The following is a 115,343-nucleotide window of genomic DNA, read 5'->3' on the forward strand; positions in this document are numbered from 1 at the left end:
GACTTCTCCACGCTCTCGGCAACGTCCGGCGCAACCGCCGTCGCGCGGCTGCTCGCCGCAGCAGAACAGCGGGGTTGGCGCCACGATGTCTACCGCACCCGCATGCCCGCAAGCGCCCGTCCGACGCTGGAGCGCATCGAAGTGGTCGGGGCTCCCGAGGGGATCGATGCCGCCTGGGCGGATGCCAAGGCCCTGACCGACGGCCTGGCGCTCACGCGCACCCTGGTGAGCGAGCCGCCGAACGTGCTGTATCCCGAGAGCTTCGTCGAGCGCTGCCGCCATCTGGAGGAGCTGGGCGTCGAGATCACCGTCCTCGATGAGGCCGCCATGCGCGAGCTGGGCATGGGCGCGCTGCTGGGCGTGAGCCAGGGCTCCGTGCGCGAGGCGCAGTTGCTGGCCATGCGCTGGAACGGAAAGGGTGAGGGCGACGTCGACGTCGCGTTCGTCGGGAAGGGCGTGACTTTCGACACCGGCGGTATCTCGCTGAAGCCCGGCGCCGGCATGGAAGACATGAAGTGGGACATGGGCGGCGCGGGTGCCGTGGCAGGCGCCATGAAGGCGCTGGCGCTGCGCAAGGCGAAGGCTAACGTCATCGGCGTGTGCGGGCTGGTCGAAAACATGCCCGACGGCAACGCTCAGCGCCCTGGCGACATCGTCACTTCCATGTCCGGCCAGACGATCGAAGTCCTCAACACCGACGCGGAAGGCCGCCTGGTGCTGTGCGACGCCATCACCTGGGTCCAGCGCACGCACAAGCCCAAGACGATCGTCGACCTGGCGACGCTGACCGGCGCGATGATCATCGCGCTGGGCAACGAGCATGGCGGCCTGTTCGCCAACGACGACGCACTCGCCGACCAGTTGCTTGCGGCCGGCAAGGCGACGGGCGACAAGCTGTGGCGGTTCCCGCTGTCGCCGGCTTACGACAAGCTGATCGACTCGCCGATTGCCGACATGAAGAACATCGGCGGTCGCGGTGCCGGTTCGATCACCGCCGCCCAGTTCATCGGCCGCTTCGTCGAGCCGGAGGTTCGGTGGGCGCATCTCGACATCGCCGGCATGGTCTGGGCCGACAAGCCGGGCGTGGCCTGGGACAAGGGCGCGACCGGCTATGGCGTCCGGATCCTGGACCGCTTCGTACGCGACCAGTTCGAAGGCTGATCGCGCCGTCGCTGCCATGCAGGTCGACTTCTATCACCTGACCCAGCTTCCGCTCGAGCGTGCGTTGCCGCGCATCGCCGAGCGGGTGGTGGCGGGTGGCGGTCGCCTGCTGGTGGTGGCCGAACATGAAGAGGCGCGGCAGGCGCTGGACCGATGCCTCTGGGCATACGCCCCGGAGAGCTTCTTGCCGCACGCGCAGGCGGGCGGGCCGGACGACGCCCGCCAGCCGGTGCTGATCGCGGGCGACCTCCAGCCCGCGAACGGCGCCCGCAACATTGCGCTTGCGGACGGCCTGTGGCGCGACGGCGCGCTGGCGTTCGAACGGACCTTCCATTTCTTCGACGACGAACGGATCGTCGAAGCTCGCCAGGCGTGGCGTACGCTTGCCGATCGACCCGACGTGTCGCGCCGGTACTGGAAACAGGGCGAGAGCGGCCGCTGGGAACAAGCGGCCTGACCCGTCCGGAGCGGTCCGGCTTGCATCAAGACAGCATGGAGACTAGGGAGCCGCGACTTTCCAACAAGCCATTCTCTCAAGGAGCCGTACGGCCATGGCCGCGACCCGCACGTTTTCGATCATCAAGCCCGACGCCACCCGCCGCAACCTGACGGGCGCCGTCACCAAGATGCTGGAGGAAGCCGGCCTGCGCGTCGTCGCATCCAAGCGCATCCAGATGACCAAGGAACAGGCCGAGGGCTTCTACGCGGTCCACAGCGAGCGCCCGTTCTTCAACGACCTGGTCTCCTTCATGATCTCCGGCCCGGTGGTCGTGCAGGTGCTCGAGGGTGAGGACGCCGTGAAGCGCAACCGCGACATCATGGGCGCGACCAATCCTGCGAACGCCGAGCCGGGCACCATCCGCAAGGAACTGGCCGAGTCGATCGAAGCCAACTCGGTCCATGGTTCGGACTCGGAAGAGAACGCCGCGATCGAGATCGCCTACTTCTTCAAGCCGGAAGAAATCGTCGGCTGATTCGGACGCCGCCCGCATGGGCGGCGATCCAGCCGAGCAGAGGGCGCAGCTCCGATCGGAGCTGCGCCCTATTTCTTGGTGGGAATGGCGAGGCGCCGCTGTTCCGCCGCCCAAAGCTTCTCGAGCAGTGCGTCGGAGCCGGTGCCAGGCCGCCGCTGCTTCAGCGCCACCCCCTGCAGCTTGAGCGTCCTGCCGCCGAGCAGGCGTCCTTCCGTAGCAAAGATCAGTTCGTAGATTGCGCTGTCCTCGCGCTCTACGTCGGCGTCCCAGTAGTGGCTGTCGATGCGAATGGGCAGGCGCCCCTGGATGGTATCGGCACCACCATCGGTGAGCTTGAGCAGCGGTGCCGCGATCCAATCCGCGTCGATCCGGGTGTCCAGCACCCCGTCCTTTGCCGCCACCTTGAGCGATGGCGGGAAACGAACCTCGATCCGCTCGATCCGGTGATTGGCGTCGCTCAGTTCCAGGCTGCTTCCGCCGCTGCCCGGCGTACCGACGAGAGTGACGAGTTGCGCGACATGGGCTTGGGCATCCGCAGCCGCGCGCTGGCGGGCGGCTTCCTCCTCACGCTGGATCTGGCTGTCCTTTCGCAGCGAAACGTTGTTCCAGAGGGTCAGCGCCGAAATGACCAGGGCGACGACACCGACGATCTCGGCCAGCGTCAACCAGCGCCAGCGCTTGCGGGGTTCCTCGCTCATCCGCGCGCGCTCATCGTCCACCGGCTTCCAGCAACGACTGCGGTGCAGCCAATTCCCAGCCCCACGCGATGGCGTCGCCGATCGCCGTCCAGTCGGCGTTCTCGTCGACCGTGAGTGTCCGCCATCCGCTTTCGCCGCGTACCTCCAGGCCACCGGCGATCATGCGCGCAAACGCCGTGCCGTCGACGGAGAAGCTCGGTCCGTCGCTCCCGCTAGTCTCCTCGACTTCCGGCAGGACGAGGGCGAGGCTGCGAACGCGGGCGAGAGAAGGATCGGTCATGGTACGCGCGAACTCCGCCAGGACACGGGGGTAGAGGCGATGTTCCTCCACCAGGACGCGCGCTGCAAGCGCCTCCGCGGTGTCTCCGGTAAGGACAGGAACTTTGGCCTGACCCAGCACCGCTCCCGCATCCAGTTCCTCGGTGACAAGGTGAACGGAGCAGCCGGCGACCGTATCCTCCGCCACGATGGCGCGGGCGTGCGTGTCGAGGCCCTTGTACTTCGGCAGCAGCGAGGGATGGATGTTCAGGATGCGACCGGCCCAGCGCCCGACGAAGCCCGGCGAGAGCAGGCGCATATAGCCAGCAAGTGCGATCAACTCGACGCCGGCGCTCCGAAGTGCCGCGTCGATGCGCGCTTCATATTCGGCCTTCGGCATTCCCTTCGGGCTCTGCGCGAAGGTGGCGATGCCCTGTTCGGCCGCCCAGGCCAGGCCAGCCGCTTCGGGATTGTCGCTTGCCACCAACGCGACTTCGAACGGACAATCCGATGGCCGGGCCGCCTCGACCAGCGCCGCCATGTTCGAGCCGCGGCCCGAGATGAGAATGCCGAGCTTGCGGCGGGCATTCTCAGCCAAGGTGGGTCGCCGACCAGTCGCTGCGCCCGCTCCAGGTACCGGCGCTTCCGACCACAGTGCAGCCGCAGTCACCCGCCTCGACCGTGCCGATGCGGAAGACCTGCTCGCCGGCCTCTTCCAGGGCGGCTGCGACACCTTCTGCCTCCTGCGGGGCAACGAGCACGGCCATGCCGATGCCGCAGTTGAAGGTCCGTGCCATCTCCTCCGGCTCGATCGCACCCTGTGCCTGGAGGAACGCCATCAGTCGCGGCTGTTCCCAGGCATCGGCGTCGACGCGGGCATGGCAGCCGTCGGGGAGGACGCGCGGTATGTTCTCGAGCAGACCGCCGCCCGTGATGTGGGCCAGCCCGTGGATGCGCTCCTCCCGCAGCAGCGGCAGCAGGCTCTTCACGTAGATCCGCGTCGGCGCCATCAGCGCGTCGATCAGCAGACGGTCCTGGTCGAAGAGCGCGGGCCGGTCGAGCTTCCAGCCCTTGTCCGCGGCGAGTCGGCGGACCAGCGAGAACCCGTTCGAATGGACCCCGGAGGAGGCGAGCCCCAGGATCACGTCACCCACCTGGACGCGCCCCTTGGTGAGCAACTGCTCGCGCTCGACCGCGCCAACGCAGAAGCCCGCAAGATCATAGTCGTCCGCGGCATACATGCCCGGCATCTCCGCCGTCTCGCCGCCGATCAGCGCGCATCCTGCCTGCCGACAGCCCTCTGCGATCGAGGCGATCACGCGCTCGGCCACATCGGGCTCCAGCTTGCCGCTGGCGTAGTAATCCAGGAAGAACAGCGGTTCGGCGCCCTGGACGATCAGATCGTTGGCACACATCGCCACCAGGTCTATCCCCACGCCGTCGTGGGCGTTGTGCTCGATCGCCAGCTTCAGCTTGGTGCCGACCCCGTCGTTCGCCGCCACCAGGAGGGGGTCCTTGAACCCGGCCGCCTTGGGATCGAAGATGCCGCCGAAGCCGCCCAGGTCGGCGTCGGCACCGCTGCGGCGGGTCGAGCGCGCAAGCGGCGCAATGGCCCGTACCAGGGCGTTGCCCGCGGCGATCGAAACGCCGGCTCCGGCGTAGGTATAGGGCGTCGCGCCCGCGTCTTCGGTGCTCATGGGTGACCGACTAGCCATATCCTGCTTGGATTTCCACGCCCGCTTCGTCAAAAGGCGGCCGATGCCTTGCTTGCGCTTTTCCCGAACTCTGCGTGCCGGCCTGTTGGTGGCGCTGCTTGCCACCGGCGGTGCCGTGATCGCCCAGATTGAGGACAGTGGCCGCGGCGTCGCCCCGATCGCAAGTTCCGGGAGTTTCGAGGTTTCCGGGGTGTCCGTCGATGTAGCGGGCGCCAATGCCGAGGCGGCGAGAACCGCGGGCTGGCGCCTGGCGCAGCGCAAGGGTTGGGACATGCTGTCACGGCGGCTGACGGGTCGTCCGGGCTCGCTGCCCGATTCGGCGCTCGACTCGCTGGTGAGCGGCATCGTCATCGAAAATGAGCAAATCGGCCCGAACCGCTACATCGCGAAGCTGGGGGTGCTGTTCAATCGCGGGCGCGCGGGCTCGATCCTGGGTGTCGCCGGAGAAACGCTCCGCTCGCCAGCGCTGCTGGTCGTGCCGCTTCAGGAATCCGGCGGCGCGGCGACGGTGTTCGAACGGGCCACGCCCTGGCAGGAGGCGTGGGCACGGTTCCGCACCGGCAACAGCGTCATCGACTATGTCCGGCTGACGGGCACCGGACCAGACGCGTTGCTGGTGAACGGCGGCCAGGTAAGCCGTCGCGGTCGTGGCTGGTGGCGCACCATCCTTGATCAATATGGCGCAGCCGACGTCCTGATCCCGCAGGTGAAGCTGCGGCGTCAGTGGCCCGGTGGCCCGGTGATCGCCGACTTCTCCGCCGGCTATGGTCCGGACCATCATGTGCTCACCCGATTCACCTTGCGGGTCGAGCGCAGCGATGCGCTGCCGGCGCTGCTGGACGAGGGCGTCCGCCGGATCGACGCGGCGTATCAGCAGGCGCTTCGTCAGGGGGCCTTGCGCATCGATCCAGCGCTCAGTGCACCGCCGCCGGGCCAACCGCTCCCGACCGTGAACGTACCCGCACCAGGCTCGGCAGACACGGGATCGGAGGTGGTCACGGGCACACCGGAAGGCCGCACCACGCTGTCGATCCAGTTTGATACGCCCGGCGTCGCTGCGGTCGCATCCTCGGAAGCCTCTGTCCGCGCGGTGGCCGGCGTCCGTTCCGCGGTCACGACCAGTCTCGCGCTGGGTGGCGTGTCCGTCATGCGCGTCGTCTTCGATGGTGACCCCGCCGTCCTCTCCGCAGCCTTGCAGGCGCGCGGCTGGCAGGTGACCCAAGGCGGGGGCGTGCTGCGGATTCGCCGCGCCGTCGGCACCCCTTCGCCCACTCCCTCCGCCGCACCGGCGGCACCGACCGGCGGATGATGCAGCTCGACCTGCCGCTGGGTCAGCCGGTGGGCGCGCGGGCGGACGAGTTTCTGGTGAGCGACATCAACGCTCACGCCGTCCACCATCTGGAGCATTGGGGCACCTGGCCAGTCATGGCCGCGCTGCTGGTCGGGCCCCGTAAATCCGGCCGCTCCCTGCTGGCTCGACTCTTCGCGCTGCGTACCGGCGGCACGGTCATCGACGATGCCGAGCGCCAGAGCGAGGTCGACATCTTCCATGCGTGGAACCGCGCGCAGGCCGAGCGACGGCCGCTGCTGGTCGTCGCCGACGCACCACCGCCGGCCTGGGACGTCCGCCTGCCGGATCTCCGGTCGCGGATCGGCGCCACTCCGGTGTTGGCGCTGGGACTTCCCGACGCGCGGCTCGTGGCCTCGCTCCTGGATTATCTGCTCGAGCGACGGGAGCTCGTCGCGGGACCGGGATTGATCGACTGGATCACGCGCCGGGTGGAACCGAGCTACATCAGCGTCCTCGGCGTTGTCGAAGCGCTGGAGGAAGATGCCATGGTTCGCCAGAACCGGCGGCTGTCGATCGCAACGGCCCGGCCGGTCCTGACAAAGGCGGGACTGGTGCCGAACGCACCGCCAGCGAGCGTGGAACAAGAGGGAGCTTGAAGGTGACGGAAAGCGGCCAAGGATATTTCAACCGCGAACTTTCCTGGCTGGCTTTCAATCGGCGGGTGCTGGAGGAGGCCTGCAACCCGGCGCATCCCTTGCTGGAACGGCTGCGGTTTCTCTCGATTTCGGCGAGCAACCTCGACGAGTTCTTCATGGTGCGCGTCGCCGGGCTGAAGGGCCAGGTGATGCAGGGCGTGGAGCTCAAGTCGATAGACGGCCTCACGCCAGCCCAGCAGCTTGCGGCGATCGTGGAGGATGCAGCGGCACTGGTGGCGAGCCAGCAGCGGATCTGGAACGACCTTGCGGAAGCGCTCGGGGAGGCGGGCATCTTCGTCCTCGAAAGCGACGCCATCGCGGGGGAGGCGGAGGCGTGGCTGCGCCGGCACTTCCAGGAACAGCTGTTTCCGATGATCACGCCGCAGGCGCTGGATCCGGCGCACCCGTTCCCGTTCATCCCCAACCAGGGATCCAGCGTGATCTTCGATCTCGTCCGGGTCGCCGACGGTGCTGCCGTGCGGGAACTGGTGCTCTTGCCGGCCGCGGCTCCGCGCTTCGTTCGCCTGCCCGGCACACCCGCGCGACACGTAGCGATAGAAACGCTGATCAAGCGCTTCTCGTCGTTGCTTTTTCCTGGGTACGAGGTCCGGGCGTCAGCCGATTTCCGCGTCCTGCGCGACAGCGACATCGAACTAGAGGAGGAGGCTGAGGATCTGGTTCTCTACTTCCGTTCCGCGATCAAGCGGCGCCGGCGCGGCCGCGTGATTCGGCTGGAGGTCGAAAGCGGCATCAGCGACGGCCTCCTCAGCATCTTGAAGGAGGAACTCGGCGGCAGCGACGCGCTGCTCATCGAGAGAAGCGGCTTCCTGGGCCTGGGCGATCTCTCCCTGCTCGTCGAGGAGGATCGCCCCGAGCTCAAGTTCCCGCCGTTCAGCCCGCGGTTCCCGGAGCGCATCCGCGAGTTCGGTGGGGACTGCTTCGCGGCAATCCGGGCGAAGGACATCGTCGTCCATCATCCGTACGAGACCTTTGATGTCGTACTTGCCTTTCTGAAGCAGGCGGCGGCGGATCCGGATGTGCTCGCGATCAAGCAGACGCTGTACCGGGCGGGCAAGCAATCCGCGGTCGTCAGCGCCCTGATCGCAGCTGCCGAGGCGGGGAAGTCGGTCACCGCGGTGGTGGAGCTCAAGGCGCGGTTCGACGAGGAGCAGAACCTCTATTGGGCGTCGGCCCTCGAGCGCGCCGGCGTTCAGGTCGTCTACGGCTTCATTGACTGGAAGACCCACGCGAAGATCTCGATGGTCGTACGGCGGGAGGATGGCGGGGTACGGACCTACTGCCACTTCGGCACCGGCAACTATCATCCGGTCACCGCGCGCATCTACACGGACCTCAGCTTCTTCACCGCCGACCCGGTGATCGGGCGCGATGCCGTGCAGGTGTTCAACTATATCACCGGCTATGTGGAGCCTGCGCATCTGGAGCGGCTCGCGATCTCGCCGCGCAACCTGCGCGACCGCCTCATCGAGCTGATCGAGGGAGAGATTTGCCACGCAAAGGCCGGTCGGGAAGGGGCGGTCTGGGCGAAGATGAACTCGCTGGTGGATCCGGCCGTGATCGACAAACTGTACGAGGCGAGTTGCGCCGGCGTGCAGATCGAGCTGGTGATCCGGGGGATCTGCTGCCTGCGCCCGCGTGTACCCGGCATGTCCGAGAACATCCGCGTCAAATCGATCGTGGGGCGCTTTCTGGAGCACAGCCGCATCTGGGCCTTCGGCAACGGCAGTGCTTTGCCGAATGACGAGGCTCTGCTGTTCATCTCGTCGGCCGACTGGATGCCGCGCAATTTCGACAGGCGGGTGGAATATCTGCTGCCGATCACCAATCCAACCGTGCACGAGCAGGTGCTCGACCAGGTGCTGCTCGCCAACCTGATCGACGAGGAGCAAAGCTGGGAACTGGGACCGGACGGCAGCTACAAGCGCGTGGAAGTCGACGGTCCCGGCTTCAACCTCCACCGCTACTTCATGACCAATCCCTCGCTGTCCGGGCGCGGCGCGGCACTCGATGACACCATGCCGCAGGAACTATCCCTGCGACAGCATCTCACCGAACAGGACGGTTGACCCATGGCGCTGCTTTCCCTTCTCCGCGCGCCTGCCGCGGTGCCGGTCGCACCCGTTACGGCTCGGAACGCGATCATCGACATCGGCTCCAACTCGGTTCGCCTGGTGGTCTATGACGGCCCGCCGCGGCTGCCGTCCGTCCTCTTCAACGAGAAGGTGTTGGCTGGTCTGGGCGGATCGCTCAGCCGCACCGGCAGCATCGACCGAAAGGCGATGGCGATGGCGGCGACGGCGCTCGCACGGTTCGCATGGCTGACTCGCGAAATGGCCGTAGAGGAAGTCCGCACCGTCGCCACCGCGGCGGTGCGCGACGCGAGCAACGGTTCCGACCTGATCGCGCTCGCGGCGGCCGAGGGGCTCGAGGTCGAGATACTGCCGGGCGAAGCGGAGGCGATCGGCGCCGGCTACGGCGTGCTCTCCGCATTCCCGGACGCGGACGGCATCGTCGGAGACTTGGGCGGCGGAAGCCTGGAGCTGGTTCGTGTCGCAAAGGGGGAGGTGCGCGAGCGTACATCCTTTCCCTTGGGCGTCCTGCGCATCGCTGCTATCCGCGAAACGGGCAAGGATGCGCTCGCGCGCCATGTCGCCGGCGTGCTGAAGGAGAGCGGCTGGGCGGGGCAGGGCTCGGAGCTGCCCTTCTACCTCGTGGGAGGATCCTGGCGGGGGCTGACGCAACTCGACATGCACCTGACCCAGTATCCGCTGCCGATCGTCAACGGCTACGCCATGTCCGCCGCGCGTATTCGCAGCCTGGAAGCGATGCTGGCAACCGCTACCAAGCAGGAGCTGAAGGCGGTTCCCAATCTCTCATCGGGACGCATTCCGACGCTGAAGGATGCGACCGCGTTGCTTTCGGTCGTTCTCGCCGGTCTCGGCTGCGAGCGGACCGTGACCTCGTCCTTTGGCCTTCGCGAGGGACTGCTCTTCCAGGCGCTCGATCCGGAGGCTCGGCAAGAGGATCCGCTACTGGCGGCCGCACGCGAGGAAGGGCGCCGGCTCTCTCGGTTCGAGGAACATGGCGACCTGCTGAACCAGTGGATCTCGCCACTGTTCACGGACGAACCTGCCGAACTGGCGCGGCTTCGTCACGCCGCCTGTCTGTTGGCGGACGTGGGCTGGCATGCCAATCCGGATTTCCGCGCCGACCGCGGCGTGGAAATCGCGCTGCACGGGCAATGGGTGGCGATCGATGCGGCCGGCCGCGCCATGGTCGCTCAAGCGCTGCATACGGCGCTGGGCGGCGGAGGCGACTCGCCGGCGCCACTCGCGACGCTAGCCCGATCCGGGATGCTGGAGACGGCGCGGCGCTGGGGCCTGGCAATGCGTCTGGGCCAACGGTTGAGCGGCGGTCTTGCGGCGCCCCTCAACCGTACGCGCCTGGAGCGCGCCGACGGTGCAATCCGCCTGCGCTACGCTCCTGTCGATGCCGCCTTGTACGGGGAAGCCGTTGAGAAGCGCCACCGCGCTCTGGCGAGCGCGTTCGGGCTTGAGGCTGCCGCGGGCGGAGCCGTCAGCCGCAGTGAAAGCGGGTGACCTTGCCGCCTGCGTCGGTGTCGATGTTGAGCCGATCGGGCCGGAAATCCATGGTGACGGCGGTGTCGGGGCCGATCCATCGCATCGTGCGGGCGCCGGAACGCCGCATCGCGTCCGCTGCCAAGTCGGAGGATGCGGCCTGGCCGACCAGGTCCGTAAGACCGTCGATCTTGCACGAACCGTCGCCGGGCGCTGCAGCCTCAGGGCCGGCCTGCGGTGTCTCCGTCGCAACCATCGGCGTGCAGCCGGCAAGCGCCACCAGGGGAAGAAGATTCCGGATCATTCTGCAGCCTCCGTCAACGTCATCTTGAGCTTCCCGCCGCCCACGGAGAAGGCCATGCGGCCTTCCACCAGGGCGAGCGCGTCGCGTCCGAACTGCTCGTACCGCCAACCCTGCAAGATCGGCAACTTGTCCCGCTGGCCGGCCGCCAAGGCTTCCAGCTCGTCGGAACGCGCGAGCAGGCGGGCGGCGACGTTGATGTCGCGCGCGCGGATCTTGAGCAGCAGCTTCAGAAGATCGGCGACCAGCGCGCCCTCCTTGCCCAGCGAGGGGCCGCGTTCCTCGCGGCTCGGCATCTCGGCTGCGGGAAGCGGCGTCGCATCGGCCAGCGCCGCCATGAGCCGGCCACCGATGTCGTTCCCCGCCCAGGTGCCCGACAGTCCGCGCACCTTGGCGAGATCCGCCTGCTTCTTGGGCGGGTTGCCGGCGAGATCGGCGATGGTCTCGTCCTTGACGATGCGGCCGCGCGGCAGGTCCTTGCCCTGTGCCTCCAGCTCGCGCCAGCGGGCCAGTGCCTTGAGCCGGCCGAGCACCTCGGGCTTGCGGCTGTTGATGCGCACCCGCTGCCATGCGGCATCCGGATCGTTGAAATAGTTGGCTGGGTTGCCGATCCGCTCCATCTCCTCGTCGAGCCAGTCGCCGCGGCCGGTTTTGCGCAGGCGATTGAGCATCTTGGGAAAGATCTTCGACAGATGCGTCACGTCGGCGATCGCATAGTCGAGCTGGCGGGCATCGAGCGGGCGGCGGCTCCAGTCGGTGAAGCGCGCGCCCTTGTCGACGGTGATCCCTAGATAGGCGTCGACGAGGTTGGAATAGCCGACTTGCTCGCCCTGGCCGAGCGCCATGGCGGCCACCTGGGTGTCGAACAGCGGGTAGGGCGTCTTGCCGGTGAGGTTGTAGACGATCTCCAGGTCCTGGCCGCCGGCGTGGAAGACCTTCAGCACATCCTCGTTCTCGACCATCAGGTCGAGCAGGGGCTTTAGGTCGATGCCCGGCGCCATCGGATCGATCGCAGCGGCTTCCTTGTCGTCGGCGATCTGGATCAGGCACAGCTCGGGGTAATAGCTGTTCTCGCGCATGAATTCGGTGTCGACGCAGACATAGTCGGCAGTGGCGAGACGAGCGCACAGATCGGCAAGGGCGGCGCTGTCGGTGATCAACGGATGGATGTGCATCGCATGCCCATAGGCGGTGCCGCGGGTTGACAAAAGGGGGATGGGGAGGGAAGCGGCGGGCCTGCCTTTCCTCGCCGTTTCAGCATGGGTCGGGGATTTCGCGTTGAGAGCGTCGTGCTTGCGAAATCCCGGCTCCCGCTGGGCGGCGCAATCTAGAGATTGCACTATGCACGCCTATCGTACGCACAACTGCAGCCAGCTGGACGCCGAGAACGACGGCCAGCAAGTCCGCCTGTCGGGTTGGGTGCATCGCAAGCGCGACCATGGCGGCGTGCTCTTCATCGATCTGCGCGACCATTACGGCATCACCCAGATCGTCGCCGACAGCGATTCGCCGGCGCTGCCGACGCTCGAGTCGCTGCGCGCGGAATCGGTGGTGACGATCGACGGTGTGGTAAAGCGCAGGAGCGAAGCAACGGTGAACCCGAATTTGGCCACCGGCGAAATCGAGGTGTTCGCGCGCGCCGTGACCGTCCAGTCGATGGCGCAGGAGCTGCCGATGCCGGTGGCGGGTGATGCCGAATATCCCGAGGACATCCGCCTGCGCTATCGCTTCCTCGACCTGCGTCGTGAAAAGGTGCACGCCAACATCATGCTGCGCGCGCAGGTGATCGCGTCGCTGCGCCAGCGCATGATCGAGCAGGGCTTCACCGAGTTCCAGACGCCGATCCTGACCGCGTCGAGCCCCGAAGGCGCGCGCGACTATCTGGTGCCCAGCCGCGTCCATCCGGGCAAGTTCTACGCGCTGCCGCAGGCGCCGCAGATGTTCAAGCAGCTGCTGATGGTCGCCGGCTTCGACCGCTATTTCCAGATCGCGCCCTGCTTCCGCGACGAGGATGCCCGCGCCGACCGCTCGCCCGGTGAGTTCTACCAGCTCGATTTCGAGATGAGCTACGTCACGCAGGACGACGTGTTCGCCGCGATCGAGCCGGTGCTGCACGGCGTGTTCGAGCAGTTCGCCGACTGGCAGGGCAAGGGACGCACTGTCTCGCCGCTGCCGTTCCAGCGCATCCCGTACCGCGAGTCGATGCTGAAGTACGGCAACGACAAGCCGGACCTGCGCAACCCGTTGATCATCACGGACGTGTCGGAGCTGTTCCAGGGCTCGGGGTTCGGCCGCTTCGCCTCGATCGTGGAAGCGGGCGACGTGGTGCGCGCGGTGCCGGCACCGGGCACGGCGGAGAAGAGCCGCAAGTTCTTCGACGACATGAACAGCTGGGCGCAGTCGGAGGGCTTCGCGGGCCTCGGCTATGCCACCCGCAAGGGCGGCGAGTGGGGCGGCCCGATCGCCAAGAACCACGGCGAGGAAGGCATGGCCAAGATCGCCGAGGCGCTGGGCCTCGGGCCGGACGACGGCGTGTTCTTTGCCGCCGGCAAGGAAGCGCAGGCCGCCAAGCTCGCGGGCCTCGCCCGCACCCGCGTCGCCGACCAGCTCGGCCTGATCGACGACAGCCGCTTCGAATTCTGCTGGATCGTCGACTTTCCCATGTTCGAATATGACGAGGACGCCAAGAAGGTCGACTTCAGCCACAATCCCTTCTCGATGCCGCAGGGCGAGCTGGAGGCGCTGGAGACCAAGGACCCGCTCGACATCCTCGCCTACCAGTACGACATTGTCTGCAACGGCATCGAGCTGTCGTCGGGCGCGATCCGGAACCATCGTCCGGAGATCATGTACAAGGCGTTCGAGATCGCCGGCTATTCGCAGGCCGACGTCGACGCGAACTTCGCGGGCATGATCAACGCGTTCAAGTACGGCGCGCCGCCCCACGGCGGATCGGCGCCGGGCGTCGATCGCATCGTCATGCTGCTGGCCGACGAGCCGAACATCCGCGAGGTCATCACCTTCCCGATGACGCAGAAGGCCGAGGACCTGATGATGGGCGCGCCCAGCTTCGTCTCGACCAAGCAGCTGCGCGAGCTCAACATCCGCGTGACCGCGGACACGGCGAAGAAGGACACCGCCGAGGTCGTGGCGCCGAACGCCGCAGGCTGACCCCGCCTCCGCGGGACCGTTGCAGGCCGCTTTTCTGTGCTCCTGCGAAGGCAGGAGCACAGGGCTTCACACGCCGCAGGCTGTTGTTCTGCTTGGCCCTGGACCCCTGTCTGCGCAGGGATACGGTAGTTGTCTCGCACGTGGCTCCGCTTCCACAACGGGCGCACGCCGCCGGCGTGTTCCCGGGAACGGCCCGGGGGCTCGCGCGCTTGGTGCGCTATGACCATCCGCCTTTCCGACCATGAGGCCGGCACCAAATATCGCGGCGACTATGACAGGGACCTGAAGACGCTGCAGAAGCGCCTGCAGCGCATCCAGGTCGCCCACATCGTGCACGGCCGCTCCGCCATCGTCATGTTCGAAGGCTGGGATGCCGCCGGCAAGGGCGGCATCCTCCAGCGGCTCACCGCGCGCTGGGACCCGCGCCACTTCAACGTCCATCCGGTCGCCGCCCCCACGGACGAGGAGCGGGCGCGTCCTTTTCTGTGGCGGTTCTGGCGGGATCTTCCGGCGGCGGGCTCGATCGCGCTGTTCGACCGCAGCTGGTACGGTCGCGTGCTGGTGGAGCGCGTGGAAGGCTTCGCCAACCCTGACGAATGGCAGCGCGGCTATGACGAGATCAACGCGTTCGAGGCGCAGCAGGTGGCGTCCGGCACCACGCTGGTGAAGCTGTTCGTGCATGTGACCCAGGAAGAGCAGGACAAGCGGCTGCGCGCACGCATCGACGATCCGTGGAAGCGCTGGAAGACCGGCCCCGACGACTTCCACAATCGCAGCCGGCGTGCCGACTATCTGGCGGCGATGGGGGACATGTTCGCCCGCACCGACACGCCGGAGGCGCCATGGATCGCGATCGACGGCAACAACAAGAAAGCCGCCCGGATCGCGGCACTCACCGCGATCGCGGAGCGACTGGAAGCGGCGGTTCCGATGGACCCGCCGCCTCTGTCCGACGAGCTGGCAACCCTGAAGGGCCAGCTCGCCGGGGGTTAGCGATCAGGCTGCCGAGAAGACGTCGTTCTCGTCGCGCACGCGCAGCTTGCCGTCGGCGATCGCGAACACTGCGCCGTGGATGCTCAGGCGACCATCCTCGACGCGTTCCTTGACGAAGGGGAAAGTCATCAGGTTGGCCATGGAGACCCGGACGCCTTCCTGCTCAAGGGCCGCCTGGCCCTCGGGACCGTCGCCGTGCTTCGCCAGGACCCGGTCACGCGCCTCGTCGAGCAGGTCGATCCAGTGGGCGACGAAGCCGCCTTCACCCGGCGCCGCATGCTCCAGGCTGCGGGTGAGCGCCGCGTTGACGCCGCCGCAGGCACCATGGCCGAGGACCAGGATCTCCTCGACCTCAAGCTTGGTCACGGCAAATTCGAGCGCTGCCGAAACGCCATGGCGGCCGCCGCCGACTTCGAACGGGGGGACCAGGTTGGCGACGTTGCGCACCACGAACACTTCGCCGGGGCGGGTGCCGAAGACCGTGGCCGGATCGACTCGGCTGTCCGAGCAGGCGATGATCATCACCCGCGGGGACTGGCCCGTCTTGAGCTCCGCCCAGCGCTCGCGTTCTTCCTGCCATTCACCGCCGCGGAAGCGGTAATAGCCTTCGATGAGGTCGGTCATGCGTGTCATGGCGTCGTGGTAACAAAGCCGGCCGAACGAGGCGAGTAACAAAGAATGTCCGTGCGAGCCGCGCCGGGGGCGCCGCTCCCCGGCCCGGGGTGGTTGTGGGAGCGCTCCGCGAGCGCTATCTGGCGCCCATGAACGAGATGACGCCGCTCGCCCGCCCGCCCCGCGAACGCAAGCCCGACTGGATCCGCGTCAAGGCGCCCACCTCGGCCGGGTTCGCGGCGACGCGCGCGCTGATGCGGTCCAAGAGCTTGACGACGGTCTGCGAGGAAGCGGCCTGCCCCAACATCGGCGAGTGCTGGTCCAAGAAGCACGCCACGGTGATGATCCTGGGGGACACCTGCACCCGCGCCTGCGCCTTCTGCAACGTGAAGACCGGCATGCCGCGCGCCGTTGATCCGATGGAGCCGCAGAATGTCGCCGATGCCGCCGCGCAGATGGGGCTGAACCACATCGTCATCACCTCGGTCGATCGTGACGACCTGCCCGACGGCGGCGCGAAGCAGTTCGTGAAGGTGATCGAGGCGATCCGCAGCGCGAACCCCACCACGACGATCGAAATCCTGACGCCCGACTTCCGCAATAAGCACGAGGCCGCGGTCGAGGCGATCGTCGCTGCGCGGCCCGACGTCTACAACCACAATCTGGAAACGGTGCCGCGGCTCTATCCGACGATCCGCCCTGGTGCGCGCTATTATGCGTCGCTGCGCCTGCTGGAGAGCGTGAAGAAGCTCGATCCTTCGATCTTCACCAAGTCCGGCGTGATGCTGGGCCTGGGCGAGGAGCGCCTTGAGGTGCACCAGGTGATGGACGACATGCGGTCGGCGGACATCGACTTCCTGACCATGGGTCAGTACCTCCAGCCGACTCCGCGCCATGCCAAGGTCGCCGAGTTCGTGACGCCCAAGGCGTTCGACGCGTATGCGGCGATCGCGCGTGCCAAGGGCTTCCTGCTGGTCGCGTCCTCGCCGCTCACGCGGTCGAGCTACCATGCGGGTGACGATTTCGAGAAGATGCGCGCCGCCCGCGACGCGAAGCTCGGCGTGGCGCGGGGCTGAACGCGATGCCGCGCCATTCCGAAACGCGCCATCTGCCCTACACGCCGGAACAGATGTTTGAACTCGTGGCCGACGTCGGTCGCTACGGCGAGTTCCTGCCTTGGGTGAGCGCGACCCGGGTTCGGTCGAACAGCGAGACCGAGATGGTCGCGGACATGATCGTCGGCTTCAAGGGGCTGCGCGAGACCTTCACGTCCAAGGTCGCCAAGGAGCGGCCTGGCCACATTCGCGTCGACTATCTCGACGGGCCGCTGAAGTATCTGAACAACGACTGGAGGTTCAGGCCTGACGGGCAGGGGGGCACGCTGGTCGATTTCTGCGTCGACTTCGCCTTCAAGAACCGGATGTTCGAGCTTCTGGCGGGGCAGGTATTCGACCGCGCACTCCGCAAGATGATCGGGGCGTTCGAGGAGCGGGCTGCCGCGCTCTACGGCGCGACAGCGGCCTCCTCCAATCCGGACGTTCCGGGAAGCAGCAGCTCGAGCGCACACAGCGCCGCCTGAAGACGGACGTTGCCGCGGCCTTCCACCTCGAAGTGCCGCGAGTCCGCGACGACGTGCTGGGGATCGGCGCCGCGCTCCGCGCGCGCGAAGACGACGGTTCCCACCGGCTTCTTCTCCGTGCCGCCGCCTGGACCTGCGACGCCGGTGATTGCGACGCCGACATCAGCGTCCGTCACCTCGATCAAGCCCTGCGCCATGCTCCAGGCAGTGGCGATCGACACGGCTCCAAAGGTCTCCAGCACGTCGGTGCTCACATTCAGCACCTTTGCCTTGAGCTCGTTCGAATAGGTGACGAGGCCACCCTCGAACACCTCGGAGGAACCCGGGATCGCCGTGATCGCGGCCGAGACGAGCCCGCCGGTGCAGCTTTCCGCGACGGCGATGCGGCGGCCGGCGGCCCGGTTTTCCTCGACCACGCGTCGCGCGGCTTCGACGAGTTCGGGGGGAAGAATGGTATCCATCTTCTTATTCCTTGCCTGCCGGGCAGAGGGGCAGGCGCATCATTGGGCGCGGGCTTGCGGCATCTGCTTGTGCGAAGAGGACCAACAACGCGGCGGTGTTACGAGCCGGCAGCGGCTGCACCAGCGTCAGGGCGCGTTCCACCGTCGCACAGTCCTTCGCCTGCAGGTTGCCGGTCACCAGCGGCGCCACCAGCGTGCCGACCATCGGCTTGGCAAAGGCCGAGTCGAGCATCTGGCTCACATCCGGGCCGGCGATCTTGAGCAACGCCTTGCGTGCTTCCGGCCAGGCGCGCTCCGCCTCCGCCTCATATTTCGCGATCAAGGTGCCGGAGCTCTGCCGGAGGAGGGCTGAGGCCGGGAGGACGGTGGCACAACGCTGGCCCGTCTGTCGGATCAGGTCGGGGGCCACGAACAGGACCAGCGCCTCCGCCTCGGTACGGGTGACGCAGGCGGCAGTCTGCGCCTGAGCGGTGCTGCCGGTCGCGAGCAACGCTGCGAGGGTTGCGAGAAAGAAGGGCTTCATCCTGCCTCCGGAATTCGGACGGTGGCGATCGCCTGCGCGGCGATGCCTTCGCTACGGCCGGTGAAGCCCAGCCGCTCGGTGGTAGTCGCCTTGATGCTGACCTGGTCTTCCTGGAGGTTCAACAGTTCCGCCATCCGCCCGCGGATGGCCTCGCGATGCGGCCCGATCTTGGGCGCTTCGCAGATCAGCGTCAGGTCGACGAAGTCGATGATGCCGCCGCGGGCGCGGATCAGATCTGCGGCATGGACCAGGAACCGGTCGGACGCAGCCCCCTTCCACTGCGGATCGGTAGGCGGGAAGTGGGTCCCGATGTCCCCCGCACCGATCGTCCCGAGCAGCGCGTCCGTGAGCGCATGAAGGCCGACGTCTGCGTCGCTGTGACCCGAAAGGCCGCGATCGTGCGGGATCAGGACGCCCCCGAGCCAGAGTTCCTCACCCGCCTCGAGGCGGTGGACGTCGTACCCCGTTGCGCTGCGAACGCGGTAGCGCGCCGCCGCGCGAGCCTCGGCCGCGGCGAAATCGTCCGGATACGTGACCTTCTCGAGCATCGTATCTCCTGTCACCGGCGCAACCATCCCCCCGGCGGCGCGGAGCATCTGTGCATCATCGGTAGGCTCCGCATCGCCGGACCAGCCGCGGTGCGCAGCGAGGATCTCCGAAAAGATAAAGGCCTGGGGCGTCTGCACCCGCACCAGACCGTCGCGCGGTACTACGTCACCCAAGGCGCCGCCGCATCGCGCGACCGTATCCGCGACCGCGAGGACCGGTACGGCGCCCGAAGCGGAGTCGAGGGCGCCGAGCAGCCTGTCGATCACCTGCGTCGGCAGGAAGGGGCGCGCCGCATCGTGGATCAGCACCCGGTCGGCACCGCCGGCAGCGGCGATCGACTCGAGGCCCGCGAGAACCGACTGCCGGCGGGTCGCGCCGCCAGCCACGCACTGCACCGGTCCGACCGCCACTTGGACCGCATGGAATTGATCGGTGCCGGTGACCACCACGACCGCGTCGACGGCGGCGTGCCCGGCGAGTGCCGCATGGCTGTGCGCCACCATCGGTCGACCCGCGACCGATGCGAATTGCTTGGGAAGCGCGCTGCCCGACCGTTCGCCACGACCCGCGGCGACGATCAGCGCGACCGTGCGATGGCCGTTCATGCGCCGCCGGTTAGCGCAAGCCGCCGCTCGCCGCCAGCCTTGCCTCCAAGACGCCAGTCGCGTACACGCTGCCCGTTTTTCAGGCACATGCGATGCAAACCCTAGCTCCTATCCAGATCGGTCCCGTGACCGTATCCGCGCCGGTGATCCTTGCGCCCATGACGGGCGTGACCGATCTGCCGTTCCGACGCATCGTGCGCCGCTATGGCTCCGGCCTGAACGTGACCGAGATGATCGCGAGTCAGGCGGCGATCCGCGAAACGCGGCAGTCGATCCAGAAAGCGGCTTGGGATCCGGCAGAAGAGCCCGTCTCGATGCAGTTGGTCGGCTGTACGCCGGCAGAGATGGCGGAAGCCGCCAAGCTCAGCGAAGAACGTGGCGCGGCGATCATCGACATCAACATGGGATGTCCGGTTCGCAAGGTGACGAACGGCGATGCCGGCTCCGCTCTGATGCGCGACCTGAAGCTCGCGGCGGCGCTGATCGACGCGACGGTCAAGGCCGTGAAGCTGCCCGTCACGGTCAAGATGCGGATGGGTTGGGACCACGCCAGTCTCAACGCGCCCGAACTGGCGCGCATCGCCCAGGATCTGGGCGCGCAGATGGTGACGGTTCATGGTCGTACCCGCAACCAGATGTACAAGGGCGAGGCGGACTGGGCGTTCATCCGCAGCGTGAAGGACGCCGTGTCGATCCCGGTGATCGCCAACGGCGACATCTGCTCGGTCGAGGATGCGCGCACTGCGCTCGATCAGTCCGGCGCCGACGGCGTGATGATCGGCCGCGGTGCCTATGGCCGCCCGTGGCTGCTGCGTCAGGTGATGGATGCGCTGAGTGGCGGTGTCGAGCGAGCGGATCCCACGCTCGACGAGCAATATCTTTTGATCGCAGAGCATTACGAGATGATGCTGGAGCATTATGGCACCGAAGTGGGTGTGAACATGATGCGCAAGCATATCGGTTGGTACACGCGCGGCCTGCACGGGTCCGCCGAGTTCCGCAACAAGGTCAACCAGGAAGCGGATCCGGCCGTCGTCCAGCGGATGCTGGCGGAATTCTACGCCCCCTGGCGCTCGCGCGCAGCTGCTTGAGCCGTATCGACGTGGCAAGCGGCACTGCCGCACCATCGATCGGAGAGCCTGGTCCGGCGGACTGGTTCGCGGCGCTGCCGGTAGCAGCACTGGTCGTACGGCCGGATGGAACCGTCGCCCATGCGAACAGTGCGTGCGAAAGCCTGCTGAACCACTCCGAACGCGCGATGCAGGGTCAGCCGCTCGAGTTCCTTGTCCGGCTGCCTGCCGGGCCGGCGGCACGGCGGGACGGGCACGGCTTCGCAGCGTACGACGTGGAACTGGTGCTCGACCGCACAGGGCCGGTGCGCGCGGACTATGTCGAGGGGGCGCTGCCGGAGCAACCGGGATGGCGGATCGTCACCATCCACCCTGAAGGAGCGTCGCGCCGTTTTGCCAGTGCGGGTGAGCGGGGCGGGGCTCGAGCGGCGATCGGCGCTGCAGCGATGCTCGCACACGAGATCAAGAACCCGCTGTCCGGCATCCGGGGCGCGGCGCAGTTGCTTGCGCAGGTGGGGCAGGAGGAGGAGCGGCGGGAGCTCACCAGCCTGATCACGGCGGAGGTCGATCGAGTCGCCGCGCTGATCGACCGGATGGAGGATTTCACCGACCAGCGACCCCGTGCCCTCGAAGCCCGCAACATCTATCCTTTGATCGCGCATGCGCGGCAGATCGCGGCTGCAGGGTTCGCACGCAGGATCCCGATCGAGGAGCGGTTCGATCCTTCGCTGCCCGACGTGCTGCTCGAGAGCGACGCCTTCGTGCAGTTGTTGCTCAACCTCCTCAAGAACGCCGCCGAGGCGCTGGGCGAGACGGCTGCCCCCCGGATCACGCTGGCGACGGCCTACCGGCATGGCGTCTCGGTGAGCGGCGGGCGCGGCAAACCACGGCGGCCGCTGCCGATCGAGCTGTGCGTGATCGATAATGGGCCGGGCGCGCCTCCCGATCTGGCGGAGCATCTGTTCGAGCCCTTTGTCTCCGGCAAGCGAGAGGGGCGCGGACTTGGGTTGCCGTTGGTCGAGAAGCTGGTGGGCGAGCTCGGCGGTGTGATCCGCTACGCCCGCGAAGGCGAGCCACCCTCCACCGTCTTTCGTATCCTCTTGCCGAGAGCGCCCGACGCATGAACGACGCCTCCATTCTGGTCGTGGACGACGACGCGAGCATCCGTACCGTCATCGCGCAGGCGCTGCGGCGCGACGGCTACCGGGTTTCCGCCGCAGCTTCCCTGACCCAGCTTCAGGCGGAAATCGGGGCTGCGCTGCCGGACGTGCTCATCACCGATGTCGTGTTGCCGGACGGGGACGGGCTGGAGATGGCAACCAAGCTGCGGCTCGAGCACCCCAGCCTGCCGATCATCGTGCTCTCTGCCCAGAATACGCTGACGACGGCGGTGCGGGCGAATGAAGCCGGCGCCTTCGAATATCTGCCCAAGCCGTTCGACCTGGACGTGCTTGGAATGGCGGTGAGGGGGGCGCTCGCACGGCGCACCAGCGCTCCCGCCGATCCCGGGGAGGCGATCGACGCCAATCTCCCCCTGATCGGGCGCTCGCCAGCGATGCAGGACGTCTACCGCGTGATCGCCCGCGTCGTGTCCAGCGACCTGACGGTGCTGATCTCCGGCGAGTCGGGGACGGGCAAGGAACTCGTCGCACGTGCCCTGCACGACCTGGGTCCGCGGCGCCGGGCTCCCTTCATCGCGCTCAACATGGCGGCGATCCCGCGCGAGCTCATCGAAGCGGAGCTGTTCGGGCACGAGCGGGGCGCCTTCACCGGCGCTGCCCAGCGCGTCGCGGGCAAGTTCGAGCGGGCCGCAGGCGGTACGCTGTTTCTCGACGAAATCGGGGACATGCCGATGGAAGCGCAGACGCGCCTCCTGCGCGTGCTGCAATCGGGTGAGTTCACGACCGTGGGCGGTGCCCGCACCATCCGCGCGGACGTTCGTATCGTAGCGGCGACCAACCGCGACCTTGCGTCCCTGGTGCATGCGAACGCGTTCCGCGAGGACCTGTTCTATCGTCTGAACGTGGTGCCGGTTGCCCTGCCGGCGCTGCGGGAGCGGCGGCAGGACATTGCGTTGCTCGCCCGGCATTTCCTGAACCGCGCAGCGGAGGAAGGCCTTCCGCGCCGCTCCCTCTCCGCAGATGCCGTCGCGGCGCTGGAGGGGCATGACTGGCCGGGAAACGTTCGCGAACTTGAAAACCTGATGCGCCGCTGCGCGGTGCTCGGGCGTGACGAGCGGATCAGCGCCGACGAACTTCGCGGTTCCTTTGGCGAAGGGACGCGCAACCTCGCGCCGGCCGACGGGGAAGGGGCGATCGACGTGGCGGTTAGAGCCTTCCTCCGGCGTCTTGCCAATGACACGCCGCAGGCGCTCGACGACGGCACCCTCTACGACCGTGTGATTGCGGAGGTTGAGCGTCCGTTGATCGAGGCGATGCTGGAGCGGCACGGCAACAACCAGTTGCGGGCTGCCCGAGCGCTGGGCATCAATCGCAATACGCTGCGCAAGCGCCTGGACGATTTGGCGATCGAGCCGGGGATGGTCCGAACGCCTCCCCGCTGAGCAGCCTCCACCCGTCCGACACGGACGATTATGTGTTTTCTCGGCAACAGTAACGTTGTACGCCATCGAGGATGATCGATGGCGCGCGTATCGAGGACAGGCGGAGCTTCAGACTCCCGACGCGCTTCGTCCCGGCTATCGAATTGGGTGTCTTTGCCATCGCCGTCGCGGTCGCTGTCGGCAGCTATTTCATCCTGTCGGGAGACAGTGAGCGGCAGCGCCTGCTGACGCCGCCGCTCGTGGCGTTGTTGCTCGTCGCCAACTTGATCCCGAACATGGCGCTGCTGGTGCTGCTTGGTCGCCGCGCCGCCATGCGGCGGGCATCGCGCTCGTCGCTGGGGGCGCCAGGTCAGCTGCACGTCCGCCTCGTCGCGGTTTTCTCCCTCCTGGCCAGCGTCCCGATGCTGCTCGTGACGATCTTCGCCTCACTGCTGTTCCAGTACGGCGTCGATTTCTGGTTCTCGGACCGCGCGCGCAGCATGTTGGAAAATGCCAATGCGATCGCTCAGGACAGCTATGTCCAGATGCGGAACGGCGTTTCCAGCAACACGTCGGCGATGGCGACCGATCTTGCGGCCAATCTCAAGGAGTGGTCGCTCGACAGCATCGACTTCCAGAATTACTTCGCTTGGCAGACCTACGCCCGATCCCTGTCGGAAGCAGCTATCGTCCGGGTGACGGGCGATCAGGTGCAGGCGTTCGCACTGGTCAACCCCTACGACCGCGACATCGAGCAGCAGATCAGCCTTCCCGCCGTCCGCCGGCTGCGGGCCGGGGAGCCGCAGGTGATCGAGGAAGTGGATGGCCGGTTCAAGGCGCTGGTCCCGTTCCCCGGCGAGCGCGACGCATATCTCTACAGTGCCCGCGTGTTCGATCCGCAGATGACGCTGGCACGGACGCGTTCCGCGGCGGTGTTGCGTGACTACCAGACGCTGGTGAGCCGTTCGCGGTCGTTGCAGATCCGGTTCAACGCCGCGCTTCTGATCATTTCGCTGCTGATCGTCGGGCTTGCTGTTCTTGTCGCCCTTGCGGTCGCGGATCGATTGGTGCGCCCGGTCGCGCAGCTGGTCGATGCGGCTCGCAAGGTTGCGAGCGGAGATTTGACCGCGCGTGTCGACGCGCCTCGCACGCGGGACGAGGTCGGCGTGCTGGCGTCTGCGTTCAACATGATGACGGAACGCCTGCGCGAGCAGACCAGTGCACTCGTCGCTGCCAACGAGCAGATCGACAGTCGGCGCGCGCTGATCGAGGCGGTGATGTCCGGTGTGAGCGCCGGCGTCATCTCCGTCGGGCCCGACCGCGCCGTCCGCGTGATCAACGCTTCGGCGGCGAATTTGCTCGACAGGGACGCCTTGCAGGCGGTCGGACGGCCGCTCTCGGAGGTCGCGGCGGAACTGGATGCTGCCCTGACCAGCGGCGCACGCGAGACGATCGTTCAGTTGCAGGCCGGGGGCGAGGCCAAGACGCTTGCAGTGAAGGTCACGCGCGACGACGGCAGCTTCATCTTGACCTTCGACGACATCACCCAGCAGTTGCTGGACCAGCGCCGCGCGGCCTGGTCCGACGTCGCGCGGCGTATCGCACATGAGATCAAGAACCCGCTCACCCCGATCCAGCTGGCCGCCGAGCGGCTGAAGCGGCGGTATGGCCGGCAGATCGAGAATGACGACGGCACCTTTGCGAAGCTGACCGATACGATCGTGCGCCAGGTCGGCGATCTCCGCCGGATGGTGGACGAGTTCTCGTCCTTCGCCCGCATGCCCAAACCCGTCTTCCACGAAGAATCGATGCTGGATATCGCGCGCCAGGCCGTGTTCCTGCACGAAGTTGCCCATCCCGACATCATCTTCACCCTCAATGCGGAGGATAACCTTCCGCCCGTCGTCTGCGACCGCCGACAGTTTGGCCAGGCGCTCACGAACATCGTCAAGAATGCCGTGGAAGCAGTTGAAGCGCGCCCAGAAGATGCGCCGAAAGGCGAGATCTGCGTCCGCCTCCAGGAGAAGGGCGGTGGTCAGTTGCAGCTGACGGTCAGCGACAACGGGATTGGTCTTCCCGTGGAGCGGGATCGTATCGTCGAGCCGTACATGACGACACGTGCGCGGGGCACGGGCCTCGGCCTCGCCATCGTCAAGAAGATCGTCGAGGAGCATTTCGGCAGTATCAGCTTCGGCGATCGCCCAGGGGGCGGCACCACCGTCACCATCACCCTCGACCTGAACGTCCTGGCGGCACTGGAGGGAGAAGAGGCAGCTTCCGCCTATGCCGGCCCGGAAGAGTCTCAGCGCCAAGCAATGCTTACCCGTAACGGAACACTCCGCTTATGAAGCTCGATATCCTCGTCGTCGATGACGAAACCGACATCCGCGACCTCGTCTCCGGCGTGCTGGAAGATGAAGGCTATGAGACGCGGGGCGCCGCTGATAGCGATGCGGCGCTGGAGGCGATCGCAGCACGGCGGCCATCGCTGGTGCTGCTGGACGTATGGTTGCAGGGCTCGCGGCTTGATGGGCTCGAACTGCTCGACGTCATCAAGGAGCGGGATCCCACGCTTCCGGTGCTGGTGATCTCCGGCCACGGCAATATCGACACTGCGGTGGCTGCGATCCGGCGCGGTGCCGTCGACTTCATCGAGAAGCCGTTCGAAGCAGAGCGCCTGCTGTTCCTGGTAGAGCGCGCGACCGAAACCGAGCGGCTCCGCCGCGAGGTTGCGTCGCTGCGCGCATCGGCAGGTCGCGAGGACGATCTGACCGGCAGTTCGGCCGCGATCAACACCGTCCGCGCGACGCTCAAGCGCGTGGCCTCCACCGGCAGCCGCGTACTCATCACCGGCGGTCCTGGCATCGGCAAGGAAGTCGCGGCGCGCCTGCTGCATGGCTGGAGCCAACGCGCGGTTGCTCCCTTTGTGATTGTGAGCGCCGCGCGGATGACTCCCGAGCGCGTGGAAGAGGAGCTTTTCGGGGTGGAGGAGGGCGGCGAGCTCGTCCGCCCGGGGCTACTCGAACAGGCGCACGGCGGCACCTTGTTCCTGGACGAGATCGCGGACATGCCGATCGCGACTCAGGCGCGTATCCTGCGCGTGCTGACCGACCAGAGTTTCACCCGTGTCGGTGGTCAGCGCGTCGTCAAGGTGGACGTGCGCGTCGTCTCGGCGACGGCGCGGAACCTGCAGGACGAGATTGCGGAAGGTCGGTTCCGCGAAGACCTCTACTATCGCCTCAATGTCGTTCCGGTCGTGATCCCGGCGCTCACCGAACGCCGCGAGGATATCCCGGCCTTGGTCGAGCATTTCGTAGCGCACTATGCCTCGGAGCGACGGGTTCCGACGCCGGAAATCGCGCCGGACGCGATGGTGGCGCTGCAATCCTATGAGTGGCCGGGGAACGTCCGCCAGCTGCGCAACGTCGTCGAGCGTACCGTGATTCTCGCGCCGGGCAACCGCATCGGCCGGATCGACGTGGACCTGCTTCCCCCTGAGGTGCTCGGCACGCCGGGCGAGGGGAGCGGCGGGCTGGGTGCCAACGCCATCATGGGGGCGCCGCTCCGCGAAGCACGGGAGTCGTTCGAGCGGGAATACCTACGCGTGCAGATCCGGCGCTTCTCAGGGAACATCTCGCGCACTGCGAGCTTCATCGGGATGGAGCGCTCGGCGCTTCACCGGAAGCTGAAGTTGCTGGGCATCACGGAAACCCGCGGCGACGAGTAGCATGGTGGACGCGGCCGCTGCCGCGTCCTAAGTCAGCCCCGCACCGTCGCGGGGACGGGGCAATGCGGGTGCACCCGCCAAAAACAAAGGGCAGGACATGGCCGAGAAGCAGAGCTCGCTCCAGGATCTCTTCCTCAACGCGCTGCGGCGCTCCAAGACACCGGTGACGATGTTTCTCGTGAAGGGCGTGAAGCTCCAGGGGATCGTCACGTGGTTCGATAATTTTTCCGTGTTGCTGCGGCGCGACGGGCAGTCGCAGCTGATCTACAAGCACGCCATCTCCACCATCATGCCCGCGGGCCAGGTCGATCTCGACCCGATCGTGGCAGCCGCAGCGGAACAGAGTTCCCGTAACGCGTTGCTCCAGGAGATCTTCCTGAACGCGGTTCGCAAGAACCAGGAAAGCGTCACGATGTTCCTGGTCAACGGGGTGATGCTGCAGGGGCAGATCGCCGCCTTCGATCTCTTTTGCATGCTGCTGCAGCGCGACGGTGTTTCGCAGCTGGTCTACAAGCATGCCGTGTCGACGATCCAGCCGGCGCACCCGCTCAACTTGGCCGAGGAACAGGCCGGATCGGACGCAGATTGAGCGGCGGGTTCGAACGCGACGTCGAGGAGTTCTCGCGCGGCGCCCGTGCGCTGATCGTGCTCCCGGACATGGGCGGGTCGGCACGCGACGCGGACGCTCGTCTCGCGGAGACGGCCGGGCTCGCCCTGGCGATCGGCGTGGAAGTGCAGGAGCGGGTGGCGCTGCGCGTCCGGCAACCGCGCGCCGCCACACTCATCGGCAGTGGACAGGTCGAGGCGCTCGCCGAGACCGTTCGCGACCAGGAACTGCAGCTCGCGGTGTTCGATGCCGCGCTGACGCCGATCCAGCAGCGGAATCTGGAGAAAGGGCTTGGCTGCAAGGTCATCGATCGCACGGGCCTGATCCTGGAAATCTTCGGCGAACGTGCTCGGACGGCCGAAGGACGCCTGCAGGTAGAGCTTGCGCACCTCGACTATCAGGCCGGGCGCCTGGTCCGCAGTTGGACTCACCTTGAACGGCAGCGGGGCGGCTTCGGCTTCCTGGGCGGCCCTGGTGAAACGCAGATCGAAGCCGATCGGCGGCTGATCCGTGACCGCATGGCGCGCTTGCGGCGCGAGCTGGAGAGCGTGTCGCGTACGCGAGGGCTCCACCGAGATCGCCGCCAACGCGCGCCGTGGCCGGTCGTCGCGCTGGTGGGCTATACCAATGCGGGCAAGTCTACGCTGTTCAACCGGCTGACAGGCGCCGAGGTGATGGCGGAGAATCTGCTGTTCGCGACGCTCGATCCCACGCTTCGGCAAATTTCGCTGCCCGGCGTGGACAAGGTGATCCTGTCGGACACGGTGGGCTTCGTCTCCGAGTTGCCGACGCAGCTCGTTGCAGCGTTCAAGGCCACGCTTGAAGAGGTCGTGTCCGCAGACCTGCTCGTCCACGTCCGCGACATCGCGCATCCGGACACCCAGGCCCAGGCGGATGATGTCGAGGCGGTGCTCTCGGAGATCGGCGTGGATGAAGCCACACCCCGGATCGAGGCGTGGAACAAGCTGGACCTGTTGGAGCCTGAGGATCGCACCGAGTTGGAAGGCGAAGCCTCGCACCGGGACGATGTCGTGGCGATTTCGGCGTTGACGGGGGAAGGGGTGGAGACGCTCCTTCGCACGATCGCCGATCGCCTCACGCAAGGACACCGCCGCTACCGCATCGCTCTCGCTCCGGAAGACGGTGCCAGCGCCGCGTGGCTGCACGCCCATGGCGAGGTCGTCGACCACTGGATGGAGGAATCGCGCGCCTTGTACGATGTCCGAATGGCGCCCACCGATTACGAGCGGTTCCTCACACGCTGAGTGAGGAACCGCATCGCCTTACGCGCGCTCTGCGGCTTTCGCCGCCGCCCAGTGGGCCTCTTTCTCGTCCAGCGTCAGCTTGGGAAAGGAAAGCCCGGCGCTTGCTTCCATGGCGGCGAAACGGCGCTCGAACTTGGTGTTGGCGCTCCGTAGCGCCGCTTCGGGGTCGATGCCGAGATGCCGGGCCCAGTTCACCACGGCGAAGAGCAAATCGCCGACTTCCTCTTCCAGTTCCGCCGCAGGAGCGCTTTCGATTTCAAGCAGTTCCTCGTCGATCTTCGCACGGGGGCCGCTCGCATCCGGCCAGTCGAAACCTACGCGCGCGGCCCGCTTCTGGAGCTTTTCGGCGCGGCTGAGCGCCGGCAAGCCGAGCGCAACACCGGCAAGCGCGCCGCCGTTCTCGGCCGTCGTCTTTGCCCCGCGCTCGGCGGCCTTGATGGCCTCCCAGCCGGGGCTCACGTCGGCGTCGCCGAAGATGTGCGGATGGCGGCGCTCCATCTTGTCGCTGATGGCTGCGACCACGTCCGGCAAGGCAAACTGGCCAGCTTCCTCGGCAATGCGGCTGTGGAACACGACCTGCAGAAGCAGATCGCCGAGTTCTTCCTTCAGGTCCGGGATGTCACTGCGCGCGATTGCGTCGGCAACCTCATAGGCTTCTTCGATCGTGTACGGCGCGATCGTGGCGAAAGTCTGAGCGCGATCCCATTCGCAGCCATGCTCAGTATCCCGGAGGCGCGCCATGATCGCAACGAGCCGATCGACCATCAAACTGACCCCACTTCCAAAATGTACATCAGGCCGGTAATCTGCATTATGTTAACTTACCGCAGAATATTGGACGGGCGCCGAGCTGGCGTTTGGTACCTCTCTCGGTCTCTCGGTCGTATCACCCAGATAGTGCACGCCTAGCGTAGCAAGAAGGATCAGCGCGCCGATGAGGACCCATGCAAGCAGCGAGCGCGCGATGGTGCCTCTGCTCGGCCGGCGAGCCGCCAGCGCCGAAATGGCGAGCACGAGCGCTCCGATGCCCCAGAGCACCTGTGCGCCGTCCTCCAGGTTCACGCTGTAAGTTCCAGACCATCGAAGCCAGGCTCGACGTGCTCGGGCAACCGGGATCGAAGGGCTTGGTAATCCAGGCTGTGGTCCATGTGGATCAACACTGCCCGCGGATCGCCGCACGCTGCAATCAGCGCCAGCGCCTCGTCGACTGTCGGATGGGTCGGATGCGGCGCATCTCGAAGCGCATCGACGACCATGAGGTTGCATCCGCGATAAAGCGCAAGCATCGCGTCCGTCACTTCGTTGAAGTCCGTTGCGTAAACGACTGAGCGGCCGTCGCTTTCGAAGCGCAGGCCGGCGGAACGGATCGCCCCATGCGGCTGATCGGTCACGGAAACGTGGACGTCGCCGATCTGTAGTCGATCCGGAAGCTCCTGCGCCTCGACGGTCGCCCGATAGCCGTTACGGCCGAAAAAGACATAGCCGAAGCGCTCCCGCAGCACCGCCAACGTTTCGGGACGGGCATAGCCGCGAACCGGCTGTCCGCGGAGGTGGAACAGCTGCCGCAGGTCGTCAATGCCGTGGCAGTGATCGGCATGGTCGTGGGTCCATAGCACCGCATCGACGTCCGCTACCGCGGCGTCGAGCAGCTGCTGCCGCATGTCGGGACCGGTGTCGATCAGGATGCGCGTGGTGTTCGTCTCGACCAAGGCGGACACACGCGTGCGCCGGTTGCGCGGCTCGGCCGGGTCGCATGCTCCCCAGTCGCCGCCAAGCCGCGGCACACCCGACGACGTGCCGGAGCCCAGGATGCGGATCTTCACGCGGCCGTTTTCGCGAACAGTGCGTGGAAGTTCGCGCGGGTCGCATCCGCCAGCGCGTCGGCATCCTCGCCGCGCAGTTCCGCGAGGAAGCGGCAGGTGTCCGCGACATAGGCGGGCTCACCGGGCCGTCCCCGATGCGGCACCGGCGCCAGGAACGGCGCGTCGGTTTCCACCAGCAGGCGCTCACGCGGCAGCCAGCGCGCCGTTTCCTGGAGATCCCGGGCATTCTTGAATGTCACGATCCCGGAAATGGAGATGTAGAAGCCGAGGTCCAGGGCCTGGCGCGCAAATTCGGCGGTGCCGGTGAAGCAATGGATCACGCCGGGAAACCTCCCCTTCCCCAGCTCTTCCTTCAGGATTGCCGCGGTATCCGCTTCGGCCTCGCGCGTGTGTACCACCACCGGGAGGCCAGTCTGTCGGCAGGCGGCGAGATGGCTGCGGAAGCTGGCTTGCTGTCGAGCACGATCCGAGTGCTCGTAATAATAGTCCAGCCCCGTCTCACCGATGCCAACGACGCGAGGATGGGATGCGCGGGCCACGAGCCGTTCGGTATCGACCTCGGGGTAGCTGTCCGCTTCGTTCGGGTGGATGCCGATGGTCGCCCAGACGTCCGCCTCCCGCTCGGCGGTGGCAATCACAGCGTCCCATTCACTCTCGCGCGTCGAGATGTTCAGCATCGCGACAACCCCGGCATCCCGAGCACGCGCCAGCACCTCCGGCTGCTGCTCGAAGACACCCTTGTAGTTCAGGTGGCAGTGGCTGTCGGCGAGCTTCATGCGATCTCCGCGGCTTCTGCCAGCACCAGTCTCGGGAAGATTGGTGTGGGTGGAGCGATGCGGAAGCCGGCGTCCGCCGCACGGACGTACCAGGCGGCGTCGGCGAGCGCCGCATGATCGCGCGCATCCTGCCCCAACTGGTCGAGCACCCGGCCGGCCGAGGTCGGGATCACCGGCCAGATGGTGATGGCGAGATCACGGATCGCGCGCACCAGCGTGCCGAGCACGGCGTGCATGCGCTCCGGATCCGTCTTGCGCAGAGACCAGGGCGCCTGCGCGTCGATATACTGGTTGCAAGCGAAGACCCCGCGCATCCAGCTTTCCAGTGCCTGGCCGAGCGACAACTCGGCGAACTCGGCACGGAACGCGGCGCTCGCTTCGGCGACCTGCGCCAGCAGTGCGGCGTCGGCGGGGTCGCTGCGGCCCGGCGACGGCAGCGCGCCCTCCAGGTTCTTGGCGATGAACGACAGCGTGCGCTGGGCCAGATTGCCGAAGCTGTTGGCAAGATCGGCGTTGGCCCGCGTGACGATCGCCTCGTCGGAGAAGGTACCGTCCTGGCCGAAGCTGATGTCGCGCAGCAGGAAATAGCGCAGCGCGTCGACGCCATAGAGGCCGGCGAGCGCCATCGGGTCGACGACGTTGCCGGTCGACTTCGACATCTTCTCGCCTCGGTTGAGCAGGAAGCCGTGGCCGAACACTTGGCGAGGCAGCGCGAGCTTCGCCGACATCAGGAATGCGGGCCAATAAACCGCATGGAAGCGGACGATGTCCTTGCCGATCAGGTGCAGGTCCGCCGGCCAGAAGCGCGCCGTGTCGCCGCCGTCGGGATAGCCCGCGCCGGTCAGATAGTTGGTGAGCGCATCGACCCACACGTACATGACGTGGCCGGGACTGCCCGGCACCGGCACGCCCCAGTCGAAGCTGGTGCGCGACACCGACAGGTCGGCAAGCCCGCCCTCGACGAAGCGCAGCACTTCGTTGCGGCGGCTCTCGGGCTGGATGACCTCGGGGTTGGCCGCATAGAAGTCGAGCAGCGGCTGCTGGTACTTCGAGAGGCGGAAGAACCAGGTCTCTTCCGCGGTCCATTCCACCGGCGTGCCCTGCGGCGAGAGGCGGACGCCCCCCTCCCCGTCGGTCAGTTCCTTCTCTTCGTAGAAGGCCTCGTCCCGAACCGAATACCAACCCTCGTAGCGCGACAGGTACAGGTCGCCGGCGTCGGCCATCGCCTGCCAGATCGCCTGGCTGGCGGCATAGTGCGCGGGCTCGACGGTGCGGATGAAGCGATCATACGAAATATCAAGCTTGTCGGCCATCTCATGGAAATAGCCCGACATTTCGTCGGCGAGCGCGCGCACTTCCATGCCCCGCTTGCGTGCGGTCTGCACCATCTTGAGCCCGTGCTCGTCGGTGCCGGTCTGAAAGCGGACGTCGCGACCCGCCTGGCGGTGGAAACGCGCGATCGCGTCGGCGGCGATCATCTCATAGGCGTGGCCGATGTGCGGCTTGCCGTTGGGATAATGGATCGCGGTGGTGATGTAATAGGGCTCGGCCATGCCGTGTCCCTAGTGCATCGCTCCGCGCGATTGAAGCCCGTCCTGCTCTGCGAGACGCGCAAGAATTCCGCCCATCTCGAACACAGTCGCCTGTGCGTCGAGCGAGAGGCCCGGCGCTGCCGCCGCGAGGCTGCGCGCCGCCTCATACGCTCCCAGCGCGGTGCGCAAAGCGGCGCCACTACGCGCGCGCGCGCTGGCGGCGATGAAGCTCGGCGCACGTTCCAGGAACGCTTCATACCGGTGCTGCGCGGCCTTGCCGCCGAGCGCCTTGGCAAGCTTGCTGCGTAGCGCGTTGCTGGGGTCGCCGTCGCGGGCGATCGCGGCCATCGCGCGCTCCAGGGCAGCGACGTCGAGCCCGGCGAAGGCGAGCGCGCGACCAGGCGATCCTTCGCCGCCGCGCACCAGGGCGTCGCATTCGACATCGCTCACGTCCGGCATCGCGGCCCGGACGACGGTCGCCACCTCCGCATCCGAAAGCCGCTCGAAGCGGAGCATCCGGCAGCGCGAGCGGATCGTCGGAAGCAGGCGGCCGGGCGCATGGCTGATCAGCAGGAAGATGGTGCCGGCGGGCGGCTCCTCAAGATTCTTCAGCAGCGCGTTGGCAGCTGCGGTCTCCAGGTCGTCGATGGCATCGATCAGCACCACGCGTCGTTCCGAGAGCGAAGGCTTGGTAGCGAACATCGGCTGGAGTGCGCGCACCTGCGCGATCGGAATGCTTCGGGCGAGGTTCTCGTCCGGCTTCGCAGGATCCTTCGGCTGGCGCGCCATTTCCCGATAGTCCGGATGGGAACCCGCAGCGATCAGCGCCGCGGTTCGGTCGTCTTCGGGAAGCGCACCACCGCGAACCGGCACCCGGGAGTGGGCCGCATGAGCAAGCAGGCGGCTGGCCGCGATTCGGGCGAAGCTCGCCTTGCCCACGCCCTCCGGCCCCGCCAGGAGCCAGGCGTGGTGCAGCCCGCCCCGCTCCGCTGCCGTGAAGAAGGCGTCGTGCGCGGCCCGGTTCCCCATCAAGTCGATCATGGCAGAAGGTCGGCGAGCGCATCCATCAGGCGGGCCGTCACGGCTTCGGGCGTTCCCGTCGCATCGACACGGCGGACACGCCCGGCTTCGGCATCGGCAATGCGTTCGAATGCCGCGGTGACCTCCGCGTGGAACTCGGGTCCCCGGGCACCAAAGCGGTCCGCCACGCCGCGATCCCGGACGAGCGCGCGCTCCTCCCCGGCCCCCTGCGGCAGAGTCAGCAGCAGGGTCCGGTCGGGCAGCAGCCCCTTCGAGCCAAAGGCATGAAGCGCGAGGATCGCCGCGTCGTCGATCCCCTGCCCACCCTGATAGGCGCGGGTGCTGTCGAGATATCGGTCGCACAACACCCATTGGCCCGCCTCCAGTGCGGGACGGATGCGCTTTTCGACGTGATCGGCCCGTGCCGCTGCGAACAAGAGCGCCTCGGCATGGGGGCTCCACCGCGTCACCTCGCCCTGCATCAGCAGGCCACGGATCGCTTCCGCGCCTTCGCTGCCGCCTGGCTCGCGCGTAACCGCGACGTGCAGGCCCCGCGCTTGCAGTGCGGCGGCCAGGCGGGCGGTCTGGGTCGACTTTCCGACGCCCTCGCCGCCCTCCAACGAGATGAACAGGCCGCTCAAGCGCCGAACAGCGCCATCAGGCCCGCCCAGGCGCGACCGAAGAAGCCTGCCTCGTCCACGTCCTTTTCCGCAACCAGCGGCAGGCGCTGCGGCTCCATGCCGGGGGAGGAGATGACAAGATCGGCGATATGCTGGCCAGCCTTGATCGGGGCCTTTATCGGGCCCTGATATACGACCGTGCCGGCGAGCTCGGTGGCGGCGCCGGCAGGAACCGTGACGGTCAGGTCGCGCGGAGCGATCAGGCCGACGGTGCTGCTGTCCCCTAGCTGGACATCGGCGGTTTCGACCAGCTTGCCCTTCTTCGCGATCGGCCGGGCACGCCATGCACGGAAGCCCCATTCCATGAAGCGCACGGATTCGGAAATACGCTGGTTGAAGCTCGTCAGCCCCGCCAGCACCATCACCAAGCGCCGACCGTTCTGTTCGGCCGAACCGGTGAAACCATAGCCCGCTTCTTCGGTGTGGCCGGTCTTCAGGCCATCGGCACCCGCAACGCGCCCGAGCAGCGGGTCGCGGTTCGCCTGTGTGATGTCGTTGCCCGCGCCCAGCGTCTTGCCCCAGGTGAAGCTCTCCAGCGAATAGAAGCGCTTGTAGAGATCGGGGAAGTTCTGGATCGTCGCGGACGCGAGCTTCGCCAGATCCCGCGCACTGACATAGGTCCGGCCCTCATCCGGCCAGCCGTTGGAGGTACCGAAGTGGCTGTTGGTAAGCCCCAGCTCCTTGGCGCGCTGGTTCATCAGGCTCGTGAAGGCCTCTTCCGTCCCCGCGACACCTTCGGCCAGCACCACGCACGCGTCATTGCCCGAAAGGGTGATGATCCCCTTCAGCAAGTCGTCCACGCTGACCTGCTCGTTCACGGACAGGAACATGGTCGAGCCCGCAGCCGGACCGTGCCAGCGCTGCCAGGTTTCGGGGCGCACCTGGAACTTCTGGTCGAGCTTCAGCTCGCCCTTCTTGATGAGGTCGAACGCCACATATGCGGTCATCATCTTGGCCATGGACGCCGGCGGCATGCGGCGGTCGGCATCCTTGGCATAGAGAATAGCGCCCGAGGACAGGTCCTGGAGATAGGCGACGGGCGCCGGAGTCTCGAACGGGGGCGCAGCGGCGACCGACGGCGTGACGGCGACGGCGGAAAGCAGGACGGCGGTAAGCAGCTTCTTCATCGTAGGGTCCAGGGCCTTAGGTCAGTCGTTGCGAATAACTTTTGCGTCACCATAGCCGCGCGCAGCGGCTTGCGCACGCCCGCGTTCGGCAGCCGCGGTAGTCGGATAGGGTCCCATGCGTACGCGGACCAGCGCTCCCGTACGTCGCGTGAACCCGCCCAGCTCCCGCGCCAGTGCCTCGGCCCGGGCGGCGTTCGACAGCGCCGCCACCTGAACGACCCAAGCGCCCGAAGCAGGCGTGGTCGAGACGGGTGCGGGTTCCGGAGACGCCGGTATCGACGGCAGCGGCGAAACCCGGCTCGGCGGCAGGTCGACGGTTTCGATCGGCGCAGGCCCCGGACGCGGCGCGGGTTCTGGTGCCGACGCCGGCCGAGCGCCGGCACTAGGTGCTGGCGTCGCCCCTGCGGCAGGCACCGGCGGCAGGCGCTTGCGCAGCGCTGCCAGCAATAGCTGCGGCGCATCCATCCGCGTCAGGCTGCCCCCTTCGGCTGCGGCACGCTCTTGAAGCGGCGGTACGACCTCTCTCGCCCGCACGGCTACAGGCCCCGATCCGGCGCCCAGCGCTTGTGCGGCGACGGGCGACAGGGCCAGCAGGTACCCGGGAGCAACCGGCGCATTCCGGCCAACCTTCATCACCGTCGTGCGCCCACCGTCAAGCAGCGTGAGCTCGACAAAACTGCCCTCAGCGAGCGTCGGATGGACGACGAACACGGCGCCGTCGGGATCGGGCGATGCGGCTGTAGCCGCCCAACCTACGGCATCATAGCGGGCCTCGGAGGTCGGCGGCGCGGCGGGGAGCGCGGGATCGCCTGCCGGCTGCTGTGGCGCGGGCGGCAGCGTGCTCGTCGCGCAAGCCGCCAGCAGCAGCGCCGCCAACGCGCTAACGTGCGACTTCATCGGCCAGCAGCCCCACCGACAGTGCGTAGAAGTTCGAGCAGTTGTAATCCAGGATCACCCGGTAGTTGCCAGTCAACAGATAGGCGGTGTTGCCCGGGCCGTCGGGCTCGAGAAGCGTCGCCTGAACATTGTCGTCGGGCCAGCGACCGGATTGGGGCACGATGCCCAGGCGCCGCCATTCGGCCATGCTCCGCCAGCGTGTGTGCCGCTCGTGCACGCGGGGGCAGCGCGGCGATCGCGTCGGCGAAGTCAGCGGGCCACGGTTCAGGGTCGCGGGTACGTTCACGGCGATGCCCCAGGGCTGTCCTGGGCGCCAACCGGCATTGACGAAGTAGTTTCCGATCGAGGCTAGGGCGTCGGCTGCGCTGGTCCAGATGTCGGCTCGGCCATCGCCGTCGCCATCGCGCGCGAGGCGGAGGTAGATCGACGGCAGGAATTGCGGATACCCGGTCGCTCCTGCCCAGCTCCCCTTCAGGCTGTCGCGCGGAACCCCACGGTCGACCATCTTCATGGTCGCGATCAGTTCCGGCTCGAACAGCGCACGGCGGCGCCCCTCGAACGCGAGGGTCGCGAGCGAGCGCGGAAGATCGAAGTTGCCGGTGTAGCCCCCGTAATTCGTTTCATGGCCCCAGATCGCAACCATGATCGATTCGGGGACGCCGGTCTCCTGCTCGATTCGCATCAGCTTCGGGCGCTGCGCGCGATAGGCCTCGCGCCCGCGGTTGATGCGGGCGGCGTCGACATGGCGGGCCTTGTAGGGAGCAAAGGCCGGAACACTGTTGCTGGTTCCGCCGGGCTGGCCTCGATCCAACTCCACCACCCGCGGATTGTAGGTGAGCCCGCCCAGAACGGCGCTGATCGCGCGCTCGCTCACACCCTGGGAACGTGCCTTTGCGGCGACTCCCTGGAGATAGACCTGGAACCCCGCCTCGTCCTGGGCTGCAGCCGAACCGCTGATCGACATCATCGCCGCAAGGGCGAGCAGCCCCTTGCCCCATCTACGCATACTCGGCTCCCGCACGTGAAGCGGCTCTGTGCCACAGCGAAGAGCCCGCGCGAAACCCCTAAGCGTCGCGAGGCTTGCACAAACCCGATCAGCCGCCGTAAGCGCGCTGTGTGCGGAGAGGTGGCCGAGTGGTTTAAGGCAGCGGTCTTGAAAACCGCCGTGGGTTCACGCTCACCGTGGGTTCGAATCCCACCCTCTCCGCCACGATGTACGGCGGCAACAATCCGACGGGCGCGCCAAACGCGGCAGCAACCATCAGGTTCCGCGAGCGTGGAAATTTCATCCCGGTTGCGTTATTGCACCCGTCGGGGGGCAGTATCGAGATGCAATTGGACCTTCTCACCCTTTACGGTCTGGCGATCGGCACGCTGCTCGTCGGTGCCGGGATGACCCTTTGGGAACGACAGGCTCGGCCGGAGCGGTCTGCCGAACTTGGCATTTGGGCCGCGGGCTACACGCTTCTGGCGGTCGGGTGCGGTCTCGCGATCGGGCGGACGCATTTTCCGGGTGCTTCGGGCTGGGCTCTCAGCAACCTCGTCATCCTGTCCGGATATCTGCTGATCCTGAACGGCGTGGGGCGACTGGAGGGGCGTCGCTACGGCCGCATGTCCGTGGCGCTTCTGCTGGTCGTCGCCTTCGCATGGGCGAGCGTCGGCTTGGGGGCCCGATCGATCTTCTGGAACTATTGCTCCGCGCTGCCGATCGCTCTGGTGTGCGGACTTACCGCATGGCAGCTGGCGCGCAGCCACACGCTGCGGTCGCTCCGCTCGCTGCCCATTCCCGTCGCCATCGCTGGCGGGCACGCTCTCTTCTATGCGTTCCGGGCGCTCGTGCTCCCGGTGCTGACGGGCGTCTTCGGCGACCAAATCCTGCCATCGCTCGCAGAAGCGACCCTGTATGAGGGCGTACTCTACTCGGTCGCGATGCCCATGGCGCTGTTGGCGCTCGTACGCGAGGAGGCGCAAGGCAAGCTCCTCGCGATTTCGCGCACCGACTTTCTGACGGGGCTCGGCAACCGACAACGCTTCTTCGAGGAAGGGGCTGCCATGCTGGCCGACAGCCCCTGCGCCTCGCTGCTCGCGTTCGACCTGGACCATTTCAAATCCATCAATGATCGCTACGGGCACGCTGCCGGGGACGAGGTCCTCAAGTCCTTTGCTTCGATTGCGCAGGAGACGATCGGAAGCCTCCCCCTATTGGTGCGACTGGGCGGAGAGGAATTCGCGGCTCTCCTGCCGGGGCAGAATGGCAGTCGCGCAAGCGAGGTCGGCGAAGCAGTAGCGCGACGCTTTGCCGGCACCGGTCACGGCGAGAGTGGCAACATCCGTGCAACGGTGAGCGTCGGGCTGGCGGAACTGGGTGTCGACGGCGTGGACCTGCCCACCCTGCTTTCCGCCGCAGACCGCGCGCTCTATTCGGCCAAGGCCTTGGGGCGGAACCGGATCGAGTTCGCCCGGCCGCTTACCCTTCTCGCCAACGCCTGACACTGTCGTCCGCGTCGGTGGCCGGCTTCGACGGTCCCGCGACACAGCCGACCCTCGATGCCGCAGGGAACCTCTGCTTCCTTCCGCGCGCTATGAAGACGCAACCGAGAGGAGGTGCCCATGGCAACTGTCAACGAAATCATCCGCCCGCTTTTCATCACCGGGCTGCGGGACGTGCATGCGGTCGAACATCAGGCTTTGGCGCTGATCGATCGTCAGCTTGACCGTCTCGCGCATTATCCGGAAATCGAGGCCCGGCTGCGTAGCCATCGCACGGAGACGGAGCAGCAGATCTCCCGTGTGGAGCAGATCCTGGCGGATCTAGGCGAAAGCCATTCGAACCTGAAGGACCTCGGCCTCAGCATTTCCGGCAACCTCGCCGCGCTCAGCCATACCGTGGCCGGCGACGAGATCATCAAGAACAGCTTCGCCAACTTCGCCTTCGAGAATTTCGAGATCGCGAGCTACACCGGTCTGATCACCCTGGCCGAAGATGGCGGTTTCGGCAGCGTCACTGCGTTGCTCGAGCAGTCGCTGGCCGAGGAACAGTCGATGGCATCGTTCGTGATCGGAGGCATCCCGAAGGTCATGCGCACCTTTGTCGATCTGCGGGCGGCAGGCGAGGACGCCAGCCACTAAGCCGCACCATCCGGTCACCTGATCCAAAGGACCTCATCATGCCCGTGCCGCCCGATCCCCGGGGTAGACCGCCGCTCAGACGCCTCGCGATCATCCTTGTGATCATCGCGGCGATCTGGGGGATCATCTTCGTGGGGTACAACCTCCACCACGCAAAGCAGATGGAAGAGGACGGGCCTTCGGGCCAGATCGCCCCTTCGAACACGGCGCAAGCGCAATAGGATGCCCTGCGTGCCGGGCCCTCTCGCCGAGGGCCGGCACGCGGGTGGCTCCGCTTCCTAGCCTACACCTCCACCGCGCTCGCGACGCGGTCGGCCCCGCCGAACACGCGGAGGTACCGCGCGATCTCGCCCGGTTCGCCGGTGGCTTTCTCAGGATTGTCGGAGAGCTTCACCGCGGGCCGGCCGTCGACCCGCGTGACCTTGCACACCAGCGAGATCGGCTCGAGCCCATAGGCGCCGTCCGGATCGCAATCCCGAAAGTCGTTGGTGAGATTGGTGCCCCAGCCAAAGCTCATCCGCACGCGGCCGTGGAAGTGACCGTAGACCTGCTCGATGGTGTCCACGTCCATGCCGTCCGAAAAGATCAGCAACTTGCCGCGCGGATCGACCCCGTGGCGTTGCCACCAGGAGATGATCTGTTCGCCCGCCGCGATCGGAGGGGCACTGTCGGGGCGGAAGCCCGTCCAGTCCGCCACCCAAGCGGGTGCGTTCGCCAGGAACGCCGTCGTCCCAAACGCATCGGGCAGCGCCACCAGCAGGTTGCCCCCATAATGCTGCCGCCATTGCTCCAGCACGCGATAGGGCGCCTCGGCGAGTTCCGCATCGCTGTTCGACAGCGCCGCCTCTACCATCGGCAACTCATGGGCGTTGGTTCCGATCGCCTCCAGATCGGCATCCATCGCCAGCAACACGTTGGACGTGCCGATGAACCGGTCGCCCAGTCCCTCCTTCAGGGCATCGACGCACCAGCGTTGCCAAAGGAAACCGTGACGACGGCGGGTCCCGAAATCGGAGAGAACCAGATCGGGGAGCATGCGCAGCCGCTCCACCTTCTGCCACAGCTTGGCCTTGGCACGGGCATAGAGCACGTCGAGCGCAAATCGCCCCTTGTCGCGCATCGCGGCTCGGGCGCGGAGCTCGTTGATGATGGTCAGCGCCGGGATTTCCCACATCGTCGTATGGGTCCACGGCCCTTCGAAATGCAGCGCATACTGCCCGTCGTGCTTCTCCAGCACATAGGGCGGCAGCTGGAAATCGGAGAGCCAGCGGATGAAGTCCGGGCTGAACATCCGAGCCGTGCCATAGAAGCTGTTGCCCGCCAGCCAGATCAACTCCTTTTTCGCAAAGCGAACCGTACGGGCGTGATCGAGCTGCGCGCGTAGCTCCGCTTCATCGATCACCTCCACCAGGCGAACCGAGTGGGTGCGATTGATCACGGAAAAGGTGGCATCGACCTTCGGATGCACGTGCCGGATCATCTGCAGCATCAGCAGCTTGTAGAAGTCCGTGTCGAGCAGGCTGCGGACGATCGGGTCGAGCCGAAAATTATGGTCGTACGTGCGGGTTGCGATGTCCGTGACGACCATCGAACGATCCTGTGCAAGGGCGCGACCGATGCCGCGCGGGCTGGATCCCTCGTCGCTGCTGACCGCCCGGACTGCAAGCCCTTTGGCGATCGGCAGTTTCTGCCCGGCCCCGCGGTAGCGCGGGGGCCGGGCAGGCTGGATCAGAGCGCGCGAACCGTGACCGGCGCTTCCGCGTCACGTGCAAGCGGGTTGCGCAGCGGCAGCGTGAACGGCGCCGCCTCGATCTCGAACACGTCGCCGGTTTGCGTCTTCACCCCATCGGTGAACGACAGCGTGGCCGTACCGAAGAAGTGGATGTGAATGTCGCCCGGGCGGCGGAACAGCGCATATTTGAAGTGGTGCGCCTCCAGATTCGCCAGGCTGTGGGACATGTTGTCCTCACCCGACAGGAACGGCTTCTCCCACAGGACTTCGCCGTCGCGCAGGATGCGGCTGCTGCCGCGCACGTCCGAAGGCGGGGTGCCGACGACGATCTCCGGCCCGAGCGACGCCTGACGCAGCTTCGAGTGCGCGAGCCACAGATAGTTGTGGCGCTCGGTCACATGGTCGCTGAACTCGTTGGCGAGGCAGAGACCCAGGCGGAACGGCGTGCCGTCCGGACCGATCAGGTAGATGCCGGCAAGCTCCGGCTCTTCGCCGCCGTCCTGGGCGAACGCCGGCATCGACAGCGGCGCGCCCGGTGCGACCAGCTGCGATCCATCGCCCTTGTAGAACCACTCCGGCTGCTGGCCGACCTGGCCGGCCGACGGCTTGCCGCCCTCGACGCCTTCCAGGAACATCCGCATCGAGTCCGTCTGCTTCTCAGCGGCGGCCGCCTCGCGGTGCATCTTGTCGCGCCCCTCGGCCGAGCCGAGGTGGGTGAGGCCAGTGCCCGTCATCACGACGTGCGCCGGATCTTCATGATCGATCGGTGCGATCAGGTGGCCGGCGTCGAACTCCGCGGCGAGGTCGACCGAAGCCCCCTCCCCACACGCGGCGACTGCATCCGCCAGGCTGGTGCCTTCGGCGATGGCGCGGGCGGCGAGCGCCCGCACACTATCGACCCCGGGCACGAATGCCGCCCGGTCGCCTTGGGCCGCGATCACCGATCGCGTGCCGTCCGGCGCCCGATGCTGCAACAAACGCAACGTCATCCTAATTCCTCCCCACTTGAACGCCGCGTTTGCGGTCGTCGGGATTGATCAATCGTTGTGGAGCTGGCCGTCGATCAGACGCGGCAGACCCGTCTGGGCACCGTCCCGCAGATCCTGCGGCAGCAACTCGGGCAGCAGGTTCTGGTACGACACCGGCCGCAGGAACCGGTCGATCGCAAGACTGCCGACCGAGGTGGTGCGACCATCGGAGGTCGACGGGAACGGCCCGCCATGGACCATCGCGTGCGTCACCTCGACGCCCGTCGGCCAACCATTGGCAAGGATGCGACCCGCCTTGCGCTCGAGTACAGGCACCATCCGCGCGGCGAGCTCGGCGTCTCCTACGTCCATGTGCAGCGTGGCCGTCAACTGACCCTCAGCAGCAACGAGGACCTGGCGCAGTTCTTCCTCGTTGCGGCAGCGCACCAGGATCGACGACGCACCGAACACCTCATGCCCCAGCGCCTTGTCGGCCAGGAACGCCTCAGCCGTGGTCGAGAAGAACGCGGCCTGACCCTGGGTCACGCCCTCGCCCACCTTGCCTCGTGCAATCGTCTCGACGCGCGCATGAGACGCCAGATTCTCGACGCTCTCCGAATAGGCCTTGTGAATACCCGGAGTAAGCATGGTGCTGGCCCCGGCTTCGACCAGCGCAGTCTTCGCAGCTTCGACAAACGCGTCGAGCCCCTCGCCTTCGATCGCCAGCACCAGGCCCGGGTTGGTGCAGAACTGACCAGCGCCCATCGTCAGCGAGCCGACAAAAGCGGTGCCCAGCGCCGCGCCGCGCGCCTTGAGCGCTTCCGGCATCAGCAGAACGGGGTTGATGCTCGACATCTCGGCATAAACCGGGATCGGCACCTCGCGCGCCTGCGCGAGCTTCATCAGCGCGAAGCCACCGCCACGCGAGCCGGTGAAGCCGACCGCCGTGATCCGCGGGTCCTGCACCAGCTGCGAGCCGAGTTCGTTGCCGGGGCCGACCAGGTGCGAGAACACGCCCTCGGGCAGGCCGGATGCGGCAACCGCACGACGGATCGCTTCTGCGACCAGCGCGCCCGTCGCCGGATGCGCCGGGTGACCCTTCACGACGACCGGGCAGCCGGCGGCGAGCGCCGAAGCGGTGTCGCCACCAGCAGTCGAGAATGCGAGCGGAAAGTTCGAGGCACCGAACACCGCGACCGGGCCGAGCGGGATCATGCGCAGGCGCAGGTCCGGGCGCGGCAGCGGCTGACGATCCGGAAGCGCCGGGTCGATGCGAAGGCCGAGCCAGCCGCCCTTGCGGACGACACCGGCGAACATCTTGAGCTGACCGACGGTGCGGCCGCGCTCCCCCTCCAGGCGTGCACGCGGCAGGCCGCTCTCGCGCATCGCCGTCTCGATCAGCTCATCGCCGATCGCGATGATCTCTTCACCGATCTTCTCGAGGAAGGCGGCGCGGGTTTCGCGGTCGGTCGAGCGATAGGTGTCGAACGCCGCTTCTGCCGCGGCGCAGGCCGCGTCAACGTCAGCTGGACCATGAACGGCAAACGGCTCTCCAAAGGGTTCGCCCGTGTCGGCCGAGATCGAGCGAAAGCCGGCGTCGCTGGCCCGGTTCAGGGTTGCGGTGTCGTTGGTCATGGGGTGGCTCCTTATTTACTCGGACATATTAAAGCGGTGCCGGCTTGGCAATCGCTCGTTCGGCATTCAAAACGCGATACAGCCTTAGCGGGGGAGATAGGGATGACCAATGCGAAGGGCGAGGCCGATGCGCTCGATAAGGCGCCAGCACCCACGCGGCAGCCGCGAGGTACCGGGCGCCGGCTACGCGGCGCGATCGCGCACAAGCTGGGACTGGCGATCGTCTCGGGCGAATATGCGCCCGGCGACACGCTGTCGGGAGAGATCGCCTTTTCGGAGGCGCTCGACGTCTCTCGAAGCGCCTATCGCGAAGCGGTACAGGTCCTGACGGCAAAGGGGCTGGTGGAGAGCCGTCCGAAGGCGGGCACCCGGGTCCTGCCGCGCAATCGCTGGAACCTCCTGGACCCCGACGTGGTCGCCTGGGCGTTCGCTGGCAACCCGGACATTCAGTTCATCCGCAGCCTGTTCGAGTTGCGCGCGATCGTGGAGCCCGCAGCGGCACGCCTGGCAGCCGAACGGCGCGATCGCGCAGATCTGAAGGCGATGAAGGACGCGCTCGCCGCGATGCGCCGCCACACGCTGGCAACCGAAGCCGGCCTGGCGGCCGACCGCGACTTCCACGATGCGATCCTGCGCGCGACGCGAAACGACGCCCTGGTCGTCCTCAGCGCCAGCATCGGCGCGGCGGTAAACTGGACGACCCAGTTCAAGCAGCGCTCCCGCGCCCTTCCCCGCGACCCGCTCCCGGACCACATCCGCGTCTATGACGGCATCGCAGCGGGTGACCCGGATGCAGCCGGTGCCGCGATGCGGGCCCTGGTCGATCTCGCCCTGGAGGACACCCGCTACGCGATGACGTGATACAAAAAGGGCGCCCCCGCAGTAGCGGAGGCGCCCTCGTGGTGCCGTGTTCGCGAGGTTACCCGACCACCTCGGGATCCGGCAACGCATGCGTCGGCTTGGAGCCCCACAGCGCGTAGAACAGGATGTAGAGTTCGCAGGCGGCGGTCAGCAGGAACGAGGTCTGCAACCCGACCGTATCGGCCAGCCAGCCCTGCACCACGACCAGCGCACCGCCGGCGATCGCCATGATGAGCAGGCCGGAGCCTTCTTCGGTGAGCGGCCCCAGGCCCTTGATGCCGAGCGTGAAGATCGTCGGGAACATGATCGAGTGGAACAGGCCGACTGCGATCAGCGACCACATCGCGGCATGGCCGCTGGTGAAGGTGGCAAGCAGCATCACGACGAACGCGCCGACCGCGAAGAACGCCAGCACCTTGTCGGCCGGCACCTTCTGCATGACGAAGCTGCCGACGAAGCGACCGACCATCATGCCGCCCCACAGCAGCGCCAGATAGCGCGACGCCTGCTCGTGCGTGATCGCGGCGATGTCAGGCTGCGAGACGAAGTTGATGAACAGGTTGGCGACGCCGATCTCTGCGATCAGATAGATGAAGATCGCCGGCACACCCCAGACGAGGTTCCGGTGCTTCCAAAGCGACATGCCGCGCCGCTCCTCGCGCGAAACGCGCTGGGTAGCCTGGCCGATGGCAGGAAGCGGGAAGCGTGCGATGACAACCGCAAGGACCACCAGCACCGCCGCGACGATGAGATACGGCAGGATCACCGACTGGGCGTCGGCGTAGCGCTCGGCGGCCGTCAGCGTGACGCCAGCCTCTGCGGTGCCGCCCTTCGAACGGCCCAGGATCAGATAGCCTGCGAACAGCGGCGCGAGCGTGGTGCCGAGCGAGTTGAACGCCTGCACCAGGTTCAGCCGCGAGGAACCGGTCTCCGGCGGGCCGATGACCGCGACATAGGGGTTCGCCGCCACCTGCAGCAGCGTAATGCCGCTGGCGATGATGAACAGCGCGGTCAGCACCATGCCGTAGGACGGCACCTTCGCGGCCGGGACGATCAGCAGCGCACCCGCCGCCATGATCAGCAGGCCGGTCACGATCGACTTCTGGTAGCCGATCCGCTCGATCAGCTTCGCCGAGGGGATCGAAGCCACGAAATACGCGATGAACCACACCGACTCGATGAGCGTGGTCTGCGTATAATCCAGTTCGAACACGCTCCTGAGATGCGGCAGGAGAGTGTTGTTGATGACGGTGATGAAGCCCCACATGAAGAAGAGGCTGGCAAGCAGCGTCAGCGCGGGCTTGTAGCTCCCACTAGGCGCGTGATGCGCACCTGTCGAAGCGACGGAAGAAGTTGGCGGCAACGCCATGCATCCTGTCTCCTGTGTGGAAGCCGAAGCGCTCGCGCTGTTGGCCAGCATCTGCTGCGCGGCTTGCCCTGGTGAATTTTGTCTGACTATATAGCCCCGAAAGGCGCGTCAACGGCGTCGATACACAAGGACGGGATAATGCGGAAGGTGGGCAGTGACGGGGTTGTACTGGCGTTGTTGGCGGCAGCCGCGGCGACGCTGACGGCGGATGCGGCATCCGCGGCGGAGGTGCAGCGTTCCCCAGCCGGGACCCTCAAGGACGGAACCGCGGTCGAGGCGATCACCCTGGTGGGGGACAATGGCGTCTCTGCACGCGTGCTCACCTATGGTGCGACCCTGCAGTCGCTGATCGCACCGGACCGCGCCGGCAACAAAGCCGACGTCGTCCTCGGCTACGACGACCTCGCCGACTATGTGGACCACCCGAATTATTTCGGCGTGACCGTCGGCCGGTACGCCAACCGCATCGCAGGCGGCACGTTCACGCTCGACGGCAAGAAGTTCCAGTTGCCGCTGAACGACAAGACCAACTCGCTGCATGGCGGCGGCAAGGGCTTCGACAAGCAGGTCTGGCGGGTCGTCTCGGTGAAGAACGGCCCGGTGGCGAGTGTGGTGCTGGCGCACCGCAGCCCGGATGGGGAATCGGGCTACCCCGGCCAGTTCGACGTGACGGTTACCTACTCGCTGGACGACAAGGGTTCGCTGACGATCGCCTTCGAAGGCAAGACCAGCAAGCCGACCATCGTCAACATGACCAATCACGCCATCTTCAACCTGGCAGGCGAAGGGTCGGCGATGGGCGCGACCGGCCACCGCCTGACGATCCCTGCCGCGACCTACACGCCCGTCGATGCCAAGCTGATCCCGACGGGCGAGCGGCGCCCCGTCGCGGGCAGCGTGTTCGACTTCCGCAGCCCACGCGTGGTGGCCGACGGCATCCGGGACGGCCATGACCAGCAGATCCGCTACGGCCAGGGTTACGACCACAACTTCGCGCTTGACAAGGGGCTCACGGCCAAGCCCGAACTCGCTGCTCGCCTCGAGGATCCGCAGTCCGGTCGCGTGCTGGAAGTGCTGAGCACCGAGCCCGGGATTCAATTCTACACGGGCAACTTCCTTGACGGCACCTATTTGGGCAAGAAGGGTCACCTGTATCGAATGGGAGATGGGATCGCCTTGGAACCGCAGAAGTTCCCGGACGCACCCAATCACCCCGACTTTGTTTCCGCCCGAGTGGATCCCGGCAAGCCGTACCGGCATGTCATGATCTATCGCCTTTCCACGACTCGCTGACCGGACACCTCCCATGACTGCCACCCCCACCAAGAAGCTTCGCTCGCGCGCCTGGTTCGATAATCCCGAGAATATCGACATGACCGCGCTCTACATCGAGCGGTACATGAACTTCGGCCTCAGCCAGGCGGAGCTCCAGTCCGGCAAGCCGATCATCGGCATCGCCCAGACCGGCAGCGATCTCTCCCCCTGCAATCGCCACCACCTGGTGCTGGCAGAGCGCCTCCGCGAGGGCATTCGCGAAGCCGGCGGCATCGCGCTCGAATTCCCGGTCCACCCGATCCAGGAGACTGGCAAGCGCCCCACCGCCGGGCTCGACCGCAACCTTGCGTACATGGCGCTGGTCGAAGTGCTGTACGGCTATCCGCTCGACGCCGTCGTGCTGACGATCGGCTGCGACAAGACGACGCCGGCCTGCCTGATGGCGGCCGCAACCGTGAACATCCCCGCGATCGCGCTGTCGGTCGGCCCGATGCTCAACGGATGGCACAAGGGCGAGCGCACCGGTTCGGGCACCATCGTGTGGAAGGCACGCCAGATGCTCGCTGCCGGCGAGATCGACAACGCCGGCTTCATCAAGCTGGTCGCGTCGTCGGCACCGTCGACCGGCTATTGCAATACCATGGGCACCGCGACGACGATGAACTCGCTCGCCGAGGCGCTCGGCATGCAGCTGCCGGGCTCGGCCGCGATCCCGGCGCCGTACCGCGACCGCCAGGAAGTCGCATACGAGACCGGCAAGCGCATCGTCGAGATGGTGGCCGAGGACCTGAAGCCCTCCGACGTCATGACCCGCGAGGCGTTCCTGAACGCGATCGTCGTCAACTCGGCGATCGGCGGCTCGACCAACGCACCGATCCACCTGGCCGCGCTCGCCCGCCACATGGGTGTCGATCTCGATATCCGCGACTGGCAGGAGCACGGCCACAAGGTGCCGCTGCTCGTGAACCTGCAGCCGGCGGGCGAGTATCTGGGCGAGGACTATTACCGTGCCGGCGGCGTCCCGGCGGTGGTCTCGCAGCTGATGGATCAGGGCCTGATCCATGAGGACGTCATGACCGTAAACGGCAAGACCATCGGCGAGAACTGCCGTGGCGTCGAGATCGAGGACGAGAAGGTTATTCGTCCGTTCAACCAGCCGCTGAAGGAAGAAGCGGGCTTCATCGTCCTGTCGGGCAACCTGTTCGACGCCGCCATCATGAAGACCAGCGTCATCAGCGAGGAGTTCCGCGAGCGCTACCTGTCGAACCCGAGCGATCCGAACGCGTTCGAAGGCCCGGCCGTCGTGTTCGACGGTCCGGAGGACTATCACCACCGCATCGACGATCCTTCGGTGAACATCACCGCGGAGACGCTGATGTTCATGCGGGGCGCCGGCCCGATCGGCTATCCGGGTGCGGCCGAGGTCGTGAACATGCGTCCGCCGGCATATCTGATCCGCGAGGGGATCCATGCGCTGCCGTGCATCGGCGACGGTCGTCAGTCGGGCACCAGCGGCAGCCCGTCGATCCTGAACGCTTCGCCCGAGGCGGCGGCGATGGGCGGCCTCGCGCTCATCCAGACCGGTGACCGCGTCCGCATCGACCTCAACAAGGGTACGGCCGATGTGCTGATCTCCGATGAGGAACTCGCGGAGCGCCGCCGCAAGCTCGAAGCGGCGGGAGGTTACAGCTATCCCGCCTCGCAGACGCCGTGGCAGGAAATCCAGCGTTCGGTCGTCGGCCAGATGAACACCGGCGCAATCCTGGAGGGCGCCGAGAAGTACCAGCGCATCGCGCAGACCATGGGTCTGCCGCGCGACAACCACTAAGCGCAACCGGCATGGCGGGGGTGGCATCGCGAGACGATGCCGCTACACCCCCGCCATGCCGAGCTTTGCAGCCCATCGCGCCGATCTGGCCCAGCTGGCGGACCAGCATCGTATCCGCCAGCTCCTGCCCCGTAGGGGCAGCGACTTCGCCTCCAACGACTATCTCGCGCTCGCGTCCGCGCCTCGCTTGCGAGATGCTGTCGCCGCCGCACTCGCCAGCGGGGTTCCCGTCGGCTCCGGCGGCTCGCGGCTTTTGCGCGGCAACTCCGAGGAGCATGAGGCGCTGGAAGCCGAGGCGGCCGCCTTCTTCGGCAGCGAGGCCTCCCTCTTCTTTGCGAGCGGCTTCGCCGCCAACGCGGCGCTCTTCGCGACCCTCCCGCAGCGCGGCGACCTGATCGTCTACGATGCACTGGTACATGCAAGCGCCCATGAAGGGATGCGGCTCGGGCGCGCCGACTGCGTGGCGGCCGAGCACAACCAGGTCGACGCCTTTGAAGCGGCCATCCGCCAGTGGCGAAAGGGCGGCGGGACCGGGACGCCCTGGATCGCGGTGGAGAGCCTCTACAGCATGGACGGCGATCGAGCGCCGCTCGCGGCCCTTGCCGACCTTGCCGACGCCTGTGACGCGATCCTGCTGGTCGACGAGGCGCACGCGACGGGCGTCTTCGGCACTGCCGGGCGTGGCCTCGCCGAAGACCTGGAGGGTCGCGGCAACGTCGTGACCCTGCGTACCTGCGGGAAGGCCTTGGGGTGCGAAGGCGCGCTCATCTGCGGGCCGCGGATCGTGCGCGATTTCCTGATAAATCGTGGTCGGGGCTTCATCTTCTCCACGGCCCCCTCCCCGCTGATGGCGCGTGCGGTTCGGGAGAGCCTGCAGATCCTCGCGCATGAGCCAGAGCGGCGCGAACGGCTCCAGGGCCTGGTGCGCCATGCGGAGCGTGCGCTTGCCCCCGCAGGTGTCCACCCGACGGGTTCGCAGATCCTGCCGCTCGTGATCGGAGACGATTCCGCCACGATGCGGGCAGCGGAGGCGGTCCAAGCCGCCGGCTTCGACGTGCGCGGCATACGCCCGCCCACGGTGCCGCCGGGAACGTCGCGCCTTCGCGTGTCCCTTACCCTCAATGTGACGACGGAGGATGTGGCCCGGCTGGCCGCGCTGCTGCAGGAGGTCGTGCGATGAGCAAGACCATCATCGTGACAGGTACCGATACGGATATCGGGAAGACCGTGTTCGCCGCAGGCCTCGCGGCCGCGCTCGGCGCCCGCTACTGGAAGCCGGTCCAATCCGGGCTGCTGGACGGCACCGACGCCGATCGGGTCGAGGCGCTTGGCGTGCCGAGGACGCACATCCTTCCCGAAGCCTGTCGGCTCGCCACCCCCTGCTCTCCGCATCTAGCGGCGGAAATCGACGGGATCGCCATCGATCCGGACACGCTTGCCCTCCCGACGAACGGTGGGGCGCTCGTGGTCGAAGGCGCCGGCGGGGTGCTGGTCCCCGTCACGCGAACCCTGCTGTTCGCGGATGTCTTCGCCCGCTGGAATCAGCCGGTCGTGCTGGTCGCCCGCACCGGCCTAGGCACCATCAATCACAGCCTCTTGTCGATCGAAGCCTTGCGCGCGCGCGGCGTACCGATCCTGGGCGTCGCCTTCGTCGGGGAGCCCGTCGAGGATAGCGAGGCCATCGTCGCCACGCTCGGAAAAGTCCGCCGCCTCGGCCGACTTCCCCGGCTCGATCCGCTGAACGCCGAGACCCTCGCGGCCGCCTTCAAAGACAGTTTCGATCTGGAGATCTTCCGGTGAGCGCCTCATCCGTCTGGCACCCTTTCACCCAGCATGGGCTTGGTGAGCCGATCCCGCTGGTGACCCGTGCAGAGGGGGCGGTGCTCCATACCCGGGACGGCCGCCGCATCGTGGATGCGATCTCCTCCTGGTGGGTCACCACCCACGGCCACGGCCATCCCCGGATCGTCGCCGCCATCCGGGATCAGGCGGAGCGGCTCGACCAGATCATCTTCGCCGGATGGACGCATGAGCCGGCGGAGGCCGTCGCGCAGGGCCTTCGCGACATCATGCCGCAAGAACTGACGCGAGTATTCTTCTCGGACTCCGGCTCGACCAGCGTGGAGGTCGCGTTGAAGATGGCGCTGGGCTATTGGCGAGAACACGATCCTGCGCGGCATCGGATCCTCGTGCTCGAACATGGCTATCACGGCGATACCATCGGGGCGATGTCGGTCGGGGCGCGCGGGGTTTTCAATCGCGCCTACGAGCCGCTGCTGTTCGACGTCGGCACGATCCCCTTTCCTGCCGCAGACCGCGAGCAGATCACGTTCGACGCATTGGAGCAGGCGTGTGCCGCTGGGGCCGCCGCCTTCATTGTGGAGCCATTGGTGCTCGGCGCCGGCGGCATGCACTTCTACTCGCCCCCGACACTGCGCGAGATGCGTGCGATCTGTGCGCGGCACGGCGTCCTGTTTATCGCGGACGAAGTGATGACCGGCTGGGGCCGGACCGGAACGCTGCTGGCCTGCGAGCAGGCAGGCGTGGTGCCCGACATCCTGTGCCTGTCGAAGGGGCTGACGGGCGGAGCGATCCCCCTTGCCGTCACCATGGCGACCGAGCCGATCTTCCAGGCGCACTATGGTCCCGATCGAGCGCGGATGTTCTTCCATTCTTCGAGCTACACCGCCAACCCGATCGCCTGCGCAGCGGCACGTGCCAATCTGGCGATCTGGGCCGAGGAACCCGTCGCCGAGCGGATTGCATCGCTGGGAACGCGTCAGCAGTTGCGGCTCGATGCGATCGCCAGCCATCCGCGCGTTCGGGGCGCGCGCCGGATGGGAACCATCGCTGCGCTCGAGATCGCTGCCGAGGAGGGCTATCTGTCGAGCATCGCCCCCCGCCTGCTCGCGCATTTCCGAAACCGCGACCTGCTCCTTCGCCCGCTCGGCAACACCGTCTATGTGATGCCGCCCTATTGCATCGAGGACGCCGACCTGGACCGCATCTACGCAGCCATTGCCGAGGCATGCGAGGCGGCCTGACGGATCATCTCGCGACCGTAACCGTTCAGCCCCTACCAGCCCGGCGCCGGCCGGCATGTAGAAGCGGGGAGCCGGTGCAGTGAAGGCGAAGCGGGCAAGGTGGATCGGAGCAGGCGCCGCCGGGCTCGCCCTCCTCTGGTGGATGAACCGCCTGCCGCCGAACCCGGGAAAGCGCCCGGAGGCGCCGGCCATCCCCGACGCGGCCGACACCGCGCTGGAACGAGGGGCTGCGAAGGAGAGCGCCGCCCATCCCGGTTGTTCCGGCATCAAGCTGCTCGCAGATGCACGCGACGCCTTTGCTGCACGGGTTGCCCTCGCCCGGGCAGCGGAGCGAAGCCTCGATCTCCAATATTACATCTGGCACGGCGACCGCTCCGGGACGCTTCTGCTCGAGGCCGTGTACGCTGCGGCAGAGCGCGGGGTCCGGGTGCGCCTCCTTCTGGACGACAACGGCATCTCCGGGCTGGACGCCGTCCTCGCAGCGCTCGATGCGCACCCGAACATCGCGGTGCGGCTCTTCAATCCCTTCCGCGTCCGCTGGCCCAAGCCGATCGGATATGTGACGGAGTTCGCTCGCCTCAACCGGCGGATGCACAACAAGAGTTTCACCGCCGACGACAGCGTCACGATCGTCGGCGGCCGCAACATCGGCGACGAGTATTTCGGAGCGGCCGACGGCGGCTTGTTCGCGGACCTGGACGCGCTGGCGATCGGGCCGATCGTCGCGGATGTCTCGGCCGATTTCGAGCGCTACTGGTGCTGCGGATCGTCCTACCCGGCCGCCCGGATCCTCCCGCCCGTGCGCGACCGCCAGCGCCGCCGATTGCACAAGCGTGCATCGATCGTCGAGCGCGATCCTTCGGCGCGCCGCTACGTGGAGGCGCTGCGAGACCTGCCGCTCGTCCACCAGCTGGTGGAGGGCCGGCTGACCCTCGAATGGGCGAAGGTCCGCATGCTCAGCGACGATCCCGCCAAGGCGCTCGGGACGGTGCACGAGCGCGCCTTCCTGAGCGACAAGCTCCGGGCGACGCTTGAGACGTCGCGGCGTGAGCTCGGGCTCATCTCCAGCTATTTCGTGCCTGGCCGGCAGGGGTGCCGCGCCTTCGGCAGGCTTGCGCAGCAGGGGGTGGCGGTATCGGTGCTGACCAACGCCTATGAGGCCACCGACGTGGGCATCGTCCACGCCGGCTACGCGCCCTATCGGAAGCGGCTGCTCGAAGCCGGCGTCCGCCTGTTCGAGATGCGGCGCGAGGCGCGCGCGGCGCCGCGTCGCCGGGAGCGCCGCCGCGGCATCCGGTTAGGCGTCGCGAGCAATTTCAGGGGCTCCGGCACCGGCTCCACGGCAGCACTCCGCTCGGGCGCGTCCACGCTTCATGCAAAGACCTTCACCGTCGATCGCCAGCGTCTGTTCATCGGCTCCTTCAACCTCGATCCACGCTCCGTCGCCCTGAACACCGAACTTGGCTTTATCATCGAAAGCCCCAATCTCGCCGCGCAGGTGGCGGACGTGTTTGCCGAGCAAGTGGCGCACCTCGCGTACGAGGTCCGCATCGGAGAGGATGGTGAACTGATCTGGGTCGAGCAGAACGGAGGCGAGCAGCGCGTGCATCGCCAGGAGCCCGGCATGCGGCTGATCCCGCGGCTTGCCATCGCTGCTGCCGCCAAGCTGCCGATCGAATGGCTCCTTTGAGCGCGTTTGCCCAGGCGGCTTTGTGGCAATCGCAAGGACGGCGCTTAGGGTCGCGCCGAGTTGACGAAGAAGGTCTGTGAATGCTGGTGATCAAGAGGCTGTTGGCCGCCCTGCTGTTGACCATGCTGGCCTGGGCCCCCGCCCATGCTCAGGAGGCCTCAGGCAACACCACGGCACCCGCGGTGCTCGCCGATACCTATGGGCGCGAGACCCCGCGATCGGCGGTGACCGGTCTGGTTAAAGCGCTCGGGGAACAGGACTATGCCCGTGCGGCCAACTACTTCGAACTCGCGCCGCCGAATACGCCTCGTGCTGCCGCCGCGGCCTCTGATCTTGCGCGGCGCCTCCAGGCGGCGCTCGACAGCGGTGGATCGCTGATCCCCTTTGCCGGGCTGTCGAACGAAGCCACGGGCCGCATCGACGACACACTGCCCCCGGAGCAGGAGCAGGTCGGCACGCTGAACTTGGAGGGCAAGGAGGAGCCCATCCTCCTCGTGCGCGGAGATGTCGGGGAAGGCCAGCAGCTCTGGCGCATCTCGAACCAGACCATCAAAGTGCTGCGCACCCATGCTCCGGCGCCCCCTGCCGCGGCTCCGGCGGAGAGCATCACGGAGACGAGCGTGGCGGGTGCGCCGGTGCTCGACTGGGGTCTGCTGCTGGGGCTCGCGGCCGCGAGCTTCATCGGACTGCGCCTCCTTGCCAGCCTCGTCCTGATGGGCCTCGGCCGTGTCGTTCGGGATCGCGAGCAAAGTTCCACGTTCCGCTTCTCGCACGCCGCCCTTCCGCCACTCAGCCTCTTCCTCGCAGTGGTCGGCTTCTACATCTACGCGGACGCCCTTCCCGTCTCGATCGTCGCGCGGCAGACACTCCTGCGGTACGCCGGCATCGTCGCCTGGGTGGCGCTCGCATGGTTCGCCCTGCGGTTCGTCGACGCCATCAGCCGGTTGATCATCGCACGGATGCAACGGTCGCAGCGTCGCCAAGCCGTTTCGGTGATCACGCTTCTCCGACGCTCGGCCAAGGTGCTGCTCCTGGCGATCGCCCTCGTCGCCATTCTCGACACGCTCGGCATCGACGTGACCACGGGTATCGCAGCCCTTGGCATCGGCGGTATCGCACTCGCCCTGGGCGCGCAGAAGACCATCGAGAACCTGGTCGGCAGCGTCACCGTCATCGTCGACCGGCCGGTGCAGGTCGGGGACTTCTGCAAGGTGGGTGACGTGCTCGGCACCGTGGAGGACGTCGGCATGCGCTCGACCCGGATCCGCACCAACGATCGAACCGTCGTGACCATCCCCAACGGCAACTTCGCGTCCCTCCAGATCGAGAACTTCGCGCCCCGCGATCGCTTCCTTTTCAATCCGGTGATTGCGATCGAATACGGCATCCCGGCCGACAAGCTCCGCGAGGGCATCTCGATCGTCGAAGGCGTGCTGAAGGAACATGCGCAGATCGATCGGGATGGAGCGCGCGCCACCCTGGCGGGGCTCGGCGAAAGCTCCCTCAACGTCGAAGTGTTCTCCTACATCACCGTCACCGACGCCGTGGAAGCGATCCACATCAAGCAGGAACTCTTGCTCACCATCCTGGAGCGGCTTGAAGAGGCCGGCGTCGGTCTTGCCTTCCCCACCCGAACGCTGCACCTTCCCGAGGCGTTGAAGATCACTCGTGCCCCGGCGAAGCCAGAGGAGCTAAGCAATTCGGAGAAAGAGTGAAAATACCCTGACGGGCTCGCACCCGAAGCCCCTTTGGGCTAGGGGAGCAACGCGGTGGCAGGATGGTCCTCCACGCCGAGTATGCTGCCGCCAATGCCCCCTTCCAGACTGACCCGCTTTTTCGAGCGGCTTCTCTTCTTGGCCATCCGGCGGCCCCTGCCGCCGGCGGTGCAGTTCGCCATCGCCACCGCGGCGATCATTTTGGTGACGCTGGTACGGGTGCTTTTCGTCACGGTGCTGTTGCCGTGGCTGCTGTTCATGCCCGCGATCCTGTTGCTGGCGCTCGCCTTTGGCCGCGGCGTCGGCCTCTATGCGACGTTCCTGTCGGCGGTCCTTGCAGGATGGTCGATCGCGGGGTCGAGCGGCTTTCTCGGACTTGATTTCCTCCAATGGGTCGCGTCCGGCGCCTTCCTGGTGGTGGCGGTCGGCATTGTTCTTCTCGCGTCCGAACTGCGCGCCTCCTTCGCGCGGGCCGATCATCTGATGCAGGAAGCGCAGTCGGCCCGAGATGCCCTCGCCGCGCGCGAGGCCTTCCTCTCAAGCGTCCTTGCCAGTTCGGGCGATTGCATCGTCGTCCTTGATCGGGAGGCGAACGTCCTCTTCGTGACGGAGAATGGGCGCCGGGCCCTCGGGCTAGCACAAGAGGCGCAGGTTCGGGGAAGCCCGTGGCAGGCGCTTTGGCAGGAGGTCGACAGCAATCGCGCGTCCGGCGCCATCGCCGCGGCGTCGGAAGGCCACCGGACCAACTTTGCCGCCCCCGCCAGAATCTGCGGCGGCGCGCTGCGCTGGTGGGACGTGTCCGTCAGCCCGATTTTGCGGGACGGGGATCAAAGCGGCCAGGTGCTGCTGGTCGCGCGCGACATAACGGCGAAGCGGGCCGGTCAGCGCGAACGCAACAGGCTGGCGCGCGTCGTGGAGAATAGCGCCGACTTCATCGGGGTCGCCTCGCTGGACCAGCGGGTGGAGTTCTTGAACCCGGCCGGCTGCAACATGGTCGGCCTTTCGCCAGAGGCGGCGTGCGAAACCGTGATGCTGGATTACATCTGGCCGGGGGATGTCGAGCGCCTCCTGGAAGAGGTTCTTCCGGCGATCCGTGATGCGGGCAGCTGGAGCGGCGAGATGAACCTGCGCCACTTCCGAACCGGCGAGCGCATCCCGGTCCATTACCTCGGCTTCCGCGTCCAGGAAGAGGACGGCAGCCTTATCGGCTACGGCGCCGTGATGCGCGATTTCAGCGAGGTGGAGCGCGCGCGCGTCCAACAGCGGCTGCTCAACAACGAATTGAGCCACCGGCTCAAGAACGTCCTGACCATGGTACAGGCGATCGCCGCACAGTCGATCCGCCAGGCCGAAACCCTGGAGGACGCCGGTGAAGCCGTAAGTGCCCGCCTGGTGGCGCTGGGTCGGGCGACGGACATCCTCACGGCAACGTCCTGGCAGACGGCGGAGCTTCAGGCCCTGGTGGCTACCGTGCTGCGGCCACACGGGGCGCTCAGCCGCCGCATCAAGGTCGATGGCCCCAGCGTGGCGGTCAATCCGCGCGCTGCCCTGGCGCTTGCGCTGGCGATCCACGAGCTCACCACGAATGCGATCAAATATGGGGCACTTTCGAATGAAACGGGGGAGGTGTCGCTGAAATGGTGGATTGCCGGCGGAGCCATCCCCGCCGATCAGCGTTTGCTGCTCACCTGGCGTGAAACGGGGGGTCCTTATGTCACGCCACCTGCTCGAAGAGGTTTTGGATCCGTAATGATCGAGCGCTCGCTCAAGGCGTATTTCCGGGCGGAGGTGATGCTCGACTTCCGCCCCGAAGGGATCGTGCTGACGCTGAATGCGCCGCTGGCCGAGGCGATTGCGACGGATCGGGCGGAATGATGGCACAGCGGGCGCCGATCACGCAGCGAACGATCCTGATCGTGGAGGATGAAGTTCTCTTCCGCCTTGAGCTGGCGGACCTATTCGAAGCGTCCGGCTATCGGGTCGTGGAGGCGGGCGATGCCGACGAGGCGATCGCGATCCTGGACGACGATCCTTCGATCTCGATCGTACTGACGGACATCCAGATGCCGGGCGCGATGGACGGCCTGCGTCTCGCCCACCATGTCCGGGACCGCTTCCCGCCGGTGTCGCTGGTGATCGCGTCTGGTGCGCTGCGCCCAAGCGCGTCCGAGCTGCCGGAGCGCAGTCTCTACCTCGCAAAGCCGTTCAACCCGTTCAAGCTGCTGCGGCAATTGAACGAGGCTGCCTAATCGCTCCCAGGGGCCTTCGACCGTTCGGCGCGGGGTTCAAGGCCACCCTGCTCCTCCAGAGCATCCGCTGCCCGCCCCAGCTTCGCCAGCATCTCCCGGAATTGGGACCGCTCTTCTTCGTCTAGAACTCCGAAGATCACGTCGTTGAGCCGCAGGCGGAGTGGTTCTGCTGCCGCCACCGCCGCCTCCCCAGCCGATGTCAGCGAAATTCGCTTCACCCGCCGGTCCATCGGGTCCGGAGTGCGTCGAACCAGGCCATCACGCTCCAACCCCTCGATCGCCTCGCTGACGGTACGGGGCGAGTGGCCGAAGACGCTCGCGATGTCGGCTGCGCGCGGGCTGTTGTGCTCGCACCGCAGGTACATCAGCAGCTTCATCCGTGCGACCGAGACGCCTTGCCCCGCTAAGTGCGCGTCCGCGATCCGTCGCAGGCGGAGGAACAAGCGACCGAAGTCGCTGATGAGACTGTCTGTGTCCGTCATTTCGTGAGGGCCCTCCATAAAGAGGCTTGCTTTGCGCTGCAACAGCGAGCAGGTGCGCCCGTCAGTCAGTCAAGAAAAGCTAAGGCAGGTATATGGCCGAGCGACACGAGCAGCCGACCGACGCGCCCCAAGACTCGATGCGCGCGGACGAGCAGAACGAGAGCAATCCCCCCTCTCCGCGCAAGAAGCGCACGATCCGCATCGTCCTGATCATCATTCTCGGAATTGTGCTGGTTGGCGGATTGCTGTGGTTCATCCAGTATCGCAGCGTCGGGCGCTTCATGCAGAACACGGATGACGCCTATATTCAGGCGGACGCAGTGATCGTCTCGCCCAAGGTTGCGGGCTATGTGGAACGGGTGTTCGTCGCGGACAATCAGCAGGTGCGCGCCGGTCAGCCGCTGCTCCAGATCGATCCGGGCGACTATCGCGCGCGCGCGGAGCAGTTCCAGGCTCAGATCGATGTTGCGGAGGCGAACGCCGAAGGCGTGCGTGCCCAGATCCGTGAGCAGGGCGCCGCCATCGAGCGCGCGCAGGCGGAGCTCGGCGCCGCCCGTACGCGCGCCAATTTCGCCAATGCGGAAGTCGCGCGGTACAGGCCGCTTGCGGCAAGTGGCGCGGAGAGTCGCGAGCGCCTGGCGCAACTGGAGAACGAAGCGCGTCAGGCCAATGCGCAGGTCGCCAGCGCCGAAGCGGCCCTGAGCAGTGCACGTCGCCGGGTCGGCACGCTCACCGCCCAGGTCAGCCAGGCGCTGTCCCAGGGCAACGCGGCGCGTGCGCAGCTCGCAAGCGCGGAGAGCGACGTCGGATCCACCCTGATCCGCGCCAGCATCGATGGCCGCATCGGGGACAAGACGGTGCGTGTCGGCCAGTATCTGCAGCCGGCCACCCGGACGATGTCGATCGTGCCCACCAGACAGCTCTACGTGGAGGCGAACTTCAAGGAGACGCAGCTGGGCCTGATGCGCGTCGGCCAGCCGGTCAGGCTCGAGGTCGACGCCCTCCCGGGGGTCGAGATCCACGGCCGTGTCGAAAGCGTGTCGCCGGGCACCGGGGCGCAGTTCTCCGTGCTGCCGCCGCAGAATGCCACGGGCAACTTCACCAAGATCGTGCAGCGCGTGCCGGTCCGCATCGCGATCGACGCCGGGCCGGAAACGCTCAAGCTGCTGGTTCCGGGCATGTCGGTAAGCCCCACCGTCGACACGCGTTCGGCCCGCGATGCGCGAGACCGGATCAAGAAGGAACAGGAACGCTACAACGAGCAGCGGGGCCATGACTAAGCCTGGCCCGGCTGCCGGCGGCGCGCCGGCGAAGGCGGACGCTGCTGCATGGCTGGCGGTGTTCGCCGGCAGCCTCGGCGCGCTCATGGCGACGTTGGACATCTCCATCGTCAATTCGGCGCTGCCCACCATCCAGGGAGAAATCGGCGCGAGCGGGACCGAGGGGACCTGGATCGCAACCTCCTACCTGGTGGCGGAGATCATCATCATCCCGCTGTCCGCCTGGCTGGAGCGGGTGCTGGGACTTCGGACGCTGCTGCTGATCGCGGCGATCCTGTTCACCGCTTTCTCGATGCTCTGCGGCATCTCCACCAACCTGACCATGATGATCATCGGTCGCGCGGGCCAGGGGATCACCGGTGGCGCGCTCATCCCCACCGCCATGACGATCATCGCCACACGCCTGCCGCCGCACCAGCAACCGATCGGCACCGCGATGTTCGGAGTCACCGCCATCCTGGGCCCCGTGCTCGGACCGTTGATCGGAGGGTGGCTGACGGAGAGCATCAGCTGGCACTACGCCTTTTTCCTTAACCTGCCGGTGGGCGTACTGTTGGTCGCACTGCTGCTGATCGGCCTTCCGCATCAGAAGGCGCACCTGGGGGACCTGCTGCGTGCCGACTGGCTCGGCATCGCGGGCCTTGCCCTCGGCCTGGGCGGGCTGACCGTGGTGCTGGAGGAAGGGCAGCGGGAACAGTGGTTCCAATCCAGCGAGATCCTTCAGCTGACTGCCCTTTCGATCTTCGGCTTCGCGCTGCTGTTCGCGGGCCAGTTCCTGGCCGAGCGCCCGGTGATCCGCTTGCGACTGCTGCTCGATCGGCAGTTCGGCAGCGTAGCCCTGATGGGCGTGGTCATCGGGATGGTGATCTATGGCACGTCCTACGTCATTCCCCAGTTCCTGGCGACAATCGCCGATTACAACGCGCTGCAATCGGGCAAGATCGTGCTGCTGTCCGGCATCCCCAGCTTGATCCTGATGCCCTTCACGCCGCTGATGATCCGGCACGTCGACATCCGCATCGCGGTCGGCGCGGGCCTCGCGATCCTGGCGACCAGTTGCTGGATCGACACCGCACTGACGGCGGACTCGACCGGCGGCGCGTTCGTGGATTCGCAGCTGCTGCGCGGCGTCGGCACCATCCTGGGCTTCCTGTTCCTGAACCAGGCGGCTGTTTCGTCCGTCGGTCCGCAATATGCGGGCGATGCCGCCGGCATCTTCAACGCCGCCCGCAACATCGGCGGGTCGCTGGCACTCGCGGCCATCGCAACGCTCCAGGACCAGCGGAACTGGCTTCACACCCGCCGGATCGAGGAGACGTTCAACGCCAATTCGGTGGACGTCCAAAGCTACCTTGCCGGTCTTGGCCAGGCGCTAGGCGGACCCGACGTCGCCCTCCGCCTCGCCGCCCAGACGATCCAGCGCGATGCCATGGTCATGACGTACAACGACCTGTTCTGGCTGCTCGCAGTCGGCATCCTGTTCGTGATGCCGCTGGTCCTGTTCCTCCGCCCGCTCCCCAAGGGCGTTTCCCTTGCTGCTGGTCACTAGAGGCTCGCTCATGCGCACCCTGCCGCTTCTCGCCCTTCCCCTGTCGCTCGCCGCCTGCACCATGGGTCCCGATTATGCCGGCCCGCCAGTGACGCCGTCTCGCGGCGCCGGGGCAGGCTTTGCCCGAGCGACCGATGCGGTGCAGCCGGCCGCCGTACCCGCAGTGACCGACTGGTGGACGGCTCTTCGCGATCCGCAGCTTGATGCGCTGGAACAGCGCGCGCTTGCCGCCAATCCCTCGATCGCGGTCGCACAGGCGCGCGTTCGACAAGCGCGCGGCGCCCTGCGCCTCGAACGCGCGAACCGGTTGCCGAGCGCAAACGCCAGCGGCAGCTACCTGCACGCAGAGCTGCCGGGCATCGACCTGGGTTCGTTGACGGAGGGCTCGGGTGAGAGCGGCACTCCCGGCACCGAGGCCGGCGAGAGTAGCGGTGGTGGCGGCAGCACCGGCGTGGACTTCTTCAATCTGGGCTTCGACGCCAGCTGGGAGATCGACCTGTTCGGCCGGCAGCGTCGCACGGTCGAGGCGGCCCGCGCCGCCGCAGTAGGCGCCGAAGCGAACCTAGCCGATGCGCAGGTCCAACTCACCGCAGAGGTCGCGCAGACCTATGTGGCCCTGCGCGACCGCCAGGCTCGGATCGCCTTGTCGCAACGGTCTTCCGAGATGCAGCGCCGCATCCTCCGCCTGACCGAAGAACGCTACGCCCGCGGCACCGTGTCGGCGCTCGACGTCGAGCGCCTCCGGCTTCAGGTCGAGAACACCGACGCCGAGCTGGTACCGCTCAACGCCGAGGTAGCGAGCTACCTGAACGCGTTGGCGGTCCTGGTCGGGGAAGCGCCCGGTACCCTGGACGCTGAACTGCGCGCTGCTGCTCCCATCCCGCTGGTGCCCGCACAGGTCGCGGTCGGCGATCCCGCATCGTTGCTGCAGCGGCGGCCCGACATTCGCGCCGCGGAGCGCCAGCTTGCGTCCCGCACCGCCCGGATCGGGGTTGCGGAGGCAGCGCGCTTTCCCAGCCTGAGCCTGCAGGGGATGCTGGGTCTCGGCGGCACCTCGATCAGCGATGTCGTCGATCCGGACAATCTGGTCGCGCTCGCCACGCCGATGCTGCGCTGGAACTTCCTGGACTTCGGTCGCGGCCGCGCGCGCGTCGAGCAAGCACAAGGCGAGCGGGACGAGGCCGAAGCGAAGTATCGCCAGGCGGTGCTCGGCGCGTTGCGCGATGCCGAAGATGCGCTTGCCCGCTACGGTGCACGGCGGCAGACGCTTGCGAGCCTGGTTCGGGCAAAAGCATCGGCAGATCGTGCCTCCGCGCTGATGGACCAGCGTTTCCGCGCAGGGACCGCCACGCTCATCGATACGCTGGACGTGGAGCGTCAGCGGGTTAGCGCCGAGCAGCAGCTCTCGGTGGCGACCGCTGGCCTCACCACCGACTATGTTGCGCTCCAGAAGGCGCTCGGCCTCGGCTGGGCAGCCCCGAAGCCTGCGGCGCCCTGAACGGGCGCCGCGGCGCAGGAGCCGCTTAGTGGCGGATCTTGTGGAGCGCCGTGGCGATGACCGCGCCAACGACGACACCGAGTGCGCCGGACAGCAGCGCTGTCAGCAGCCACGCCACGACACCACCGAGCGGCACCGCATGATGGACCGCTTCGGCAAGGTGATGAACGAATTGCGCCGGTGCGGCGAAGCCGAGCACCTCGGCCCCATGCAGTAGGATGCCTCCGCCGACCCACAGCATCGCTGCAGTTCCGACAACCGACAGGACCTGCATGATGACGGGCATGCTCTTGACCATACCGCGCCCGAGCGAACGCACGCCCGCCGAGGACCGCTGGGCAAGGTGGAGCCCGATGTCGTCGAGCTTCACGATCAGGCCGACCACACCATAGACGCCAACGGTGATCGCGAGGCCGACGACCACCAGCACCAGCGCCTGCGTGAGGATGGAGGAATCCGCCACGTCGGCAAGCGCAATCGCCATGATCTCTGCGGACAGGATCAGATCGGTGCGGACGGCGTCGCCGACCTTCGCCTTCTCCAGCGCGCTGGCGTCGACGAAGCCTTCCTCGACGGGGGCCGCATCATGATGCTCGCCCTTCAGCGCCGCGAGCACCTTCTCGGCGCCTTCGAAGCAGAGGAAGGCGCCGCCCAGCATCAGCAGCGGAGTGATCGCCCAGGGGGCGAAGGCGCTCAGCAGCAGTGCCGCAGGAAGCAGGATCAGCAGCTTGTTCCGCACCGAGCCGAGCGCGATCTTCGCGATGATCGGCAGCTCGCGCTCGGGCGTGAGGCCGGTCACGTACCGTGGGGTGACGGCAGCGTCGTCGACCACGACCCCCAGCGCCTTGGATCCCGCCTTCCCGGCGGCTGCACCCACATCGTCCAGCGATGCCGCCGCCAACTTGGTGAGACCCGCAACATCGTCGAGAAGGGCAACCAGTCCACCGGGCATGTGCTCACCTGTAGCAAGAGGAAGCCGTGCCTAGCCGGGGAAGTGGCGCCTGCTCAAGCACGCCCTGCGACGAGGGTATCCGCGACCGGTGGGAACAGGCAGCCGCCGGCAATGTTCGGCCAGTCACCGCGAACGGGCACATCGCCGTTGTAGATGGCGTTCGAAGCGTCCATCCGGCCTGCCTGACACCATCCTCGGGTGGAATGGCAGGAAGAAGAAAGGTCCATGATGTTGCCCTCCCCCGCCGCCGACGAGCAGCCGGTCTCGCGCAAGCCGTGGTACGGGCACCTGTACGTGCTGGTGCTGACGGCGATCCTCGCAGGCGCGACGCTGGGCCACTTCTTCCCGGAGACCGGCGCCGCGTTGAAGCCGCTGGGCGATGCCTTCATCAAGTTGGTGAAGATGATCATCGCGCCGGTGATCTTCCTGACCATCGTGACGGGGATCGCGGGAATGCGTGACCTTGCCTCGGTGGGTCGGGTGGCCGCCAAGGCATTCGCCTACTTCCTGTTCTTCTCGACAATGGCGCTGATCGTCGGCCTGATCGTCGCGAACGTCGTGCAGCCAGGCGCGGGACTCGACATCGATCCTGCCACCCTTGATCCCTCCAAGGTCGCCGGCTTTACCACCAAGGCGCACGAGACCTCGCTGGTGGGCTTCCTGATGGCGATGATCCCAGACACCATCTTCTCCGCGATGGTGCAGGACAACATCCTGCAGGTCCTGTTCGTCTCGATCCTCTTCGGGGTGAGCCTCGCAATGGTCGGGGATCGCGGCCAGGGCATCACCGACCTGTTGAACCAGGTGTCGGTGGTCGTCTTCAAGCTCGTCTCGATCGTCATGAAGGCGGCGCCGTTCGGCGCATTCGGCGCAATGGCCTTCACCATCGGCGCCTATGGCGTCGGGACGCTTGCGAACCTCGCCATGCTGGTGGCGACCTTCTACCTCACGTCGGTGGTGTTCGTGCTGGGCGTGCTGGGGATCGTCGCCCGGCTTTGCGGGTTCTCGATCCTCCGCCTGATCGGGTATCTCAAGACGGAGCTGTTGCTGGTTCTCGGCACCTCGTCGTCCGAGAGCGCGCTCCCCGCGCTGATCGAGAAGATGGAGCGTGCCGGCTGCCCGAAGTCGGTCGTCGGGCTTGTGGTGCCCACCGGCTACTCGTTCAATTTGGACGGGACCAACATCTACATGACGCTGGCGGCGCTGTTCATCGCGCAGGCGACCGGCGTGCACCTGTCGCTGGGCGAGCAGCTGCTGCTCCTGAGCGTTGCGATGCTGTCCTCCAAAGGCGCGGCGGGCGTGACGGGCGCGGGGTTCATCACGCTGGCGACAACGCTCTCGATCGTCCCCTCGGTCCCCGTCGCCGGAATGGCGCTGATCCTGGGCGTCGACCGGTTCATGAGCGAATGCCGCAGCCTCACCAACTTCATCGGCAACGCGGTCGCGACGGTGGTCGTGTCGCGCTGGGAAGGCGCTCTCGACCGGGAGCGGTTCGACGCGGCGATGCGCGGCGAGATGCCACGCGTGGACCAGGTCGACCCGCAGGTCGTGCGTCCCGATTGACCGCCCGGACGCACGAACGCCCGCCGGCTCCAAGCCGACGGGCGTCGTATCTCGTAGGGTAAGCCGATCGCGGGGCGAGCCCCGCCCGGGCTTACTTCTTGCCGAGCGTGAGGCCGCCGAAGCGCTTGTTGAAGCGCGCGACCTGGCCGCCGGCGTCGAGCAGGCGCTGGTTGCCACCGGTCCATGCCGGGTGCGCCAGCGGATCGATGTCGAGCTGCATCGTGTCGCCTTCCTTGCCCCAGGTGGAGCGGGTTTCGAACACGGTCCCGTCGGTCATCTGCACCTTGATGGTGTGATAATCGGGATGGATGTCTTTCTTCATGGTCAAGCTCCTGTGAATGGCTGGTTTCCGACCAGCCGGAACGAAGGGCGCGCCCTACACGCAAGGGCGGCCCACCGCAAGCGGCAGGCCGCCCGACAGGCGGAAAGTTAGTCGAAAGTTAGTCCAAGATCACGCCTTGGGCGGGTCCGCGATCATGGCGGTGAACTCGCACTCGGTCGCGACCTCGCCGTCCAGCAGCGCCTTGCCCGCGAACTTGCAGACGCGCGGCCGCTTCTGGACGAACTCGACCTCGAGCTTGAGCAGCACGCCGGGCTCCACGGGCTTGCGAAACTTCACGCCGTCGATCGACATGAAATAGACGAGCTTGCCCGAGCCCGCGAGGCCCAGGCTCTCGACCGCGAGCACGCCCGCGGCCTGCGCGAGCGCCTCCACCTGGAGCACGCCCGGCATGATCGGCCGCCCGGGGAAGTGTCCCTGGAAGAACTCCTCGTTCATCGAGACGGCCTTGATCGCCGTGATGCGCTGGTCGAGGACGAGTTCCTCGACCCGGTCGACCAGCAGCATCGGGTAGCGGTGCGGCAGCGCCGCCATGACTCGCTTGATGTCGTACGGCTGGGTCATGACACCGTCTGCCGCCACGATCAGCGACCCCGCGGCTTCGTGCCGGTCGCGGGCTGCGCCGCCGGTGCCGTCGCCGCTGCCGCCGGAGCAGCCTGCTGGCCACCCGGCTGCCAACCGGCAGGCGGGGTGATCTGGACGCTGGGGACCGAACGGTTCAGCTCGGCGATGAGGTCGTTGGTGACCTGGGCCGCCGGCAGCGACTTCACGGTCGCGTCGGGAGGCAGGATCACCGAGAGGCGGCGCGCGGTCATCACGCGATCCAGCGCCGGCTCGAGCTGGCGGACGATCTGCTCGTTGACATAGGCCTGGGCGAGCTGGACCGGCTGAAGAATGCGGCCCAGTTCCTGCTGCGCGGTCTGCTCGCGCTGCTGGATACCCTGATACTGGGTCTGCAGGGCCTGCTGGTTCGCGTTGGGCGCGCGACGTGCCGCCTCGAACGCGTCGACCTGCGGCTTCAGCTCGTTCTGGATCGCGGTGCGGCGGGTGTTCGCCTGGTCGATCTGCGCCTTGTAGGTCGTCTGGATCTGGGTCATCGCCGTCGTGAACGCGTTGGAGCGGCGCACCGCCTCCTGAAGGTCGACGACGCCGAGGCCCTGCACCTGCGCGAACGCGGGCGCCGCGACCGAAGTAGCGGAAACGGTGACGAGTGCGGCAAGCGCCGCCTTGGAGAAGCTACGCATCAGAATTGAGTCCCTACGTTGAAGGTGATGAGCTTGGTGTCGTCGCCCTTTTGCTTGAGCAACGCCTTGGCCACGTCAATCCGCAGCGGCCCGAACGGCGAGTTCCAGTTGACGCCGACACCCACCGACAGACGCGGCTTCCAGGTATCGCCGAAATATTCCTCGAGGAACGGCGAGACGGTGTTGACCGCCGCGACGTTCGTCTCACCGCCGACGCAGGTGCCGCCATAGGTAGCGGAATAGCCGGTCGTGCAGGTAGTGAGGCGCGTTGCCGGGGCGCCGGTCGGGCTGGTGAAGCTGTTGAGGTACAGCGCCTGGCCGGTATCGGTCCTGATCGGATCGATCCGGGGCAGCAGCGACGGCGAACCATCCTTGTTGAACAAGGGGTTGCCGCTGGCGTCGGTCGCCTGCGCGAACTCGGCCGTCGGGCGCGGACGCTTCAGTCCGAACAACGAGCCGACCTGCACAAAGACGGACGGACGCAGGCCGAGCTCGGAGATGCCCGACCCGAGCGGCGGCTCGAGCTCGAGCTTGCCGAGGTAATAGGCCTTGCCGCCGAGCGGATCGTCGTAGCTGTTGTCGGTGGTCAGCGCCTGGGTGCCCGATGCCACGTCGCCGTTCATGTAGGTGCGGCGGATGCGGGGACCGACGCCGCGGATGTCGAAGCCACGGAACTGCGGCTCGCCCAGGTAGAAGCGGTCGGTAATGCGAACCGGATCGATGCCCGGCCCCGGGCTATCCTGCAGAGCGTGAATATAACCGCCCTCCAGCCCCGCCGACAGCACCCAGCCTCCGAGGTTCCAGTACTTGTCACCGTCGAAGCGGCCGCGGATGTAGCGAACGTCACCGCCGAGGCCGGCGAAGTCCGCGCCCAGCACGACGCGCGAGCCCCGGCTCGGCCGCAGACGGCTGTTGAGGCTGTCATAGATCAGCGACACGCCGATCGAGGACGTCAGGCGGTTGCCGATGGCGTCGCAGAGATACCGTCCCGCCTTGAGCGGATCGCACTCGCCGTTGGTGTAGTAGGTGCCCTCGTCGAGGGTGACCTTGTCCTGCTGCAGCGTGTAGCGGCCCGAGAGCTGCCAGTATTCCGTGAGCGGAACGCCGGCCACGAGCGTGCCGCCGGTCGAAAGCTGCGAATAGAGATCGTTACGATCGCGACCGCTGCCGTAATAGTTGAACGAGTTGTAGTCGCGACGGAACAGCGTGCCGCCGAGCGCGATGTTCTTGTCGAACAGATAGGGCTCGGTGAAGCCCAGCTCGACCGACTTCGAGTAGCTCGAATAGCTCGCGCTGGCCGAGAGCGTCTGCCCCTTGCCGCGGAAGTTGTTCTGACGGATCGAGGCCTGGAGAATGAACTTTTCGAGGCTCGAGAAGCCGGCGGAGAGCGAGAGCTCACCGGTCGAGCGCTCCTCGACGTTGGCTGCAAGCACGATGCGGTCAGGGGTCGAGCCCTGCTGCTGCTTGATCTCGAACTTGTCCTGGAAATAGCCCAGCGAGTTGATGCGATCCTGCGAGCGCTTCACCATGAACGCGTTGAAGGCGTCGCCCTCGGCTACGCGCATCTCGCGACGGATCACCTTGTCCTGCGTCTGCGTGTTGCCGGTGATCTCCACCCGCTCGACGTAGGTGCGGTTCGCCTCCGCGAGGAAGAAGTTGATCCCCATCGTCAGCGCTTCGCGGTCGCGCTGGAATTCCGGACGCACGTCGGTGAAGGCGTAGCCGTAGAGGCCGGCATACTGGCTGAGGCTGTCGATCGAATCCTCGACCAGCTTCGCGTTGTACCAGTCGCCCTTCTTCATCGGCAGCGTCTTGGCGAGCTTCTCGCCGTCGAAGTCGCGGATCGCGCTGTCGACCTTCACGTCGCCGAACTTATAGCGCGGCCCCTCCTCCACCACATAGGTGATGATGAAGTCGCGCTTGTCCGGCGTGAGCTCGGCCACCGCCGAGATCACGCGGAAGTCGGCATAGCCCTCGGTCAGGTAGAACTGGCGCAGCTTCTGCTGGTCGGCGGCGAGCCGATCCTGGTCGTAGCTGGTGGCCGAGCTGAAGACGCGGAACAGCCGTGACTGCTTGGTGTACATCTCCTTGCGGAGATCGGAATCCGAATATTGCTCGTTGCCGATGATGTTGATCTGACGGACCTTGCTCTTGGGTCCCTCGTTGATCTCGAACACCACGTCGACGCGGTTCTGGTCGAGCATGACCATCTGCGGCTCGACCGAGGCGGCGAAGCGGCCCTGGCGACGATAGAGCTCGACGATGCGCGCCACGTCGGCGCGAACGGCGGTGCGGGTGAAGATCTGCCGCGGCGCGAGCTTGATCTCCTTGACGATCTTGTCGTCCTTCAACCGCTTGTTGCCCTCCAGCACCACGCGGTTGATGATCGGGTTCTCGCGCACCACCACGACGATGTCGCCGGTCTCGACGCCCTCGATCTGCGCGTCGGCGAGCAGGTCGGACGCGAGCAGGTCGACGATCGCCTGGTCGAGGCTCTCGGTCGTATAGGGCTGGCCCACGCGCAGCTTGGTGTAGGACAGCACCGTGTCCGGCTCGATGCGTTGCGAACCGCGCACGGTAAGCGAGCGGATGTTGCGGACCGGAGCCGAGACGACCACCGGAGGAGTTGCGGCAGGAGCAGCCTGCTGCGCCTGGGCAGCGGGGGCAGCAGGCGCCGTCTGCGCCACTGCCACGCCCGACAGCATCGTGCCTGCCATCAGCACGGTCGCGCGCATGCCGTAGTTGGAAACCTTCGTCACATCCCACCCCAGTCGGTAAGCCGTACAACACACACGGCATGCGGATCGCGTCCGCCCTGCCCTAACCCGCTCACCCGATCAAGCCGGACAAACCGCGCCACAGACCGAGCGAACCCAGATCGTTCGCCGTCACCAGAACCATCAATGCCAGGATCGCCATCACGCCGCCACGGAAAGCCCATTCCACGACCCGCGGATCGGTGGGCCGGCGGCGGACCGCCTCGATGGCATAGAAGAGCAGATGGCCGCCATCCAGCATCGGAACTGGCAAGAGGTTGATGAACCCCAAGTTAATCGAGATCAGCGCCACCAGGAACACGAACGCCTGCGGGCCCAGGACCAGCTGCTCGCCGGAGGCGCGTGCGATGCTGATCGGACCGCCCAGCTCCGACACCGGGCGGCGCCCGCTGACGATCTGCCAGAGCGTGTCGACCATCATGCCGACCATCTGGCCGGTCTGGCGGACCGCCACCACCGGCGCCTCCAACACGCCCACCGGCTCGATCACCCGTCCTGCGGGGCCGATGCCGAGCTGCCCGAGCCGGAAGACGTTGCCGAAGCGGTCCTGCTCCGTCGTGGTCCCCAGGGTCACGGGAAGCGTCTGCACCTGGCCTTCGCGCACCAGTTCGATGGTGCTCGCCTCGCCGGGGCGGATGCGGGTGTAGCGCGCGACGTCGTCGAAGGTATCGACGCTGCGGCCGCCCATCGAGAGGATGCGGTCGCCGGGCCGGAGACCGGCTGCGGCAGCGGCGCTGTTCGGCGCGACCAGCCCGATCGTGGGCGGGGTGCGGCTCTCCCCATAGGCGAGCGCGAAGCCGGCCAGGATCAGGATGGCCACCAGAAAGTTGATGGCCGGCCCTGCCGCGACGATGATCGCGCGCTGCCATAGGGGCTTGGCCTGAAAGGTGCCGCTGCGCTCGCCGGCCGGCAGCGAAAGCCATTCGGCGGACGGCTGGCTGGCCGGGTTCATGTCGCCGGCGAAGCGCACATAGCCGCCGAGCGGGAGCCATCCGAATTTCCACCGGGTGCCGTGCCGGTCGGTGAAGCCGCCGATCTCGCGGCCGAAGCCCACGGAGAACGCCTCCACCTTCACCCCGAACCGACGGCCGGCGAGGTAATGACCGAGTTCGTGAACGAATACGAGCGGGCCCAGCGCCAGCAGAAAGGCGAGCACGCTCAGCAGGAAGCCCGGGCCTTCGATCAAGCGACGCAGTCCTTCACACGCTCTCCCGCCAGCCTCCGGGCCTCTCCGTCGACGGCGAGCACCGCGTCGAGCGTGGCCGGGGCCTCCGGATCATAGCGCTCCAGCGTATCGGCGACGATTGCGGCAATTTCGAGGAACCGGATCTTGCTGGCAAGGAATGCGGCGACCGCGACCTCGTTGGCGGCGTTGAGGATCGCCGGGCGCGCGCCGCCTGCCTGGAGCGCGGCGCGTGCGAGCGCGAGCGCCGGGAAGCGGACCGGGTCGGCCGGCTCGAAATCGAGGCGGCCGATCGCGGCGAGATCGAGCGGCGGACACGGCGTCGCCATGCGATCGGGCCAGGCGAGCGTGTACGCGATGGGCGTGCGCATGTCAGGCGTGCCCATCTGCGCGAGCACGGAGCCGTCGACATACTCCACCATCGAATGGACCACCGACTGGCGGTGGACGATCACGTCGAGCTGCTCGGCGGAAACCGGGAAGAGGTGGAACGCCTCGATCAGCTCCAGCCCCTTGTTCATCATGGTGGCGGAATCGACGGAGATCTTGGCGCCCATCGACCAATTGGGATGGGCGACCGCCTGGGCCGGCGTGATCCCGCGCATCGCCTCCAGGCTGGTCTCGCGGAACGGACCGCCGCTGGCGGTGAGCACGATGCGGCGCACCCGCTCGGGCGCTGCGAAGTCGAAGCACTGGAAGACGGCGTTGTGCTCGGAGTCGACCGGCAGCAGCGTCGCGCCATGGGCGCGGGCGGCGGCGGTCGCGACGGCACCGGCGGAAACCAGCGCCTCCTTGTTGGCGAGCGCGACGGTCGCGCCGGTCTGGAGCGCGGCCATGACCGGGCGCAGGCCGGCGGTGCCGACGATCGCCGCCATGATCCACTCGGCGCCCATCGCGGCTGCCTCGGCCACGGCATCCGGGCCCGCCGCCGCCTCGGTATCGCTGCCGGCGAGTGCGTCGCGCAGCGCGTCCAGGCATTCGGGATCGGCGACCACGGCACGGCGCGCGCGGGTGCGGATCGCGGCCTCGGCGAGCTTCTTCACGTCGCGGTTGGCGGTAAGGGCCAGCACCTCGAACTGATCGGGCGCGCGGACGATCAGGTCCAGCGTCGAGGTGCCGATCGACCCCGTCGCACCCAGGATGGAAACACGCTTCACCATGTGATCTTCGCAAGCTCGACCATCAGCGCGGCGGCGGGTGCGACGGGCACGAGGCCGTCGAGCCGGTCCAGCACGCCGCCGTGGCCAGGGAGGATGTTGCCGGAATCCTTGACGCCGGCGCGACGCTTGAGCTGGCTCTCGTACAGGTCGCCCATCTGCGCCAGCACGGCAAGGAGCGGCGTCGCGAGCACCAGGTGGAGCGGGAGGCCGAGCGGCTGGAGGAGCGCGCCGAAGACGGTCGCCGCGAGCACCCCGCCGATGAGGCCAGCCCAGGTCTTGTTGGGGCTGATTGTGGGCGCGAGCTTCGGGCCGCCGATCGAGCGGCCGGCGAAATAGGCGCCGATATCGCAGGCCCAGACCAACGCCATCGCCCAGAGGCTAAGCAGCACGCCGTGCGCCTGGTTGCGCAGCAGCAGCAGCGCCAGGACGGGAAGCCCCACGTAGACGATGCCGTGCGCGAGGCCCGGGCGGCGGGTGACGATGACCGTGAAGAACGCGGCGCCCGCGATCAGGCCGAGCGCGAGGAAGCCGGGTCCGGCGGCGAGCGGCGCCATGATCGCGACGGGCACGAACAGCGCGAACTGCGCGAGGCGCTTGTCCGCATAGGCGGCGCGGTGGAGGTCCGCCCACTCGGCCATCATGAACAGCGCCGCGACGGCGACCAGCAGCCAGAAGAGGAAGCCGCCCGCGTAGAGCGCGAGGCCGGCGACGCCGATCATGGCGACGCCCGCGACCGCGCGGACGCCTAGGTCAGAACGCCGCGCGGGCGCCGAAGGATCGCTCACAGGCCACCGAAGCGGCGCTGGCGCCGACCGAACTGCGCGACTGCGTCCGCAAGCGCATCGGCGCCGAAGTCGGGCCAGAGCGTGTCCACGAACAGCAGTTCGGCATAGGCCGCCTGCCACAGCAGGAAGTTCGACAGCCGCACCTCGCCCGACGTGCGGATCAGGAGGTCGAGCGGCGGCAGGTCGCGGGTGGTGAGCGCATCCTCGATCGCCGCCTCGTCGATCGCCTCGACCGCCGTCTCGCCATCGCGCACGCGGGCGGCGAGCTGGCGGGCGGCGGCGGCGATCTCAGCCTGAGCACCGTAGTTGAGCGCGATCGCCAGCTGGCAGCCGGTGTTGCGCGCCGTGCGCGCGATCGCGTCCTCGATCAGCCGGACGAGATCGGGCGAGAGGCGGCGCCAGTCGCCGATCACGTGCAGGCGGACGTTCTCGCGGGCGAGCTCGTCGATCTCGCTGCGCAGGAAATGGCGCAGCAGGCCCATGAGGTCGCTGACCTCTTCCTCGGGCCGGCGCCAGTTCTCGGACGAGAAGGCGTACAGGGTGAGCGCCTCGATCCCCAGCTCGCGGGCGGCGCGGGCGACCCGGCGCACTGCCTCGGCCCCCTGACGGTGCCCGGCGATCCGCGGCAGCCGCCGGGCCTTCGCCCAGCGGCCGTTCCCGTCCATGATGATCGCGACGTGGCGCGGCACTGCAGCACCCGTCCCACCCGACGCCGGAACCGAAGCCGCAAGCGACCTCACTTGCCCAGGATTTCCTTCTCCTTGGCCGCGGCGGCAGCATCGATGTCCGCGACCGTCGCGTCGGTGAGCTTCTGCACCTCGGTCTCGTGGCGCTTGCGCTCGTCCTCGGACAGGACGCCCTTCTTCTCGTCCGTCTTCAGGCTGTCCATGCCGTCGCGGCGGACGTTGCGGACCGCAATGCGTGCCTTTTCAGCATATTGGCCGGCGAGCTTCGCAAGTTCCTTGCGGCGCTCCTCCGTCAGGTCGGGGATCGGCAGGCGCAGCGTCTGGCCATCGACGATCGGGTTGAGGCCGAGGCCGGCGGAGCGGATCGCCTTGTCGGCCGGGCCGACGTTGGACTTGTCCCACACCTGCACGGAGAGCATCCGCGGCTCCGGCGCGGACACCGTCGCGACCTGGTTGAGCGGCATGTGCGCGCCATAGACCTCGACCGTCACGGGATCGAGCAGCGAGATGGAGGCGCGGCCGGTCCGAAGACCGCCCAGATCGCCCTTCAGCGCCTCGACCGCGCCGGCCATGCGGCGTTCTAGGTCGGCTTTGCTATATGCGGCCATGATCGGGCTCCTGTTCTTCTTAAGCGTTGGTCTGGTTCTGGACGACGGTGGCGGTGCCCTCACCGCGCAGCACGGCTGCCAGATTACCCTCGTCGCGGATGTTGAACACGACGATGGGAATGTCGTTGTCGCGACACAGCGCGACGGCGCTCGCGTCCATCACCTTGAGGTCGTCCGCGAGCACGCGGCCGAAGCTCAGCGTGTCGTACCGCTTGGCGTCCGGCACCTTCTTCGGGTCGGCGTCGTAGACGCCGTCGACGCTGGTGCCCTTGAACAGCGCGCTGCAGCCCATTTCGGCGGCGCGCAGCGCGGCGGTGGTGTCGGTGGTGAAGAACGGGCTGCCGGTGCCGGCCGCGAAGATCACGACGCGACCCTTCTCCATGTGGCGGACGGCGCGGCGGCGGATGTAGGGCTCGCACACCGATGCCATCGGGATCGCCGACTGGACGCGCGTCTCGACGCCGATCCGCTCCAGCGCGTTCTGCACGGCGAGCGCGTTCATCACGGTCGCGAGCATGCCCATGTAGTCGGCGCTGGCGCGGTCGAAGCCCTGGGCGGCGCCGGCGAGGCCGCGGAAGATGTTGCCGCCGCCCACGACGAGGCAGAGTTCATGCCCCTCGTCCCGCGCGGCCTTCACTTCGCGCGCGACGCGGTCGCAGGTGGCGGGATCGATACCGAACTGACCCGGCCCCATCAGGACCTCGCCCGAGAGTTTCAAGAGAATGCGATCGAAGCGAGGCAGGGTCATGACACCTTGTACGTCAGGGGTTCGGGAATGGCGCGGACCTTAGGCGGCGGCGGCTGCGATGCCAAGCGCAGATGCCGTGCAGATCCCGTGAATACGAGGACGGGCGCGACTACCAGATGGTAGCCGCGCCCGTCCGAAGAATCGCGGAAAAAGCGACGCTTACTTGGTGAGGCCGGCGGTTGCCGCAACCTCTGCCGCGAAGTCGCTCTCTTCCTTTTCGATGCCCTCGCCGAGCTGGAAGCGGACATAGTCCTTCAGCACGATGTTGGCACCGGCGTCCTTGCCCGCCTTGGCGATCACGTCCTGGACCGGCGTCTTGCCGTCCATGACGAACGCCTGGGTCAGGAGCGCGTTCTCCTTCTTGAACTTCTCGATCGGCCCGTTGAGGATCCGCTCGGCGACTTCGGGCGACTTGCCTTCGATCTTGTCGGCGTTCTTCTCGCGCAGAACCGCAGCTTCGCGCTCGACCACTTCCGGATCCAGGTCGTCGATCGACAGCGCCAGCGGGAATGCCGCGGCGATGTGCATCGCGATCTGCTTGCCCAGCGGCTCGAGCACATCGGCCGAAGCCTCGCTCTCGAGCGCGACCAGCACGCCGATCTTGCCGAGGCCGGCCGAGGCTGCGTTGTGGACATAGGGGACCACGACGCCGTTGGCGACTTCGAGGCGCTTGGCGCGACGGAGCGACTGGTTCTCGCCGATGGTGGCGATGTTGTGGGTCAGCACGTCTGCGACGGTGGTGCCCGACGGCATCGCAGCAGCCTTGATGGCTTCCACATCGTCACCGGTCGACAGCGCAACCTGGGTCACTTCGCGAACGAAGTTCTGGAACTGCTCATTCTTCGCGACGAAGTCGGTTTCCGAGTTGACCTCGACCGCAGCACCGACGGTACCGGCAACCGCGACGCCGACCAGGCCCTCGGCCGCGGTGCGGCTGGACTTCTTGGCGGCGGCGGCGAGGCCCTTGGTACGCAGCCAATCGACGGCCGCTTCCATGTCGCCGCCGCTCTCGGCCAGTGCCTTCTTGCAATCCATCATGCCCGCGCCCGAACGCTCGCGCAGTTCCTTGACGGCGGCGGCGGTGATCTCTGCCATGTCCTGGTTCCTTGTATCTCAGCTAAAGCTACGGGCGAGGCGAGGCACCTGCCCCACCCCGCCCGAAATCATTCGATCCGCGCCGATCAGGCGTTGATCTGCTGCTCGCCCTCGGCAGCGACGGTCTGGTCGGCGCCGAGCGCCTCCTCGACCGGCGGCTCGTCCATCGCACCGACGTCGAAGTCGGCCTGCTGCATCTGCTGCTGGCCGCCACGGGTCGCGGCGATCGCCACGGCTTCGCAGTACAGGCGGATCGCGCGGCTCGCGTCGTCGTTCGCCGGCACCGGGAAGGCGATGCCTTCCGGCGAGACGTTCGAGTCGAGGATCGCGACAACGGGGATGCCGAGCTTGTTGGCTTCCTTGATCGCCAGCTCTTCCTTGTTGGCGTCGATCACGAACATGATGTCCGGGATGCCGCCCAGGTCGCGGATGCCGCCGAGCGACAGCTCGAGCTTGTCGCGCTCGCGGGTGAGCTGCAGCACTTCCTTCTTGGTGAGGCCGTGCGTGTCGCCCGACAGCTGCTCCTCGAGCGTCTTGAGGCGCTTGATCGAGTTGCTGATCGTCTTCCAGTTGGTGAGCATGCCGCCCAGCCAGCGGTGGTTGACGAAGTGCTGGCCCGACTTGCGGGCGGCGTCAGCGATCGGCTCCTGCGCCTGGCGCTTGGTGCCGACGAACAGCACCTTGCCGCCGGCGGCGACGGTCGACGAGACGAACTCGAGAGCGCGCGCGAAGAGCGGCACGGTCTGCGACAGGTCGAGGATGTGGACACCGTTACGGTCGCCGAAGATGTACGGCTTCATCTTCGGGTTCCAGCGGTGAGTCTGGTGACCGAAGTGCGCGCCCGATTCGAGCAGCTGCTGCATGGAGACGACAGGTGCCGCCATAGGGATAACTCCTTCCGGTTGAGCCTCTGGGAAGCAGGAATTCGAGGACCTTCAAGGCCCGGAACACCGGTATGTGCGCTTCCCATGCGGGGTTGAGGCGGCGCGCTTAGCCCAGACGCCGCTTCAGATCAAGCGTTGACAGCGGGAACGAATGTGGAACATACCATGTTCACAACAGGATTTCGGAACCAATGCGGCCAGCGCCTCTTGTGTCTTAAAGAAGCGTTACCGTGTTCCGGCAAGCGTTCGGAGGTTGTTCATGGCCAGTCTGTTTGCTTCACTGCTCTTCGCTCTCACTCTCGCGGTGGCAATCTCGACCATCGTCGCAACCGTGGCGCCGCAGTGGCAGCGGATCGTTCGCCTGCTGCGTTATGGCCCCGAGGTTCCGATGGAGCGCCTGCCGGCGGTGCGGCTGTCGTCGCGCCGCAACCTTATCCGGCAGCGGGCGACGGCGCGGACCCTTCGCGCAGCCGCTTGATCCGGCGGTAGGAGCGGATGCTGAAGGGCAGCGTCGCCAGATAGCCGACACAAACGACGGTGAGCGTCTGCCAGGGCGCCGACACCAGCGCTGCCGCGACGATCACCACCACCACGATCGCCTCGAACCGGATGTTGCGCCGGAGCTTCAGCGACGACCAGCTGTAGGTCGCCAGGCTGGAGACCATCAGGAAGGCGATGAACGCCACCCAGGGGGCGACGATCCAGGGCGAACGGAACACCGCCTCCCCCGACCAGAGCCAGACATAGATGGGCAGCATGGCAAGGCCCGCGCCTGCGGGTGCGGGGATGCCGGTGAGGAAGCCGGCCGACTTGTGCGGCTGCTCCACCACGTCGATCTGGGCGTTGAAGCGGGCGAGCCGGAGCGCACAGAAGACGGCGTAGACGAGCGCGCAGATCCATCCGATCCGCGGCGCCGCCACCAGCGACCAGAGATACAGGATCAGCGCGGGCGAGACGCCGAAGGAGATCGCGTCGGACAGCGAATCGAGTTCGGCCCCGAACCGGCTCTGTCCGCGAACCAGGCGCGCGATGCGGCCGTCGATCCCGTCCAGCACGCCCGCGACCAGGATCATGATGATCGCCCGCTCCCAATCGCCCGCGATCGCGAAGCGGATGCCGGTGAGGCCGGAGCACAGGGCCAGCGCGGTGACCGCGTTGGGGGCGACGGCGCGCAGCGGAATGCCGCGCGTGGGACGGGGACGACGCACTGCGGCGGCCTTACTGCGCGACGCCGGCGGGTGCCGGCACTGCCGGGCGGCCGAGGATGGTCTCGCCGGCGATGCTGCGCTGGCCCAGAATCACCTGCGGCTCGATGCCGTCGGGCAGGAACACGTCGACGCGGCTGCCGAAGCGGATGAGGCCGACGCGCTGGCCGGCGGCGATGATGTCGCCAGGCTTCACGAAGCCGACGATGCGGCGCGCCACGAGGCCCGCGATCTGGGTGAAGCCGATGCGGCGGCCGTACATGTCCTCGACCACGATGTGCTGGCGCTCGTTCTCGTCGCTCGCCTTGTTGAGGTCCGCGTTCAGGAACTTGCCCGAGATGTAGACGACCTGGCGGACGGTGCCCGCGATCGGCGAGCGATTGATGTGGACGTCGAACACGCTCATGAAGATCGAGACGCGGACCAGCGGCTCTTCGCCAAGGCCGTTGGGGCCGCGCAGCTCGGGCGGCAGCGGCACGCGCTCGATCATCGTCACCAGGCCGTCGGCCGGCGCCACGATCAGGTCGGCGCCCTGCGGCGTCACCCGGATCGGGTCGCGGAAGAACGCGGCCACCCAGATGGTGAAGCCGACCAGCACGAAGCCCAGCTCGTCCCAGACGAAGAAGAGGAAGATCGCCGCAACAAGGGCGGAGATCGCTACATATTTGCGACCCTCGGGGTGAACCGAGGGCCAGCGCCATTTCACCGTCGTCGTCACGATCGGCGGTTTTTCCAAGGATGCCATGCACGCGGGTGTACCCCCGCCCCGTTCGCCTGACAACACGCGCGCTTGGTCGACCGGCCGGTCGCCGGCCGATGCTTGCCCGCGGCTCCCGGTTGATCGCCGCCCGGCTTGCTCCTAGACGCAGGGCAATCCTCCCTCCCCAGCTAATACGGAAAGCGAGATCATGGCCAAGATCAAGGTGAAGACGCCCGTCGTGGAGATCGACGGCGACGAGATGACCCGCATCATCTGGGCATGGATCCGCGAGCGGCTGATCCTCCCGTACCTCGACATCGACCTCGAATATTACGACCTGGGCATCCAGAAGCGCGACGAGACCGACGACCAGATCACGATCGATTCGGCCAAGGCGATCCAGAAGTATGGCGTCGGCGTGAAGTGCGCGACGATCACCCCGGACGAGGCGCGCGTCGAGGAATTCGGCCTCAAGAAGATGTGGCGCTCGCCCAACGGCACGATCCGCAACATCCTGGGCGGCGTGATCTTCCGCGAGCCGATCGTGATCCAGAACGTGCCGCGGCTGATCCCGGGCTGGACCCACCCGATCGTCGTCGGCCGCCACGCGTTCGGCGACCAGTACAAGGCAACCGACTTCAAGGTGCCGGGCGCCGGCAAGCTCACCATGAAGTTCGAAGGCGCGGACGGCCAGGTCATCGAGCACGAGGTGTTCGACTTCCCGGCAGCGGGCGTCGCGATGGGCATGTACAACCTGGACGAGTCGATCCGCGACTTCGCCCGTGCGAGCATGAACTACAGCCTCGGCCGCGGCTGGCCGCTGTATCTCTCGACCAAGAACACCATCCTCAAGGCCTATGACGGCCGCTTCAAGGACATCTTCGAAGAGGTGTTCGCGAGCGAGTTCGCCGACAAGTTCCAGGCGGCCGGCATCGTCTACCAGCACCGCCTGATCGACGACATGGTCGCATCGGCGCTGAAGTGGAACGGCGAGTTCGTCTGGGCCTGCAAGAACTACGACGGCGACGTGCAGTCCGACCAGGTGGCGCAGGGCTTCGGCTCGCTGGGCCTGATGACGTCGGTGCTGATGACGCCCGACGGCAAGACGATCGAGGCGGAAGCGGCGCACGGCACCGTCACCCGCCACTATCGCCAGCACGAGCAGGGCAAGGCGACCTCGACCAACCCGATCGCGTCGATCTTCGCCTGGACCGGCGGCCTCAAGTATCGCGGCAAGTTCGACAGCACGCCCGAGGTGACGCAGTTCGCCGAGACGCTGGAGCGGGTCTGCATCGAGACGGTGGAGAACGGCCACATGACCAAGGATCTCGCGATCCTGATCGGCCCGGACCAGCCCTGGATGACCACCGAGCAGTTCTTCGAGCAGGTTCGCGTGAACCTGGAGAGCAAGATGGGCGCGATCGCCGCCTGATCTTCGCCCGGAGCGAACACCAAGCAGGGGCCGGCGGAGCGATCCGCCGGCCCTTTTTGCTGAGGCTGCGCTAATCCGCGCGGATCCCGCTCCGCGCCGTTGGCAGACGGCCCGGCATCCGCAACAAAGGCGCCATGCCACTTCCGATCGATTCGACGCCGTTCAGCGACTCCCTCGTCATCCTGGGGGCCGCCGGGCTCGTGATCCCGGCGTTCGCCCGGTTCCGCGTCAACCCGGTCATCGGCTTCATCCTGGTGGGCGTGCTGGTCGGTCCCGCAGGGCTGGGCGCGCTGGTGGACCGCTTTCCGTTGCTGTTCCACGTCACCATCACGGACCGGCACTCGATCGATCCCTTTGCCGAGTTCGGCATCGTGCTGCTGCTGTTCTCGATCGGGCTGGAGCTGTCGTTCCGGCGGCTATGGGCGATGCGCAGCCAGGTGTTCGGGCTGGGCGCGTCGGAACTGCTGGTATCGGGTGTCGCGATCGCGGGCGCGCTGTTCCTGCTCGGCCAGGGGCTGCCGGGTGCGATGGGGCTCGGGCTGGCGCTGGCGCTTTCGTCGACGGCGCTGGTGCTGCCGATGGCGGGCACGACCAGCTTGGTCGGGCGCACCGCCTTCTCGATGCTGTTGTTCGAGGATCTGGCGCTGGTGCCGATCATCTTCGCGCTCGGCGCCCTGGCGCCCAACGCGCAGGATGCCGGCTGGGGCGGCCTGGTCGACACGCTGATCTGGGGATCGGTCGCGATTGCGGCGCTGTTCGTGGGCGGGCGGCTGATCCTGCCGCGGCTGTTCGCCCAGGCGGCTCGGACGAAGAGCCCCGAGCTGTTCCTGTCGGCGAGCCTGCTGGTGGTGATCGTCGCCAGCATGGTGACGACCGCCGCCGGCCTGTCGCCGATCGTGGGCGCCCTGCTTGCCGGCCTCCTGATCGCCGAGACCGAGTATCACACCGAAGTCGAGGTGATCACCGCGCCCTTCAAGGGGCTGGCGCTGGGCGTGTTCCTGATCACGGTCGGCATGAGCCTGGACCTGCGCTCGATCGCGGAGAACTGGCTGTCGCTGGCGGCCGCGGTTGGCGGCGTGGTGCTGATCAAGGCGCTCGTCACGGGCGCGATGCTGCGGGTCGCACGCTTGCGCCGCGGGGTCGCCGCCGAGACGAGCCTGCTGATGGCGAGCCCGTCCGAGACGACGCTCATCGTGCTGGCGACGGCGGCGCAGGCGCAGCTGATCCAGCCCTCCACCGCCGCGTTCTGGCAGACCGTGACGGCGATCGGCCTGACGATCACGCCCCTGCTGGCGATGATCGGCAAACGGGCGGCGCGCAAGATCGACCTGGCAGCCGGCGTCGAGGAACCACAGCCGCACGCCGAGGGCCCGGGCGCGGTCATCATCGGCTTCGGCCGCGTCGGCCACATGGTCGCCGACATGCTGCGCGCGCACGACAAGCCCTTCATCGCGGTGGAGTCCAACATCGACACGGTGGCTGCAGCGCGACGGGACGGCTATCCCGTGATCTTCGGCGACGTGGTGCGCCCGGAGCTGGTGGACCGGCTGAACCTGGGCCGTGCGACCGCGCTGATCCTGACCATGGACGAGCCCGTGCTGACGGTGCGTATCGCGCGGCGCGTGCGCGGCTGGGTTCCCAACCTCACCATCGTCGCCCGCGCGCGGGATGCCACCCATGCCGCAGAGCTGTATGCAGCGGGGGTCACGGAGGCGGTGCCCGAGACGCTGGAGAGTTCGCTGCAGCTGTCGGAAGCCGTGCTGGTGGAGATGGGCGTGGCGATGGGGCCAGTGATCGCCTCAATTCACGAAAAGCGCGACGAGCTGCGGCGCGCGATCCGCGAGGGTGCGGGGCTGGAGCGCGAGCCCAGGTTGCGGCGCACGCGGCGGAGCGAGGTTGCGGGCTAGGTTCGAGGTTGAAGTCGAGCAGGCACGGTGAGGCATCGTACCCCGCGAAGGCCGCGCCCCGGCGCTGCAAGCGCTCAGTTTGGTTGCACGTTCTTTCGCGATTACAGCAGGGTAGCGACCACTCTTCGCACCGTATCGCTGCTGGCCATCGGTGTACGACGCTGAAGCGACAGCGCGTGTGACCCTGGCCCGGCCCTCGCCGGGGTACGGCCTCGCCCTAGGGATCACCGAGGCGTGTTGCGGCCCCCAAAGCTGAGGCACTTCGCGGACACCCACTCGGAAGGCCGCGACGGAGGAGCGGGACGGTGGCCCGCTCCCCTGCCTCGTCAGGCGGAGACCGGCTCCAGCACCGCGCGGACGGCGGCGAGGGCTTCCGCGCCCTTGTCGCCATCGGGGCCGCCGCCCTGGGCCATGTCGGGACGGCCGCCGCCGCCCTGGCCGCCCAGTGCCGCGACTGCTGCCTTGACCAGATCGACGGCGCTGTGGGTCCCGACCAGATCGGCGGTGACGCCCACCGCGACCGAGGCGCGGCCGTCGTTGACGGCGACCAGTGCGACCACGCCGGAGCCGATGCGCTGCTTGGCCTCGTCGACCGCGCCGCGCAGCGCCTTGGCCTCCAGGCCGTCGAGCACCTGGCCGACGAACGCCACGCCACCGACCGTCTCCGGACCCGCCGGTGCCGCACCGGCGCCGCCGCCCAGCGCCAGCGCCTTCTTGGCCTCGGCAAGTTCGCGCTCCAGACGACGGCGGTCCTCGACCAGCGTCGCGACGCGCGCCGGCACTTCATCCGGGGTGGCCTTGAGCAGAGCGGCGGCTTCGCGCAGCTTCTCGTCGCGGCCGGCGAGCCACTGGCGCGCGGCCTCCCCCGTCAGCGCCTCGACGCGGCGGACGCCGCTCGACACGGCGCCTTCGCCGATGATCTTGAACACGCCGATCTCGCCCAGCGCGCCGACATGGGTGCCACCGCACAGCTCGATCGAATAGGTGCCCTCGGCATCCTCACCCATCGAGACGACGCGGACCTCGTCGCCGTACTTCTCGCCGAACAATGCCATCGCGCCCATCGCGATCGCGTCGTCGGGGGTCATCAGGCGCGTGGTGACGGTGCCGTTGCCGCGCACCTGCGCGTTCACCTGCGCCTCCACCTCTGCGATGTCGGCGGGTGCGATCGGGGTGGGCTGCGAGAAGTCGAAGCGCAGCCGCTCGGGAGCGACCAGGCTGCCCTTCTGCGCGACATGGGTGCCGAGCCGCTCGCGCAGGGCTTCGTGGAGCAGGTGCGTCGCCGAGTGATTGGCGCGGATCTGATTGCGGCGCGCGGTGTCGATCGCCAAGTGCACGCTGTCCCCGACCGCAAGCGTGCCCGCGTCGATGCGCGCGCGATGGACGTGGAGCTTGCCGAGCTGCTTGGAGGTGTCGAGCACGGTCGCCGACAGGCCCTTGTCCGTGTCGATCGTCCCGCTGTCGCCGACTTGGCCGCCGCTTTCCGCATAGAAAGGCGTCTGGTTGGTGACGACAAACACTTCCTCGCCGGCCTCGGCACGGTCGACGCGGGCGCCGTCGCGAACCAGCGCGATCACCTCGCCCTGCCCTTCGGCGACGGCATATCCGGTGAACTCCGTCGCGCCGCTTTCCTCGACGATGTCGAACCAGACCTCATCGGAAGCCTTGGCGCCCGAGCCCTTCCAGGCCGCGCGGGCCGCGCGCTTCTGTTCGGCCATCGCGGTTTCGAACCCGGCGCGGTCGACGCCCAGCCCCTGACTGCGCAGCGCATCCTCGGTCAGGTCATAGGGGAAACCGAAGGTGTCATAGAGCTTGAAGGCAGTCTCGCCCGCGAGCGTGTCGCCCTTCGCCATGGCGGCGGTCGCTTCGTCGAGCAGGCGCAGGCCCTTGTCGAGCGTCTGGCGGAAGCGCGTCTCCTCCTGGAGCAGCGTCGCCTCGATCAGCGGCTGCGCGCGGACGAGGTCGGGATAGGCGGCGCCCATCTCGGCCACCAGCGACGGCACCATGCGGTGCATCAGCGGCTGCTTGGCGCCCAGAAGGTGTGCGTGGCGCATGGCGCGGCGCATGATGCGGCGAAGCACGTAGCCGCGGCCCTCGTTGGCCGGCAGCACGCCGTCGGCGACCAGGAAGCCCGAGGCGCGCAGATGGTCTGCGATGATCCGGTGGCTCGCCTGCATCGGCCCGTCCGTGGCGGCGCCGGTGAGCGCACCCGATTCGTCGATCAGCGCGCGGAACGTGTCGGTGTCATAGTTGTCGTGGACGCCCTGCAGCACGGCCGCGACGCGCTCCAGCCCCATGCCGGTGTCGATCGAGGGACGCGGCAGTTCGCCGACGATCTCGTTCGCCTGCTGCAGATACTGCATGAAGACGAGGTTCCAGATCTCGACGAAGCGGTCGCCGTCCTCGTCGGGCGATCCCGGCGGGCCGCCGGCGATGTGGTCGCCGTGATCGAAGAAGATTTCCGAGCAGGGGCCGCAGGGGCCGTCGTCGCCCATCGCCCAGAAATTGTCCTTGGTGGCGATGCGGATGATGCGGTCGTCGGAGAGGCCGGCGATCTTCTTCCACAGATCGGCGGCCTGGTCGTCGGTGTGGTAGACGGTGACGAGCAGCCGGTCCTTGGCGATCCCCCATTCGCGGGTGATCAGGTTCCAGGCGAGCTCGATCGCGCGATCCTTGAAATAGTCGCCGAACGAGAAGTTGCCGAGCATTTCGAAGAAGGTGTGGTGGCGCGCGGTGTAGCCGACATTGTCGAGGTCATTGTGCTTGCCGCCGGCACGCACGCACTTCTGCGACGAGGTGGCCGTGCTGTAAGGGCGCGTTTCCAGGCCGGTAAAGACGTTCTTGAACGGGACCATGCCGGCGTTCACGAACATCAGCGTCGGGTCGTTCTGCGGCACCAGCGGCGCGGACGGCACGCGCGCGTGGCCCTCCTTCTCGAAATAGTCGAGGAACGAGCGGCGAACATCGTTGGTCGAGATCATGCGCGCTGATTAGAAGCAAGCCGCGACCTTGCCAAGCGATCCGCACGGGCGTCTGTTGCGTTCTTTTGCCAAAGGTTCCTGAGGCTGTGAAAAAAGGGCCGCAGCGCCACTGCGCCGCGGACAATCGGCTTGACCCGGGCGGCGCATTCCCCTTGGTTGCCGGCCTTCTTCCCCGGGGGTTTTTCTGAATGGCCAAGCGGCTTACCGCCTATATTCTCTTTGGTCTGGTCGCGGGCCTGGTCGTCGGCTGGGTGCTGAATGCGTCCCTCGATGATGCGGGCGGCGCCGGCACCGCGCAGTTGAAGGACATCGCGGGCTATTTCTCGATCGTGACCGCATTGTTCCTGCGGCTGATCAAGATGATCATCGCGCCGCTGGTGTTCTCGACGCTGGTGGTGGGCATCACGCACATGGGCGACACCAGTGCGCTCGGGCGGGTGGGCCTGCGCGCATTCGCATGGTTCGTGGGGGCGAGCCTGTTGTCGCTGACGGTCGGCCTGATCCTGGTGAACCTGCTCCAACCGGGCGTCGGCCTGGGGCTGCCGATGCCGCCGGCGGACGCTTCGGCGGGGCTGGCGAAGGCGTCCTTCAACCTCAAGGACTTCATCAGCCACATCGTGCCGGCCTCGATGGTCGAGGCGATGGCGACCAACGAGATCCTCCAGATCGTCGTCTTCTCAGTGTTCGTGGGCGTGGCGATGACGGCGGTGGGCGAGAAGGCGGCCCCCCTCACCCGCGCGCTGGAGGCGCTGGTGTCGGTGATGCTGCAGATCACCGACTATGTGATGCGATTCGCACCGATCGCCGTGTTCGCGGCGGTCGCCGGCACGCTCGCCGAGCAGGGCCCGAGCGTGATCGGGCAGCTCGCCTATTTCATGGCCAGCGTCTATGCGGGTCTCGCCTCGCTGTGGCTGCTGCTGTTCGGCATCGCCTTCCTGATGATCGGCCCGCGCATCGGCCAACTGATCCGCTACCTGCGCGAGCCGATCCTGGTCGGCTTCTCCACCGCCTCTTCCGAGGCCGCCTTCCCGCGCACGCTGGAGGCGCTGGACCGGTTCGGCGTGCCGCCGCGCATCGCGAGCTTTGTGCTGCCGCTCGGCTACTCGTTCAACCTCGACGGCTCGATGATGTACATGACGTTCGCGTCGATCTTCATCGCGCAGGCCTATGGCGTGGAGCTGTCGCTCGGCCAGCAGATCACCATGCTCCTGGTGCTGATGGTCACTTCCAAGGGCGTTGCGGGCGTGCCGCGCGCAAGCCTGGTGGTGATCGCGGCCACGCTGTCGATGTTCAAGATCCCGGAAGCGGGCCTGCTGCTGATCCTGGCGGTGGATCACTTCCTGGACATGGGCCGGACGGCGACGAACGTGATCGGCAACGCGATCGCGGCGACCGTCATCGCCAAGTGGGAGGGCGGCCTGGATGCGCCGGAGCCGGCGGAGATCGAGCCGCCGCATGCGCCCTCCGGTCACCCGCGCGGCGACGCCCCGGACAGCTTCCGGGACATCGGCTGAAGCCACTCAGGCGTAGGCGTAAGGCCCGCCCTTCGCCAGCGCCGCGCCGTAGGCCGGACGCGCGTGGATGCGCTCCAGCCAGTCGATCGTGGCCGGGCGGGACTCGTCGAGACCCGCCCGGTTGCGCGCCGCCTCGAGCGGGAAGCTCATCATGATGTCTGCGGCGGTGAACTCGTCGCCCGCGAACCAGTCGCGCCGGGAGAGTTCGGCCTCCACGAAATCGAGGTGGACGTCGATCATCGGCTGGATCCGGCGCTGCGCCGCCTTTCCGAACAGCGGCACGCGCCCGAGCACCAGCTTCACCAGCAGCGGCGGCATCAGCGACCCTTCCGCATAGTGGAGGAAGTGGCGGTAGCGCAGCGCGGATTCGCGATGCGCCGGCGCGCCGAGCCGCCCGTCCGCCTTTTCGATCAGATACTCGACGATCGCTGCGGTCTCCGCGACGACTGCCGGCGTGCCGCCGGCGCTCGCCGCGTCCTGAAGCACCGGGGACTTGCCGAGCGGATGGACCCGGCGAAGCTCGGGCGGGGCGAGCATCGTCGCCTTGTCCCGCTCGTAGCGTTGCACGGCATAGGGGAGCCCGAGCTCCTCCAGGAGCCAGAGCACGCGTTGCGATCGGCTATTCTCGAGATGGTGAACGGTGATCATCCAGTGCCTCCTGCTGGGCTGCCCAACGCCGGGGGCTGCGGATGGCTGCAAGGCGATTGCGCCGAGCCCTGCCGCGGGGGTAACCGTCGCCGCCTATCCGACGCGACCGTGGTGGCGCGTTGCTCCATCCGGAAGAGACCATGGCCTTCGAACAGCTTTCGCTCCTGCGTGCCGACCCGTTGCTGGCGCTGATCGGCGCCTACCGCGACGACCCGCGGCCGTTCAAGCTGGACCTGGGCGTGGGCGTGTTTCGCGACGCTGCCGGCGGCACGCCGGTGATGCGCGCGGTAAAGAAGGCGGAGGAACGGCTGCTCGCGACGCAGGACAGCAAGTCCTACCTCGGGCCGGAGGGCGACGCGGGCTTCGTCGCCGCACTCGCGCCGCTGGTGCTGGGCGATGCCGTTCCGGCCGAGCGGCTGGCGGGCATCCAGACGCCGGGCGGCACTGGCGCGCTGCGGCTGGGCGCGGAGCTGCTCGCCCGTGCGGGCGTCTCGCGTATCTGGATCGCGACGCCGAGCTGGCCGAACCACGCGCCGATCTTTGCCGCGGCGGGGCTGACGCCGGAGGCGTTCGACGCGTTCGACGTGGCCAGCCAGACGCTGGACGGCGCGGCGCTGCTGGCGGCGCTCGACAAGGCTGCGCCCGGCGACTCGGTGCTGCTGCACGGCTGCTGCCACAACCCGACCGGCATCGATCCCGATGCGGCACTGTGGGCGGCGATCGCCGAGCGGGTGGAAGCGCGCGGGCTCGTGCCGTTCGTGGACCTGGCCTATCAGGGGCTGGGCGACGGCTGGGACGCCGATGCGGCGGGTGCGCGCGCGGTGCTGGCGCGCTGCCGCCACGGGCTGCTCGCCTATTCATGCGACAAGAACTTCGCGCTCTATCGCGAGCGGACGGGCGCGCTGTGGACGGTGGCGCCGGATGCCGAGGCAAGCGCGATCCTCTATTCGAACCTGCTGGCGCTGGCGCGGGCCAACTGGTCGATGCCGCCCGACCATGGCGCGGCCGCGGCGCGGATCGTGCTGGAGGATGCGGCGCTTGCTGCGGAGTGGCGCGCGGAGCTGGATTCGATGCGGGAGCGGCTGGTGACGCTGCGCCAGGGTGTCAGTGCGCTCGGCACGATCGGGAGCATCGACCTGGCGCCGATCGCGGGCGGCAAGGGCATGTTCGCCACCCTGCCCCTCACCCGCAGCCAGGTGGCATGGCTGCGCGAGCACCATGCGATCTACATGGCGGCATCGGGGCGCATCAACATCGCCGGATTCGACGAGGCGAGCATCGCCCGGTTCGGAGAAGCGCTGAAGGCGCTGGTTGAGGCTGGGGTGGCGTAACGCCCCGCTAAAGGCTCGTCCGCCTCGTGATCCCGCCGAGGGGGAGCACGCGGGTAGTGCGGACCACCAGCTGTTGTTCTGCTTGGCCCCAGGCTACTGCCTGCGCAGGAGCACGGAGGTGGAGAGCGGACGCCCAGTTACGAGGATGTCCCAACTGGGCCCCGGTCTTCAGAAGGGCTTTGGTCGCTGGCGGGGCTGGCGCGCGGTGCGGTGTCGTGGAATGGGGTGCGGATGCGCAACGCCGTCGAACCCTTCCACGCCATCGCCATCAGCCAGCTTGCGCACCGGCTGAAGCAGGAGGGGCGGTCGATCAGCCACATGGAGTTCGGCCAGCCCTCCACCGGCGCACCGAGCACCGCGATCGCGGTTGCCCACCAGATCCTCGACAGCGACGCCATGGGCTATTGGGAGAGCCCGGCGCTGAAGGCACGGATCGCCCGCCATTATGCCGAACGCCATGGCGTCACGGTCGCGCCCGAACGCATCCTGCTGACCTGTGGCGCGTCCCCCGCCCTGGTGCTGGCACTTGCCACCGCCTTTCAGCCCGACGACCAAGTGGCGACGGCGCGGCCGGGCTATGTCGCCTATCGCAACACGCTGCGCGCGCTGCACATGCAGCCGGTGGAGATCGACTGCGGCAAGGAAGTACGCTTCCAGATGTCGCGCGGGGCGCTTGCCGCACTCGATCCCGCCCCCAAAGGGCTGATCCTGGCGAGCCCCGCCAATCCGACCGGCACGATCATCCGGAGCGACGAACTGGCGGGCCTCGCCGACCTGTGCCGGGCGCGCGGGATCCGCATCCTCTCGGACGAGATCTACCATGGGCTGAGTTATGGCATGGCGGCGGACACGATGCTGCGCCACGCCGAGGACGCGATCATCCTCAACAGCTTCTCGAAATACTTCAGCATGGCCGGATGGCGGCTCGGCTGGATGGTCGCGCCTGCCGACCTGGTGGAGGAAGCCCGCAAGCGGATGGGCAACCTGTTCCTGACGCCGCCGTCGCTGAGCCAGCATGCCGCGCTAGCCGCCTTCGACGCGCCGGAGGAACTGGAGGGGCATGTCGAGACCTATCGCCGCAACCGCGCGCTGCTGCTGGGCGCGCTGCCGGAGCTCGGCCTTGGCGAGATCGCGCCGCCGGACGGCGCCTTCTACATCTATGCCTCGGTCGCGCACCTGACCGACGACAGCATCGGCTTCTGCAAGCGGATGCTGACGGACACCGGCATCGCGACCGCGCCCGGCGTCGACTTCGATCCGGTGCGCGGCCACCGGTTCGTGCGCTTCAGCTTCGCGGTGGCCACGCCCCTGGTGGAGGAAGCGATCGAACGGCTGCGCGCCTGGCTTCCGAACCAAGCGCGCGTCGCCGGCTGATCCGTTCGGTCAGCGCTCCGCCGGGCTTGCAAGCTTGGCGGCGGTGATGCGGTTGAAGATCGCGAGCGCGCACGGCGTGTCGGCGTCGGCACAGCCCGGGATGGCGATGTAGCGACGGTCGGGCGCGTTGCGCTTGCCAAGCTGCGCGAGGTTGCGGACCTGATCCATCGTCTGCGCCTGAACAAAGGCGCGGACGAAGCCGTTGCCGGCCGCGTCGCTCCACCGTTCGAACCCGATCGCCCCGCCCGGCGCGATGTCGTCCGCGGGATAATCGGCCATCGTCCAGTGCAGGTCGTAGAAGCCGCCGAGCGCGGCCAGGTTGCTGTCATGGCCGAACAGCAGCGTCACGCGCGCATCGCCCTGGTTCAGCGCCATGCCGATCCGGCGCGCGATCGGCGCCGCCACGCGCTCCGCCACATATGCCGGGCGGGTCTCGTAGCGGAACTTGACCGGGTGGAAGCGCAGCATCGTCTGGATGTCGCGCTTGGACGCACGCCCCCAGCCGACCGAGCGCATCGGCATCCCCTCCAGATACTGGAGCAGGATGGTCTGGCCGGCGGTGGAGGCGAAGCCGAGCGCGCCGTCGAGATCGGGCTTGTCGCCCTGCTCCGCCAGCAGCCGGGTCTCACGGTGGCTATGGCAGACCGGCTGGTGCTTTGTGGCAGTCGTCCCGCACGCGTCTCCCGGGCAGCAGCCGATGACGCGCTCCAGCACGGCGAAGGCATCGGCGTTGCGTGCGATTTCCCCAGCGATGCCGCCCGGCGGCAGCAGCGCCTGGGCGGAGGCCAGTGCCTTTTGCCCGTCGATCTCCATGCTGCCGTCGAGCGGATGGAAGACGGCGTCGTCGTCCTCGTTGACGGGGTGGTCGAGCGGAACCGCACAGCCGGGCTGGAGCGTCTCCAGGAACGCCTTACCGGTCTTGATCGCGCGGGAAGCGGAACTGGCCCAGGCGACGACCGTGCCGGGGGCAGCGCAGCCGGACGCGGGCAGCAGGCCCTGTTGCGCGAACAGCGCGCGGTCATAGGCGCCGAGGCGACGGATCGCCTCTGCGCCATGCGGGGTGAGGTCGCCCGCGGCCGTCGACCAAGCGGGCCATGGATCGCGGGTGGTGCCGACCGGCGTCGCGGGGAACTTGGTGGAAGGGCGCACGCCGTGCCGCATCAGCAGCACGACGCGCTCGAGCTTGAGCGGACCCGCAGGCGGTGCGTCCGGCGCGGGTTGGGCGACGGCGGATTGCGCGAGCGCGAGGATCGCGAGCGCAGCGCCTGCCAGATACTGGTTCATGTCGGGTACCTTCCTGCCGCTCACATCGTGATCTTGAAGCCGAACTTGCCCGTCCAGCCATATTCCTCGTGCTGGGCGATGCGGCGGCCACCGGCATCGGTGCCCGAATAATAGCGGTCGAACGGCTCGGTGCCGATGTTGACGAAGTCGGCGGTGAGCTGGACGCCCGGCGCGACCCGGAGCTTGGCGCCCACGTCGAACAGCAGGCGATGGTCGACATAGATGTCGCCGTCGTCATCGGCGGTGACCTCGTCGAGGTAGCGGCCGCGATAGGTGCCGCTGGCCCGCAGCTGGAGCGGGCCCTTGTCATAGCCGACAAAGGCGTTCCAGATGTGCTTGGAGCTGCCCGGCAGCGTCAGCTCGCGACCGTAGAGCGTCGCGCTGGTATCGACATAGGTATAGTTGCCGCCGACCAGCAGCCCGTCGAGCGGCGACGGCAGGAAATTCAGCGCGGCCTGGAGGTTGAGCTCGACGCCCGAGACCTTCGCGGTGTCGCCGTTCAAGGGGACGGTCGCCTCGTCGATCACGACGCCGCCGAAGTCGTAGTCGTCGATCCGCGACTGGAAGATGAAGTCCGACACCCGCTTGTGGAACACCGCGACCTCGGCGAGCGCGTTGTCGGCGAAATAATATTCGGCCGATGCGTCGAAGTTCCAGGAGCGATAGGGCTTCAGCTCCGGGTTGCCGAATTCGCCCTCGCCGTCCGTGGCATTGTAGGAGAAACGCGGCGCGAGATCGGAGACGTTGGGACGCACCAGGCTGCGGGTCACCGCCGCCCGCAGCACCAGCTTCGTGGTGGGCTCGAAGCGCAGGTTCAGGCTGGGCATCCAGTTGGTGTAGCTGCGGTCGAAGGTGACAGGGGTCGCCTCCACCGTGTCGGTATCGATCGCATAGCCGCGCATCTTGTTCTCGGTGTGCTCCATGCGGACGCCACCGACCGCCCGGAGCGCGCCGCTGTCGTAGCGGAGCTGGCCGTAGCCGGCGTAGATGTCCTCATCGACGGCGTAGCTTGCCGACAGGCTGGAGAGGATGCTGTCGTCGTCGTTCCGGATCAGGCGATCCCGGTTCGCCTGGAACCAGCCGCGCACGGCTAGCGGATTCACGGCGGGGTTCATGTCGACCAGCCCCTTGCTGCCGATCGAGCGCGAGAGGCCGGCGAGCGCCGGGAAGTCGCCGTCGGTCAGCTCATCATAGCTGTTGAAGTCGAGGTCGTACTGCTTGGTGCGGAAACGGCCCTTGAAGCCTGCCTTCACCTGCAGCGTGCCGGAGGCGAGCGGAATGTCGCGGGCGACGTCCAGGCGCGCGGCCCATTCGTCGTCGGTGCTGAGGCCATCCGTCGTCTCGATGGCGCTCATGGGATCGCTTCCGTTCGTGAAGCGGCCCTGGTCGCTGACGCTATATTCGGGCGTCTGCGTGTCGAGGCCGGACAGCGTCACGCCGAGCTGGCTGGCGCCTGCCTGGAAGCGGCGATCGAAGATCGTGTCCTGGCGGTTGGGCTCGCTCTCCTCGGAATAGGAATAGCTGCCCGAGTAGTCGATCGTCCAAAGACCCGCCTCGGTCTTGCCGCCGACCGTCCCGGAATAGACGTTCTGGATCTCGGTGCGGTCCTTCATCTCGCGGCGGACGCGGATGCGGTTGGCCGAGCCTGCGCCGGAAAGGAAGCTGGCGCTGCCCGCGTCGCCGCTGACCGGCTCGCCCCCGAAGGTGAAGCGCAGGCGGCTGCGCAGCTCGTCGTCGCGGAAGGAGCTGACGATGCCGCGCGCGTAGAGGGTGGTGCTGGTGGTGGGGCGCCAGTCCAGCGACAGCGACCCTGCCATGCGCGTGCGCGTCACGTCATAGGCGCGGTAGTCGACCTCCTCCGGATAGGCGACGCCGGCATCACTGCGCGTCCAATCGGACGCCTCCACGCCGTCGGTTCCGAAGCGGCGACGATAGTAGGACGCGCCACCGGAGATGCCGAAATCGGGGGTGATGCGCTTGGAGAAGTCCACCGACCCCTTCGGCGAGGCGCGGTCGCGCAGGTCGTTGTAGGACTCTTCGAAGCTGAAGCTCAGCAGGTCCTTCTTACGATCGAAGGCGCTGGTGGTCTTGACCTCGATCGAGCCGCCGATGGTGTCGGCATCCATGTCGGGGGTGAGCGTCTTCTTGACTTCGATCGAGCCGACAAGTTCCGACGGGATGGTATCGAGCGCCAGCGCACGGTTCTCGGCTTCTGGAGAGGGGATGCGAGCGCCGTTGATCGAGACGTTGTTGAGCTCGGGTGCGAGGCCGCGGACGACGACGAAGCGGCCCTCGCCCTGATCGTCCTGCACCGAGATACCGGGGACGCGGCGCAGCGCTTCCGCCACGTTCTGGTCCGGGTTCTGGCCGATCGCGTCGCGCGACAGCACGCTTTCGACCCCGTCGGCGGAGCGCTTCTGCGATAGGGCGCTGGCCTGGTTGGCGGCGAGGCCGACGACCAGAATGCTGCCGGCGTCGTCCGCGGTTGCACCGGCGGGCGCCAGGGCGAAGTCGGCGACCAGATCGCTGGCGTCCACCACGGTGACATGGCGGCTTTCGTCGGCGGCGCCGATGTAGCGTGCGACGATGGTGTACTCGCCCGGCGCCACGTCCACGAAGCGGAAGCGGCCGTCGCGGTTCGCCTCGACGACGCGGTTGAGCTCGACGATGCGGAGTTCCGCGCCGCTCAGGCTGCGGGTGCCGCTGGCATCGACGACGGTTCCGGTTACCTCCCGCGCGGCGGCCGGAACGGCGACGCCGAGCGCCAGGGTGGATGCAAGCAGAGCCGTGCGCAGCATGGCGCGGGCAGTTCGAGCGTTTCGCACGCGATAGTCCCCCAGGAAGCGGCCGGCGCAGACGTCGCGGCGGCCGCCGGCTCCGTAGGGCGGTTGCAAGACAGTCCCGTGGCGACTCCGTTACACCGGCGTTACAGCGCCCCGGACCGGCAACGGCGATTTGGCGGCGCGCGCGGGCGACCGTAACGCCGAAGCAACACTCCGACATGATCCGCACCGATCGACGTCAGAATCGTATAACGTATTTGACATCCGGTATTCGATTAGTGTTCTTTCTCTCCACGGGATTTTTCAAGGGGAGAGACACGATGCGCCACAGCGATTTCCGGCGATATGCGTCGATGATCGCCGTTGCGGCCGCACTTACCGCCAGCGGCCATGCAGCGGCACAGACCACCGGGCCGACCATCGACGACGTCGCCCCTGCCTCGACCGCCGAGGCGGAAAGCGGCTCCATTACCGTCACCGGCACGCGCATCCAGCGGCCCGACCTGACCAGCAATAGCCCCCTCACCGTGGTGGGGGCGCAGGAGATCCGGCTGCAGGGCGCGACCAACGTCGAGAACGTCCTGAACCGCTTGCCGCAGGTGACCGCGGACGCGAACGAGAACGTGTCCAACGGTTCGGACGGCACGGCGCGCGTCAACCTCCGCAACCTCGGCAGCAACCGCAACCTGGTGCTGGTCGACGGCCAGCGTCTGCTGCCGGTGCAGGCGACCGACCTCAACCTCATCCCCTCGCTGCTGGTCGATCGCGTCGACGTGGTCACGGGCGGCGCTTCGGCCGTCTATGGTTCCGACGCCATCTCGGGCGTGGTCAACTTCATCCTGAAGCGGGACCTGAACGGCGTCCGCGCGGACGTGCAATACGGCTTCGCCTTCCACGACAACAACAACGATGCCGCCCGCCAGATCGTGCAGGACGCCGGCTACGACCGCGCGAACCGCAACGTGCTGGACGGCCAGCGCCTGGACGTGAACCTGGCGGCGGGCAAGGACTTCGCCGATGGGCGCGGCAACATCACGGCATACTTCGGATATCGCAACGTGAAGCCGATCCTTCAGTCGGACCGCGACGTCTCCGCCTGCGCGTTCGATCCAAACGCGACCAGCACGGGCCTGGTCTGCGGCGGATCGTCGAACAATCAGTACGGCCTGTTCAATCCGCTCTCGGGCCCCGGCTTCGGCACGACCTATGTGAACACCAAGGACGGCCGGAAGACCTGGGACACCTATGGCCCGGCCTATCGCTACAACACCGCGCCGCTGAACTACTTCCAGCGCTCGGACGAGCGCTACACCGCCGGCGGCTTCGCGCATTTCGAGATCAGCCCGGCGGCCGAAATCTACGCCAGCGGCATGTTCATGGACGACCGCAGCTATTCGCAGGTGGCGCCCTCCGCGCTGTGGCAGGGTGATACCTACACCATCAACTGCGACAACCCGCTGATGAGTGCGCAGCAGGGGCAGATCCTTTGCGGCTCCGCCTATGGCTCCGCCGAGACGCAGGACCTCTTCATCGGCTATCGCCCGGTTGCCGGCCTCGCGCGTCCGCGTCGCGACGACCTGCGCCACACCGACTATCGCATCACCGGCGGCGTGCGCGGGCAGATCGCCGAGGGCATCCGCTACGACGTGAACGCGCTCTATTCCCGCGTGCTGTTCCGGGAGAACTACCAGAACGACATCGATGCCCGCCGTGCCAACCGCGGGCTGCAGGTCGTGAACGTCAACGGCACCCCCACCTGCACCTCGGTCATCGACGGAACCGACCCGAACTGCGTGCCGCTCGACGTGTTCGCCTATGGCGCGATCTCGCAGGAGGCGTTCGACTATATCTACGTCCCGACCTACACCCGGGGCCTGGACACCGAGCAGGTCTACAGCGGCAACGTCAGCGCCGACCTGACCAGCTATGGCATCACCAGCCCCTGGGCGAGCCAGGGCATCGGCGTGGTGATCGGCGTCGAGCATCGCCGCGAGACCCTGAAGTTCGAGGCCGACGAGGTCGCCCAGTCCAAGGGGACGACCGAGTCGCAGGGCAAGTTCAACGTCAGCGAGATCTATGGCGAAATCGAGGTGCCGGTCCTGCAGGACCTGCCGTTCGCCAAGTCGCTCACGCTGAACGCGGGCTATCGCCTTTCGGACTATAGCAGCCAGGCCAAGAAGATCTCGACCTACAAGTTCGAGGTCGAATATGCGCCGGTGTCCGACATCCGCTTCCGCGGCAGCTACAACCGCGCGATCCGGGCGCCGAACATCAGCGAACTCTACGCCGGCCAGCAGGTCGGCAACGTCTCCGCGCAGGACCCCTGCTCGGGCACGAAGCCGGACGCGACGCTCGAGCAGTGCCTCGCCAGCGGCGTGACGCCGGAGCAGTACGGCAAGATCCTGGAATGCCCGTCGGAGACGTGCAGCGCGCTGGGCGGCGGCAACCCGAACCTGAAGCCGGAAAAGGGCGACACCTTCACCGTCGGTACGGTGCTGACGCCGCGCTTCCTGCCGCGCTTCTCGCTGTCGGTGGACTATTTCAACATCAAGGTGAAGGACTACATCAGCTCGGTCCCGACCTCGCTCGCGATCAGCCAGTGCTTCTCGACCGGGGATCCGTATTTCTGCGGCCTCTTCCATCGCGATCCGCGCACCGGCGTCCTGTTCGGCCGCGAGGGCTATGTCGTCTCCACGAACCTCAACACGGGGTCGCTCAAGACCTCCGGCATCGACGTGGTGGGCAGCTACAGCGTGCCGACCGAGAGCGCCGGTACGTTCAACCTGGACCTCACCGGCACCTGGCTGAACGAGCTGGTCAACGAGCCGCTGCCGGGCCTCGGCTCCTATGATTGCAAGGGCCTGTTCGGGCCGACCTGCGGCCAGCCTTCCCCGGAATGGCGCCACCAGGCCCGCCTGACCTGGACCGATGCCGAGAAGATCGGCACGCTGTCGCTCAACTGGCGCTACATCGGCTCCACCAAGCTCAGCACCAACACCGACGATCCGTTCCTGACGAGCGGCGGCTATTCGGAGCTGAACCGTCGTATCAAGGCGTACAGCTACTTCGACCTGGCGGGCACGGTGAAGGTGCAGGAAGGTGTGGTCTTCCGGGCCGGCATCAACAACCTGCTCGACAAGGATCCGCCGGTGCTGGCGCAGGGCAACCTGTATTCGTTCGGCAACGGCAACACCTACCCGGGTGTGTACGACGTCGCCGGGCGGACGCTGTTCATGGGGATCAGCGCCAACTTCTAAGACCTCGGGCGGCAGGCTTGGTCTGCCGCACCGACCGACGGCAGAGGCGGTCCGCAGCGGATCGCCTCTGCGCGCATGACGTGCATTGCAAAGGAACGACCGTGACCCCAGCCCGCCGCCGCACCGCGCTTCTTGCAACGCTGGCGGTGGCCGGCCTGGCGGCGGTTCCTGCCCATGCCGGGCCCGCTGCGGCCACCGACATTGCGCCCCCGGAGTGGGAGCAGCCCGAGGTCTTCCAGATCGGCAAGGAAGCGGCGCACGCGACCTTCCGCGGGTATCCGACCCGGGCCGAGGCGCTGGCCGATACGCCCGAGCAATCCCGCTACCACCGGTCGCTCGACGGCGAATGGCAGTTCGCCTTCTCGCTCAATCCCGAAGCGCGCCCGAAGGACTTCTACCGGCCGGAGTACGACGTGTCGGGGTGGAAGACGGTGAAGGTGCCGGGCATCCTGCAGGCGCTGGGCTATGGCCAGCCGCTGTTCAGCGGTGCGGGCTATCCGTTCGGGGCGAACCAGCCGTGGGTGCGCCACGACATGAACGAGGTCGGATCCTATCGACGCGAGTTCGAGGTCGGCGCCGACTGGGCCGACCGCGATGTGTTCCTCACCATCGGGGCGGCGGGTGCGGCCTATTATGTGTGGGTCAACGGCGAGCGCGTGGGCTATAGCGAGGACTCCAAGCTCCCGTCCGAGTTCAACGTGACGCCGCACCTCCGCCAGGGACGCAACGTCGTCGCGATCGAGCTCTATCGCTACGCCGATGGCAGCTATCTGGAGGACCAGGATTTCTGGCGGCTGAGCGGCATCGAACGGAGCGTCACGCTCTACGCGGCGCCCAAGACGCGCATCCGCGACTTCGAGGCGCGCGCGGGTCTCACCAACAACTATCGCGACGGGTCGCTCGACTTGTCCGTGGAGGTCGCCGGCAAGAAGGCACCGGCGCGGGTGCGGGCAACGGTGCTCGACGGCGAGACCGCGCTGCTGACGCGGGAGGTCGGCGTGACCGGCGCGAACCGGACCGCGCGGGTGCAGGCCACCCTGCCCGGTATCCGCACCTGGTCGGCCGAGCGGCCGGACCTCTACACGCTGGTGGTCGAACTGCTAGACGCCAAGGGACAGGTGATTGAGGCGACGCGGCAGCGCATCGGCTTTCGCACGATCGAGATCGTCGACAACGAAGTGCGGGTGAACGGCAAGCGGGTCATGATCCGCGGCGTCAACCGCCACGAGCATGATCCCCACACCTTCCGCGTGCTGTCCGAGGAGAGCATGCGCAAGGACATCGAGCTGATGAAGCGCGCGAACGTCAACGCGGTGCGCAACTCACACTATCCCAACGATCCGCGCTGGTATGCGCTCACCGACGAATATGGCCTGTACGTGATGGACGAGGCCAACATCGAGAGCCACACCTATATGGCGATGGGCAATTCGAGCCCGGATCGCTCCAAGCACCAGCTGGGTTTCAAGCCGGAATGGGCAGCCGCGCACCTCGACCGGGTGCAGCGCATGGTCGAGCGCGACAAGAACCACCCTTCCGTCGTCTTCTGGTCGCTCGGCAACGAGGCCGGGATAGGGCCGAACTTCGAGGCGGCGGGGCGCTGGGCCAAGCGGCGCGACCCGAGCCGGCTGCTCAACTATCTCGGCTGGGGCACGCTGATCTGGCGGCATGATCCCAACAACTATGTCGACGTCTATGCGCCGATGTACGACGACATCGAGAAGATGGTCGACTATGCGACCTCACCGGAATTCACCCAGCCGATGATCCAGTGCGAGTACGGTCATGCCATGGGCAACAGCCTGGGCAATCTGCAGGACTATTGGGACGTGATCCGCGCCCACAAGAAGCTGCAGGGCGGTTTCCTGTGGGACTGGGTCGACCAGTCGATGCTGCGCAAGGACAAGGACGGGCGCGACTATTGGGCGCAAGGGTTCGATTATGGGCCGAGCCCAATCGGGGACGACAGCACCATCGGCGACGGCGTGATCCAGGCGGACCGGACGCCAGACCCGGAATATTATGAGGTCGCCAAGGTCTATGCGCCGATCGCGTTCGAGGCGGTGGACGCACGCGCCGGCCGTTTCACGCTGGTGAACCGCCACGACCACATCGGGTTGGAGGGGTTTCGGTTCGACTGGGAGCTGCTGGAGAACGGCGTTGCCGTCGCCCGCGGTGACGCGACGGCGCGGGCGACCCCGGCCGGTGCGCGTACGCCGATGAATATCGCGCTGCCGCCGCGGACCAAGGCAGACGCCGAATATCGCGTGGTGCTGCGCGCGCATGCCGGCCCGGGCGCGGTGCCGATGGTGCCGGAAGGCACGGTGATGGCGTGGGAGCAGTTCGCGCTGGAAGGCCCGGCGAGCCCCCTGCCCGCCTTTGCCGGTACGGGTGTGAAGCCGGTGGCGCGAGGGGGCACGCTGCAGCTGGCGGCAGCCGGAGCAGTGCTGGAGGTGGACGCCAAGACCGGGCTGCTCGGGCGCTATGCGGCGAACGGGCGCGAGTTGCTGAACGGTGGCGCGCCCAACTTCTGGCGGGCACCGACGGACAACGACATCGGCACCGGCATCCCCAAGACGCATGCCATGTGGAAACTGTTCTCCGAGAAGCGGACCCTGACCTCCGCTCGGATCGAGGGGGACGCGATCGCCGTCAGCTACAACATCGGCGCGGGCGCGGTGCGGTTCGAGACGCGCTATCGCATGGCCGAGGACGGCGCGGTGCGGGTGGAGGCGCGCTTCGTGCCGCTCCGCGACGACCTGCCCGATCCGCTGCGCATCGGCCTTGCCTATGCGACGCCGCCGGCGCTCGACCAGGTGCAATGGTACGGACGCGGGCCGCAGGAGACCTATTCCGACCGCAAGACCGGCGGGCTGATCGCGGTGCACGCCGGCACGCTCGCCGAACAATATCACGACTATATCCGGCCGCAGGAGACCGGCGCCAAGCAGGACGTGCGCTGGGTGGCGTTGTCGGGCAAGGCCGGCGGCGTGCGGGTGACCGGCGCGCAGCCGCTGTCGGTGAACGCGCTGGCGTTCCCCTATTCCGATCTGGAAATGAAGCCGGTCGGCGAGGCGCACAGCTCGGACATTCGGGTGCATGGCGACGGCACGCTGCTGATCGACGCGGTGCAGACCGGCGTGGGCGGCGACACCGGCTGGAACCTCGATGGCCGGCCGCATGTGAAATACCGCATCCCGCTGGAGCCGCGCAGCTTCGCATTCGAAATCCGCCCCGAAGCCTCCGGGAACTGACATGATCCTTTCCAAGCTGCTCGCCGGCGCTGCCCTTGCCGCGCTCGTTACCCTGCCTGTGCCGGCGCTGGCGGGCGCACCCGATCGCGCGGCGTTCGAACGCTCGATCGACCTGCGCGAAGACTGGATCACGCTGACGCGAGACGTGGCGGGCGAAGCCTCCTGGAGCGAGGACGGGAGCCGCTTCGCCTATCGCAAGACGGTGGAGGGCGGCTTCGCGTTCGTGACGGTGGACGCGCAGACGCTTGCCAAGACGCCGTCGTTCGATGCGGTGCGGCTGGCTGCCGCGCTGGGGCAGGCGATGGGCAGCAAGGTCGATCCGCTGCGGCTGCCCTTCGAGAGCTTCGCCTTTGGCGAGGGCGCGACGATCCGCTTCGCGATCGGCTATGAGCCATGGCAGTGCGACCTGGCCACCTATCGCTGCGGAAAGCAGGAAGCGGAGGATCGGGGGCGGCCGCGCGGCTTCGGCGTCGTACGCGACCTGAGCGTGCCGGCGGACAACCATCCGCGCCGCTCGCCGGATGGGCGGTATGAGGCGCTGGTGGTGGACGACAACGTCGTGGTGCGCAGCGCCGACGGCAGCAATGCGGTGGCGCTCAGCACCGATGGCACACCGGGCGACTTCTACGATCCCGAGACGATCCGCTGGTCGCCGGACTCGCGGCGGCTCGTCGCCTACCGGGTGCGGCCGGGGTATCAGCGGCAAGTGACGCGAGTGGCGGCAGCCCCGCCGGACTCGCTCCAGCCGCAGGTGCGCACGCAGCTCTACCCCAAGCCCGGCGACGCCGTGGACCAGGAGCGGCCGGTGCTGTTCGACGTCGCGGCGCGGAGGCGGATCGAGGTGGCGGACACGCTGTTCCCCAATCCCTACCAGCTTTCCGACGTCGAATGGCGCAAGGACGGGCGCAGCTTTGCGTTCGAGTATCTGCGCCGCGGCCACCAGCAGGCACGCGTGATCTCGGTCGATGCCGAGACCGGCGCGGCGCATGCGGCGGTGACGGAGGATACGAAGACCTTCTTCTACTGGGACCGGCGGTTCAGTCATGACGTGGGCGGGCTCGGCCGCGAGATCCTGTGGACCTCCGAGCGCGACGGCTGGAACCATCTCTACCTGATCGATGGCCGCACCGGGCGGGTGAAGAACCAGGTCACCCGCGGCAACTGGGTCATGCGCGGAGTCGTGAAGGTCGACGACGCAAAGCGTCAGATCTGGTTCGCGGCGAGCGGCATGCACCCGGGCAAGGACCCGTATTACAAGCACTACTTCCGAGTGGACTTCGACGGTCGCAACCTGGTGGCGCTGACCACCGCGGACGCGACGCACGAGGTGCGCTTTTCCCCCGACATGACGCGCTACGTCGACACCTATTCGCGGGTGGACCTGCCGACCGTATCGGAACTGCACGACGCCCGCGACGGGCGGCTGATGGCGACCCTGGAGCGCGGCGACATCAGCCGGCTGCTTGCCGCCGGTTTTCGCCCGCCCGAGCCGTTCGTCGCCAAGGGCCGCGACGGCAAAACCGACATCTGGGGGCTGGTCGTGCGCCCGCGGGGCTATGATCCGGCCAAGCGCTACCCGGTGATCGAGAACATCTACGCCGGGCCCCACGACAGCTTCGTGCCCAAGGCGTTCTGGCCGTTCGGCTATCACTCCGGCGGCGACAAGGTGATCGGCATGCAGGCGCTGGCCGACCTGGGCTTCATCGTCGTGCAGATCGACGGCATGGGCACCGCCAATCGATCCAAGGCGTTCCACGACGTGGCCTGGAAGAACCTGGCGGACTCCGGCTTTCCCGATCGCATCCTGTGGCACAAGGCGCTGGCGGCGAAGGATCCTTCCTACGACATCAGCCGCGTCGGCATCTACGGCGCCTCGGCCGGTGGCCAGAGCACGCTCAACGCGCTGCTGTTTCATCCCGACTTCTACAAGGCGGGCGTCGCCTATGCCGGCTGCTACGACAACCGCATGGACAAGATCAGCTGGAACGAACAGTGGCTCGGCTGGCCGGTGGACGAGAGCTATGCCGCCGCCTCCGGTGTCGATCACGCGGGCAAGCTCCAGGGCGAGTTGCTGATGATCGTCGGCGAGCAGGACAGCAACGTCGATCCCGCCTCGACGATGCAGGTCGCCGACGCGCTGATCCGCGCGGGCAAGGACTTCGAGCTGCTGGTGGTTCCGAACGAGGAGCACAGCGTCGGGCGGTCGACCGGGCCGATCGACTATGTCCAGCGGCGCCAGTTCGACTTCTTCGTCCGCAAGCTGGCCGGAGAGAAGACGCCGAACTGGAACGCGACCAGCCGCGCAGAGTAATTCGGCAAACAAATTGCGAAATCTTCGTCGCGGGCTCTTCCGTCCGGCCGCGTGCTGGTTACACTCGCGTCATGAACAGGCTCCGCACCCGCTTCGCCTCCGTTGCCGCGCTTGCGCTGGCAATGCCCATGCTGCTCGCCAACGGCTATGAGGATGTCGATCCCCGGATCGGCACGGGAGGCGAAGGCCACACCTTCCCCGGCGCGGTGGCGCCGTTCGGGATGGTGCAGCTGAGCCCGGATACCGACACCGGGTGCGAGATCCGCGAGTGCTACGGCCATGCGGCCGGCTATCGCTACGACGATCCTACCATCCAGGGCTTCTCGCACACGCACTTCTCAGGCGCGGGTCATTCGGACCTGGGCGATTTCCTGGTGATGCCAGTCGCGGGCGAGACCGTGCCGCTGGAGCCGGGCGATCCGAAACAGCCGGGCTCGGGCTATCGCTCGCGGTTCAGCCACGCCGACGAGATCGCACAGCCGGGCTATTATGCGGTGACGCTGACCGATCCGGGCGTGCGCGCGGAGATGACCGCCGGCACGCGCGTGGGCGTCCACCGCTACACCTTTGGCAAGAACAAGGCGGCGCACCTGCTGCTCGACCTGCGCAGTTCGCTCTACAACTATCCCGGCAAGATCCTGTGGTCGTCGCTGCGGATGCGGCCGGACGGTACCGTGACCGGCTCGCGTACGACGCGCGGCTGGGCGGCCGGGCGCCAGCTTTATTTCGCGATGCGCTTCTCGGCACCGGTGAAGAGGCATGCCTTCATCAGCACCGAGAAGGACGTGAAGTATAAGGGCTTCCAGGCGCCGGGCCGCGGCAGCGATGCCGTGGCCGAGCGGAGCGGCCAGGCGCTGGTGGGGCGGCTCGACTTCGGCACGCTCGACGCGCCGCTGGAGGTGAAGGTCGCGATCTCCTCGGTGGACGAGGCGGGTGCGATCGCGAACCTCGACAGCGAGAGCGGCGGGTTTGACGCAGTGCGCAGCGCCACGCGCGGCGCGTGGGAGAAGGCGCTGTCGGCGGTGGAGATCGACGCGCCGGAGCCGATGCGGCGCAACCTCTACACCGCGCTCTACCACACGCTGATTGCCCCGTCGGTCGCGGGCGACGTCGACGGGCGCTATCGCGGGCCGGACAATGCGGTGCACCAGGCGGACGGCTTCACCTTCCGTTCGACCTTTTCGCTGTGGGACACGTTCCGCGCCGAGCATCCGCTGCTGACCCTGGTCGCGCCCGAGCAGGCGAACAGCGACATGGTCCGCTCGCTGATCGCCAGCCGGAAGGCGAGCCCGGACGGCATCCTGCCGGTGTGGCAGTTCCACGGGCGCGAGACATGGACGATGATTGGCTATCACGCGGTGCCGGTGATCGCCGACACGTACATGAAGGGCATCGGCGGGTTCGATGCGAACGAGGCGCTCGACGCGATGATCGCGAGCGCGACCTATGATCCCTACGGCGGCCTCGGCGACTATCAGAAGCTCGGCTATGTCGCGATTGACCGCGAGCCGGAGGCGGCGTCCAAGACGGTCGAATACGCCTACGACGACTGGACCATCGCGCGCATGGCCGAGAAGCTGGGCCGCACCGATGTCGCCAAGCGCTTCTACGCGCGGGCGGGGAACTGGCGGAACAGCTTCGACCCGAAGACCGGCTTCGTCCGCGCGCGAAAGAGCGATGGCGCGTTCCGCACGCCGTTCGATCCCACCGCGATCAACTACGGATCGGACTACACGGAGGGCAACGCTTGGCAGTACAGCTGGTTCGTGCCGCAGGACCAGGCGGCGCTGTTCCGCGCGCTGGGCGGCGACGCGAAGACCGTCGCCAAGCTCGACGCGATGTTCGAGTATGACAACTCCAAGCTCGACTACAGCCATGCCGAGGACATTGCCGGGCTGATCGGCCAGTACATCCACGGCAACGAGCCGAGCCACCACGTCGCCTATCTCTATGCCCACGCCGGTCAGCCGTGGCGGACGCAGGCACGACTGAAGCAGATCGTAGACAGCCAGTACAAGCCGACGCCGGACGGCTTGTCGGGCAACGACGACCTCGGCCAGATGTCGGCATGGCTGATGTTCACCGGCCTCGGCTTCTATCCCGTCACGCCCGGCAGCCTGGAATATGTGATCGGGCGACCGTTCGTGGACCGGGCCGCGCTCAACCTGCCCAACGGCAAGCGCTTCACCGTCGTTACCGACGGCCTGAGCAATGCCAACCTCTACGTCGGCAAGGTGCTGCTGAACGGTAGGCCGCTGCCGCGCACCTACCTGCGCCACGACGAGATCATGGCCGGCGGCGAGCTGCGCTTCGTGATGCAGGCGACGCCGAACCGCAGCTGGGGCAAGGCGGCGAGCGCCCGGCCCTATTCGATGAGCACGGCGAAGCGCTGATGGGCTTGCTGGAGGTCTGCATCGACGAACCCGCCGGCATCGAGGCCGCGGTCGCGGGCGGGGCTGATCGCATCGAGTTGTGCGCCGCGCTTTCCGTCGGAGGATTGACACCGCCTGCCTCGCTGGTCCGACTGGCAGCGGAGGCACCGATCCCGGTGCACCTGCTGGCACGTCCGCGGGATGGCGACTTCCGCTACAGCACCGCGGAAGCGGCGCTGATCGCAGAAGACATCGGCCTTGCGGCCCAGGCGGGTCTGGCCGGCGTGGTGATCGGCGCGAGTGCGCCCGATCGGCGGCTCGACGTCCCCCTGCTCGTCGAGCTGGTGGCGCACGCACGCGCGGCCGGCGGCGCACGCGGACAGCGGCTTTCGTTGACGCTGCATCGCGCCTTCGACCTCTGCCCGGACCTTCCCGCCGCCTTGGAAGCCGCGGTGGAACTTGGTTTCGACCGAATCCTCACCTCGGGCGGGGCGCCGCGCGCCCTCGACGCGCTGCCGATGCTCGCCGAGCTCCAACGCCGCGCAGACGGGCGGATCGGCATCCTGCCCGGCAGCGGCATCGATGCCGCGTGCGCGCCAGCCATCCTGGCGACCGGGGTCTGCGAGCTGCACGCCTCCTGCCGCAGCCCCGGGGACGATGCCGGAGAGATCGAGCGCCGGTTCGGCTTCCAGACCGGCACTCGCCTCCGCACCGATGCGGAGCGGGTCCGATCCCTCAAGGAGATTGTCTCTCCGATACGATAGGACCTTGTACAGTACCAATCTGTAACTTATCGTCCGCCGCATGGAACAAGGGGCAAAGACGGTGGACGCGCGCGCCACCCTGATGGCTAGCGAAGCGCGCGAGGCGGCAGATGCGGTCCGCCGGCTGCTGGCGGCCAATGCATCGACGTTGGAGACGCTGGGCGAGACGCTGCGCGCGAACCCGCCCAAGCTGGTGGTGACGTGCGCGCGGGGATCGTCCGATCACGCCGCTACCTATGGCAAGTATCTGATCGAGACGCTGGTCGGCGTGCCGGTCGCGTCCGCGGCACCGTCGGTGGCGAGCATCTTCGGCGCGCCGGTGGCACGCGGCGATTTCCTGTGCATCGCCATTTCGCAGAGCGGGCGCAGCCCGGACCTGCTGGAGACGGTGCGGACGCAGAAGGCGGCCGGCGCGCATGTGGTGGCGCTGGTCAACGACGAGGGCTCGCCGCTTGCAGGCATGGCCGACACGCTGATCGGCCTCAAGGCCGGCCCCGAGACGTCGGTCGCGGCGACCAAATCCTATATCGCCTCGCTTGCAGCTCTGGCGGCGGTCGTCGCGGCGTGGAGCGGGGATGCGGCGCTCGGCGAGGCGCTGGCCGCGCTGCCCGCGGGCCTGGAACAGGCGCGTGAGCTCAACTGGAACGCGGCCAGGGACGCACTGCTGGACGCGCGCAACCTGTTCGTGATCGGCCGTGGCTACAGCCTGGGTATCGCGCAGGAAGCGGCGCTCAAGTTCAAGGAGACCTGCGGCCTTCATGCGGAGGCGTTCAGCGCCGCAGAGGTACGGCACGGGCCCATGGCGATCGTCGGCGAGGGCTTCCCGGTGCTCGGCTTCGCGACCTCCGATGCGGCAGGCGACAGCGTGCGCGAGGCGGCGGTCGAGTTCGCCGGCCGGGACGCGCGCGTTTGCCTGGCCGATGCCCGGGCGGGAGAAGCGGCGACGCTTCCCACGATCGCGGGACATCCGGCGGTGGAGCCGATCCTGATGGTGCAGAGCTTCTACCTCATGACGAACGCGCTCGCGGTGGCACGCGGCTTCGACCCCGACCGGCCACAGCACCTGCGCAAGGTAACGGAAACGCGATGAGCACGATCCGCTTCGCCAATGGCCGCGTCGTGACTGCGGCCGGGACGCTGGAGGGCGCGACCTTCACCCTGGCAGAGGGCCGGATCGTCGGGATCGACGCCGGATCGCCGGCGGCGGAGCGCGAGATCGACCTGGCAGGCGGCTGGCTTGTGCCGGGCTTCATCGACGTGCAGGTGAATGGCGGCGGCGGGGTGCTTTTCAACGACGCGCTGACCGTGGAGGGTATCGACGCGATCGGTCGCGGCCATGCGCCGTTCGGCACCACCGGCTTCCTGCCGACCCTGATCAGCGACGTGCCGGAGGCGATCGCCCGCGCTCTGGATGCCACCGAGGAGGCGATCGCGGCCGGCGTGCCGGGGTGCGTGGGCGTCCACATCGAAGGACCGATCATCAACCCCGCCCGCAAGGGCATCCACGACCCGGACAAGTTCCGGCGGCTGGACGATTCGCTGGTCGAACTGCTGACCCGCCCCCGCAAGGGCAAGGTGCTGCTGACGCTGGCGCCCGAGATGGTGTCGCACGAGGACATCCGGCGCCTGGCAGCGGCGGGCGTGATCCTGAGCGTCGGCCACAGCGATGCCGACCATGACACGGTCGCCGCGGCCTTCGCCGCCGGCATGACCGGCGTCACCCACCTCTACAATGCGATGTCGCCGCTCAAGCATCGCGAGCCCGGCGTCGTGGGTGCGGCGCTGGACGATCAGACCGTCTATTGCGGCATCATCGCGGACGGCTTCCACGTGCACGACGCGGCGCTGCGCATCGCCATGCGCGCGCATCCGCGGGATCGTTTCCTGCTGGTGACCGATGCCATGTCGTGTGTCGGCGCGAACGTCGACAGCTTCGTGCTGCACGGCCAGACCATCCGTGTCGAGAACGGCTGCTGCCTGGGTGCGGACGGGACACTGGCCGGCTCGGCGCTGGACATGGCGGGAGCGTTCCGCCACGCCGTAAATCGCGTGGGGGTGACGCCGGAGGAAGCCGCGGCGATGGCCGCGACCAACCCTGCGGCGTTCCTGGGCCTTTCGCACGATCGCGGCGCGCTCGCGCCCGGGCTGCGCGCGGACTGGGTCTGCCTCACCCACGACCTGCAGCCGGCAGGCACCTGGATCGCCGGCGCACCAATCGCCTGACCCCTTGGAGGATGCCCTGAGCACGACCACGCCGACCGAGATGATCGACGAAAAGGCCGGGGGCTCCATCGTCCTTCACGCGCCGATGCAGGGCTGGCGCTGCGCGCTGGCGGAAATACCGGACCCCGTGTTTGCGCAAGGCATGCTGGGCGCGGGCGTGGGAATCGATCCCACCGGCGATACCGTGCATGCTCCCTGCGACGGGATCATCCGCGCGTTGCAGCCGGCCGGCCATGCCGTGACGATCGCGGCGGCCGAGGGCGCCGAGGTGCTGATCCATGTCGGCGTCGACACGGTGGCGCTCGATGGCCGTGGCTTCAAGCCGCTGGTTGCCGCCGGAGACCGCGTGCGCCGGGGCGACCCGCTGATCCGTTTCGACCTAGACCTGCTGGTCCGCGGAGCGCCATCGGTGATCACGCCGGTGTTGCTGCTCGACAGCGATCGATACGCTGTGTCGCCGCTCGGGGAAGCAGACGGGCCGATTGCGGTCGGGGATCCGATCTTCGCGCTCGTCCCGCAGCACGCCGCGCCAGAGGAAGCGCCGGTTGCGCCCGATGGTGAGGTGGTGGCGCGCGAACTGCAGCTGCCGCTGGCACATGGCATCCACGCACGGCCGGCGGCGCGCATCCGCGAGACTGCGGTGCGCTTTTCGGCAGAAATCTCGCTGAGCAAGGGCGAGCGCAGCGCTAATGCGCGCAGCCCCGTGGCGCTGCTGACGCTCGGCGCGCGACTGGGCGACGTCATCCGGATCGAAGCGCACGGTGCCGACGCACAGGCAGCGGTGGACGCGATCGCGGACCTGATCGCAAGCGGCATGGGCGAAGCCGCCGACCCGCAGCAGGCGTCGGCGACACCGCCGGAGCCGATCGCGGCGGCCCCTGCCCCCGCGTCGACCATCTCCAGCGACGGCAAGCTCGCCGGCGTGACGGCCTCGCCGGGGCTCGCGATCGGCCATGCCCGCACGCTCCACCTCGCCGAGATCGAGATCGACCCGGTCGGTGTCGGCGCCGAGGAGGAGCAGGCGCGGCTCGACCAGGCGCTGCGCACACTCGGGCGGCGGCTGGACGCCGAGGCCGTTACCGCTTCCGGCGCACGGCGATCGATCCTCGCCGCGCATCGCGCCATGCTGGAGGACGAGGGCCTGCGCGATGCCGCAGCCGCTGCGATCGCGACGGGCGCCAGCGCCGGCCAGGCATGGCGCACGGCGATCCGGCCGCAGGCGGAAGCGCTGCGCGCCACCGGTGATGCGCATCTGGCGGAGCGCGCGGACGACATGCGCGACCTGGAGCGGCGCGTCCTGTCGCTGCTGATGGGCGTCGAGGACGCGCCCATCGCCTTCCCACCCGACACGATCCTGCTGGCCGAGGACCTGCTGCCGTCGCAGCTGATGGCGCTCGATCCGGCGAACGTCCTGGGCTTCTGCGTCGAAAAAGGCGGGCCGACCTCGCACGTCGCGATCCTGGCAGCGAGCATGGGGTTGCCCGCGCTGGTCGCCATGGGACCGGCGTTGCACGAGATCGCGGAAGGATCGATGCTGATCCTCGACGCCGATGCCGCCTCGCTCCAGATCGGACCGGACGCGCGGACGCTGGCGAAGGCGCACGCGCTGGTCGCCGAACGGCACGCGCGGCGCCTGGACGCACAGGCGAACGCCGCCGCCCCCTGCCACATGGCGGGCGGGGAGCGCATCGAGGTGTTCGCGAACCTGGGCTCGCGCGCCGACGCCGAAGTGGCGGTGGCGAACGGTGCCGAGGGCTGCGGCCTGCTGCGTACCGAATTCCTGTTCCTGGAGCGCGAGACGGCACCGTCGCTTGCCGAGCAGACGGCGGAGTATCAGGCGATCGCCGACGCGCTGGGCGGGCGGTCCCTGATCGTGCGGCTGCTCGACGTCGGCGGCGACAAGCCAGCGCCCTATCTGCCGATCCCGGCGGAGGAGAACCCGGCGCTGGGCCTGCGCGGCATCCGCGTCGGCTTTGCCCATCCGCAGCTGCTGGAAGATCAGATCCGCGCGATCCTGCGCGTGCAGCCGATCGGCCAGTGCCGCATCATGGTGCCGATGATCGCGTCGATCGACGAGCTGCGCCGGGTGCGCGAGGTGGTCGACCGGGTGCGCGCCGAATTGGGCGTCGGCGAGCCCGTCAGCGTCGGCGTGATGATTGAGACGCCGGCCGCCGCGGTCACCGCCGACCTGCTCGCGCGCGAGGCCGATTTCCTGTCGGTCGGCACCAACGACCTCACCCAATATGCGCTGGCGATGGATCGCGGGAATCCAGCGGTGGCAGGCGCGATCGACGGCCTGCATCCTGCCGTGCTGCGGATGATCGCCGAGACCTGCCGCGGGGCCGCACGCCATGACCGCTGGACGGGCGTGTGCGGGGGCCTTGCCTCGGACCTGCGCGCCGTACCGATCCTGGTGGGCCTGGGCGTCACCGAGCTTTCCGCGACCGCGGCGCTGGTGCCCGAGATCAAGGCGCTGGTCGCCACCCTTTCCATGGACGCGTGCCGCGCCCATGCCGCCGCCGCGCTCCAGTGCGGATCGGCGGCCGAAGTCCGCATCCTGGCCCGGGAGTTCCGCGCATGAAGTCGATCCTGGAAGCGCTGCAACCGCTCGGCCGCGCGCTGATGCTGCCGATCGCGGTGCTGCCGGTGGCGGGGCTGCTGCTCCGCCTGGGCCAGCCCGACCTGCTCGACATCGCGTTCCTGAGCGCCGCGGGCGATGCGCTGTTCTCGCACCTGGGGCTGCTGTTCGCGATCGGGGTCGCCACCGGCTATGCCCGAGACGGCAACGGCGCGGCGTGCCTGGCCGGCATCGTGTGCTTCCTGGTGGCTACCGAGGCGGCCAAGGTGCTGCTGATCGTGCCGGGCGACGTGACCCAGGGCCTGGACGCCGCCACGGCCGAGATCGCGACCGCGGCGTGGAAGGCAAAGGCGATCGCGCGGCTGGACGTGCCGATCGGCATCCTCTCGGGCCTGGTCGGCGGGATTTTCTACAATCGCTTTTCCGGGATCAAGCTGCCCGAATATCTCGCCTTTTTCGGCGGGCGGCGGTTCGTTCCAATCGTGAGCGGGGTTGCGGGACTGGTGCTGGCGGTGATCGTCGGCACGAGCTTCCAGGCACTGAGCAGCGGCATCGACACGATGGGCCATGGCATCGCCAATGCCGGCGGCGTCGGCCTGTTCCTCTTCGGCCTGTTCAACCGGCTGCTGCTGGTGACCGGGCTGCACCACATCCTGAACAACGTCTTCTGGTTCGTGCTGGGCGACTTCGACGGCGCGAACGGCGACCTGCGGCGCTTCTTTGCCGGCGACCCCACTGCGGGCAGCTTCATGGCCGGCTTCTTCCCGGTCATGATGTTCGGTCTGCCGGCGGCGTGCCTCGCCATGTACCGCACGGCGTTGCCAGAGCGGCGCAAAGCGGTTGGCGGCATGTTGTTCAGCCTGGCGCTCACCTCGATGCTGACGGGGGTGACCGAGCCGATCGAGTTCAGCTTCATGTTCCTGGCGCCGGTGCTCTACGCGGTGCACGCGGTGCTGACCGGCCTGTCGATGGCGCTGATGGACGTGCTGGGCGTGAAGCTCGGCTTCGGCTTTTCGGCCGGCTTCTTCGACTATGCGCTGAACTACGGCAAATCGACCCGGCCGCTGATGCTGATCCCGGTGGGGCTGGTCTATTTCGCACTCTATTACGGCATCTTCAGCTTCGTCATCCGCCGGTTCGACCTGAAGACTCCCGGCCGCGAGCCCGAGGTGCCGGGCGCGGCAGCGGTCGCGCCGGTCGCGGCGGGCGGACGTGGTGCCGTGTTCGCGCAGGCGCTGGGCGGTGCCGCCAATCTCCGCGAGGTCGGCGCATGCACCACGCGGCTGCGGCTGATCGTCGCCGACCAGAGCAAGGTCGACGAGCCCGCTCTGAAGGCGCTGGGCGCGCGTGGCGTGATCCGGCCGTCGGACAAGGCGGTGCAGGTCGTGCTGGGGCCGATCGCCGACGTGGTCGCGGTCGAGATCCGCGACGCGCTGGCGATGCCGATCGCGCTCGCACCCACCGAGACGGCAGGCGCCGAGAACGGCGAGACCCGGCTGGCGCCGGCGCTCATCGCCGCGCTGGGCGGCGCGAGCAACCTCTGCGCGGTCAGCGTGCACGGCAACCGCATCCGGGTGGAACTGGCCGAGAACGGCGGCGCGGAGCAGGCGGCGCTGGCGGCCCTGGGCGTGCGTGCGGTCGCGCTGCCGGCCGAGGGTGTCGCCCATCTGGTCGTCGCGCCAGGCAAGCTGGACGTGCTGCTCGCGCGCTGAGCTTCGCGAGACCGGTCGAGGGGGCGGCGCCGCGATCGCGGGGCCGCCCTTTTTTTTGCGTCCGCGGGCGTCGGGCGCCCGTCGCCGCCCCCGTGCGCCCCCGCATCCCGGACTTGACCGGAATGCGGTGCAACGGATGCGGTGGGCGCCCGACTAGCGGGTGGTGACGGAGACCCTGCCGAGAATGCCCGAGGGGGCGTCGGCGGGAGCGGAGACCAGCAGGGCGATGCGGCGTGGCCCGGTGCCGGCGGGGATGTCCGCCGTCAGCGGGCCCGGCGCGGCGGCTTCCTTCGTGGCGAGCTTCCGGCCGTCCAGCCACAGCTCCGCGGTCCCGCCGATGCTGTCGAACCGGATCGTGCCGCCCTCTGCCCCCACCCGCTTCCACGGGCGGAAGGCGGCGCGGTAGACGCGCCAGCCGGCGCTCGGCTCGGGCCGCGTTGGCGTCCCGCTGCGCAGGAAGGCCCAGCTGTTGTTGTCGCCATCCGGCGGTGCGATCGAGGGGTCGGGTCGCTCGGCCATGGCGGGCGAGCGGCGCCACTCCGCGATCGTCATCGTCGGCGGGGTGACCGGCACCTGCGGCGGCACCTGGGTTGCAAGGCGACGGATCGTCAGGCGCGCCGGCGCGAGCCCGTCCGCGGTGGCGCGAAGGGTGATGCTGCCCTTCCCGGGCGCCGCACGGACGATCAGCTGCGCGAGGCCGTTGAACAGCGAGCGGCGGTCGCCCTGCTCCGGCTCGTGGCTGTTGGGATCGCCGTTGCCGACGCCGATGATCTCGGCACCCTCCACGGTGAACTGCGTCATCCGGTTGACGGTCGGCACGTGGCGGCCGCGCGCGTCCACTGCATCGACGGTGATCGGCTGCACATCCTCACCGTCCCCCGCCATGACGGTGCGCGCGGGCGTCAGCCGCAGGGCGACGGGTGCGCCGGCGGTCTCGTGGACCGCGGTGGCCACCACCTTGCCGCCGCGCATCGCCAGCGCCTCGATGCGGCCGGGCTGGTATGGGACCTGCCACTCGTTGCCCATGATGCGATCGACCTTCTGCACGCCCAGGTCTCGGCCGTTCAGGCGCAAGAGCACCGTCTCGGCGTTGCTGCTGACGAAGACTGGGATGGTCTGGCCCTCCCTGCCCGGCCAGGTCCAGTGCGGCGCGATGCCGACCACCGCCGCGTCGTCGATCCAGTGGGCGCGGTGGATGTCGAAGGCCGTCTTCGGGAAGCCGCATAGGTCGAGAATTCCGAAGAAGCTGGCGATGGTCGGCCAGTCATAAGGCGTCGGCTCGCCATGATAGTCGAAGCCGGTCCAGACGAACCCGCCGGCCACGAACGGGCGCTTCGCGATCTCCCGCCAGGTATCGCGATGGGTGCCGCCCCAGCTCGCAGCCTCCTTGTCATAGGACGTGATGACGTGGCCGGCGGGAATGCTCTCATAGGCGCCGCGCGTCTCGAACGCGCTGGTGTCTTCCGAGCTGGTGATCGGCTTGGTGGGGTTCAGCTGGTGGAAGCGGTCATAGTCCGCCTGGTAATAGTTGAAGCCCATTACATCGACGACGGTCGAGACGTTGACCGGATCGTAGAAGGAGCCGTTCATCGCGGCGGTGACGGGCCGCGCGCCGTCGAGGCGATGGACCGTCGCGGCCATGCGGCGCACCATTTCCACGCCCGCTTCGGTGCCCTGCATCGGTTCCTCGTTGAAGACCGACCAGAGGATCACGCTCGGATGGTTGCGGTCGCGCCGGACCAGCCATTCGAGCTGATCCATGTAATCGGGCGCGGGATTGAAGTGGCGGTTCTCGTCCATGACGAGGAAGCCCATGCGGTCGCACAGGTCGAGCAGCTCGGCATTGGGGGCGTTGTGGGTGCACCGGATGGCGTTGCAGCCCATCGCCTTCAGTCGTTCGAGGCGCCAGGCGATCAGCGCATCGGGAACGGCGACGCCGACGCCGGCATGATCCTGGTGCAGGCAGACGCCCTTCAGCTTCACCGGCCGATCGTTGAGGAAGAAGCCGCGATCTGCATCGAAGCGGATGGTGCGAAAGCCGATCGGCGTGCGGCGCTCGTCCACGGGAGCGCCGTCGCGCAGCACGCGGGTGACGACCGTGTAGAGCGCCGGCGTCTCCACCGACCAGAGCGCGGGGTTGCCGGCGTCCAGCTTGAGCGCCGCTTCGGCCTGCTGGAGCACCGGCACGATTGCCTCGGTGCACCCGCTGGCCGCGGTCTTCCCCTCGCCATCGAGCAGCAGCGCCTCGACGGTGACGGTCGCCGGCTCGCGGCCCGTGTTCGCGAGCGTAGCCGCAACGGGAACATGCCAGCGGCCGTCGTCCCCCCTGCGGGGATCGCAGTGGACGCCGTCGGTGACGATCGCCACCGGGGCGCGACGCACCAGCCAGGCGTGGCGATAGAGGCCGGCGCCCTCGTACCACCAGCCTTCCATCGCGTTCGCATCGACGCGGATCGCGATGACGTTGGCCTCGTCGCCGAAGCGGGCGAAGGGCGTCAGGTCGATGTGAACGCTGTTGTACCCCGACCAGTTGTGCGCGACCGTGCTGCCGTTGACCCAGACGGTCGCGTTGGTGGCGATGCCGTCGAAGTGGAGCTCGATGGTCTTGCCGCGGTCCGCCGGATCGAGCTGGAGCGTGCGGCGGTACCAGGCGATGCCGCGAGGGCGGTAGCCCTGCGACACGTTGGCCGTCTCGACGAACGGCTGGGCCGCCGCCCAGTCGTGGGGCAGCCGTACCTCGTGCCAGTCGGAGTCGTCGAAGGCCACGGCGGCGGCGCCGAGCGCGTTGCCCGCCTTCACGCTCAGATAGGTGGCGTTGTGGGTGTCCGGCATCGGCGGCACCACGTCGCCCTCGTGGAAGCGCCAGCCGCGTTCGAGCAAGGTGCGCGAGGGATCCTGCACCAGGAGCGGCTGCGGCAGCGTGCGCGCGGGCTGCGGCATCGGGAAGCCGTCGTGGCCGAGCCGCTTGGCGGGCGCCGCTAGGGCGCGCTGCGGATTGGTGGCGATCAGGGCGCCGAGCCCCGCGCCCCCCGCCAGAAGCTGGCGTCGGTGCATGCAAAGTCCTCCAGATGGCGGCGCGGGCGCCGCACGGGTCACGAACGGCGGACGACCGTCAGAGGTCGCTCAGTTCCGC

The 115,343-nt window shown here is 67.6% G+C and carries 92 protein-coding genes, 1 tRNA gene and 1 pseudogene (2 of these 94 only partly in view); 50 read left to right on the forward strand and 44 right to left on the reverse strand.

Going from position 1 to position 115,343, the window contains the following annotated elements:
* From EO081_RS06490 to ndk, 3 genes are all read left to right on the forward strand, one after another.
* Nucleotides 1-1,161: the 3' portion of a leucyl aminopeptidase gene (locus EO081_RS06490; RefSeq protein WP_129341043.1), read on the forward strand. The gene continues 315 nt to the left of window position 1, outside the view; only the last 1,161 of its 1,476 coding nucleotides appear in the window; its start codon lies off the left edge, out of view; its stop codon occupies nt 1,159-1,161.
* A 16-nt stretch (nt 1,162-1,177) separates the two neighbouring features.
* Nucleotides 1,178-1,618 carry a DNA polymerase III subunit chi gene (locus EO081_RS06495; RefSeq protein ID WP_129341044.1) on the forward strand — a complete coding sequence of 147 codons (441 nt, stop codon included), beginning with the start codon at nt 1,178-1,180 and terminating at the stop codon, nt 1,616-1,618.
* Nucleotides 1,619-1,712: 94 nt separating this feature from the next.
* The gene (ndk, locus tag EO081_RS06500; RefSeq protein WP_125959627.1) at nt 1,713-2,135 is read left to right on the forward strand and encodes a nucleoside-diphosphate kinase; all 423 of its coding nucleotides are present in this window, start codon (nt 1,713-1,715) and stop codon (nt 2,133-2,135) included.
* Nucleotides 2,136-2,203: 68 nt separating this feature from the next.
* Here ndk and EO081_RS06505 read toward each other — a convergent pair whose 3' ends face one another.
* Genes EO081_RS06505 through purM form a run of 3 tightly spaced genes read right to left on the reverse strand, consistent with a single transcriptional unit; the run spans nt 2,204 to nt 4,788 of the window.
* Nucleotides 2,204-2,854 (reverse strand): hypothetical protein, encoded by a 651-nt coding sequence (locus EO081_RS06505; protein WP_129341045.1) that lies wholly within the window; start codon nt 2,852-2,854, stop codon nt 2,204-2,206.
* Entirely contained in the window at nt 2,844-3,689 is an 846-nt protein-coding gene (gene purN, locus EO081_RS06510) for a phosphoribosylglycinamide formyltransferase (protein ID WP_129341046.1), read from the reverse strand. Before purN ends, EO081_RS06505 begins: the two co-directional genes overlap by 11 nt.
* The gene (purM, locus tag EO081_RS06515; RefSeq protein WP_129341047.1) at nt 3,682-4,788 is read right to left on the reverse strand and encodes a phosphoribosylformylglycinamidine cyclo-ligase; all 1,107 of its coding nucleotides are present in this window, start codon (nt 4,786-4,788) and stop codon (nt 3,682-3,684) included. The genes purN and purM overlap by 8 nt, the downstream gene beginning before the upstream one ends.
* Nucleotides 4,789-4,849: 61 nt before the next feature.
* On the opposite strand from purM, the gene EO081_RS06520 reads away from it, so the two are divergent.
* From EO081_RS06520 to EO081_RS06535, 4 genes are read left to right on the forward strand one after another with little or no spacing between them, the layout of a single operon-like run.
* Nucleotides 4,850-6,115: a heavy-metal-associated domain-containing protein gene (locus EO081_RS06520; RefSeq protein WP_129341048.1), complete on the forward strand. Its 1,266-nt coding sequence runs from the start codon at nt 4,850-4,852 to the stop codon at nt 6,113-6,115.
* The gene (locus EO081_RS06525; protein WP_129341049.1) at nt 6,112-6,753 is read left to right on the forward strand and encodes a P-loop NTPase family protein; all 642 of its coding nucleotides are present in this window, start codon (nt 6,112-6,114) and stop codon (nt 6,751-6,753) included. The genes EO081_RS06520 and EO081_RS06525 overlap by 4 nt, the downstream gene beginning before the upstream one ends.
* A complete protein-coding gene (locus EO081_RS06530) occupies nt 6,750-8,879 on the forward strand; it encodes an RNA degradosome polyphosphate kinase (protein WP_129341050.1) in 2,130 nt (709 codons plus the stop codon). The genes EO081_RS06525 and EO081_RS06530 overlap by 4 nt, the downstream gene beginning before the upstream one ends.
* A gap of 3 nt (nt 8,880-8,882) precedes the next feature.
* Nucleotides 8,883-10,412, forward strand: a complete 1,530-nt coding sequence (locus tag EO081_RS06535) for a Ppx/GppA family phosphatase (RefSeq protein ID WP_129341051.1) — start codon at nt 8,883-8,885, stop codon at nt 10,410-10,412.
* Here EO081_RS06535 and EO081_RS06540 read toward each other — a convergent pair.
* Both EO081_RS06540 and rnd read right to left on the reverse strand, forming a co-directional pair.
* Nucleotides 10,390-10,695, reverse strand: coding sequence for an I78 family peptidase inhibitor (locus EO081_RS06540; RefSeq protein WP_129341052.1), 306 nt, complete (start codon nt 10,693-10,695; stop codon nt 10,390-10,392). The genes EO081_RS06535 and EO081_RS06540 overlap by 23 nt on opposite strands.
* Nucleotides 10,692-11,867 (reverse strand): ribonuclease D, encoded by a 1,176-nt coding sequence (gene rnd, locus EO081_RS06545; RefSeq protein WP_129341053.1) that lies wholly within the window; start codon nt 11,865-11,867, stop codon nt 10,692-10,694. The genes EO081_RS06540 and rnd overlap by 4 nt, the downstream gene beginning before the upstream one ends.
* Nucleotides 11,868-12,033: 166 nt before the next feature.
* Here rnd and aspS point away from each other — a divergent pair, with 166 nt between their 5' ends.
* Nucleotides 12,034-13,863, forward strand: a complete 1,830-nt coding sequence (gene aspS / locus EO081_RS06550; protein WP_129341054.1) for an aspartate--tRNA ligase — start codon at nt 12,034-12,036, stop codon at nt 13,861-13,863.
* A 219-nt stretch (nt 13,864-14,082) separates the two neighbouring features.
* Nucleotides 14,083-14,856 carry a polyphosphate kinase 2 family protein gene (locus EO081_RS06555; RefSeq protein ID WP_129341055.1) on the forward strand — a complete coding sequence of 258 codons (774 nt, stop codon included), beginning with the start codon at nt 14,083-14,085 and terminating at the stop codon, nt 14,854-14,856.
* A gap of 3 nt (nt 14,857-14,859) precedes the next feature.
* On the opposite strand, the gene EO081_RS06560 is transcribed toward EO081_RS06555, so the two are convergent.
* Nucleotides 14,860-15,489 (reverse strand): carbonic anhydrase, encoded by a 630-nt coding sequence (locus tag EO081_RS06560; RefSeq protein ID WP_129341056.1) that lies wholly within the window; start codon nt 15,487-15,489, stop codon nt 14,860-14,862.
* 128 nt (nt 15,490-15,617) lie between these two features.
* Here EO081_RS06560 and lipA point away from each other — a divergent pair, with 128 nt between their 5' ends.
* Together lipA and EO081_RS06570 are read left to right on the forward strand one after the other, a co-directional pair.
* Nucleotides 15,618-16,544, forward strand: a complete 927-nt coding sequence (lipA, locus tag EO081_RS06565) for a lipoyl synthase (RefSeq protein WP_129341057.1) — start codon at nt 15,618-15,620, stop codon at nt 16,542-16,544.
* A gap of 5 nt (nt 16,545-16,549) precedes the next feature.
* Entirely contained in the window at nt 16,550-17,047 is a 498-nt protein-coding gene (locus tag EO081_RS06570; protein WP_129341058.1) for a type II toxin-antitoxin system RatA family toxin, read from the forward strand.
* Here the strand turns inward: EO081_RS06570 and EO081_RS06575 are convergent.
* The 3 genes from EO081_RS06575 to EO081_RS06585 are packed head-to-tail and all read right to left on the reverse strand — an operon-like array spanning nt 16,972 to nt 19,185.
* A complete protein-coding gene (locus tag EO081_RS06575) occupies nt 16,972-17,508 on the reverse strand; it encodes a CinA family protein (protein ID WP_129341059.1) in 537 nt (178 codons plus the stop codon). The two genes, EO081_RS06570 and EO081_RS06575, sit on opposite strands and share 76 nt — an antisense overlap.
* Before the next feature lie 4 nt (nt 17,509-17,512).
* Nucleotides 17,513-18,031, reverse strand: a complete 519-nt coding sequence (locus tag EO081_RS06580; protein WP_129341060.1) for a hypothetical protein — start codon at nt 18,029-18,031, stop codon at nt 17,513-17,515.
* Complete coding sequence (locus tag EO081_RS06585) at nt 18,028-19,185, reverse strand: bifunctional 2-C-methyl-D-erythritol 4-phosphate cytidylyltransferase/2-C-methyl-D-erythritol 2,4-cyclodiphosphate synthase (RefSeq protein WP_129341061.1); 1,158 nt, start codon at nt 19,183-19,185, stop codon at nt 18,028-18,030. Before EO081_RS06585 ends, EO081_RS06580 begins: the two co-directional genes overlap by 4 nt.
* A 92-nt stretch (nt 19,186-19,277) precedes the next feature.
* Between EO081_RS06585 and dusB the strand changes: the two genes are divergently transcribed.
* From dusB to hflX, 7 genes and pseudogenes are all read left to right on the forward strand, one after another.
* Nucleotides 19,278-20,276: a tRNA dihydrouridine synthase DusB gene (dusB, locus tag EO081_RS06590; protein ID WP_129341062.1), complete on the forward strand. Its 999-nt coding sequence runs from the start codon at nt 19,278-19,280 to the stop codon at nt 20,274-20,276.
* A complete protein-coding gene (locus EO081_RS06595; RefSeq protein ID WP_221214959.1) occupies nt 20,273-21,379 on the forward strand; it encodes a two-component system sensor histidine kinase NtrB in 1,107 nt (368 codons plus the stop codon). Before dusB ends, EO081_RS06595 begins: the two co-directional genes overlap by 4 nt.
* Complete coding sequence (gene ntrC / locus EO081_RS06600; protein ID WP_129341063.1) at nt 21,376-22,818, forward strand: nitrogen regulation protein NR(I); 1,443 nt, start codon at nt 21,376-21,378, stop codon at nt 22,816-22,818. The genes EO081_RS06595 and ntrC overlap by 4 nt, the downstream gene beginning before the upstream one ends.
* A gap of 71 nt (nt 22,819-22,889) precedes the next feature.
* Nucleotides 22,890-25,145, forward strand: a complete 2,256-nt coding sequence (locus tag EO081_RS06605; RefSeq protein WP_129341064.1) for an ATP-binding protein — start codon at nt 22,890-22,892, stop codon at nt 25,143-25,145.
* A complete protein-coding gene (gene ntrX / locus EO081_RS06610; RefSeq protein ID WP_129341065.1) occupies nt 25,142-26,524 on the forward strand; it encodes a nitrogen assimilation response regulator NtrX in 1,383 nt (460 codons plus the stop codon). The genes EO081_RS06605 and ntrX overlap by 4 nt, the downstream gene beginning before the upstream one ends.
* A 37-nt stretch (nt 26,525-26,561) precedes the next feature.
* A pseudogene (hfq, locus tag EO081_RS06615) lies at nt 26,562-27,113 on the forward strand (RNA chaperone Hfq); the annotation flags it as partial.
* On the forward strand, nt 27,110-28,396 hold the full coding sequence (hflX, locus tag EO081_RS06620) for a GTPase HflX (RefSeq protein ID WP_129341067.1): 1,287 nt from the start codon (nt 27,110-27,112) through the stop codon (nt 28,394-28,396). The pseudogene hfq and the gene hflX, both read left to right, overlap by 4 nt.
* Nucleotides 28,397-28,414: 18 nt before the next feature.
* Here hflX and mazG read toward each other — a convergent pair whose 3' ends face one another.
* The 9 genes from mazG to EO081_RS06665 all read right to left on the reverse strand — a co-directional run bounded on the left by mazG (nt 28,415) and on the right by EO081_RS06665 (nt 37,257).
* Complete coding sequence (mazG, locus tag EO081_RS06625; RefSeq protein ID WP_129341068.1) at nt 28,415-29,161, reverse strand: nucleoside triphosphate pyrophosphohydrolase; 747 nt, start codon at nt 29,159-29,161, stop codon at nt 28,415-28,417.
* Nucleotides 29,162-29,454: 293 nt separating this feature from the next.
* A complete protein-coding gene (locus tag EO081_RS06630) occupies nt 29,455-30,219 on the reverse strand; it encodes an MBL fold metallo-hydrolase (RefSeq protein ID WP_129341069.1) in 765 nt (254 codons plus the stop codon).
* Nucleotides 30,216-30,995, reverse strand: coding sequence for a TatD family hydrolase (locus tag EO081_RS06635; RefSeq protein WP_129341070.1), 780 nt, complete (start codon nt 30,993-30,995; stop codon nt 30,216-30,218). Before EO081_RS06635 ends, EO081_RS06630 begins: the two co-directional genes overlap by 4 nt.
* A complete protein-coding gene (gene metG, locus EO081_RS06640) occupies nt 30,992-32,548 on the reverse strand; it encodes a methionine--tRNA ligase (RefSeq protein ID WP_129341071.1) in 1,557 nt (518 codons plus the stop codon). Before metG ends, EO081_RS06635 begins: the two co-directional genes overlap by 4 nt.
* A 9-nt stretch (nt 32,549-32,557) precedes the next feature.
* Nucleotides 32,558-33,556 carry an AAA family ATPase gene (locus EO081_RS06645; RefSeq protein WP_375781641.1) on the reverse strand — a complete coding sequence of 333 codons (999 nt, stop codon included), beginning with the start codon at nt 33,554-33,556 and terminating at the stop codon, nt 32,558-32,560.
* Nucleotides 33,557-33,564: 8 nt separating this feature from the next.
* Nucleotides 33,565-34,188: a dTMP kinase gene (tmk, locus tag EO081_RS06650; protein ID WP_129341073.1), complete on the reverse strand. Its 624-nt coding sequence runs from the start codon at nt 34,186-34,188 to the stop codon at nt 33,565-33,567.
* Nucleotides 34,185-35,354, reverse strand: coding sequence for a D-alanyl-D-alanine carboxypeptidase family protein (locus EO081_RS06655; RefSeq protein WP_129341074.1), 1,170 nt, complete (start codon nt 35,352-35,354; stop codon nt 34,185-34,187). Before EO081_RS06655 ends, tmk begins: the two co-directional genes overlap by 4 nt.
* 21 nt (nt 35,355-35,375) lie before the next feature.
* Entirely contained in the window at nt 35,376-36,251 is an 876-nt protein-coding gene (locus EO081_RS06660) for an SPOR domain-containing protein (RefSeq protein WP_129341075.1), read from the reverse strand.
* Nucleotides 36,235-37,257 (reverse strand): lytic murein transglycosylase, encoded by a 1,023-nt coding sequence (locus EO081_RS06665; protein WP_129341076.1) that lies wholly within the window; start codon nt 37,255-37,257, stop codon nt 36,235-36,237. The genes EO081_RS06660 and EO081_RS06665 overlap by 17 nt, the downstream gene beginning before the upstream one ends.
* Before the next feature lie 114 nt (nt 37,258-37,371).
* Between EO081_RS06665 and EO081_RS06670 the strand changes: the two genes are divergently transcribed.
* The 4 genes from EO081_RS06670 to EO081_RS06685 all read left to right on the forward strand — a co-directional run bounded on the left by EO081_RS06670 (nt 37,372) and on the right by EO081_RS06685 (nt 39,601).
* Nucleotides 37,372-37,461, forward strand: a tRNA-Ser gene (locus EO081_RS06670).
* Nucleotides 37,434-38,741: a GGDEF domain-containing protein gene (locus EO081_RS06675; RefSeq protein ID WP_240697559.1), complete on the forward strand. Its 1,308-nt coding sequence runs from the start codon at nt 37,434-37,436 to the stop codon at nt 38,739-38,741. Before EO081_RS06670 ends, EO081_RS06675 begins: the two co-directional genes overlap by 28 nt.
* Before the next feature lie 120 nt (nt 38,742-38,861).
* Entirely contained in the window at nt 38,862-39,380 is a 519-nt protein-coding gene (locus EO081_RS06680) for a ferritin-like domain-containing protein (RefSeq protein ID WP_129341077.1), read from the forward strand.
* 38 nt (nt 39,381-39,418) lie between these two features.
* The gene (locus EO081_RS06685; protein WP_129341078.1) at nt 39,419-39,601 is read left to right on the forward strand and encodes a hypothetical protein; all 183 of its coding nucleotides are present in this window, start codon (nt 39,419-39,421) and stop codon (nt 39,599-39,601) included.
* Nucleotides 39,602-39,663: 62 nt separating this feature from the next.
* On the opposite strand, the gene pncB is transcribed toward EO081_RS06685, so the two are convergent.
* The 3 genes from pncB to EO081_RS06700 all read right to left on the reverse strand — a co-directional run bounded on the left by pncB (nt 39,664) and on the right by EO081_RS06700 (nt 43,715).
* A complete protein-coding gene (gene pncB, locus EO081_RS06690) occupies nt 39,664-40,968 on the reverse strand; it encodes a nicotinate phosphoribosyltransferase (RefSeq protein WP_129341079.1) in 1,305 nt (434 codons plus the stop codon).
* A 140-nt stretch (nt 40,969-41,108) separates the two neighbouring features.
* Nucleotides 41,109-42,101, reverse strand: a complete 993-nt coding sequence (gene araD1, locus EO081_RS06695) for an AraD1 family protein (protein ID WP_129341080.1) — start codon at nt 42,099-42,101, stop codon at nt 41,109-41,111.
* A 48-nt stretch (nt 42,102-42,149) separates the two neighbouring features.
* Entirely contained in the window at nt 42,150-43,715 is a 1,566-nt protein-coding gene (locus tag EO081_RS06700; protein WP_129341081.1) for an aldehyde dehydrogenase (NADP(+)), read from the reverse strand.
* Between the two features lie 102 nt (nt 43,716-43,817).
* Here EO081_RS06700 and EO081_RS06705 point away from each other — a divergent pair, with 102 nt between their 5' ends.
* Nucleotides 43,818-44,576, forward strand: coding sequence for a FadR/GntR family transcriptional regulator (locus EO081_RS06705; protein ID WP_129341082.1), 759 nt, complete (start codon nt 43,818-43,820; stop codon nt 44,574-44,576).
* Between the two features lie 58 nt (nt 44,577-44,634).
* Here the strand turns inward: EO081_RS06705 and EO081_RS06710 are convergent, their stop codons facing one another.
* Complete coding sequence (locus tag EO081_RS06710; protein ID WP_129341083.1) at nt 44,635-45,945, reverse strand: sugar MFS transporter; 1,311 nt, start codon at nt 45,943-45,945, stop codon at nt 44,635-44,637.
* 138 nt (nt 45,946-46,083) lie between these two features.
* Here EO081_RS06710 and EO081_RS06715 point away from each other — a divergent pair, with 138 nt between their 5' ends.
* The 9 genes from EO081_RS06715 (at nt 46,084) to EO081_RS06755 (ending at nt 57,746) form a co-directional block, all read left to right on the forward strand.
* On the forward strand, nt 46,084-47,238 hold the full coding sequence (locus EO081_RS06715) for an aldose epimerase family protein (protein WP_129341084.1): 1,155 nt from the start codon (nt 46,084-46,086) through the stop codon (nt 47,236-47,238).
* A gap of 13 nt (nt 47,239-47,251) precedes the next feature.
* A complete protein-coding gene (locus EO081_RS06720; RefSeq protein ID WP_129341085.1) occupies nt 47,252-49,048 on the forward strand; it encodes an IlvD/Edd family dehydratase in 1,797 nt (598 codons plus the stop codon).
* A 55-nt stretch (nt 49,049-49,103) separates the two neighbouring features.
* Entirely contained in the window at nt 49,104-50,228 is a 1,125-nt protein-coding gene (locus tag EO081_RS06725; protein ID WP_129341086.1) for an 8-amino-7-oxononanoate synthase, read from the forward strand.
* Nucleotides 50,225-50,848: a dethiobiotin synthase gene (gene bioD, locus EO081_RS06730; protein WP_129341087.1), complete on the forward strand. Its 624-nt coding sequence runs from the start codon at nt 50,225-50,227 to the stop codon at nt 50,846-50,848. Before EO081_RS06725 ends, bioD begins: the two co-directional genes overlap by 4 nt.
* A complete protein-coding gene (locus EO081_RS06735) occupies nt 50,845-52,092 on the forward strand; it encodes an adenosylmethionine--8-amino-7-oxononanoate transaminase (RefSeq protein ID WP_129341088.1) in 1,248 nt (415 codons plus the stop codon). The genes bioD and EO081_RS06735 overlap by 4 nt, the downstream gene beginning before the upstream one ends.
* Nucleotides 52,093-52,171: 79 nt before the next feature.
* Nucleotides 52,172-53,782, forward strand: a complete 1,611-nt coding sequence (locus EO081_RS06740; protein ID WP_206364351.1) for a phospholipase D family protein — start codon at nt 52,172-52,174, stop codon at nt 53,780-53,782.
* Nucleotides 53,783-53,862: 80 nt separating this feature from the next.
* A complete protein-coding gene (locus tag EO081_RS06745) occupies nt 53,863-55,497 on the forward strand; it encodes a mechanosensitive ion channel family protein (RefSeq protein ID WP_129341089.1) in 1,635 nt (544 codons plus the stop codon).
* A gap of 54 nt (nt 55,498-55,551) precedes the next feature.
* Nucleotides 55,552-57,372: an HWE histidine kinase domain-containing protein gene (locus tag EO081_RS06750; RefSeq protein WP_129341090.1), complete on the forward strand. Its 1,821-nt coding sequence runs from the start codon at nt 55,552-55,554 to the stop codon at nt 57,370-57,372.
* The gene (locus EO081_RS06755) at nt 57,369-57,746 is read left to right on the forward strand and encodes a response regulator (protein ID WP_240697560.1); all 378 of its coding nucleotides are present in this window, start codon (nt 57,369-57,371) and stop codon (nt 57,744-57,746) included. The genes EO081_RS06750 and EO081_RS06755 overlap by 4 nt, the downstream gene beginning before the upstream one ends.
* Here the strand turns inward: EO081_RS06755 and EO081_RS06760 are convergent.
* Nucleotides 57,743-58,246, reverse strand: a complete 504-nt coding sequence (locus EO081_RS06760) for a MarR family winged helix-turn-helix transcriptional regulator (protein ID WP_129341091.1) — start codon at nt 58,244-58,246, stop codon at nt 57,743-57,745. The genes EO081_RS06755 and EO081_RS06760 overlap by 4 nt on opposite strands.
* Before the next feature lie 74 nt (nt 58,247-58,320).
* Between EO081_RS06760 and EO081_RS06765 the strand changes: the two genes are divergently transcribed.
* Genes EO081_RS06765 through EO081_RS06775 form a run of 3 tightly spaced genes read left to right on the forward strand, consistent with a single transcriptional unit; the run spans nt 58,321 to nt 62,555 of the window.
* Nucleotides 58,321-59,508 (forward strand): HlyD family secretion protein, encoded by a 1,188-nt coding sequence (locus tag EO081_RS06765; protein ID WP_129341092.1) that lies wholly within the window; start codon nt 58,321-58,323, stop codon nt 59,506-59,508.
* Nucleotides 59,501-61,057: an MDR family MFS transporter gene (locus EO081_RS06770; protein WP_129341093.1), complete on the forward strand. Its 1,557-nt coding sequence runs from the start codon at nt 59,501-59,503 to the stop codon at nt 61,055-61,057. Before EO081_RS06765 ends, EO081_RS06770 begins: the two co-directional genes overlap by 8 nt.
* A 10-nt stretch (nt 61,058-61,067) precedes the next feature.
* On the forward strand, nt 61,068-62,555 hold the full coding sequence (locus tag EO081_RS06775; RefSeq protein WP_129341094.1) for an efflux transporter outer membrane subunit: 1,488 nt from the start codon (nt 61,068-61,070) through the stop codon (nt 62,553-62,555).
* Nucleotides 62,556-62,580: 25 nt separating this feature from the next.
* On the opposite strand, the gene EO081_RS06780 is transcribed toward EO081_RS06775, so the two are convergent.
* Nucleotides 62,581-63,507 carry a DUF808 domain-containing protein gene (locus EO081_RS06780; protein ID WP_129341095.1) on the reverse strand — a complete coding sequence of 309 codons (927 nt, stop codon included), beginning with the start codon at nt 63,505-63,507 and terminating at the stop codon, nt 62,581-62,583.
* A gap of 225 nt (nt 63,508-63,732) precedes the next feature.
* Here EO081_RS06780 and EO081_RS06785 point away from each other — a divergent pair, with 225 nt between their 5' ends.
* Nucleotides 63,733-65,070, forward strand: a complete 1,338-nt coding sequence (locus EO081_RS06785; RefSeq protein ID WP_129341096.1) for a dicarboxylate/amino acid:cation symporter — start codon at nt 63,733-63,735, stop codon at nt 65,068-65,070.
* A gap of 91 nt (nt 65,071-65,161) precedes the next feature.
* Here the strand turns inward: EO081_RS06785 and rpmE are convergent, their stop codons facing one another.
* The 14 genes from rpmE to EO081_RS06855 form a co-directional block, all read right to left on the reverse strand.
* Entirely contained in the window at nt 65,162-65,392 is a 231-nt protein-coding gene (gene rpmE / locus EO081_RS06790) for a 50S ribosomal protein L31 (RefSeq protein ID WP_125959682.1), read from the reverse strand.
* Nucleotides 65,393-65,521: 129 nt separating this feature from the next.
* Complete coding sequence (gene fabZ / locus EO081_RS06795; RefSeq protein WP_129341097.1) at nt 65,522-65,974, reverse strand: 3-hydroxyacyl-ACP dehydratase FabZ; 453 nt, start codon at nt 65,972-65,974, stop codon at nt 65,522-65,524.
* A 20-nt stretch (nt 65,975-65,994) separates the two neighbouring features.
* Nucleotides 65,995-66,654, reverse strand: a complete 660-nt coding sequence (locus EO081_RS06800; RefSeq protein ID WP_129341098.1) for an OmpH/Skp family outer membrane protein — start codon at nt 66,652-66,654, stop codon at nt 65,995-65,997.
* On the reverse strand, nt 66,654-69,389 hold the full coding sequence (gene bamA / locus EO081_RS06805; RefSeq protein WP_129341476.1) for an outer membrane protein assembly factor BamA: 2,736 nt from the start codon (nt 69,387-69,389) through the stop codon (nt 66,654-66,656). Before bamA ends, EO081_RS06800 begins: the two co-directional genes overlap by 1 nt.
* 94 nt (nt 69,390-69,483) lie before the next feature.
* Nucleotides 69,484-70,617 carry a M50 family metallopeptidase gene (locus tag EO081_RS06810; RefSeq protein WP_129341099.1) on the reverse strand — a complete coding sequence of 378 codons (1,134 nt, stop codon included), beginning with the start codon at nt 70,615-70,617 and terminating at the stop codon, nt 69,484-69,486.
* Nucleotides 70,614-71,774 carry a 1-deoxy-D-xylulose-5-phosphate reductoisomerase gene (locus EO081_RS06815; RefSeq protein WP_183947837.1) on the reverse strand — a complete coding sequence of 387 codons (1,161 nt, stop codon included), beginning with the start codon at nt 71,772-71,774 and terminating at the stop codon, nt 70,614-70,616. Before EO081_RS06815 ends, EO081_RS06810 begins: the two co-directional genes overlap by 4 nt.
* Nucleotides 71,768-72,559: a phosphatidate cytidylyltransferase gene (locus EO081_RS06820; RefSeq protein WP_129341101.1), complete on the reverse strand. Its 792-nt coding sequence runs from the start codon at nt 72,557-72,559 to the stop codon at nt 71,768-71,770. The genes EO081_RS06815 and EO081_RS06820 overlap by 7 nt, the downstream gene beginning before the upstream one ends.
* A complete protein-coding gene (locus EO081_RS06825; protein WP_375781642.1) occupies nt 72,556-73,299 on the reverse strand; it encodes an isoprenyl transferase in 744 nt (247 codons plus the stop codon). The genes EO081_RS06820 and EO081_RS06825 overlap by 4 nt, the downstream gene beginning before the upstream one ends.
* Nucleotides 73,296-73,853: a ribosome recycling factor gene (gene frr, locus EO081_RS06830; RefSeq protein ID WP_129341102.1), complete on the reverse strand. Its 558-nt coding sequence runs from the start codon at nt 73,851-73,853 to the stop codon at nt 73,296-73,298. The genes EO081_RS06825 and frr overlap by 4 nt, the downstream gene beginning before the upstream one ends.
* A 19-nt stretch (nt 73,854-73,872) precedes the next feature.
* Entirely contained in the window at nt 73,873-74,601 is a 729-nt protein-coding gene (gene pyrH / locus EO081_RS06835; RefSeq protein WP_129341103.1) for a UMP kinase, read from the reverse strand.
* Nucleotides 74,602-74,760: 159 nt separating this feature from the next.
* Nucleotides 74,761-75,696: a translation elongation factor Ts gene (gene tsf / locus EO081_RS06840; RefSeq protein ID WP_129341104.1), complete on the reverse strand. Its 936-nt coding sequence runs from the start codon at nt 75,694-75,696 to the stop codon at nt 74,761-74,763.
* A gap of 86 nt (nt 75,697-75,782) precedes the next feature.
* Nucleotides 75,783-76,580, reverse strand: coding sequence for a 30S ribosomal protein S2 (gene rpsB / locus EO081_RS06845; protein ID WP_129341105.1), 798 nt, complete (start codon nt 76,578-76,580; stop codon nt 75,783-75,785).
* Between the two features lie 431 nt (nt 76,581-77,011).
* Nucleotides 77,012-77,788, reverse strand: coding sequence for a CDP-alcohol phosphatidyltransferase family protein (locus EO081_RS06850; protein WP_240697562.1), 777 nt, complete (start codon nt 77,786-77,788; stop codon nt 77,012-77,014).
* Between the two features lie 10 nt (nt 77,789-77,798).
* The gene (locus EO081_RS06855; protein WP_129341106.1) at nt 77,799-78,530 is read right to left on the reverse strand and encodes a phosphatidylserine decarboxylase; all 732 of its coding nucleotides are present in this window, start codon (nt 78,528-78,530) and stop codon (nt 77,799-77,801) included.
* Nucleotides 78,531-78,693: 163 nt separating this feature from the next.
* On the opposite strand from EO081_RS06855, the gene EO081_RS06860 reads away from it, so the two are divergent.
* Together EO081_RS06860 and EO081_RS06865 are read left to right on the forward strand one after the other, a co-directional pair.
* The gene (locus EO081_RS06860) at nt 78,694-79,917 is read left to right on the forward strand and encodes an NADP-dependent isocitrate dehydrogenase (RefSeq protein ID WP_129341107.1); all 1,224 of its coding nucleotides are present in this window, start codon (nt 78,694-78,696) and stop codon (nt 79,915-79,917) included.
* A gap of 134 nt (nt 79,918-80,051) precedes the next feature.
* A complete protein-coding gene (locus EO081_RS06865) occupies nt 80,052-81,824 on the forward strand; it encodes a cation:proton antiporter domain-containing protein (RefSeq protein WP_129341108.1) in 1,773 nt (590 codons plus the stop codon).
* Nucleotides 81,825-82,150: 326 nt separating this feature from the next.
* On the opposite strand, the gene alaS is transcribed toward EO081_RS06865, so the two are convergent.
* Nucleotides 82,151-84,805: an alanine--tRNA ligase gene (gene alaS / locus EO081_RS06870; RefSeq protein ID WP_129341109.1), complete on the reverse strand. Its 2,655-nt coding sequence runs from the start codon at nt 84,803-84,805 to the stop codon at nt 82,151-82,153.
* A gap of 188 nt (nt 84,806-84,993) precedes the next feature.
* On the opposite strand from alaS, the gene EO081_RS06875 reads away from it, so the two are divergent.
* Nucleotides 84,994-86,319 (forward strand): dicarboxylate/amino acid:cation symporter, encoded by a 1,326-nt coding sequence (locus tag EO081_RS06875; protein ID WP_129341110.1) that lies wholly within the window; start codon nt 84,994-84,996, stop codon nt 86,317-86,319.
* A 6-nt stretch (nt 86,320-86,325) separates the two neighbouring features.
* Here EO081_RS06875 and EO081_RS06880 read toward each other — a convergent pair whose 3' ends face one another.
* Nucleotides 86,326-86,967 carry a glutathione S-transferase family protein gene (locus EO081_RS06880; protein WP_129341111.1) on the reverse strand — a complete coding sequence of 214 codons (642 nt, stop codon included), beginning with the start codon at nt 86,965-86,967 and terminating at the stop codon, nt 86,326-86,328.
* 140 nt (nt 86,968-87,107) lie between these two features.
* On the opposite strand from EO081_RS06880, the gene EO081_RS06885 reads away from it, so the two are divergent.
* Both EO081_RS06885 and EO081_RS06890 read left to right on the forward strand, forming a co-directional pair.
* Nucleotides 87,108-88,298 (forward strand): amino acid aminotransferase, encoded by a 1,191-nt coding sequence (locus EO081_RS06885; protein WP_129341112.1) that lies wholly within the window; start codon nt 87,108-87,110, stop codon nt 88,296-88,298.
* A gap of 231 nt (nt 88,299-88,529) precedes the next feature.
* Nucleotides 88,530-89,672: an aminotransferase class I/II-fold pyridoxal phosphate-dependent enzyme gene (locus EO081_RS06890; protein WP_129341113.1), complete on the forward strand. Its 1,143-nt coding sequence runs from the start codon at nt 88,530-88,532 to the stop codon at nt 89,670-89,672.
* 9 nt (nt 89,673-89,681) lie between these two features.
* On the opposite strand, the gene EO081_RS06895 is transcribed toward EO081_RS06890, so the two are convergent.
* A complete protein-coding gene (locus tag EO081_RS06895; protein WP_240697563.1) occupies nt 89,682-90,980 on the reverse strand; it encodes a histidine-type phosphatase in 1,299 nt (432 codons plus the stop codon).
* On the reverse strand, nt 90,977-93,850 hold the full coding sequence (locus EO081_RS06900; protein ID WP_240697564.1) for a TonB-dependent receptor: 2,874 nt from the start codon (nt 93,848-93,850) through the stop codon (nt 90,977-90,979). Before EO081_RS06900 ends, EO081_RS06895 begins: the two co-directional genes overlap by 4 nt.
* 209 nt (nt 93,851-94,059) lie before the next feature.
* Between EO081_RS06900 and EO081_RS06905 the strand changes: the two genes are divergently transcribed.
* From EO081_RS06905 to nagE, 9 genes are all read left to right on the forward strand, one after another.
* On the forward strand, nt 94,060-96,996 hold the full coding sequence (locus EO081_RS06905; protein WP_206364352.1) for a TonB-dependent receptor domain-containing protein: 2,937 nt from the start codon (nt 94,060-94,062) through the stop codon (nt 96,994-96,996).
* Nucleotides 96,997-97,097: 101 nt separating this feature from the next.
* Nucleotides 97,098-100,250: a glycoside hydrolase family 2 TIM barrel-domain containing protein gene (locus EO081_RS06910; protein WP_129341114.1), complete on the forward strand. Its 3,153-nt coding sequence runs from the start codon at nt 97,098-97,100 to the stop codon at nt 100,248-100,250.
* A 1-nt stretch (nt 100,251) separates the two neighbouring features.
* A complete protein-coding gene (locus tag EO081_RS06915) occupies nt 100,252-102,561 on the forward strand; it encodes a S9 family peptidase (RefSeq protein WP_129341115.1) in 2,310 nt (769 codons plus the stop codon).
* 71 nt (nt 102,562-102,632) lie between these two features.
* Nucleotides 102,633-104,954, forward strand: a complete 2,322-nt coding sequence (locus EO081_RS06920; RefSeq protein ID WP_129341116.1) for a GH92 family glycosyl hydrolase — start codon at nt 102,633-102,635, stop codon at nt 104,952-104,954.
* Nucleotides 104,954-105,697, forward strand: coding sequence for a copper homeostasis protein CutC (locus tag EO081_RS06925; RefSeq protein ID WP_129341117.1), 744 nt, complete (start codon nt 104,954-104,956; stop codon nt 105,695-105,697). The genes EO081_RS06920 and EO081_RS06925 overlap by 1 nt, the downstream gene beginning before the upstream one ends.
* 40 nt (nt 105,698-105,737) lie before the next feature.
* Entirely contained in the window at nt 105,738-106,787 is a 1,050-nt protein-coding gene (locus tag EO081_RS06930; RefSeq protein WP_129341118.1) for an SIS domain-containing protein, read from the forward strand.
* A complete protein-coding gene (nagA, locus tag EO081_RS06935) occupies nt 106,784-107,920 on the forward strand; it encodes an N-acetylglucosamine-6-phosphate deacetylase (RefSeq protein ID WP_129341119.1) in 1,137 nt (378 codons plus the stop codon). The genes EO081_RS06930 and nagA overlap by 4 nt, the downstream gene beginning before the upstream one ends.
* Nucleotides 107,921-107,960: 40 nt before the next feature.
* A complete protein-coding gene (gene ptsP, locus EO081_RS06940; protein ID WP_240697565.1) occupies nt 107,961-110,501 on the forward strand; it encodes a phosphoenolpyruvate--protein phosphotransferase in 2,541 nt (846 codons plus the stop codon).
* The gene (gene nagE / locus EO081_RS06945; protein ID WP_129341120.1) at nt 110,498-112,210 is read left to right on the forward strand and encodes an N-acetylglucosamine-specific PTS transporter subunit IIBC; all 1,713 of its coding nucleotides are present in this window, start codon (nt 110,498-110,500) and stop codon (nt 112,208-112,210) included. Before ptsP ends, nagE begins: the two co-directional genes overlap by 4 nt.
* A gap of 153 nt (nt 112,211-112,363) precedes the next feature.
* Here the strand turns inward: nagE and galA are convergent, their stop codons facing one another.
* Both galA and EO081_RS06955 read right to left on the reverse strand, forming a co-directional pair.
* On the reverse strand, nt 112,364-115,264 hold the full coding sequence (gene galA, locus EO081_RS06950) for a beta-galactosidase GalA (protein WP_129341121.1): 2,901 nt from the start codon (nt 115,262-115,264) through the stop codon (nt 112,364-112,366).
* Between the two features lie 58 nt (nt 115,265-115,322).
* Nucleotides 115,323-115,343 carry the final stretch of a GntR family transcriptional regulator gene (locus EO081_RS06955; protein ID WP_129341122.1) on the reverse strand. 717 nt of this gene lie beyond the right edge of the window, so 21 of the gene's 738 nt are visible here — the last part of the coding sequence; its start codon lies beyond the right edge, outside the window; its stop codon occupies nt 115,323-115,325.

Origin of the sequence: Sphingomonas desiccabilis, from assembly GCF_004135605.1 — a bacterium.
Taxonomy (GTDB): Bacteria; Pseudomonadota; Alphaproteobacteria; order Sphingomonadales; family Sphingomonadaceae; genus Sphingomonas; species Sphingomonas desiccabilis.

What these genes read in the sequence shown, in the direction of transcription:
- pncB (WP_129341079.1), bottom strand. Translation starts at nt 40,968, where the DNA reads ATGGTCGTCACGGACATCGCAACCCGCACGTACGACCATAATTTTCGG.
- EO081_RS06700 (WP_129341081.1), bottom strand. Translation starts at nt 43,715, where the DNA reads ATGACCAACGACACCGCAACCCTGAACCGGGCCAGCGACGCCGGCTTT.
- purM (WP_129341047.1), bottom strand. Translation starts at nt 4,788, where the DNA reads ATGAGCACCGAAGACGCGGGCGCGACGCCCTATACCTACGCCGGAGCC.
- EO081_RS06800 (WP_129341098.1), bottom strand. Translation starts at nt 66,654, where the DNA reads ATGCGTAGCTTCTCCAAGGCGGCGCTTGCCGCACTCGTCACCGTTTCC.
- rpsB (WP_129341105.1), bottom strand. Translation starts at nt 76,580, where the DNA reads ATGGCGGCACCTGTCGTCTCCATGCAGCAGCTGCTCGAATCGGGCGCG.
- EO081_RS06585 (WP_129341061.1), bottom strand. Translation starts at nt 19,185, where the DNA reads ATGAACGGCCATCGCACGGTCGCGCTGATCGTCGCCGCGGGTCGTGGC.
- EO081_RS06715 (WP_129341084.1), top strand. Translation starts at nt 46,084, where the DNA reads ATGCGGAAGGTGGGCAGTGACGGGGTTGTACTGGCGTTGTTGGCGGCA.
- mazG (WP_129341068.1), bottom strand. Translation starts at nt 29,161, where the DNA reads ATGGTCGATCGGCTCGTTGCGATCATGGCGCGCCTCCGGGATACTGAG.
- EO081_RS06770 (WP_129341093.1), top strand. Translation starts at nt 59,501, where the DNA reads ATGACTAAGCCTGGCCCGGCTGCCGGCGGCGCGCCGGCGAAGGCGGAC.
- ndk (WP_125959627.1), top strand. Translation starts at nt 1,713, where the DNA reads ATGGCCGCGACCCGCACGTTTTCGATCATCAAGCCCGACGCCACCCGC.
- lipA (WP_129341057.1), top strand. Translation starts at nt 15,618, where the DNA reads ATGAACGAGATGACGCCGCTCGCCCGCCCGCCCCGCGAACGCAAGCCC.
- rnd (WP_129341053.1), bottom strand. Translation starts at nt 11,867, where the DNA reads ATGCACATCCATCCGTTGATCACCGACAGCGCCGCCCTTGCCGATCTG.
- EO081_RS06745 (WP_129341089.1), top strand. Translation starts at nt 53,863, where the DNA reads ATGCTGGTGATCAAGAGGCTGTTGGCCGCCCTGCTGTTGACCATGCTG.
- ntrX (WP_129341065.1), top strand. Translation starts at nt 25,142, where the DNA reads ATGAAGCTCGATATCCTCGTCGTCGATGACGAAACCGACATCCGCGAC.
- EO081_RS06725 (WP_129341086.1), top strand. Translation starts at nt 49,104, where the DNA reads ATGCCGAGCTTTGCAGCCCATCGCGCCGATCTGGCCCAGCTGGCGGAC.
- EO081_RS06875 (WP_129341110.1), top strand. Translation starts at nt 84,994, where the DNA reads ATGGCCAAGCGGCTTACCGCCTATATTCTCTTTGGTCTGGTCGCGGGC.
- ntrC (WP_129341063.1), top strand. Translation starts at nt 21,376, where the DNA reads ATGAACGACGCCTCCATTCTGGTCGTGGACGACGACGCGAGCATCCGT.
- EO081_RS06760 (WP_129341091.1), bottom strand. Translation starts at nt 58,246, where the DNA reads ATGGAGGGCCCTCACGAAATGACGGACACAGACAGTCTCATCAGCGAC.
- EO081_RS06535 (WP_129341051.1), top strand. Translation starts at nt 8,883, where the DNA reads ATGGCGCTGCTTTCCCTTCTCCGCGCGCCTGCCGCGGTGCCGGTCGCA.
- EO081_RS06880 (WP_129341111.1), bottom strand. Translation starts at nt 86,967, where the DNA reads ATGATCACCGTTCACCATCTCGAGAATAGCCGATCGCAACGCGTGCTC.
- EO081_RS06780 (WP_129341095.1), bottom strand. Translation starts at nt 63,507, where the DNA reads ATGCCCGGTGGACTGGTTGCCCTTCTCGACGATGTTGCGGGTCTCACC.
- tsf (WP_129341104.1), bottom strand. Translation starts at nt 75,696, where the DNA reads ATGGCAGAGATCACCGCCGCCGCCGTCAAGGAACTGCGCGAGCGTTCG.
- EO081_RS06680 (WP_129341077.1), top strand. Translation starts at nt 38,862, where the DNA reads ATGGCAACTGTCAACGAAATCATCCGCCCGCTTTTCATCACCGGGCTG.
- EO081_RS06775 (WP_129341094.1), top strand. Translation starts at nt 61,068, where the DNA reads ATGCGCACCCTGCCGCTTCTCGCCCTTCCCCTGTCGCTCGCCGCCTGC.
- EO081_RS06525 (WP_129341049.1), top strand. Translation starts at nt 6,112, where the DNA reads ATGATGCAGCTCGACCTGCCGCTGGGTCAGCCGGTGGGCGCGCGGGCG.
- EO081_RS06560 (WP_129341056.1), bottom strand. Translation starts at nt 15,489, where the DNA reads ATGACACGCATGACCGACCTCATCGAAGGCTATTACCGCTTCCGCGGC.
- bamA (WP_129341476.1), bottom strand. Translation starts at nt 69,389, where the DNA reads ATGCGCGCGACCGTGCTGATGGCAGGCACGATGCTGTCGGGCGTGGCA.
- alaS (WP_129341109.1), bottom strand. Translation starts at nt 84,805, where the DNA reads ATGATCTCGACCAACGATGTTCGCCGCTCGTTCCTCGACTATTTCGAG.
- frr (WP_129341102.1), bottom strand. Translation starts at nt 73,853, where the DNA reads ATGGCCGCATATAGCAAAGCCGACCTAGAACGCCGCATGGCCGGCGCG.
- araD1 (WP_129341080.1), bottom strand. Translation starts at nt 42,101, where the DNA reads ATGACGTTGCGTTTGTTGCAGCATCGGGCGCCGGACGGCACGCGATCG.
- rpmE (WP_125959682.1), bottom strand. Translation starts at nt 65,392, where the DNA reads ATGAAGAAAGACATCCATCCCGATTATCACACCATCAAGGTGCAGATG.
- EO081_RS06785 (WP_129341096.1), top strand. Translation starts at nt 63,733, where the DNA reads ATGATGTTGCCCTCCCCCGCCGCCGACGAGCAGCCGGTCTCGCGCAAG.
- EO081_RS06645 (WP_375781641.1), bottom strand. Translation starts at nt 33,556, where the DNA reads ATGGGGAACCGGGCCGCGCACGACGCCTTCTTCACGGCAGCGGAGCGG.
- EO081_RS06860 (WP_129341107.1), top strand. Translation starts at nt 78,694, where the DNA reads ATGGCCAAGATCAAGGTGAAGACGCCCGTCGTGGAGATCGACGGCGAC.
- nagA (WP_129341119.1), top strand. Translation starts at nt 106,784, where the DNA reads ATGAGCACGATCCGCTTCGCCAATGGCCGCGTCGTGACTGCGGCCGGG.
- EO081_RS06570 (WP_129341058.1), top strand. Translation starts at nt 16,550, where the DNA reads ATGCCGCGCCATTCCGAAACGCGCCATCTGCCCTACACGCCGGAACAG.
- fabZ (WP_129341097.1), bottom strand. Translation starts at nt 65,974, where the DNA reads ATGACCCAGCCGTACGACATCAAGCGAGTCATGGCGGCGCTGCCGCAC.
- EO081_RS06685 (WP_129341078.1), top strand. Translation starts at nt 39,419, where the DNA reads ATGCCCGTGCCGCCCGATCCCCGGGGTAGACCGCCGCTCAGACGCCTC.
- aspS (WP_129341054.1), top strand. Translation starts at nt 12,034, where the DNA reads ATGCACGCCTATCGTACGCACAACTGCAGCCAGCTGGACGCCGAGAAC.
- EO081_RS06720 (WP_129341085.1), top strand. Translation starts at nt 47,252, where the DNA reads ATGACTGCCACCCCCACCAAGAAGCTTCGCTCGCGCGCCTGGTTCGAT.
- EO081_RS06540 (WP_129341052.1), bottom strand. Translation starts at nt 10,695, where the DNA reads ATGATCCGGAATCTTCTTCCCCTGGTGGCGCTTGCCGGCTGCACGCCG.
- EO081_RS06755 (WP_240697560.1), top strand. Translation starts at nt 57,369, where the DNA reads ATGATGGCACAGCGGGCGCCGATCACGCAGCGAACGATCCTGATCGTG.
- EO081_RS06575 (WP_129341059.1), bottom strand. Translation starts at nt 17,508, where the DNA reads ATGGATACCATTCTTCCCCCCGAACTCGTCGAAGCCGCGCGACGCGTG.
- pyrH (WP_129341103.1), bottom strand. Translation starts at nt 74,601, where the DNA reads ATGACCCTGCCTCGCTTCGATCGCATTCTCTTGAAACTCTCGGGCGAG.
- EO081_RS06815 (WP_183947837.1), bottom strand. Translation starts at nt 71,774, where the DNA reads ATGGTGAAGCGTGTTTCCATCCTGGGTGCGACGGGGTCGATCGGCACC.
- EO081_RS06555 (WP_129341055.1), top strand. Translation starts at nt 14,083, where the DNA reads ATGACCATCCGCCTTTCCGACCATGAGGCCGGCACCAAATATCGCGGC.
- EO081_RS06925 (WP_129341117.1), top strand. Translation starts at nt 104,954, where the DNA reads ATGGGCTTGCTGGAGGTCTGCATCGACGAACCCGCCGGCATCGAGGCC.
- EO081_RS06765 (WP_129341092.1), top strand. Translation starts at nt 58,321, where the DNA reads ATGGCCGAGCGACACGAGCAGCCGACCGACGCGCCCCAAGACTCGATG.
- EO081_RS06930 (WP_129341118.1), top strand. Translation starts at nt 105,738, where the DNA reads ATGGAACAAGGGGCAAAGACGGTGGACGCGCGCGCCACCCTGATGGCT.
- dusB (WP_129341062.1), top strand. Translation starts at nt 19,278, where the DNA reads ATGCAAACCCTAGCTCCTATCCAGATCGGTCCCGTGACCGTATCCGCG.
- galA (WP_129341121.1), bottom strand. Translation starts at nt 115,264, where the DNA reads ATGCACCGACGCCAGCTTCTGGCGGGGGGCGCGGGGCTCGGCGCCCTG.
- EO081_RS06905 (WP_206364352.1), top strand. Translation starts at nt 94,060, where the DNA reads ATGCGCCACAGCGATTTCCGGCGATATGCGTCGATGATCGCCGTTGCG.
- EO081_RS06915 (WP_129341115.1), top strand. Translation starts at nt 100,252, where the DNA reads ATGATCCTTTCCAAGCTGCTCGCCGGCGCTGCCCTTGCCGCGCTCGTT.
- EO081_RS06605 (WP_129341064.1), top strand. Translation starts at nt 22,890, where the DNA reads ATGATCGATGGCGCGCGTATCGAGGACAGGCGGAGCTTCAGACTCCCG.
- EO081_RS06655 (WP_129341074.1), bottom strand. Translation starts at nt 35,354, where the DNA reads ATGAAGAAGCTGCTTACCGCCGTCCTGCTTTCCGCCGTCGCCGTCACG.
- metG (WP_129341071.1), bottom strand. Translation starts at nt 32,548, where the DNA reads ATGGCCGAGCCCTATTACATCACCACCGCGATCCATTATCCCAACGGC.
- EO081_RS06890 (WP_129341113.1), top strand. Translation starts at nt 88,530, where the DNA reads ATGCGCAACGCCGTCGAACCCTTCCACGCCATCGCCATCAGCCAGCTT.
- EO081_RS06865 (WP_129341108.1), top strand. Translation starts at nt 80,052, where the DNA reads ATGCCACTTCCGATCGATTCGACGCCGTTCAGCGACTCCCTCGTCATC.
- EO081_RS06635 (WP_129341070.1), bottom strand. Translation starts at nt 30,995, where the DNA reads ATGAAGCTCGCCGACAGCCACTGCCACCTGAACTACAAGGGTGTCTTC.
- EO081_RS06580 (WP_129341060.1), bottom strand. Translation starts at nt 18,031, where the DNA reads ATGAAGCCCTTCTTTCTCGCAACCCTCGCAGCGTTGCTCGCGACCGGC.
- EO081_RS06920 (WP_129341116.1), top strand. Translation starts at nt 102,633, where the DNA reads ATGAACAGGCTCCGCACCCGCTTCGCCTCCGTTGCCGCGCTTGCGCTG.
- EO081_RS06665 (WP_129341076.1), bottom strand. Translation starts at nt 37,257, where the DNA reads ATGCGTAGATGGGGCAAGGGGCTGCTCGCCCTTGCGGCGATGATGTCG.
- EO081_RS06710 (WP_129341083.1), bottom strand. Translation starts at nt 45,945, where the DNA reads ATGGCGTTGCCGCCAACTTCTTCCGTCGCTTCGACAGGTGCGCATCAC.
- EO081_RS06660 (WP_129341075.1), bottom strand. Translation starts at nt 36,251, where the DNA reads ATGAAGTCGCACGTTAGCGCGTTGGCGGCGCTGCTGCTGGCGGCTTGC.
- bioD (WP_129341087.1), top strand. Translation starts at nt 50,225, where the DNA reads ATGAGCAAGACCATCATCGTGACAGGTACCGATACGGATATCGGGAAG.
- EO081_RS06885 (WP_129341112.1), top strand. Translation starts at nt 87,108, where the DNA reads ATGGCCTTCGAACAGCTTTCGCTCCTGCGTGCCGACCCGTTGCTGGCG.
- nagE (WP_129341120.1), top strand. Translation starts at nt 110,498, where the DNA reads ATGAAGTCGATCCTGGAAGCGCTGCAACCGCTCGGCCGCGCGCTGATG.
- EO081_RS06520 (WP_129341048.1), top strand. Translation starts at nt 4,850, where the DNA reads ATGCCTTGCTTGCGCTTTTCCCGAACTCTGCGTGCCGGCCTGTTGGTG.
- EO081_RS06495 (WP_129341044.1), top strand. Translation starts at nt 1,178, where the DNA reads ATGCAGGTCGACTTCTATCACCTGACCCAGCTTCCGCTCGAGCGTGCG.
- EO081_RS06855 (WP_129341106.1), bottom strand. Translation starts at nt 78,530, where the DNA reads ATGGCATCCTTGGAAAAACCGCCGATCGTGACGACGACGGTGAAATGG.
- EO081_RS06705 (WP_129341082.1), top strand. Translation starts at nt 43,818, where the DNA reads ATGACCAATGCGAAGGGCGAGGCCGATGCGCTCGATAAGGCGCCAGCA.
- ptsP (WP_240697565.1), top strand. Translation starts at nt 107,961, where the DNA reads ATGATCGACGAAAAGGCCGGGGGCTCCATCGTCCTTCACGCGCCGATG.